This is a genomic window from Methylophaga sp. UBA3603 (assembly GCF_002375335.1).
Classification (GTDB): domain Bacteria; phylum Pseudomonadota; class Gammaproteobacteria; order Nitrosococcales; family Methylophagaceae; genus Methylophaga.
This window is the reverse complement of the sequence record NZ_DFMC01000010.1, coordinates 599,886-684,866: the sequence shown is the minus strand read 5'-3', so window position 1 is coordinate 684,866 and position 84,981 is coordinate 599,886. Positions and strand designations below refer to the sequence as shown.

The following is an 84,981-nucleotide window of genomic DNA, read 5'->3' as shown; positions in this document are numbered from 1 at the left end:
TAGGTCACTGCCAGGCTTTAATATAAAACAAGCCCGACGCGAAAGCGCCGGGCTTTTTTTATATTCAAAACTTGTGGTGATTTAACTTGAGCATGGCAACACCCCATGTGACATTTTTGTCTGGAACAAAAATGGACGCCGGTAGGCGCCCGCAGGGTGAGATGCAGGGATGCATCTCATCAAAGTAGGTCACTGCCAGGCTTTAATACAAAAAAAGAGCCCATCCAATCGGATGGGCTCTTTTTTTTGTCTTGAAGGTTTGCATTATCCTGCCTGAGCATGTGAACAACCAATGTGGCCGCTAATTACTCCTGCATTAGCGGCATACCGTCCATCCATGGACATAAAAAAAGCCTAGGACAAACCATAATCTTTAGGTATTGCCCTAGGCGGTGTTAGCTTAATGACGTTAATATTTATCTGATTAACAGCATGTCTCACTTACTTAGTAATGGAATGGTTAGCCAGTGAAATATTAGTTACTCACCAAAGGGTGATGTCACATCTTGAGGTACACTAATCGCAAAAATCTTGCGTACTGTTTGTTCCGTCTTCCAAGTACCTTTAAATCCCGCCTTTACCAGAAAACTATCACCGGCTTTATAGGTTACAGACTCGCCATCATCATCCTTCAATGTGGCCTTGCCTTCGAACATGTGAACCATTTCATCAGCATTATAGGTTACCCGATAGGTACCGGGCGTTGCTTCCCAAAAACCCGTCAATAACTTACCGTCTTCTGAGACATGTTCAAGCCAGGTCGTCATCGTTGGCGCTCCTTCAAATGGGACCCAACCCTCAAGGTCTGAAGTGATAGGTGCAACGCTGGGCGCTGAGAAGTTTCCAAAAGTGATCGTTTTCATGTCCGTACTCCAAGCATTTAAGCAAAAGATTTAAGTTTCGCAATAAAGTACTGTCAGTTTAAATCCATATTAAGTGGTAATCATAAATGGTAATAGACAATCGCCAGGATGATTATAAAGTTCCTTCAGGTTTCAATATAAGCTGGGTAAAAGCCGTTCTAAGTTTATACAGACTGATAGTTATCTGTTTCAAAACGAGGTGTGCATAAGGCGAGAAACACAAGATCTTCGTTGCAGATATTAGTAATTCTTTGACGGGTACAAGCCGGGATGATCACCACATCTCCCATTTGAACATTTTGTGGGGCCATATCACCGATCTCTACAACACCCTTACCTTCAAGAATTACATAGCGTTCAGTTGTTTCCTTTAACTGATGCCACTGGGTGGTAACCCCTGGTTCCACTCTGGCACGAGCAATGGAAAGTTCAGAATCTTCCAGGTGGTTGGAAAGTTCATTGATATAACATCCTTCAACAAAAAAGTATTCATTATTAGTCTGAAATCGTTTAATTTGTGGTTTCATAATTGAACTGGAATCCTTTTGGTTAAATAAGTTGTTTGTATAGTAGGAAACTACAAAATAAGAATTTGGCATCCTCTATGCAGAATTTTTCATGTCACCCTTAAAGGAGGTGTTCCATGAAAATGTTCATGCTGCTATTTGTCCTTTCATTTACCGTGCAAGCCAATGACATATCATCCTGGAATCGTCTGATTCTGTCTGGTGGTTCACATATCATGATCGGCTTTGTTCCTCCTGATTTAAAGCAGGCCGAAGTGCTGAATATTTTTATTGAAGGGGATGGTGAACCTGGTGTTGCATTAAGACTAGCGCAGGAGACCGGAGGTAATAGTGTCTATATAGGGCGTCCCTGCCAATATCTCAAAGCTACCCGATTTAATTCCTGTAATCGTGAACTATGGACATCACACCGCTATTCTCAAGCCGTAGTGGATTCGATGGATAAGGCTATTTCTGCATTGAAACAGCAGTATCAATCAAGTCAAATTCGACTTGTAGGCTATTCTGGTGGTGGGGCTATCGCCTCAATTATTGCATCAAAAAGGAGCGATGTTGCACTATTATTGACCGTGGCAGGTAATCTGGATCATAAATGGTGGACTGAGTTTAATGATTCAGCACCACTGTCTGGCTCTTTAAACCCAATTGATTACAGCGCAGCATTAGAGGCTGTACCTCAAGTACATCTGATAGGTGATCATGATTTTGTGGTACCCGGCTCGGTATTAATGTCTTATCTGTCAAAATTTAAAACGCGTGACAAAGTAAAAAGCTATCTGGTGGGAGGAGCGGATCACACTTGCTGTTGGTCAATGGCTGTAGCTGCAGTACTGCCTGAATAAATTCAAATGGCTGACTAGCCTAAGCTGCTCAGCCATTCATCATCTGAACCTTCATTCATTCCTTCGAACAAATAAGTGGATAAGTAGCGTTCTCCAGTATCAGGAAGCATAGCCAGAATAACCGAACCATCGGCTGCATTCTCAGCGACTTTCATTGCTGCTGCAACGGTGCCGCCACAAGATAATCCGCAGAAGATACCTTCTTCACTGGCTAATCGTAATGCCCAGTTTTTGGATTCCTCATCAGTAACTGGATATAGCTCATCGTAAACATCACGGTTTAAAACATCTGGAATAAAATCCGGAGTCCACCCCTGAATCTTATGTGGATGCCAGTCATCCCCAGCCAGCATGGAAGCTGCAGCAGGTTCTGTTGCAACAATTTTGGTATCTGGTCTGGCAAGTTTAATCATTTCCCCGGCGCCGGTTAATGTACCGCCAGTGCCCCAACCCGAGACCCAATAATCGAGTTGTTTACCTGCGAAGTCACGTAGGATTTCAGGGCCGGTAGTATTTCGATGAAAAGCGGGATTGGCAGGATTTTCAAATTGTCGAGCTAGGAACCAGCCATGTTTCTCAGCGAGTTCCTCTGCTTTTTTAACCATGCCAGTGCCTTTTTCAGCTGCCGGAGTAAGAATTACCTTGGCTCCCATAGCTCGCATGATTTTACGACGTTCAACCGAGAAGGTTTCGACCATGGTGGCAACAAAAGGATATCCTTTCGCTGCACAGACCATTGCTAAAGCAATACCTGTATTACCTGAAGTAGCTTCAATAACTGTTTGACCGGGTTTTAATACTCCACGTTTTTCAGCATCATCGATAACTGCAAATGCCAGTCGATCTTTTACAGAAGCCATCGGATTGAAGGCTTCGACCTTAACGTACATTTCGACGTGATTGGGGGCTATGTTGTTTAGACGAACAATAGGGGTATTACCGATTGTGTCGAGTATGCTGTTATAAATCATAAAAACTCAGTCGATTTGATTGGAATAAACCAAGCTTACACTAAATTGCTTATGCAAAAAAATCCTGCAGCAAAATCAGTCGTGAATAGTTTAAAACTGTCGGATAGCGGTTGTTTAAAAGGAAAGTTATCTATCGGTCAGGAAACACTGTTACTGACATGAATATTTTGTTTTGTAGATTGCTTTGCTGGTTGCTTGCTATCAGGATTGGACGTCAGCTCAAGTGCTTTAAGAATATTCTGTCTGGTAATTGATCCGACTAAACGATTTTCTTTAATCACGGGCAAACACTTGTAGGCAGTTTTTAAAAACTTTTCAGCGACCTCAATGATTGATGCTTCAAAATCTATGGTCTCAACCTGATTATGCATATACTCTTCAACTTTTCCCGCTGATTCGCCCTGATAAGCAGCATTAAGCGCCACTTGCATACAGTCTTTTTCAGACAGAAAACCAATCAAATTACCATGTTGATCGATAACGGGAGCACCGGAGATTTTAAATTCAATCAGCTGATGAATTGCACGTAATACATCCATCTCAGGTGTAAAAGTGATCTTGGTGCCATTCATATGATCTTTGACTTTGAGTGATGCAAGCATGGGCTACTCCCTGACGCTGTTTAGTTTTGTTGTTGTGCCCGCTTACGGGCTTCACACTCTTCTTTTTCCTGAATCGAGCAGGCCCCGCCACAACTTCCCGACAGCCCAACCTGATTCAATCCACCACAACTGCCTTTTATTGCTGAGCGACCAAATATTACCCCGATGGCCATGGCTGTAACAGCCAGTAGAATAATCACAAATGCGGCAAGAAAAGTATTCATCTTAGCCTCCAAAGTCATCAAGCATGATGTTTTCCGGTTCAACACCCAAATCTTCAAGCATTTTGATCACCGCTGCATTCATCATCGGTGGCCCACACATATAATATTCACAATCTTCCGGTGCAGGATGATCTTTCAGGTAATTTTCGTATATGACGTTGTGAATAAAGCCTGTGTAGCCCGTCCAGTTATCTTCTGGCAAAGCATCGGATAAAGCGACATGCCAGGTAAAGTTGTCATTTTCCGCGGCAAGTTCATCAAAATCTTCGGTATAAAACATTTCACGCAAACTGCGAGCACCATACCAGAAGGTCATTTTACGCTTGGATTTCAGGCGGCGTAACTGATCAAAAATATGCGAACGCATTGGTGCCATGCCGGCACCACCACCAATAAATACCATTTCTCTATCCGTATCTTTGGCAAAAAACTCACCAAATGGACCAGAAATAGTCACTTTGTCACCCGGTTTGAGATCAAAAATGTAGGAAGACATGATGCCCGGTGGAACATCATCGGCATTTGGCGGTGGTGAAGCTATCCGCACATTCAGCATTACAATGCCTTTTTCTTCCGGATAGTTAGCCATAGAGTAGGCTCTAACCACATTTTCTTTCACCACTGACTTATAACGCCATAAATCAAATCGATCCCAATCCGGGCGGTATTCATCGGCAATGATGAAGTTTTTATATTCAACGGTATGCGGCGGACATTCAATCTGGATAAAGCCACCGGCTCGGAAATTAACGCTTTCACCCTCAGGTAATTCAAGAATCAGTTCTTTAATAAATGTGGCGACATTATCATTGGAACGAACGGTACATTCCCATTTCTTAACACCGAAAACTTCTTCCGGTACCTGAATCCGCATATTCTGCTTAACGGCAACCTGACAAGATAAGCGATCACCCTCTGCGGCTTCACGTTTAGTGATATGCGATTCTTCAGTGGGGAGAATTGAGCCACCACCTTCAAAAATCTTTACTTTGCACTGTGCACAGGTGCCACCGCCACCACAGGCAGAAGAGACAAAAAGATTCGCATCAGCCAAAGCTCCTAAAAGCTTACCGCCGGCCTTGGTTTTTATGGTTTTTTCATCATTAACGATAATTTCGATATCACCCGTTGCCACTAGCTTGGAGCGGGCGCTGAGAATTACAAATACCAGCACCATGATGATAAGTGTGAACAGAACAATGCCTAAGATGATTTCCATTAGAGTTGAATCCCCGAAAATGCCATGAACCCTAACGCCATCAATCCAGCTGTAATAAATGTAATGCCAAGACCTTGTAAACCATCGGGGACATCGGAATATTTAAGTTTTTCTCTGATGCCTGCAATTGCTGTAATCGCCAGAGCCCAACCAAAGCCACTACCTACACCATACACCGCACTTTCAGCCAGATTGTAATCACGTTCAACCATAAACAGCGTACCACCTAAAATGGCGCAGTTGACCGTAATTAATGGCAAGAAAATACCCAGTGCGTTGTAAAGGGCCGGCACGTATTTATCCATTGCCATTTCAATGATTTGCACCATCGCGGCAATAACACCGATATAGCTTATTAGACCCAAAAAGCTTAAATCCACATCCGGTAGGCCAGCCCAGGACAAGGCACCTTCTTTAAGCAGATATTGATAAATCAGATTGTTGGTCGGCACCGTGATGGCCTGAACCAGGACAACGGCGATACCCAGCCCCAAAGCAGTTTCGATTTTTTTAGAAACCGCGAGAAAGGTACACATGCCCAAAAAGAAAGCGAGCGCCAGATTTTCAACAAAAATTGAGCGAATAAACAGACTGAGGTAATGCTCCATTTACAAGACCTCCGTACGGTGTACTTGGTGAATCTGATAATCTGGTGCCTCAACTTGCTGTGGTTTCCAGCTTCGGATAGCCCAAATCATCAGACCGATAATAAAAAAAGCACTTGGCGGTAACAGCATCAACCCATTGGGGACATACCAGCCACCTTCATTCGCTACCGGAATAATGGTGTGGCCAAACAGTTTGCCAGCCCCAAATAATTCACGGAAGAACGCTACGACTAATAAGACCATGCTATAACCCAAGCCATTTCCGAGTCCATCCAGAAAGCTCATACCGGGAGAGTTTTTCATAGCATAAGCTTCGGCACGACCCAAAACGATACAGTTGGTGATAATCAGTCCGACGAACACAGATAACTGCTTACTGGCTTCATACGCATAAGCTTTGAGAATCTGGTCAACAATAATTACCAATGAGGCAATGACCGTCATTTGAACAATGATACGGATACTTGAAGGGATGTGATGACGAATTGAACTGATGATGGCTCCGGAGAAAGCTGTAACCGACGTAAGCGCAATACACATGATCAGCGCTGCGGTCATATTGGTGGTTACTGCTAGAGCAGAGCAAATTCCTAAAACCTGTAACGTTATCGGATTATTATCAATAATTGGATCAATAACATTATTTTTTGCTTGGCTTGCCATCAGTTAATCCCCTGTTCGGAACGCATACTTTGCAAATAAGGGCCAAATCCATCTTCACCTAACCAGAATGAAATCATATTGGAAACGCCTTTACTGGTCAGTGTGGCACCAGATAATCCATCGACCTTGTATTCTGCCTGTGGTGAATTGTTATCCACATAACCACGGGCAACCCTGAATTCCACATTGCCGTTTTCGTCATATATTTTTTTGCCTTCCCATTTGGCTAACCAGCGCGGGTTTTCTATTTCACCACCTAAGCCGGGCGTTTCTGCATGTTCGTAAAAACGCAACCCTTGAATAGTATTGAAATCACTACCTAAAGAAAGAAATCCGTACATGGTTGACCATAATCCATAGCCATGAATAGGAATAACCAGTTGTTGGATTTTATCGCCATCCCGAAGAATATAAACTGGGGCATATTTAGCTCGTGAACCAATTCCGGCTACATCCTGCTGATTATCTAGACGTACTCCCAAATCTGGTGAACCAGATGCTTTACGCTGATCATAAGTGGCTGGATCAAGATCTGTTTCAGCGTATTGGCCAGTGGCCAAATCTACTAAACGAACCTCAAATTTTTCAAAAGCTGCTTCCATATCCATACCCGGCTCAAACTGATCGGTAACGGCCAGAATATTTTGTCTGATATCGTTTTTTTGATTCACAATCTGCCGGGACTTCAATGAAACTGCAGCTGTTGAAACCAGAACCGAACAAACCAGACAAAGCACAATGGCAATGAATATAGTCTTTTTAGGATCATCGTTTGGCAGCTGCATCAGCTGGCCTAAAAAACCTTTTTTCTGCGTAATTTCTGCCATGATTAGCTTCGCTGTAGTCTTCGTTTAATGTTGGACTGAACGACAAAATAGTCGATTAGTGGGGCAAATATATTGGCGAACAGAATGGCTAACATAATACCCTCTGGGAAGGCAGGATTGACGACCCGTATCAGTACCGTCATAAAACCAATCAAAATACCGTAAATCCAGCGTCCCTTATTGGTCATGGCAGCAGACACCGGATCGGTTGCCATGAAAACCATACCAAATGCAAAGCCACCCAGAGACAAATGCCAGTACCAGGGAAGTCCAAACATTGGATTGGTATCGCTGCCAATCATGTTGAAAAGCCAGCTAGTGGCCACCATGCCGAGGAATACCCCGAAAATGATACGGAAAGAGGCAATGCGTGTATAAAGCAGGAAAGCTGCACCGAGCAAAATAGCCAGGGTAGAGGTTTCACCTAATGAGCCGGGCATATGACCTATGAATGTCTGTGTCCAGGTGTAGCCTGCTTCGGTGACGGATTCCAAACCACCTAATGCTGCCAAAGCGAGGGGGGTCGCTCCTGTATAGCCATCAATAGCCGTCCATACGGCATCCCCTGACATTTGTGCTGGATAGGCAAAATATAGAAATGCACGACCCGTTAATGCCGGATTCAGGAAGTTTTTACCGGTACCACCAAAAACTTCTTTACCAATTACCACACCAAAAATAATACCCAGCGCAACCTGCCAGAGGGGGGTAGAGGGCGGAAGCGTAAGGCTGTAGAGCATTGACGTCACCAGGAAGCCTTCATTTACTTCATGGTTTCTCACTGCAGCAAAAATAACTTCAAATGTACCACCGGCGATTAGGGTGGTCAGATATATCGGTAAAAAGTAGAGCAGGCCATGGAACATGTTAGAGAACAGGCTATTAGGATCATAACCAATACCAAAGCTGGTCAGGATCCAGCCGCGCCAACCTTCAATTGTCGACATGCCCAGTTGCGCCATGGCACTGTTGGCCTGAAAACCGGTATTCCACAACATCAGCATTAAAACAGGAAAAGTCGCTAGTACGACATAACTCATAACCCGTTTAAGATCGATACCATCACGAACATGTGGCGAGCCCCGGGTAACATCGCCAGGGCTATAGATGAATGTATCGATCATTTCATAAACGGCAAAGTACTTCTCGTAAGCTCCGCCTTTTTGGAATGACGGCTCTATCCGGTCTAGGAATCTTCTTAAACGCGCCATGGTTATCCTTCTTTTTCTATTTGTGTAAGGTTGGCTCTCAGCGCAGGACCATAGTCATATTTACCAGAACAGACGTATGAACATAAGGCCAAGTCTTCTTCATCCAACTCAAGACACCCCAATGCCTGAGCAGAGTCAGTATCTCTGACCAATAAAGCTCTCAGCAGTTGCGTTGGTAAAATATCCATAGGAACAACGGTTTCAAAAACACCCACCGGAACCATGGCGCGTGGACTACCATTCTGTGAAGTGGTGAGCGGTAAATCTTTCTTGCCAAATATTTTGCTGAAAAAAACGTTCAGGGCAGAGTATTTATTGGTGCCACCTGGCCGGATCCATCCAAGTATCTCACGATGTGTCCCCTCTTCGAGAACAGATATCTGGGTATGAAAACGACCAAGAAATGCAGCCCAGTTATTGGCGGTATGACCATTGAATACTGATCCGGAAATCACACGGGAGCGAATATTCTGGACTTCTCCGCGAACCAGTTCTTCAGTGTTGGCTCCAAGGCGGGTACGGATGAGCCGTGGCTTATTTACCATTGGTCCTGCCAGTGAAATAATCCGTTCTACCCAAAGGTGACCCGTGGTGAAAAGTTTGCCAATGGCGATGACATCCTGATAACCGATATGCCAAACTGTTTTTTTACTGCTGACAGGTTCAATAAAATGTATGTGAGTACCCACCAGTCCTGCAGGGTGTGGACCTGAGAATGTTGGAGTTTCAAGATTTTTCAGATCTGGAGTGGGTAGAGCTGCCTTCGGTGATTGACAGAGATAAAGTTTACCGCTGGTCAGATGACTCAATACTGTTAGACCGTTACGAAAATCGTCAGCATATTCGTTAATAATCAGGTTGGGATCAGCAGCAAGCGGATTAGTATCAATCGCATTTATAAAGATTGCCTTGGGCTCACTGTCCAGTTCAGGTGTTTTGCTGTAGGGACGAGTGCGTAGAGCGGTCCATAATCCAGATTCAACCAGATTCTGTTGAACCTGCTCTCGGCTGAGCGTCGGTAATTCATCCAGTGAGTAGTATTTAAAAGTGAGTTCCTCGTCACCTTCAAGCTCAATCACCACTGATTGCAAAGCCCGTTTGGCCCCACGATTAATCGCTTTGATTATGCCAGCGCCGGGAGCCGTATAGGTTACGCCGGGGGTTTTTTTATCGGTGAATATGGCTTCACCCAGTTTAACCCGCTGACCCTCTTCAACCAGCATCGTTGGTTTCATGCCGACGTATTCGAGCCCCAACACAGCAACTGAAGCGACCGGATTAGCCTGGCTAATTTTTTGTTCCGGCGCACCAGCAAGGGGCAATGTCAGCCCTTTCTTAATTGAGAAATGCATATCCCACCTAGTCAGAAGCAGTGCATGAGCACTGTTGGCTTTGAAATTATCAATGCAGGAGTATAGCGGCTTTGCGGTACTTAAGGGAAGCTTACCATGTCAATAATGTGGTTGTTTTTCCGCAGAGGATTTGCTGCTTTTAAGCCAGATAAAGCCGATTAAAAAAGCACCTATCGCAGTTACAGCTGCCAGCATAAAAGTCATTTCCGGTCCCGGAGTCAGCCATAGATAGCCACTCAATAAACTTCCTACTGCGCCACCAGCACCAAAACTCATACTGCTGTACAACGCCTGTCCGCGGCCTTGATTACGACCAGTGAAGTGCTGATGTACCCATGCAATAGAAGCAGCATGAAAAGCACCATAACTGGCAGCGTGTAATGATTGTGCGGCGATAAGCATAACAACCTGGTCAGCATAAAGCGCAATCAGCAACCAGCGAAAAGCTGCCAGTAGCAGACTACCGAGTAATACCTTGCGAATGCCAAAGCGGGGTAGCCAGCGATGCATTACCAGAAACACCATTAATTCAGCGACTACCCCTAACGCCCATAATTGACCAATCAAAGTACGGCTATAGCCATGCTGTTCCAGATAAATACTGTAAAACGTGTAGTAAGGCCCATGGCTGACCAGCATTAAAAAGCAGATAGCTAAAAAGGCGCGAACAGCAGGTTGTTTGAGCACCTGTCTGATAGGGATGTGATTGAGACTCAGGTGACGACTGGCAGATTCAGGAACCGTGAGGCTGATCAGCCAGATACCGCTGATGGACACTAACAACGCATAGGGAACGATGCCGGCATCATAACGATCCATTAGCCAACCCAGTAAGACCACAACACAGATAAAACCAATAGAACCCCAAACGCGGATCTTACTGTAATGATGACTATGTTCACCAAGGTGCTGCAGTGTAGTGACTTCAAATTGAGGAAGAGAAGCATTCCAGAAAAAACTGAAGACCATTAATACAACGGCAATCCAGTAATAACTCTGTGAAATAAAAATGCCTGAGAACGCCACGATACTCAGTAAGCTGGCCAGCCGAACAATTCTCAGACGTTGTCCGCGGTGATCAGCAATCCAGCCCCAGACATTCGGAGCAATGATTCGGGTTGCCAATAGAATGGCGGTTAATTCACCGATTTGTCGGGCGCTGAATCCTTCCCATTGCAGATAAAGCCCCCAATAGGGCACCAGAATGCCCAGAGTGGCAAAATAAAATAGATAAAACCCTGACAGCCGCCAGTAGGGTAGTCCGGAAAAAGGCACCAGCGATCAGGTTAGGCTTGTGCCGGGATAATCGGGGTGTCAGTGGTTACATCCATATTCTGGGCCCGATGACGCAACATATGATCCATCAATACCAGTGCCAGCATGGCTTCTGCAATTGGAGTGGCACGAATACCGACACAAGGATCATGACGACCATGAGTGACGACTTCGATGGCTTCTCCACGTGTGTTGATACTTTTTCCGGGAATACGCAGACTGGAAGTAGGCTTGAGCGCCATGCTTACCAGCAAATCCTGTCCACTGGAAATACCACCTAATGTTCCGCCAGCATTATTGGTCAGGAAACCTTCCGGTGTCAGTTCATCCCGATGTTCAGTACCTTTCTGGGTAACCGATTCAAAACCGGCACCAATTTCCACGCCTTTTACCGCATTGATACTCATCATCGCATGGGCGATATCAGCATCCAGACGGTCAAAAATAGGCTCACCCAAACCCGGAGGTACATGGCGTGCAATGACATTAATGCGAGCACCAATGGAGTTGCCTTCCTTACGCAAAGCATCCATATAATCTTCCAGCTCGCTTTCAATATTGGGATCAGGATTGAAAAACAGACTATTTTCGATATGCGCCCAATCCAGCGTTTCAGCTTTAATCGGGCCAAGCTGGCTCAAATAACCCTGAATTTCGATACCATAACGTTGTTTAAGAAATTTTTTGGCAATACCTCCAGCGGCAACGCGCATTGCGGTCTCACGTGCTGATGATCGGCCACCGCCACGGTAGTCACGGAAACCGTATTTGTGGTGATAGGCATAATCAGCATGGGCCGGGCGGAATTGCTCGGCAATATTGCCGTAATCCTTTGATCGCTGATCCATGTTTTCAATCAACAAACCAATCGGGGTTCCAGTAGTCTTGCCTTCAAAAATACCGGAAAGAATTTTGACCTGATCAGGTTCACGGCGCTGTGTTTCATGGCGGCTTTTACCCGGTTTACGCCGATCCAGATCATTCTGAAGATCGGCTTCGGATAATTCCAGTCCTGGGGGGCAACCATCGACAATACACCCCAGGGCGGTGCCGTGGCTTTCACCAAAAGTGGTGACTGTGAAAAGTTTTCCGAAACTGTTGCCTGACATAATCAAAAATCCGAGTTAAACGATAAATAGAGTAGCAAAACCGAGGAAAGCCATAAATCCGACTACATCGGTGACAGTGGTTAACAGAACGCTGCCGGACAATGCGGGATCAATGCCAATACGTTTTAATCCCAGGGGAATCATTACCCCGGCAACGGCAGCAGCTGTCATATTAACAATAATGGCTGCACCAATCATGATTCCCAGTAAAAAATTACCGAACCAGAGGTAGGTTACAAAAGCGATAGCAATTGCCCAAATCACCCCATTGGCCATGCCCACCAGAAATTCTTTGCGTAATAACCAGCGTTGATTTTTATCATTCAACTGGTCCAGAGCCATAGAACGGATGACCAGTGTTAATGTCTGGCTGCCGGCAATACCGCCCATGCTGGCAACTATTGGCATTAATACAGCCAAAGCCACCAGTTTTTCAATGGTGGTATCAAATAGCCCTATAACCCATGCCGCTAAAAATGCAGTCAACAGGTTGATACCAAGCCATACCGAGCGGCGATGAATACTTTTTTTGACCGGGGCAAACGTATCTTCGTCTTCACTTAAACCGGCCATACTCAGTAAAGAGTGTTCTGCTTCATCCCGAATAACATCCACCACGTCATCGATGGTAATGCGGCCCAGCAGGTGATTATCTTTATCGACGACAGGTGCGGAGATCAGATCATGTTTTTCAAAACGGTGGGCGACATCATGGTCCGACATATTGGCGGGAATAGGATCGACCTGATGCGACATTGCTTCGCGTACAGTAAGTGAACGGCTGCGGCTGACAACCTGTGACAAGCGCAGCGTTCCAAGATATTTATCCTGATGATCAACGACATAAAGACTGTCAGTGTTTTCGGGTAACTCCCCATATTTACGTAAATAACGTAAGACCACTTCCAATGTGATATCCGAGCGGACGGTGACCACATCGGTGTTCATCAAACCACCGGCGGTATCTTCTTCATAAGCCAGAATGGCTTCAATCCGACGTCGACGTTGCGAGTTCATGGCTCGCAACACTTCCTGCATCACATGGCCAGGGAGATCCTGAAGAATATCGACAACATCATCGGTATCCAGATCTTCAGTAGCGCTCAACAGATCAGCAGTATCCATGCCGGTCATCAAGCCGGTACGAACATCTTCCCCAATATAGGAAAGTACCTCACCTCGTAATTCGGGATTGATGATTGGCCAGCATACCAGCCGTTCATTGGGAGGGAGGGATTCCAGTAAATGAGCGGTTTCAGCAGGGTGCAAGCTGGCTAATAAGCGACGCATTCTGACAAAGCGGCCGCTTTTCAGCGCCTCGGAAAAGGCATTCAGCGAGTGATTGAGACTGCGGTGTTGGTCCAGCTCAGACATATCCGGCTCCAGAGGGCGTCGGTACTTTTAGGGGGAGGTTACGCAGGCTATTTTAGCCTGCTTACTTGGTGCTGAATAGCTTTAAATGACTAGCCTTAGCGAAACAAATAGCAGCTAATGATGAATCGGTGCGTTGATTTGTTCCAATAACATATCGGCTTCAAGTGCATCTGACACTTGCATAATACTCAGCGTGTTATCCGGTAATAAACTCAAATCGGTTTCGTTAATGATTTGCTTTATTTCCAGCAACGCATTGGGATGCATACTGAAGTGTTCCAGTCCCATTGCCAGCAATAGCCGGGCATAGCGGGGATCACCAGCCATTTCACCACACATTGATACTGGAATATTAAATTTCCTACCCGCTTCCAGCGTCATATGAATCAGCCGTAAAACAGCAGGATGTAAAGGGTCGTAGAGATAGTTGACCGTGTCATCAATACGGTCGATAGCCAGAGTATATTGAATCAAATCGTTGGTGCCGATAGATAGAAAATCTACATGACGGGCAAACATTTCTGCGCAGACTGCACTGGCCGGGATTTCGATCATTGCGCCAATTTCTACCTGACGATCATATTCCAGACCTTCCCTATCCAGTTCGATCTTGCATTGTTCCAATAAATTACGTGCCTGTAACAATTCATGCATGGTGGATATCATTGGAAACATGATTTTGATTTTGCCATAGGCCGATGCTCTCAGGATGGCTCTTAACTGGGTGCGGAACATAGCGGGCTGAGTCAGGCAAAGTCGAATAGCACGCAACCCCAGTGCCGGATTAGTGACCACTGTCTGAGTCAGGTGCCGACCACCATCAACGGTCTTATCTGCCCCCAGATCGAAAGTCCGAATGGTGACTGGTTGATTATTCATACCTTCGACAACATCACGATAAGCGGCGAGCTGTTCTTCCTCTTCCGGTGGTGCCAACCGATTCATATAGAGAAATTCGGTCCGATACAGCCCGATGCCCTGTGCCCCGGCATTGGTGATAGTGGAAATATCTTCTGGCAATTCCGCATTGGCCAGCAGCGTAATGGTCTTGCCATCACGGGTACGCGTAGGCTGGGATTTATAGCGACTCAGAGATGAAATATGTTCATCAAACGCAATACGCCGTTGTTGATATTCCCTGAGTGTTCCTTCATCGGCACCGGCAATCATGATGCCAGCTTCACCATCGACGATCAGTGGTTCATTATCCTGCACATAGCGACGAACAGATTCCACACCGACAATTGCCGGAATACCCAGGCTGCGTGCCAGGATTGTGGTATGCGAAGTGGCGCCACCATGTTCGGTAACAAATGCGGCAATACCCTGATGTTGCATTAAAACGGTATCTGCGGGCGTCAAATCCTCAGCAATGATGATATGGCCTTTCAGGCGTCCATCAGCAATTTCGTGATCCGCTACTTCCTGATCGGCGAGAATCCGATGGATACGATTGACCACATGATCAACATCATCCCGTCGTGTCCGCAGATACGGATCATCCATTTCGTTGAATACGTTGATTAATGCATCACGTTGCAATTGCAACGCCCATTCAGCATTGCAGCGACGTTGACGGATCATATCGACCGGAACTTTGGTCAGTGATGAATCGTTGAGCATTAAGATATGCGTATCAATAAACGACGTCACATCAGCCGGCGCGTTGGCAGGGATATGGTTACGAATCGATTTAAGCTGTTGCTTGGCCTGTTCAATCGCATCAAGTAAACGTTCCACTTCCTGTTCAATGGAAAACGCCGGGATCAGATATTCACGAACATCCGGCTGGTTGTGAAACAGAATATGGGCACGACCGATCGCGATACCTCGAGAAACGCCAATGCCTTGTAGCTCAAGCGTCATTGGCCTTCTCCAAAGTAATTGGCAATCAACTCCCCGATAGCGTTTAACGCAGATTCGGCATCATCACCTTCTGCGGTGACCTGAATTTCAGTGCCTTTGGCAGCGGCTAACATCATCACTCCCATAATACTTTTGCCATTAACCTGACGATTATCCTTTGATACTTGAATATCCGCATGGAACTCAGAAGCAGTGGTGACGAATTTTGCCGCAGCACGGGCATGTAATCCCAGGCGGTTTATGATGGTAAATGTTTGTTCCTGTTTCATGGACGATACCCTGAGTGATGACAACGTACAATGCCTTCCTGGCCACCACTAACCGCTTTGTGTTCAAGTTCATCAAGGCTTAGGGTTGGATAGTTTAAAACACGGATTAGCATGGGGAGATTGAGCCCTGAAACAATTCGGATATCTTCACGATCGGAGACTGCGCAAGCAATATTGCTGGGAGTAGAGCCAAACATATCTGTCAAAATCAAAATTCCATTACCCTGATCCAGTCCAATCAATTCACCATCCAGCTGTTTGCGTATGGCGTCTGGATTATCTTTGACTTCGATAGAGATAACTTTAGTGGGCAACGGGCAGCAGGAAAGCATTTGTCTGGCCGTGTTTATCAACTCGGTGCCGATATGATTGTGCGATACGATTAAAATACCTACGGTCATCTTGGTTCTCTTGGTCACCAGCGAAAGTCAGACTGGAAGGGCAGTTTACCGCCAATGAATGTAATGTATATGAGCGTTTTAGGCAAATATTGCTGCTTAAAATGCCATTTTATCAAGCTGCCAAAGCTGCATTTTTTCATGGTTGCCTTTATGTGACGCCTGCATTGTCAGCCAGCTATCAATTCGGGTTTTAAATGAGGCTGGATTTTCAACAGATAATGTCAATACAACTAAAGCTTTACCAAGAATGACTTTGTGTTGTGTCGGAGTGTTAACACTGGCTTTAGGGTGATGGACTCGTTTCAGTTCAATGCACAAATCTGCAATGGTGCTGGCATGCCAGCTAGCTTCACCACAGACTTTGCGGATATCCATCAGGCCTAATTCACGGGTATGCAGTAAACCGGAAAGCAGTTTGGGGCAATGTGCTATAAGATGTTCATTCTTCAGGGAAAAATCCACCACATCATCAGCAATCAGTGTTGCGCCATGATGAATTAATTCGAGTGCCAGACTACTTTTTCCAGCACCAGCTTCACCAAAAATAAAGATGCCTTTATCCCGATAATGAATCATCACACCATGATGACTATCCATGGCTGCTGGCAAAGACATAACAGATTATTCTTCGTCGATGGAAAGCAATAATTCAAAAATGGCTTCAGCACTGGAAGCCTGTCGAATACGGCTACAGATTTCTTCATCTCTAAACAATGTCACCAGACGTGACAAATGTTGTAAATGATGTTCGGTATCATCCTCCGGCACCAATAAACCAAAGGCGATATCAATCGGTTTACCATCAGCCGCTTCAAATTCGACCGGCGTTTCCAGTGTCAGCATTGCGGCCACGGTGTGGGTAAGATCCGGGACACGGGCGTGGGGAATTGCCACGCCCTTGCCTAATCCGGTACTGCCCAAACGTTCACGTTCGAGTAGAACTTGAAAGATTTTTTCAGCAGTCGCTGCACTCGTATTGGCTGCCAGCATACGACTGAGATTTTCGATCACCCGTTTTTTGCTGGTAGCTTCATCGTGGAAACTGATGTTGTCCGCATTTACGAGCAGTGCAGCGATAAGCATGAAATTTCCCGCTCCTTAACTAGCGTTATGTTTTTGAATGACACCATCAGCTTGATGGTGGTTAGTAATTTTATCTTTGTGCTTGATGATTTGTCGATCCAGTTTTGCAACCAGATTTTCAATAGCGGAATACATATTTTCCTGCTCGTCAGAAGCAAATAAGTCGGCGCCACTGGCATGAACAGTTGCTTCAGCTTTTTGCCGAAGTTTCTCGACAGATAACACTACATGCACGTTAGTCATGTGATCAAAATGACGAGTCAGTTTCTCGAATTTTTTATTGACGTGGTCCCGAAGGCTGTCAGTGATATCTATATGTTGTCCGCTTAGATTTAATTGCATAATGCATCACTCCTGTTGGTGGACTAAAACTGGTATTACACCAGTCGCTTACGCTCATTTGAGGGCGCTATCGCTAATGTTTCGCGGTACTTTGCAATAGTACGACGAGCGACATTAATACCCTGTTCTCCCAGAATATCAGCAATTTTGCTGTCACTCAGGGGTTTTCTCGGATTTTCCGCGGCGACCAGTTTTTTGATGATCGCCCGAATGGCTGTTGCAGAACATTCTCCACCACTTTCAGTACCGACATGGCTGGAGAAAAAGAATTTAAGTTCAAAAATTCCCCGTGGCGTGTGCAGATATTTGCGAGTCGTTACGCGGGAGATGGTGGATTCATGCATTTCCACGGTTTCGGCGATATCTGCCAATACTAAAGGTTTCATGGCCTCTTCGCCGTGATCAAGAAAGTCACGTTGACGTTCCACAATTGCTTGGGTGACTTTAAGTAATGTCTCATTACGGCTTTGTAAACTTTTCAGAAACCAACGTGCTTCCTGCAAATTATTTTTCAGATAAGTGTTCTCTTCACTACTATCGGCCCGGTTAATTAACGAGGCGTAATGTTCGGCAATCTGCAGTTTAGGTGCGTTGTCAGGATTGAGCGACAATTGCCATTTGCCGTGAACTTTTATCGCATAAACATCCGGTACGATATATTCAGTTTTGTCAGTTTGGATACTACTGCCGGGGCGCGGGTTAAGCAACTGAATTGAGCGAACCAGATCGGTTAATTCATCATCGCTGACTTTCAAAGCACGTTTGATCAGGGCGTAATCACGTTTAGCCAATGTATCCAGATGTTTGTCTATCAGTTCTGTAAGCAACTCAACATGCTTTAAAGCGACAGTCGATTCGTATAATCGTAATTGGATCAGTAAACACTCACGCAAGTCCCGAGCACCAACACCGACGGGATCAAAATGATGAATCCGGTGCAATACCGTTTCAATTTCATCAAGTTCTACTTCAGCAAATTCTTCGCCAAGGCTTTGCTGAATTTCTTCCAATGTGGTTTTCAGGTAGCCATCGTCTTCAATGGAGTCAATGATAGTGGTGGCAATTGCCTGTTCAGTTTCACTAAATGGAGTGAGGCGCATTTGCCAGAGTAGATGCTGTTGCAGGCTGTCACTGCTTTCGTCCTGATTATCCCGCTCAAAATCACTGTCTCCGGATGGGCCGGAACTCGTCATGCTCTGGGAATTATCGTAGGTATCTTCCCATTTGCTATCGACTGGCAGATCTTCGGGAATATCAGTATTTTCCAGTTCGCTGATTTCGCGGCTACCGGTATCTTCATCACGACGGACAGAGCTTGGTTCGTCGTAGTCGTATTCTTCCTCAACCTCCAGAAGGGGATTGGTTTCCAGTGCTTCCTGAATTTCTGTCTGCAACTCCAAGGATGATAATTGCAACAAACGGATCGCTTGCTGCAACTGTGGAGTCATCGACAGGCTTTGACCAATGCGTAGCTGTAATGAGGGTTTCACTTAATGTTTTGATTTAATGTTGTGACCATGAGTTTATGTTACCGCAATCGTCGCGCCGTTGCCTATACGTCTTTCTAAAATAAAAATCACAACAGGGTAACTGCAGTGGCTTTAAAACTAATCCATAGTGAATCGCCCAGAGAAAGCCCTAGAGAAGATAAAGCCTGGTGACTGATAATCACTTCAAATTTGTCACCACAATCAACTGTCAGGCGCACCGCTTTGCCCGCTTCGCTGATGCTGGTAAGTCGTCCGGGTAACTGGTTACGGGCGCTGCTATCCGAATGAGCATGGGTACTAATCGTTATCACCAGCGGATCGATTGCAATATGTCGGGCAGAAAGAGAGCCTTCCGCGGCAAAGATTTTCAGTGTTTTGGTATGAAAGATTTCGCCATCATAATGACCATGGAACAGGTTCAGCAGGGGAGCCGAAACCGGTTTGCCCTTAAGCAGTTGTATTGTATGAGGTGTGATAGCGGAAGCCTGCAGACGGTCATGGGTTGAAAACAGTACTGTGCGCTTAGCATCGTTAGTCAACATGGTGATCACATCTTCCAGCTGGCGCTGGTGAAAGCTGTCCAGATTGGCAAATGGTTCGTCTAGCAACAGGATATCCGGTTCAAATGCCAGCACCCTGGCAATCGCAACACGCCGTTGTTCTCCACCCGACAGAGTGCTGGCGGTCTGATCAGCCAACTGGGTCAAGTTGACGGTTTCCAATGCCTGTTGCAGTTGAGATGTATGTCGGGCTTTATCCACTTTTTGTAACTTCAGCGCCAGGCGAATATTGTCTTTTACCGTGCCGGGTAGCATATAGGGATGTTGGGGGACCAGCCCGATTTTCTGACGTTGTTTGGCTTGTGAATCAGTGATTTTATCGCCCAATACGCTGATATCACCTGAATCGGGCTTTTGTAATAAAGCCAATAAGTGAAACAAGGTGGATTTCCCCGCGCCATTTTCACCTAGTACAGCCATGCATTCATTGGCGGGGATATTGAGTTGCTCAATATCCAGGGCCAGCTCACCGTTATAACGAACTTTAATGTTGTCTAGTTGAAAGGCGTAGTTCATGTCAGTCGCCGGTTAATCCAGGACAAAGCGAAATTCAGGATAAAAGCGATCATTAGCAACACTATGCCGAGCGCCAATGCCAGTTCAAATTCGCCTTTACTGGTTTCCAGTGCAATGGCGGTAGTCATCGTACGAGTATAGCCTTCAATATTCCCCCCCAGCATCATTGCAGCACCAACTTCACCAATGGCGCGTCCAAAGCCTGTAAGAATAGCTACCAGCACCGCCAGTCTAACGGCTTTTAATACCTGAAAGCATTGTTGCCATTTATCTGCACCGAGACTTTGTAAGGTCAAAATTAGCCTTGGATCAGCGGTGTTGACGGTCACCAGAGTCAGATTCATCATGATGGGAAATATCAAGATGCTCTGCGCAATAATCATGGCGGATTGGGTATAAAGCAATCCCAATTCCCCTAATGGTCCCATTCGACTGAAGAGCCCATATAGTAATAACCCAATCACTACGGTAGGCATGGCCATTAAGGTATTGAGAATATGTTGCAGTGTCGTTTTACCGGAAAACTCCGTTAATGCCGTAAACACACCCGCAGGGATCGCCAGTAAAGCGGCAATGAAAGCAGCAGCAACGGAAATACTGACCGATGTCTGAATAATCTCCCAGACAGTAGCATCAAAAGCTATCAGCAGTTTAAGCGCTGCGGTAAAAGATGTACCAAAAAAGTCCATGGCTAAGGAAGCCTAATAATCAGCGAACCAATCCCAGTCGTTCGCAAACGGTTAATACAGGCTGTGTTTTATTCATTGAATAAAAGTGTAAGCCGGGTACGTCCAGTTTAATCAGTTTTTCAGTAAATTCAGTCAGGTAATCGGTAGTAAATGCCTGCATCGAGACACTGTCATCATAAAACTCTTCCAGACGTTTTTTGAGCCAACGAGGAATTTCTGCACCACAGGCTGCAGAGAACCGCGCGAGTTGAGTGTAATTATTGATGGGCATAATGCCGGGAATTATCGGAATATCAATGCCTTTTTTCTGGCAGCGTTCTACAAAATACAGATAAGAATCAATGTTGAAAAAATACTGTGTAATGGCGCTGTCAGCTCCGGCATCAACTTTACGTTTGAAATTTTCCAGATCGACACCAGCATCCTGTGCCTGAGGATGTACTTCGGGGTAAGCTGCAACTTCAATAGTGAAATGATCGCCGGTTTCTTTGCGAATAAATTGCACCAGTTCATTGGCATAACGAAAATCACCCGGATCACGCATGCCAGAGGGTAAATCACCTCTTAATGCCACCACGCGGGAAATTCCATTATCGATATAGGTTTGCAGGATAGTACGGATGCGTTCTTTTGATGATCCCACACAGGATAAATGCGGAGCTGCATCAATTCCGGTCTCTGCTGCGCGTTGTTGTATAGCGATAACCGCTTCAAGCGTATTATCCTGAGTCGATCCCCCTGCACCAAAAGTCACGGAGTAAAATTCAGGTTTTAATACAGCTAATCGCTCTTGCACCAATAAAAGATTTTGTGCACCTTTTTCCGTTTTTGGCGGAAAAAATTCACAGCTGATAACAGGTTGTTTGGACATGATGCTTACTTTAGGTAAAAGAAAAAGGGCTAACACTTAGGTTAGCCCTGCTTAACTTAGTAACGGTAGTGTTCAGGTTTATAGGGGCCTTGTTGCTCAAGCCCTAAATATTTGGCCTGTTCAGCATTTAATTCGGTCAGATTAGCACCGATTCGGCCTAAATGCAGCCGGGCCACTTTCTCGTCTAGACGTTTTGGCAAGACATACACTTTATTCTCGTAGTTGGCACTGTTATGCCATAACTCGATTTGCGCCATGACCTGATTAGTGAAAGACGCTGACATTACAAAGCTTGGATGACCGGTTGCACAGCCCAGATTGACCAGACGACCTTCAGCCAACAGGATAATACGCTTACCATCAGGGAAAATAACGTGGTCAACCTGAGGCTTAATGTTTTCCCACTCGTAGTTACGTAGTGAAGCTACATCAATTTCGTTATCAAAGTGACCGATGTTACAAACGATAGCTTCGTTACGCATCGCTGCCATATGATCATGATTAATGACATTGATATTACCGGTAGCAGTCACAAAGATATCGGCCTTATCAGCGACTTCATCCATGGTGACAATACGGTAACCTTCCATTGCTGCCTGCAGGGCACAAATTGGATCGATTTCAGTAATCATCACGGTAGCGCCCATGCCACGGAAAGCTTGTGCACAACCTTTACCGACATCGCCGTAACCTAACACCACGCAGATTTTGCCAGCAACCATAACATCGGTTGCACGCTTGATACCGTCAAGCAGTGATTCACGGCAACCATACAGATTGTCGAATTTTGATTTGGTGACTGAGTCGTTAACGTTGATCGCCGGGACTTTTAAGGCACCTGCTTTCATCATTTCATACAAACGATGTACGCCGGTGGTGGTTTCTTCCGACAAACCTTTAACATCGTCGAGTAATTCCGGATAGTCTTCATGCATCATCGTGGTCAAATCACCACCATCATCCAGAATCATATTCGGGCGCCAGCCATCAGTGCCAATGATGGTTTGACGAATACACCAGATAGCTTCTTCTTCGGTTTCACCTTTCCAGGCAAAGACCGGGATGCCCTGATCGGCAATAGCCGCTGCAGCGTGATCCTGTGTTGAAAAGATATTGCAAGAAGACCAGCGCACTTCAGCCCCTAATTCAACCAGTGTTTCAATCAACACGGCAGTTTGTATCGTCATATGCAGACAACCTGCAATACGCGCACCTTTCAGCGGATGCTGGCCAGCATATTCTTCACGTAAGGCCATCAATCCAGGCATTTCGCTTTCAGCGATTTTGATTTCCTGATGGCCCCATTTCGCCAGACTGATGTCGGCAACTTTGTAATCTGGTTTTAAGTTTTCTACTGCTGATTGCATGATAATTTCCTGTGTTAGTTGATTTTTGCTGCTTCACGTAAGACGGGAGCGAGGTCAGTTCGTTCCCAACTGAAGTCAGCGTCTTCACGTCCAAAATGACCATATGCGGCAGTTTGCTGATAAATGGGACGTACTAAATCCAACATTTTGATAAGGCCAACCGGGCGCAAATCAAAATGTTCACGAACTAATTCGACAAGTTTATCTTCAGCAATTTTGCCTGTACCAAATGTATCCACGCTAATGGAGGTAGGTTCTGCAACGCCGATGGCATACGAAACCTGAATTTCGCAACGATCAGCAAGTCCGGCGGCAACAATGTTTTTCGCTACATAGCGACCCGCATATGCTGCACTACGATCGACTTTTGAAGGATCCTTGCCGGAGAATGCACCACCACCATGGCGGGCCATGCCACCGTATGTGTCGACGATAATTTTGCGACCGGTCAGGCCGCAATCACCCACAGGACCACCAATAATAAATTGGCCGGTGGGATTAATATGGTAACGAGTATTTTTTGTTAGCCATTCAGCTGGAAGCGTTTGTTTGATAATGAGTTCCATCACCGCTTCTTTCAGATCAGCTTGGCTGATTTCAGGGTTATGCTGGGTTGATAGGACCACTGCATCAATACCCACCGGTACGCCATTTTCATAGGCAAATGTCACCTGACTTTTGGCATCAGGGCGTAACCACGGTAATTCACCGCTTTTACGTACTTGGGCCTGACGTTTGACCAGACGATGTGCATAAGTGATAGGAGCTGGCATAAGCACTTCAGTTTCATTGCTGGCATAGCCAAACATCAAGCCTTGATCACCGGCACCTTGATCTTCTTCTGTTTCACGATCCACACCCATGGCGATGTCACCGGATTGTTTACCGATAACTGACATGACCCCGCAGGTCTGTCCATCAAAACCGACCTCGGAGCTGTTGTAACCAATATCCGTGATGGTTTTACGAACAATGTCTTCCAAGTCTACCCAGGCGCTGGTTGAGATTTCGCCAGCCACAATCGCTACACCGGTTTTAATCAGAGTTTCGCAGGCAACACGAGCGTGGGGATCTTTGGACAGGATTGCATCTAAAACAGCGTCGGAAATTTGGTCTGCTACTTTATCTGGATGACCTTCTGAAACAGATTCAGAGGTAAAAAGATAAGCATTACTCATAGACAACTTCCTCATTAAAATTCAAATAAGGTAATGATAGTTTAACTATGGGTAAAGTTCGGATGAAACGCCCATTACTACCAGTGACCCGTAATAATGAACGCCGTTTGGAATGTAAAATTGAATAAGCCTAGCAGAGGGTTCTCTGTCGCAGCGTTCCTTATCCAATGTGGCATATATTAATTCATAATGAAAAAATTACCAAGTTAAGCCTTTCTTAAAGGCTTTGTTGATATTTCATAGCCCCAAGCCGTAGTGGCTATGAAATATCAAGGACCCTAGATAACGAGCTGATGTCCATGCTGTTTCAACCAACGGCGATGTTCACGGAAATTGGGGTCAAATTGTTCAACCAAATCCCAAAAGGCCTTTGAATGGTTATGCTGACGTAGATGACATAATTCATGAATGATAACGTAATCATTTATCGACTGTGTGGCCTGAACTAATTGCCAGTTAAGCTGGATATCTCCTCTCATAGTACAACTGCCCCAGCGAGCTTTATAGCTTTTAATCTGAACCAGATTGGGTCGCAGGCTAGTTTGCTCAGCAAGCTGTTTTACTCGTTCAGGCAGTAACGATTCTGCTTGACGTCTGTACCATCTTGCTAACGCCTGTCTTATTTGCAAGGCTGTGACATTGGGCGGTGCCATAATCACCAGTTTCTGTTGATCAAGCAGGACATGCAGTCGCTGGCGTTGTGGCTCCTGAATAATATGTAATGGATATTGCTCGCCCATAAAAGGTTGTAACTCACCTTCAATAAATTGTCGTTTGGGTGGACGCTGCTGGAATTTTTTTAATTTATCCTCGATCCATTGCTGTTTGCGCATCACAAATTGTTTTGCCAACCATAACGGCATTAATTTGGGTAAGTGCACCGTTACGTTGCCATCCTGAATTTTGATCGCAATGGTCTTTCTGCGTGCGCTTCGGACAACGGCAACGGAGTGATCGTTAATCTTGATGGTGCTCATCGACTGACTTAAATAACGTATTAAATGGGCATTTTAACGGCTGATTTGCGAAAATGTCGGATTAAACAGGTTTTATTATGACTTTGACAGCCAATATTAAATTCGCCCATCGCTTATCACTGGCACCGATGCTGGATTGGACCGATCGGGATTTCCGTTATTTGTGCCGAATCATTTCCAAGCATACTTTGCTATATACCGAAATGATCACCACAGGCGCATTGCTCCACGGCGATCATCAACGCTTTCTGGCACATGATGAAAATGAATATCCCATGGCATTGCAGCTGGGTGGCAGTGACCCTGCAGAATTAGCAAAATGTGCCACCTTAGGTGCCCAGGCTGGTTATCAGGAAATTAACCTGAATGTCGGGTGCCCCAGTGATCGTGTACAGAATGGTCGATTCGGTGCCTGTTTAATGGCCGAACCCCGGTTAGTGGCTGAATGTGTGGTTGCGATGAAGCAGGCAACTGATATTCCCATCACAGTCAAAACCCGATTAGGTATTGATGAGCAGGACGGTTATGAATTTGTCAGAGAATTTGTCGACGCAATTTATCAGGTTGAAGTCGATGCAGTGATTCTTCATGCCCGTAAAGCCTGGTTAAAAGGTTTAAGCCCGAAGGAAAATCGGGATATCCCTCCACTTGAGTATTCAAAGGTGTATCAAATCAAGCAGGAGTTTCCTGATTTGCATCTGGATATCAATGGCGGTATACACACGCTGGACGAGGCTGAAAACCATCTGCAAAGAGTAGATGGAGTAATGATGGGGCGGGCACTTTATCACCAGCCATATCTATTGGCTGAAGCGGATAAACGAATTTTTAATGATGATCGGTCAATCCCTAGTCAGCATGAAATAGTCGAATTGATGCTGCCTTATATTGAAATGCGTATGAAAGAGGGGAGACCCTTGAAGTCCATTACCCGCCATATGTTGGGTTTGTTTCAAGGCTTGCCAGGGGCTCGTCGCTGGCGGCGGCACTTAAGTGAAAATGCGCATTTACCCGGCGCCGGGATTGAAGTGGTCCGCGATGCGATTAAATTAGTAGGCTGAGACTAAAAGTAACCACAGAGACACAGAGGCTTTTGGTTGTTATATCCGCAGATTACGCAGATTTTCGCAGATGTTTTATGAATGCTTTAACAAGTCGGTTTGAAAGAAGCTAGCCCTCAGAGTTCTTTTGTGATGCATTACTGCATCAACCTGAAAACCATTTATTTAATCTGCGTGCATCTGCGTAATCTGCGGATTATTTTTTAAATGCCTTAAAACACCACTTAAACGTCAGTCACCATAAGCCACAAGCTATTTATAAAACTCTGTGCCCTCTGTGTCTCTGTGGTTAATGCTCTTCAATTCCTTAAGCCAGTACCTTTATGCAGCAGATAAAGCGCATAGCTTGTCAGTGCAGCGATAAAGGCCAGGATGATGGCAAAAGCAGCGGCTACCGGAATATCCGAAACACCTAAAATGCCATAACGGAATGCATTGACCATGTATAAAACCGGATTCAGCATGGAAACGTTTTGCCAGAATTCGGGCAGCAGTGAAATCGAATAAAACACGCCCCCCAGGTAGGTCAGCGGGGTGAGGATAAAGGTTGGAATGATTGAGACTTCATCAAAGCTGCGGGCGTATAAGGCGTTAATAAATCCGCCTAATGCAAACATGACGGCACTGAGAAAGACCATGCTAATGGTAATCCCGATATGTTGAACGGTAAGTTTGGTAAATATCAGTGAAACCAATGTCACAATGAGTCCAACAAACAGGCCGCGGGCTGCTCCACCGACAACATATCCTGCGAGGATAATATAGTTAGGAACGGGAGAAACCATCAGCTCTTCAATATGATTTTGAAACTTGGCACTGAAAAAAGACGAAGCGACATTGGAATAGGCATTGTTGATAATCGCCATCATGATGATGCCGGGGGCGATATATTCCATATAACTGAAACCATCCATCTCACCAATTCGGCTACCAATCAGATTACCGAAAATAATGAAATATAACGTCATAGTTATCGCTGGGGGTAACAGCGTTTGAGCCCAAATCCGCAGGAATCGCCTGATTTCCCGGGTGACGATGGTTGAAAAGGCAATCCAGTGATGCTGGCGGCGGTTATTCATTCAACAGACTCCGGACGTTCAACCAGGGTTAAAAATAATTCTTCGAGACGATTCACCTTGTTTTTCATACTGCCTACTTTAATGCCGCGTTCGGTTAACACGGTGAATAAATCATTCAGGCCCTCCTGGCGCTGAAGCTCGACCTCTATAGTTGTTGGATCTACCTGATGATATTCAATCCCCTGTAGCAAACTGCTGTCAGTCAAAGGTTCCAGCAGATCCAGTACAAAAGTTTCTTTATCCAGGCGATTTAATAACGATTTCATATCAGTATTTTCAACGATACGGCCCTTGTCGATGATGGCAATATTGCGACACAGATTTTCCGCTTCTTCAAGATAGTGCGTCGTCAGGATGATAGTGGTGCCACGTTGATTGATTTCACGTAAAAACACCCACATTGAGCGCCGCAGCTCAATATCCACACCCGCTGTCGGCTCATCCAATATAAGCAGGCGTGGATTGTGTACCAGCGCCCGGGCAATCATCAATCGGCGCTTCATACCTCCAGATAATGATCTTGAAGGCGTATGACGTTTTTCCCAAAGTCCTAATTGCTTCAGCAAGACATCGGCTCGCGGTTCGGCCTCTTTTGCTGGAACGCCATAATAACCGGCCTGCGTCACCAGAATGTGTTTAACCTGCTCAAAACCATTAAAATTAAATTCCTGCGGCACCAACCCGATATAACTTTTAGCCAACTCGGTTTGACTGTCCAGATCGGCATCAAAGATGGTTACCGAGCCACTGGTTTTTGTGACTAACGACGTTAGAATGCTGATGGTAGTGGATTTGCCAGCGCCATTTGGCCCTAACAGTGCAAAAAAATCACCTTCTTCAACCGTCAGATTGATATCTTTGAGTGCTTCCAAGCCATTGCGATAGGTTTTATTCAGATGTTCTATAGTAAGCGCTTTCACCGGAATCGCCTTAAGCAGATTTAAACGTACTAGATTATCATGTCACTCATGTCTGATCATATTTACCCGGAACCGGTTCCAGTTTCTCCCCCTGCCTCTGAAGCTGAACTGATGCATCGTTGCCAACAAATAGCTGGCAAAACGGTGGGTCAGCTTGCACAGCAATCCGGCCTGACGGTTCCTGTAGATTTGCGCCGTCATAAAGGTTGGTTAGGGAATCTACTGGAGCGCATTCTGGGCGCCGATGCCGGTAATCAAGCGGAACCGGATTTTGTTGCTTTGGGTATTGAATTAAAAACCATTCCATTGAATACCCGCGGTGAGCCAAAAGAATCGACATATGTCTGCACGGTGACTCCCAAAGCTCTGTCTGAAACGCATTGGCAGACATCATGGTTACGTCGTAAACTGAGCAAGGTTTTGTGGTTGCCGGTTGAAGCCGATAACGCTATAGCATTAGCGGATCGATTTATTGGACAGGCGATTTTATGGCAGCCTTCAGAACAGCAGGAAACAGTGCTGCAGCAGGACTGGGAAGAGTTGATGGAAATAATGATAGCTGAAGGTGCCGTGACAGCGAAACTGGGACGTTTTTTACAGATAAGGCCCAAAGCAGCCAATAGTCGGGTAATTACCCGGCAGATAGGGCATGACGGCGAGGAAGAATGGTATCATCCTTGTGGTTTTTACCTTCGGACAAGTTTTACGCAACAAATTCTGTCAGGGAAAGCTTGCTGTTAATGTTCAGCAACAGGCAGAATGCACATTAGAATAAAGGATTGGCATAGTGCAAAAACTCAATGCATTAGTAGTAGACGCATCTACTGAATTTCGTAATAAGGCTCGTGCACTATTATCGGCTGCCGGGTTTGAAGTGGACCACGCAGAGACTGGGAATCAAGGTCTTGAACATGCTCAGCAGACACGATATCGATTAGTTTGTTGCAGTGATGATCTGTCGGATATCGCTGGCAGCGAGTTCTGCGGTCAATTACGAGCAATCAACGGCTATGATTATGCTGCTGTGCTGGTGATGACAGAAACGGATAACGCCCGAACCCTCAAGCAGGCATTGCTGGCCGGTGCCACCGACATTTTCAGCAAGCATGACGAATCCGAATTAGGTATTTATGTGCAACGCCTGGCTCAGCGCGAAACCCGCCAGTTATCCGGCCGAGTACTGTTTATCGAAGATTCCCGGGTTTTACAGACCATCATTATCGATTTATTAACCGATATGGGGCTGGATGTTGATGCTTATACCTTTGCAGAAGAAGCATGGGAGGCCTTCAGTGGCGGCGATTATGATCTGGTGATTACCGATATCATGCTGGAGGGCAGTATGAGCGGAATTACGCTGGTGAGAAAGATTCGTCGTTTGCGTGAAGACTATGGCAATGTACCCATCATCGCGACTTCCGGCTTTGATAATGTGTCACGCAAAATTGAGTTATTTCATCTCGGCGTAAATGATTTTGTTTCTAAACCGATTGTCCGTGAAGAACTGCGTCAACGGGTGTTTAATCACATTACCAGCTATCAGAATTTCCGAGAACTGCGGGCACAGCAAAACTCACTATGCAGTCTGGCAATGCTGGATGAGCTGACGCAATTATTTAACCGTCATGCACTACGTGAATTTGCCGGTAAATATTTAAGTGAGGCCTATCGATTCAAACGTGATTTGGCGATGGCGGTTATCGATTTAGATCATTTTCGATCCATCAACGAACAATATGGTTTTGTCCGTGGCGACAATCTGCTGGCGGAATTGGGTAACTGGCTCAAACGCCACGTTCGTGATGTTGATATGATTGCCCGCTGGTCCGGTGAAGAGTTTGTCTTGCTTTTACCAGGCTGTGACAATCAGACTGCGGCACTGTTGATGCAACGTATGCAGAAACGGCTGACGCGATTTAAGCCCGCTGGTATCGGTATTACAATCAGTGTTGGTGTGGCAACGCTTCGACAGGATAAACAGGACACGCTTAACAGCCTGTTTGAAATGGCTGATCGGGCAATGTATCAGGCTAAAATGGCGGGCCGTAATTGTGTAAGGATTTTTGAGTCAGAGTCTGAAAGTCCGGTCAGTGAAACTCAGGAATAAGCGGCTGCAAACTCAGCACATTGTGCTTGGGTCAGCATAAAGATCCCATGACCACCTTGCTCCAGATCCAGCCATAAAAAATGTGTTTCCGGCCATCTTTCATCCACTGCGAGATCGCTATTGCCTACTTCAACAAACAATAATCCCTGTGGCGAAAGAAACGTCGCTGCGCCAATAATGATCTGTTCTACCAGAGCAAGACCATTATCATCAGCCTGCAGCGCATGGACCGGTTCATGATGATATTCCGCTGGTAAGCTGGACATCTCAAGATCCCCCACGTACGGGGGATTACTGATAATCAAATCATATTGGCGAGATTGATTTAATTCCGTCCATAGATCTGATTTTATAAGCGACAGCTCATCTCCGAGCAAATGTTTGTTTTTATTAATCTGGGCGACGCTCAACGCTTCATCACTGATATCAACAGCATCAACTTCAGCACCTTCAAACGTCATGGCCAGTGCAATTGCGATGCAGGCACTGCCAGTACACATATCCAGAATACGTTCGACCGAATCTGCATCCTGTAACCAGGGAGCAAATTGGCTATCAATTAATTCGGCAAAAGGAGAACGTGGAATGAGTACACGTTCATCGACATAAAAAGGCAGGCCAGCAAACCAGGCTTCATGCGTCAGATAGGGAACAGGTACCCGTTCTTCAATTCGCCGTTTGACCAAATGCAATAAAGCCTGTTTTTCAGCACTACACAGCCTTGCATCGAGAAACAATTCCGGTAATTCAGTTACCGGAAGTTTCAGGCTATGCAGAATCAGTTGTGTGGCTTCATTAAACGCGTCGTTATTGCCATGACCAAAAAATAATCTGGCTTCTTCAAATCGTGAGGTGGTCCATCGCAGAAAATCGCGCAAGGTACTGAGTTCAGCCTCAGCGGCTTGATAATTGGTCGCCATTAATGCGTAGTAATATCAACAAAGTGGCCTGCAATCGCTGCGGCTGCCGCCATTGCCGGACTCACCAGGTGTGTACGACCACCTTGCCCCTGACGTCCCTCAAAGTTGCGATTGGATGTAGAGGCACAATGTTCACCTGCTTCCAGACGATCTGCATTCATTGCCAGACACATCGAGCAACCTGGATCACGCCATTCAAAGCCTGCTTCTACAAAGATTTTATCCAGACCTTCCTGTTCAGCCTGTTGTTTCACTAATCCCGATCCCGGAACAACCATCGCTTGCTTTACAGTAGCGGAGACTTTTCCGCCTTTAATTGCAGCAGCAGCTTCGCGTAAATCTTCAATACGTGAGTTGGTGCAGGAACCGATAAATACTCTGTCCAGACGAATCTCCTGAACTGGCTGATTCGCATTCAACCCCATGTATTTAAGTGCTTTCAGCATGCCATTGCGTTTCACAGCATCACTTTCTGCAGCGGGATCTGGAATATTGGCATCAACAGGAACCACCATTTCTGGGGAAGTGCCCCACGTAACCTGAGGTTTGATTTGGTTGGCATCCAGTACTACGACCTTATCAAAATGCGCATCAGCATCACTGTGTAAGTCACGCCAGGCTGCCATGGCTTTATCCCAGTTTTCCCCCTTAGGCGCAAAAGGGCGATCTTTCAGATAATTAATTGTTGTGTCATCCACAGCGATCATTCCAGCACGGGCACCTGCTTCAATCGTCATGTTGCAAACAGTCATCCGTCCTTCCATGGATAAATCCTGAATGGCTTCACCGGCGAATTCAATGGCGTAGCCGGTACCGCCAGCGGTACCAATTTTACCGATAATGGCCAGAACGATATCTTTCGCCGTAATACCTGGGTTTACATGTCCTTTGACTTTTACCAGCATGTTCTTGGATTTACGTTGAATCAGGCATTGCGTTGCCATTACGTGCTCAACTTCCGATGTACCAATACCAAAAGCTAATGCACCAAAAGCACCATGCGTAGAGGTATGCGAGTCACCACAAACTACCGTCATACCGGGTAGGGTAGCGCCCTGTTCCGGGCCGACAACATGCACAATGCCCTGACGTAAATCATTCAGGCCAAACTCAGTAATACCAAATTGTGCGCAATTTTGATCCAGCGTTTCAACCTGTAACCGTGAAATTGGATCGGCAATACCTTGTTCACGATGGCTGGTTGGTACATTGTGATCCGGCGTTGCCAAAATTGAATTCAAACGATATGGAATACGGCCAGCCAGGCGCAAGCCTTCAAAAGCCTGCGGAGAGGTGACTTCGTGAACCAGATGACGATCAATATAAATCAGTGCAGTACCATCCTGTTCGCTGCGGATAACATGTTGATCCCATAATTTGTCATAAAGTGTTTTGGCGGACATAACTCTCAGAACCGATTTAATTTAAATAGCCAGATATTATACCGTTTTGAGGGACGAGAACGACAGACATAAAAAAACGGGCAACCCGAAGATTGCCCGTTTTTATTTTTTGCTAAGGAAAGTGGTTATTCCATATTAGCGTGTCTATATTTCATTTCTTCTTCTGGAATACCTTTCTCATGAATTAAATGAGAAACGATGGCTTCCAGGAAAATCAAAGTAGACAATTCAAACATGGTTCCCATTGGCATGCCCTTTGTTGGGGCAAAGCTATTATCAGTACCAATCTGAATTGTTTTATCTGCGATATCACCAATCGTTGAACTGGATTTTGAACAAATCAAAACCACTTTAGCATTCTCAGATTTAGCTTTATTAGCAAATGAAACCAGCTGTGTTGTTTCACCAGAACCCGAAATAACGATTAACAAATCGCCTTCACGGATACTTGGTGTACTGATTTCACCTTGAACATAGACGGTATAACCACTATGCATCAATCTCATACCCAGAAAGTTGCCTACCAGTCTTGAACGACCTGCGCCTGTGATGAAGATGCGCTTGGCATCATCACACATAGCAACAAATTCGGCTTCAAGTGAACTGTCAGTTGCCTTCAGAATATCAGTGATTTTGTTTACAACTAGATCACGATGCATTGTCATTTTACTAATCCTTATGCTGCGTCAACCAATGCACGCAGTTCTTTAGCAGATTCTGCTGGAGAAGGTGCGCCATAGATTGCAGCACCAACAACAACGATATCAGCACCAGCACGAACTGTGCTTTGGATGGTGTCTTTGTTGATACCACCAGCAACAGAAACTTTAACATTCAGACCCAGACCAGCGATGGTTTTAAGATCTTCGAATGGAGTTTGACCAGCAGCTTGAGCGTCCAGACCTGTGTGAACACCGATGATGTGCGCGCCGTTAGCAGCAGCTTGTTTTGCAACAGCAGATTTGTCTTCAACACCGATCAAATCGATTTGAGCTTCTGCATTGTTAGCGTTTGCAGCTTTGATAACACCTTTCATGGTCGCTTCATCAGAAGCACCCAATACAGTAGTGATATCACCACCAGCTTCAAAGAAAGGAGTTGCTTCGTATTCACCAGCATCCATAGTTTTCAGGTCAACCAGAATTTTCTTGTCTGGGTGAGCAGCTTTCAGAGCTTTAACTAATTTCAGACCGTTGTACTTGATGCAAGGTGTACCGATTTCCAGAATATCGACGTAAGGTGCGACTTGTTCAGCCAGCGCCATAGTTGCGTCAAAATCCAATGAATCCAGAGCCATTTGAATTTCAGCCATGTGTATTTACTCCTAAAAATTTTAATAAAAATTATTGCCACGTTTCGCAGTGCGAGCGGGACTATAGTTCAGAATTTGGCGATAAGTCAATTGAGCCAAAATCTGTTGAATCAGGTTGCGGATAATCCGCAACCTGATTGCAGATTGCTAATCAATAATTAGCTTTCCAGATTTGCCAGACGTGTAGCCAGCAGTTCTTCCAGTGATTCCAGTGCTTTGGCAAAACCATCAATACCTTCTGACAGTTTTTCTGCCGCCATGCGGTTTTCAGCATGCATGGCATCGAAAGTGGCTTTGTCCAAATTCAGTTTTGCAACATCAGATTTAGCTGCGACTTCTGGAGACAGTTTACGCTCCAGAGTGCCTTCTGTGTTTTGTAATTCATCCAACAGAGCTGGAGAAATGGTCAGTAAGTCAACACCCGCCAATTCAGTGATTTCACCAACGTTACGGAAACTTGCACCCATAACTTCAGTGTTATAACCAAATTTTTTGTAGTAGCTGTAAATTTCTGTGACTGACAGTACACCTGGATCTTCGTTTGAAGGATATGAATCACGACCAGTATCTTTTTTATACCAGTCAAGGATACGTCCAACAAATGGAGAAATCAGCGTAATACCATTTTCAGCACAGGCCACGGCTTGGTGCAGACCAAACAGCAGAGTCAGGTTACAGTGAATACCTTCTTTTTCCAAAACGGCTGCAGCCTGAATGCCTTCCCATGTTGAAGCAATTTTGATCAGAATGCGATCACGTGAAACACCTGCTGCTTCGTATTGTGCAATCAGGTCACGACCCTTAGCGATAGTGGCTTCAGTGTCATAAGAAAGACGGGCATCTACTTCAGTAGAAACACGACCTGGAATGATTTCCAGAATTTTCAGACCAAAAGATACGGCCAGACGGTCAAAAGCCAAAGAGACAACTTCAGATGCAGGTGCATCTGCGCCAAGTGATTGACGTGCTGCTTTCAATGTATCGTCAACAATGCCTTGGTACTGAGGCATTTGCGCTGCAGCTGTAATCAGTGATGGGTTAGTTGTTGCATCACGTGGAGTGTATTTTTCAATTGCTTGAATATCACCCGTATCAGCAACAACGACGGTCATTTGCTTTAATTGATCAAGTAAATTCGCCATTTTCTTACCTTCTTGAGTTAGTTTGTAGAGCTGTTGAGCTTAAAATTTTTTTAATATCACGACGACCATAGCCGGTTTAATACCGATTATTTTCCCACCATCAGTAGGTGGCGGGTAAGTTATTCGTAATAAAGGCTAATTAAGCTTTGCTGCGAATATAACGCTCAACACCGGTTAATGGAGCGGCATTAGCTTTGCTGCGAATGTATCTTTCAACACCTGTCATCGGTTTATTTGCTGACAGTTTGTTGCGAATATATTTTTCAACACCAGTTAATTTCGAACCGCTTTGTGATTGGTTGCGGATGTAGCGTTCTACACCTGTTAAACCATCATTTGTATTTTTCGGTGCTGCTGCAGTTTTTGATTCCGGTTTACAACAACTGTCATTGTCAGACGAAAACAAGCCTTTAAAAAAGCTGCAGATTGAAGCAAAAAATCCTTTATCACTCATGAGTATACCCCTGTTACATTTTTAACCCCATCTGCCCAACATGATGAGGTTGGTGCAACGGGTAAATTACTATTTTAGATTCTGTGTGGCAAGCCAGCAGGATTGCAGACTACGGATTATAATCACGCTCTGCTGTTTTTGACCAATTTATCTGCATGGTCAATAAGTTATACCGGCAGAACTTGCAACATTAAATCCGGATGAGTCAGCTAAGCGTAAAAAAAACGAGTGGCACAGGGCCACTCGTTTTTATTTATGCTACTGTTTGTTCTGCTTACGCAGCATCAACCAATGCGCGCAGTTCTTTAGCAGAATCTGCTGGAGAAGGTGCGCCGTAGATAGCAGCACCAACGACAACGATAGTTGCGCCAGCTTGGATTGTTTTCTGGATGGTGTCTTTGTTCAGACCACCAGCGACAGAAATACGTACACCCAGATTCAATGAAGCGATTGCTTGCAGATCAGCAAATGGTGTTTGACCAGCTGCTTGCGCATCCAAACCAGTGTGAACACCGATGATTTGCGCACCGTTTTTAGCGGCTTCAGTTGCAACAGCTTTTTTGTCTTTAACGCTGATCAAGTCAATTTGGGCTTCTGCATTGTTAGCATTGGCTGCTTTGATTACGCCGCCCATAGTTGCTTTATCAGATACACCCAGAACAGTACAGATATCTGCGCCTGCTTCATAGAATGGAGTTGATTCATATTCACCAGCATCCATTGTTTTCAGGTCAACCAGAATCAGGTTGTTAGGGAATTTGGTTTTCAGGGCAGTGACGATTTCCAAGCCATTGTATTTAATGCAAGGTGTACCGACTTCAAGAATGTCGACATAAGGTGCAACTTGTTCTGCCAATGCGAGAGTTTGATCGAAGTCCAGAGAATCCAGAGCCATTTGGATAAGTGCTTTTGCCATGCTGACATGCTCCTAATAATTGATTTAATTTGTAGTTTTACGTTGAAAATACGCTCGCAGACTATAAAGCACAAGGTTCATTTATGTCAATTTTTCCGGGTTTTTAACGATTTTCGCGTTCGTTTATAACTGGACAGCCTATTTTGTTCTGTGCGACGCTTTTTCAAGTTTCATTTCAATTACATTATTTGATAAGCAGGTAATCATGCAAACAATCAACGACCTGGGTGCATTCATCATCGATATGGATGGTGTCTTATGGCAGGGTAGTAAACCGTTGCCAGGATTAACAGAGTTTTTTTCTACATTGCGCGCCAAAAAAATTCCATTTGTACTTGCGACAAATAATGCCAGTTTGACGCAACAGCAATATCTAAAAAAACTCGCGGACATGGGGGTTGAGGTATCAGCCAACGAGATTCTCACCTCCAGTATGGCGACTGCCCGCTATCTGGTGGATACATTGCCTGCAGCGAAACGGAGAGTATTTGTCATTGGTGAGTCCGGTCTTATCGAACCGTTGCAACAGCAGGGGTTTACCGTGACCTCCACCTATTATCCTGCTGATCCTGATGCAGAAACAGATGATATCTGGGCGGATATTGTGGTTTCTGGTCTGGATAGACAACTTAACTGGAACAAATTGGCCACAGCAACCTTAAATCTCCGGGCTGGTGCAGAATTCTATGCGACTAATGCAGATACCACCTTACCCACTGAATTGGGTGAAGTGATGGGAAATGGTGGTGTGCTGGCAGCATTAACCGCTGTGACGGGGATTGAGCCCATTGTCATTGGTAAGCCTGAACCTATTTTGTATCAACAGGCTTTTGAGATTCTGGGTACTGATAAACATAATACAATCGCCATCGGTGACAGGTTGAACACAGATATTTTAGGGGCCGTGAATGCCGGTATGCGCAGCATTATGGTGTTAACCGGCGTGTCATCTGAAGCTGATCTGGCGGAGATTGATTACAAACCGGATTGGGTTTTCCAGGATATTCAGGAAATAACAGCGTTATTAAAACAGCTTTAAAGAAAGGGGAGTGAGAGAATGAAAAAAATAATTAATCACGTTGATAATCTGCTTGATGAGAGTCTGAATGGCTTCGCAAAGGCACATCAGGATATAGTTTCTCTGCAACAGCAGCCTGCATTTGTGCGTCGTGCAACCATATCTACAGAACCAAAAGTTGCTGTTATCTCTGGCGGTGGTTCAGGCCATGAACCACTGCATACCGGACTGGTAGGCAAAGGTATGCTTGATGCTGCCTGTCCCGGACAAATCTTTACCTCTCCAACACCGGATCAAATGCTGGCCGCGGCAGAAACCGTTGAAAATGGTGCTGGCGTGTTGTTCATTGTTAAAAATTACGCTGGCGATGTGATGAACTTTGAAATTGCCGCGGAAATGCTGGAATGTCAGCACGAAACAGTATTAGTAAAAGATGATGTTTCGTTACCTGAGGCACATAGTACTGGCCGCCGCGGGGTAGCCGGAACATTGATTGTCGAGAAAATGGTCGGTGCTGCGGCAGAGCAAGGAAAAGATCTAAACCAATGTAAAAAACTTGGCGATCGTGTAGCCAATAACACCGCATCAATGGGCTTTGCGTTAACCAGCTGTACCGTTCCAGCCGCGGGCCGCCCAACATTTGAACTTAGTGAAAACGAAATTGAAATGGGTGTGGGTATCCACGGTGAAAGAGGGCGCGAACCGATGACCATGAGCTCCGCTGAAGAGCTGGTCCAGCATGTTACTGCTGCTATTGATAAAGAATTAAATCCTCAAGCCGGTCAACAGGTGCTTTTGCATGTAAATGGCTTTGGTGCGACACCATTGATGGAGCTATATCTGGTATTCGATCTGGCCGCTAAATTTTGGGAAGAAAAAGGTGTTGAAATCAAACGCTCATTAGTGGGTAACTACACAACATCTCTCGATATGGCTGGTTGCTCGGTGACCTTGACCTTACTGGATGAAGAAATGACTGCCTTATGGGATGCCCCCGTGCATACCGCAGCACTTCGTTGGGGCTGTTAGTTTTTAATTAATCGACATGGATGTCGCTGTGGTTTGAGCTTTTATTAGTGATCCGCAGATTACGCAGATGGACGCAGATTATGCAAAAGGATATGCAAACATACGAAATTATTGGTGCGGCAATGAGAGTACATAAGTCACTCGGCCGAGGTTTTCTCGAACCTGTATATCAAGAAGCATTGGAGATTGAGTTTCAGGGAAAAAGCATTCCCTACGAACGAGAAAAATGTCTACCAATAATCTATAACGAGAGACCACTTAAAACGACTTATAAAGCAGATTTTGTATGTTTTGGGTCAATCATCGTTGAATTGAAAGCATTGCAAAAATTATCAGGGCATGAAGAAGCTCAAGTCATCAACTATCTTAAAGCCTCGCAATTAAACAAGGCATTACTATTGAATTTTGGTGCAAGGAGTTTGCAGTACCAAAGGTTGGTTTTAAATCTGCGCTCATCTGCGTAATCTGCGGATAAATCTCTACTAAAACTTTGTGTCACTGTGGTTAATGATTTTCAATAATTACATCGGCAATAGCACACAACATCAGCTGGCTGGTGCGGGCGCCGGCATCTATATGTCCCCGGGCGCGTTCACCCAGAAAGGATGCACGGCCTTTGGTTGCAAGCATATCCTTAGTCGATTCCATTCCCTCAGTCGCGGCTTTTTTCATATCATCCAGAGCGGTGGACAATTCAACTTCATTGCTAACGCTTTGTTGCAGGCTGGTTGATGCCGGAATTAAGCTATCAAGCATGGTTTTTTCACCAATGTCGGCTTTCCCTCGGGCTTTGATAGATTCAACCCCGGCGGTAAATATTTCGGTCATGCCCGTTAAATCTAATGTTTTATCTTTCGCTGTTTTGCCCATAGTGACAAACATGGAGCCAAATAATGATCCTGATGCACCGCCCATGGTCGACATCAAAGTCATGCCGGTTTTGCTCAATGCAGCGGAAAACTCAAGTTGTTCCAATTCTTCACTGTTTTTCAGCAATGCCTCAATTCCACGCTGCAGGTTAATCAGATGATCACCATCGCCAATCGCCTGATCCAGCTGCGCAATTTCGTCAGCATGAGCATTTATTGATTCTTTAATAGCATCGATAAAAGGCAGCAGTGGCAGATTGTTAGACATATTTCCCTCAGAATTAACAGATAAAAACAGCTGATACTTTAGCGTAAATACTAAGCCTTTTTACAAACTGTAGAAATTGAAAGCAAAAAAAAGCCCCAACCCGAAGGTTGAGGCTTTTTATCAGTTTTAAACTAAACCTGAAGGTTTAGAAAATAACTTCTTACCAGCTGATGAAACCACCGATAGCCAAAACATCAACTTCATCTTCATCAGATTGAATGTAATATTCAGTTTCCATGCGTGAGTATTCAGCAACCAATTTCAGGTTAGCTGTAACGTCATGATAGATACCGATTGTAGCCATGCTGTTTGAATCTAAGTCAGCAAAGGCATTGTCTGGGTTTGATGTGCCAGCAAAAGTATTTGCACCGTCGCGGTCAAGTGTAGACTCACCGTAAGAGGCTGCTACAAATGTTTGACCACCGAAACGGTAACCTAACTGTGCATAATAACCATCACCATCACGTTCATTACCATTAGCTGTGATTGCACCCAGACCCAGACCACCAATACCTTGAGCTTTACCATCGTAGTAAGAGGCAACGGCTTCGAAGCCACCCAGTACTAACTGACCACCAACGGTATAAGCATTACCTTTAAGGCTATCGACATTATTAAAACTAACTTTTTGAGTCATGCCATCCAGCCACAATTTAACTGAACCGCCATCAAATGCAGAAGCATAGCTTAAAGAAGCTTCATAACGTGCATCTTTCTCATAACCACCAGTAGTGGCATTATTTACTTCTAAGAAATCATCACCATCAGCAACAGCTAAAGCAACTTTGAAACCAGCCATATCGACTGAAGTCCAGCGAATTTGTGAGCGCCAGTTGGCATAATCATAACCCCAACCAATACGACCCAGAGAGGTAGTACCAGTGTTTTGGTCACCGGCAGCAATAACGCTAGTTGCACCAACACCGTATAAGGTTTGATCCAACAAGATGTTGTTAGCTGCGTAAAGACCTAAGCCTTTACCTAACATGATTTGACCGAAAGCACCGTCAACGGTAGCAAACGCTTCACGTTGTTCCATTGCTTCACTGCTACTAACGTAGCTGCCATTGTTAGTTGATGGAGAGATTGAAACTCGCGCACCAACTGTCAAACCATTAATTTCAGGGGCTTTAACGTTAAAGCCGAAGAAAGTTGGTAACAAGCCGTTTGCTACGCCTTGGTTATTTTGATCATAGCCGCCATTCGCGCTGTCTTGATCTGAAGCAATAAAGAATTGGTTGATGTTACCGTCAACGCTGAATTCATATCCGTTCTCGCCGCCAACAACGATTGTTGCGTTGGCTGCGCCGGCTGCTGCAAATGCTGCTGCGCCGACTAATGTAGCTAGTGTAGTTTTTTTCATGTCTGTTCACCTTCTAGTTGTTAACAGATTACTTTAAGTTTCTCTCGTAACCGGAATGTTTCGCGGTTAAGAGTGTATTTTCCACATCTACAAAACCTTTGCAACACTTTTACAACAAAAAAATGTGAATTTGGTCATTTAGATACGAATGTGTGTTTTTTTTACCACAGCGAAGGTTTTCTATCTATCATATGTAGGGCCAAAACGAAATTAACCACCGAGGCACAGAGGGTATGGAGATTTGATAGATATTTATCCGCAGATTACGCAGATTTTCGCAGATATTATTAAAGGTGCTTTCATTGAGGACGCTTTGTAGCCAGCCTATGTTTGGATATTAAAGTTAACCATGGATACACAGAAACCAAGAAGCCGCGTTTAAATAGTTGTCATCGCAGCGTAAGTTGGGTTGAACCAGTGAAACCCAACATAACCCATTCCTCAGCGCCAGAATTAATCAAAATCAATCTAGCTCTGTTGATAAGCCGAAGAGCCAGTCAATTAAGTTTTTAATGCCTAATCTGCGTTTATCTGCGAAATCTGCGGATTACATTTCTTACCGCTGATATTCAGGGGACAGCGGCTTTAGCTATAAAATGTAATCTCTGTGCCCTCTGTGCCCTCTGTGTCTCTGTGGTGAATATTCATATCTAATGAAGAGGATTGTGGCCGCCAAGACAACTTTATATCTGCGAAAATCTGCGTAATCTGCGGATAAATATCTATCAAATCTCCATACCCTCTGTGTCTCTGTGGTTAATCGTCAAAGAAAATATAGATGTCAGAATAACGGGCAATAAAAAAGCCCGGGTTGCAATGCAAACCGGGCTTTGAATTCGATGGTGGCTCGACCTGGAATCGAACCAGGGACACAGGGATTTTCAATCCCTTGCTCTACCAACTGAGCTATCGAGCCAACAAGGTGCGGTATTAAACCTGCACGCGTGCTTGCTGTCAAGTCATGATCAGCATCCTGGGAAGTTCTCCTTGTGGCATTTAGACAGCCATGCTGTAATGACGGGCAGTTTTGCATCGGGGCAGCAAATAAAAATGAATTCCAGTCAGCGTATTTTATTGTGGGTCGTCAGTGTTTTAGCGATAGTTGCAGCACTTTATTTTTTATCGCCATTATTTGATTCACTTGCCCCGGCAGATAAACATCTTGTAGACGCTGATGATGACGATGACGGTGATGACGAGAAGCAGAATCATCAGTTTGCGCTGTCAGTTGAGTTAACCGAAGCTGCACAAAAAATGGCGTCCATTGAAAGTCAGACATTGATGGAAAGTTTCTATACCCCCGAAATACGAGCTATGGCAGCGGTTATACCGACTCGGGAGCTGCAATTAGCCCACTCGCGCTGTTCTGAGGCAAAAATGAACCTTCGTATGGCTAAGGTTAATGAACAGGGGATGAGCAAAGAGTTATCGCGTTTAAAAACACTTCAGCAAGCGACCGGTAGTGTGGCATCAAAAGAGGTGGACTTTGCGCAAACCAATTTATCGATTGCTCAGGCGCAAGCTGAGTTAAAACAGCAATTAGTAGAAAACTGTCACGCTGAAGTACGCCAACAATGGCCTCAACCCGTTGCCGACTGGGTTATTAACGGTGGGGAACAATTCGAACTGCTGATGTCGCGGGAACAGTCGATTCTTAAAGTCACTTTGCCTCCCAAACAAAGCCTGAATCCAAACGTTGATACTGTGCGGTGGCAACAACCCCATCAACAAAATGATGTTGGTGAGGCGCAACGGCTTGCCGCTGCCATCAGTGTCGATCCGGTGTTAAGTGGCGAGACCTGGTTTTTTCTGAACAAATCATCCTCTTTGCAGGAAGGTGCAAAGTTACATGTGTGGGTGCCTACTGAGCAGGGTGCATTTTCAGCGGTGCTGATTCCGTATCAGTCAGTGGTCTGGTACGCGGGCCAGCCATGGGCCTATTTGCGCATGGATGAGCAGCGTTTTCAGCGTATTTCGTTGCTTAATGGTCATGACTCGGTGGAAGGTATTTATCTGCAACAGGGATTCCATCCGGGCGATGCCGTTGTGACCTCAGGTGCTCAGACATTGTTATCAGAAGAGTTCAAATGGCAAATTCATGATGAAGACGATGATGATGACTAGCCAAATCATCAGCACCCCCTCATTCAATAATTAACAGGAACACGGATGCTTTCTCATTTGGTTGCTTTTTCGGTTCGTGCCCGCGGTGTGGTACTGGCATTAGCGTTATTAATGTTGGGCTATGGTTCCTATCAGCTCTACAAAGCCAGTCTGGATGTATTTCCAGAGTTTGCTCCAAAGCAGGTCATTATTCAGACCGAAGCGTCTGGATTTACTGCCGAGCAGGTGGAAACCCTGGTGACCCAACCAATTGAAAACGCACTGGGTGGTCTTCCGGATGTCATGTTTGTACGTTCAGCTTCGACGCCCGGATTGTCCGTTGTAATCATTACCTTTGAAGAGCGAAGCGATATTTATCTTAACCGACAGTTGGTATCTGAACGGTTGATGCCTGCACAGGGACAATTACCGCAGGGCGTTGGTCCCGCTTTAATGGTGCCCCTGGAATCTTCTTCCGGCACCATCATGACCATCGGGTTGACCTCTGATCAGCAGAGCCTGATGCGACTGCGGGAAATGGTGGACTGGACATTAACGCCCAGATTGCTTGCCGTTGATGGTGTAGCTGATATCAATGTGTTCGGTGGTGCAGAGAAACAAATGCAAATCCAGCTCGATCCTCAAAAACTGGCTTTATACCAGTTGTCCCCCATGGATATCGTTACAGCCGCTCGTGAAGCTACGGTATTGCAAGGCAGCGGATTTATTGAAAACAGCAATCAGCGCATGATGCTGCAAGTGGTCGGTTTTCCGGTGAGCGCTGACACAATGGCGAAAGTAGTGATTCGCCAGCAGGGTCAGTCTGTGCTGCATCTCGGTGATGTGGCAACCATAGAATATGGTCCTGCACCCGCTATCGGTGGCGCCGCAATCAGTGGTGAGCCTGGCATAGTATTGATGGTGATCGGTCAATATAAAGCCAATACTCTGGCAGTAACCCAAGGCATTGAAACTGCGTTGAATGAGTTTCGTGATGGGTTTGAAGTTGATGGTATTGAGTTACACGCCGATTTATTCCGCCCGGCCAATTATATTCAAACCTCGCTGGCGAACATCCAACATCATCTGCTGGTTGGTGGTGGTCTAGTGCTTTTAGTGCTGTTTTTATTCCTGTTCAATTTACGCACGGCGATTATTTCGATGACCGCCATACCACTATCATTATTTGCCGCGTTGATAGTGCTGCTGGAGTTCGGGGTTAACATCAATATTATGGTGCTGGGCGGTTTGGCTATCGCGCTAGGTGAGGTGGTTGATGATGCGATTATTGATACCGAGAATATTTTCCGTCGTTTACGTGAAAATGCCGCATTAAAAGAACCCCGTCCGGTTATTCAGATTGTTTATGAAGCATCGATGGAAGTTCGTGGTTCGGTTGTTTATGCCAGCTTAATTGTGATGCTGGTGTTTGTGCCTTTATTAACTCTGGGCGGAGTGGCTGGAAGAATGTTTGAGCCATTAGGTGAGGCTTATATTCTGGCGATTCTGGCTTCGTTGTTTGTGGCGTTGACGGTCACACCGGCGTTATGTCATACGTTACTCAGTCGGATTGGGGTTACCCGAACCTCTGAGCCACCACTGATCCACTGGCTGCAAATCCTCTATGGGCGCGTTTTAAAAGTAACCTGTCAATTCCCCAAACTGATGATAATCAGCGTATTGGTGTTGTGTATCGCTGGAGCCAGTCTGCTGCCATATTTCGGTGGACGTTTCCTGCCAGAGCTGCGTGAGGGGCATTACATTATTCACACGGCTAGTGTGCCCGGTACCTCGCTGGAGGAATCCTTGCGAATTGGAGGGTTGATTGAACAGCAGGTAGCGGCAATACCTGGGGTGCGAGCCACATCACAATGGGCCGGTCGTGCAGAGCGTGGCGCTGATACATTTGGCACCCATTACAGTGAATATGAGGTGGACCTGGAGCCACTTTCGGGCCCTGAGCAACAAGTTGTTCTGGATGAAATTCGTGAAATTCTGGAAGCGTTCCCGGGCATCAGTTCTGAGGTGAACACGTTCCTGACCGAGCGGATTGATGAAACCATTTCAGGTTATACCTCGCCGGTCGTAGTCAATATCTATGGTTATGATTTGGATGCACTTGATTATAAAGCGCGCGAAGTGGCTGAGGTGATGGCCGATATCGAGGGAGCCACAGATATACAGCTACGCGCTCCGCCGGGTGAACCCCAACTGCAATTACGCATTAAACTCGAAGAATTACCCCAATGGGGCCTGCAGCCGGCGACGGTGATGCAGAATATCAAAGCGGCATTTGATGGTATTCAGGTTGGACAGATATCCGAGGGGAACCGTTTGTTTGATATTCGTGTGGTGTTGCCACCCGACCTGCGTGAACAACCGCATCAAATTCTGAGTATGCCATTACGTACTCTAGATAACAGGATGTTGGCACTGGGAGATGTCGTTGAGTTACAGCAGGTTTCCGGCAGACATGCGATTCTGCATCACGGTGCTCAGCGATTGCAAACTATTACCTGTAATGTCACCGGACGCGATTTGCGTTCATTTTTTCAGGAACTGCAACAACGGATCCATGAGGATGTGCAGTTCGATGCTGATACTTACCCCGAGTTTACCGGCACTGCTGTGGCTGAAGCCGAGTCACGTAAGGATCTGATGATTCATTCCATTCTGGTTGGACTTATCGTGCTCATTTTATTGTATATGGCACTGCGCAGCGTGCGTAACACGTGGCTTGTGTTACTGAATTTACCCTTCTCGTTATTGGGTGGTGTGGTGGCAGCGTGGTTAACCGGAGGCGTGCTATCTATTGGTTCGCTGGTGGGGTTTGTCACGCTGTTTGGTATTACCCTGCGAAATGCCATTATGCTGGTCTCACATTATCAGCATCTGATTGAACATGAGGGTAAGGCCTGGGTGATGGAAACGGCTATTCAGGGAGCGCTGGAGCGTCTGCCATCGATTTTAATTACTGCATTGGTCACTGCGTTGGCGATGTTGCCAATAGCAATTAACGCTGACAGCCCGGGTCGTGAAATTATGGGGCCAATGGCGGCCATTATTATCGGCGGGCTGATTTCGTCGACATTGCTGACTTTACTGGTATTACCCAGTGTGATGTTGCGTTATGGCGAGTTTAACAAGCAACGACTCACTCAAACGGAAACCACCATGCAAAGGCAATGATGCCAAGAACAATCAGGATCAAAATAATTTCAACAATCATCAGCGACCGATAGCGAAAGTTTCTGTTGTATTGTTGCGTTGCTCAGCAAAGAATTGGTAAATCTGTTTTATTTCATCACTGGAAAAGCGGATTAAAATCAGTTCCTGTCCGGGACGGATCAGGTCGGGATCATAGCCCATGGTGTGAGTATTGAAGTTATAAACGTAACTGGTCGATACTTTATCATGCAGAATCTTGCCTAAAAATGAACTTAGTCCGGTGGGTAATGGTTCATCTGCATCCGCTGGAATCAGCACACTGACTTTTTGCTCTGAGCCATCACGCTGCAGGCGGATTCCCTGTCGAAAATTGCGAATCAAACCGGTCTGAATAATGCCCCAGAGACCTTGAATATCCTCTTCCGTTACCCGGTGCAGATAAAACAGGCTGTCCTGCATTTCTTCTGAATCACTATCAATTAACTCGGCGATATCCAGTTTTTGTACACCCCGACTGATGGTGACAGAAATTTCCTGATTCTCTGGAATACCTGACTCGGCCAGCTCGCCTGCTTTAAGCTGTTTGACCTGTTTCTGCTTGCGGATTTGAGTCACAGGCGCCTGTTGATCAATATCTTCACGTTTTAACAACTCCACCAATGGGGCGGTAATTGTCTCGCCTTGTTCAGTCACAATGGTAATCGGCGCGATATGATCCTCTTCCTGAGTTTCCAATTCCTGCAAGGTGGTCTTTTCTCGGGTTTCTTCGGTATAGCGAATGGTCACCGGAGTATCATCGCTAAGCGATGTGTCATCCATCAGACTTTTTAATGTAGTGACGCGTTGTTCAAGTTCTGGCAATGCAATAATGCTGTCCGGACGGACAAACATATCGTCATATTCATTAATAATAATCGTATCTGCATCAGAATTCGCCAGATTATCCACAAACGCTTCTGCTTCCTGTTCACGAATGGTTTCACTATCCGGCACTTCATCAGCGGAGCGAATAATTTCCAGCGGTAAATCAGGTTCGATTACTTCTATCGGCGGGTCGACTGTTAATTCACTGCGGTTTGGCGGCGCGTCACTCCATAACAAATAGCCAAACAGTAATAACACGATAACAGCGAGTATCGCCGCGATGATTGTGGAACCTGTACGGGCTCGATCCATTTGAAAACCGCCTCAGTGCATGTTTAATCAGTCCGAGAATAAGCTACCAAGTGTCGCCAGATCAAGTTCTCGACACCATGGCTTTTCAATACATTCCGACAGAGTGACCGATTTCAGCCATTCCTCTGCCTGCTGGGGCAGAATCGTATCTGAGGTTTGCAATAACTCAGAAAGATAAAGACCAAGACTCTCTGCATCAATATTATCTTTAGTGACAGCTGTGATGACTGCATACACCACTGACTTCAGATCCAGCTGTGCCAGTGCAATGGGAATTTTTTTGATGATTACAGCATTTTCCATCGGTTGTAACTCAAAGCCGAAAGAGTTTAGTAATGTCTGTTGTTTTTCAACACTGTTTAACTGGGCGTCACTGCACGGCTGGCTGAGCGGCACCAGAATCGGCCGGCTTTTCAAGGGCAACTGTTTTAGCAGCTTGCCGAATTGTTGCTGGCGCGAACTGGAGAGGGCTTTTGGAAGATCAATCAGATAATGCTGTTGCTGAAAATGTATCCAGACATATCGTTGGTGCAAAATCTGCATTAACTGAATAGCATTATTTGAGTCAGTCTGGTTAATGGATACCGGCCTATGGACAGCATACTCTGGAGGAGCTGTGGCAAGGTCATGTCTTTGATAGAGCGAAGCCTTTTCTGCAATTCGTGGCATATTTGTCGTAGAGGGACTTTGAACAGGGCCAGTAATTATTTGTTGCTGTAACTGATCTTTTACCGCTCGATGGATCAATCCATGAATCAGCCGGGTTTCCCGAAAGCGAACCTCATGTTTGGTTGGATGTACATTCACATCCACCCGATCCAGTGGAATGGTCATATAAAGAACATAGGCTGGATGACGGCCAGCCGGAATCAAATCGGCATAGGCCTGACGCACTATCTGACTGATCAGACGATCCCGTATTACCCGGCCATTAATAAAAAAGTATTGTTGATCAGCCTGAGGACGATGCGCCTCCACATGCCCCAACCAGCCTTTTATCGTAATGATATCAAACGCTTGATCAATCGCTATGGCCTGCTTTACAAATGCTTGACCACAGATTTTGCCAATTCTTGCCAATTGCTGAGACTCAGACTGGGCAATGGGCAGGTTGAGCTTTTGCTGGCCATTTAATTGACACTGAAAGCGCACATCGAAGCGGCTTAATGCCAGTCGCTGCATGGTGGTAAGGATTTGTTGCTGTTCGGTACGCGCACTGCGCAGAAACCGGCGGCGGGCTGGCAGATTAAAAAACAAATCTCGCACGGCCACAGTGGTGCCTTCTGGGTGGACAACGGGCTCTGGTTCATCTTCCTCATGATGAATCTGCCAGCCACATTCACTGTTCTGCTGCCGGGAAATCAAACTCAAATTGGAGACCGAGCTGATACTGGGTAAGGCTTCACCACGGAATCCCAGACTGGATATCTGGCTCAGCTGATCACTGGAGGAAATTTTGCTGGTGGCATGCCGGCTTAGCGCCAGACAGAGATCTTCAGGATGAATACCTGAACCATTATCCCGAACCTGAATCAGCTGACTGCCTGAACCTTCAATGGTCACATCAATTTCTGTTGCTGATGCATCCAGACTGTTTTCCACTAGTTCCTTGATGACAGATGCCGGGCGTTCGATAACTTCGCCAGCCGCAATTTGGTTGGCAAGTTGTAGGGGCAGTGCAAGGATACGTTTCGGCGTCAGCATCGACACAGTTTAACAGCTGCGAACAGCAAATCCGCAGTCAAAATCAATCAAGGAATTTTTAAAACGTCACCGACCATCAGTTTGCTGGTTTGCAGATTATTGGTGGATTTCAATTCAGACATATTGACCCGATAGCGTTGTGCAATGGTGCTTAAGGTATCCCCGCTGCTAACAATATGTTGTTGCGGTTTAACCTGCTGGGTTATCGGGTTTCTCTGGAAATAACTACGAATACCAGCCAGCATTGCCTGCGCCAGTTTGTTCTGATGATTGACATCATTAAGCTTGCGCTCTTCTTCCGGGTTGGAAATAAACGCTGTTTCTACCAGTACCGAGGGAATGTCTGGTGATTTGAGTACTACGAAAGCGGCTGATTCAACCTGTTTTTTATGTACCGGGCCAACGCGTTTCAATCCCCCCAGAACACTGTTACCCACTTCAAGACTGGCTTCAAGACTGGCGGTCTGTGATAAATCGAGTAATACCGAGGCCAGCAGGTCGTCTTTATCCTCCAGACTAATACCACCAGCCAGATCAGCAGCATTCTCACGATCTGCCAGAATCTGAGCCGCCTCACTACTCGCTCCGCGTTGCGATAGCACATAGACCGAAGAGCCTTTGGCGCTGCTACGTTGGAAGGCATCAGCATGGATGGAAATAAACATATCCGCACCATTTTGTTTGGCTCGCTGAATACGTTGTCTCAGGGTAATGAACTCATCGCGTTCACGTGTCATAAAGGCACGCATTCCCGGTTCGTTATCCACCAGCTTTGCCAGCCGACGGGAAATAGCGAGTACCACATCTTTTTCACGTGTACCTTTTCTGCCAATCGCCCCCGGATCACGGCCCCCATGTCCCGGATCGATTGCTATCACGATATCGCGACGGGGTAGCATCGGTCTATTGCGTACCGTGGTCGTAGTGGCTGTTTGCTGCGGTGGTGGGGTGTAATCAACTTTTGTAATTTGAGTGGAAGCTTTTTCTTCCTCTTTAACAGCCGCTTTTTCTGGTGATTTTGATGATTTGTTAGTGGCCAGAGCCGTGGCTGGTCCATGTTTTAAATCGACCAGAAGACGATGCGAGTATTCACCTTCAGGCGCCAGAGTCTGAATCTCATAGTCCGTTTGCTGTTTAAGATCGAAAACCAGGCGATATGTTTCTTGATCATGCTGGGCATGACGGATTTTTTCGACTACTGCACTGTTAAATGTCGGGGCAATTAATTTTTTGTTTACCTTTGCGGCTTTAAGATCAACAACTAACCGATGCGGATTTGTCAGTGTAAAGCTGGAATATTCCAGTGCTGTATCAAGATCCAGTACCACCCGGGTCAGGTTGGTATTTTGGGATATACGGATATTCTCAACCGAGGCGGCAAGCGCATCGACTGTAAACATCAATAATATCAATCCCAATAACAAACGAGACATAGCAAGTTCCAACAAATTACACAGTGCTAGTTTGTGATTGAAGTAATAAAAAATCAAGACTTTTTTCTATATTTTTAATGAGATAGCGAATAAAGCTGAATTAGTTGTGAAGTTTGTCGCAGATATCAGAAGCAACTTCGGAATAAGCCCTAAAAATAACTTCACGGCCGGAAGTCTGATATTTCAAAGAGATAAGCAGGTCGGGCTCAGGTAAAACGCCTGTGCCTTGTTCCGGCCATTCGATTAACGAGAGGGCGTTGGCAGAAAAATAATCTTCTATACCCAGATAGAGCAGTTCTTCCGGATCAGCGAGACGGTATAAGTCAAAATGGTAAATATCCCGCGCATTGAGCTGATAATGCTCGACCAGAGTGTAAGTCGGGCTTTTAACTTTACCTGAATGGCCAAGAGCTTTGAGCAATCCCCGAACAAAAGTCGTTTTCCCCGCTCCAAGGTCACCTTTGAGGTGGATGCAGAATGCTGAATCAGGCAGCAAGGCCGCCAGTTTAGCCGCTAATTCCAGAGTAGCTTGTTCGTCTTTGAGCCAGAACATTAATAGATAAGATTTGCTAGTCGACGCAGATGTGGCATCAAATCCATGGCCAGTGTGCCGCGTTCACCATCAAGTTCGGCTGCTTTATCCGCCGCCATGCCGTGAAGCGTGACGCCCACACAGGCGGCATCCATGATTGGAAAATGCTGCGCCAGCAGTCCCCCAATGACCCCGGCCAGTACATCACCCATACCACCACTGCCCATTCCGGGATTACCCCATGTGGAAAGACGGGTCGGTGCTTCACCGTTGGAAATCAGTGTTCCTGATCCTTTCAGAACTACCACGCCACCATAACGTCTTTGCAGTTCATAAACTGCAGCAAAACGATCTGCCTGGATTTCTTCTGAGCTACAACCCAATAAACGGGCTGCTTCACCAGGATGCGGGGTGAGCACCCAGTTATCATGATGTTGTGGGTTTTTACTCAGCAGATTTAGCGCATCTGCATCAACGACCATCGGCAGGTTGGTTTCAATGGCTTTCTGGAATAACGCAATGGCCCATTCACTCTGGCCAAGACCAGGGCCAACTGAAAGTGCATTTGCAGGACGCAGCAATTCCTCAAGCTCACTGGCACTTTCAACGCCATAACACATCAATTCAGGTCGGGCCAGATTCAGGATGGGACCGTGTGCACTTCGGGTTGCAATACTGGTTAAACCGGAACCTACGCGCGCTCCTGCCTCAGCTGCAACGCGTGCTGCGCCAGGCATACCATGATCGCCGCCAATGATAAACAAATGGCCATATAAACCTTTATGACCTGTACGCTCGCGAGGGGCTAGTCCTGCCGCATCGTTTTCCAGACTGACCCGACGCGCAATGGGGGTAAAAGCTTTATAGATGGCAGAAGGGACTTTTAATGAATCAAAGCAGACCTGGCCACAGTAATTGGGGCCTTCGCCGGTAAATAACCCTTTGTTCAAACCTAGAAAGCTTAATGTGATTGTGGCATGGACGGCGGTTCCTAATGCGCGGCCGGTGTTAGCATGAAGACCGGAAGGAATGTCCAGCGCTAAAACCGGTATTCGTTTTGTATGTTCATTGATAGCGTTAACCGCTAAGGCATGGTAACCACTTACTTCACGACTGAGCCCTATACCCAGAAGCGCATCAACAATAACGTCTGTGGTGGGTAATTTATCTTCAAACCGATGAATTTCAACACCGCTGGCAAGAATTGCTTCACGGGCTGCAAAGGTTTCCTCGCTCATTTCTTTTTCATCGCCCACCTGAAAAATGCTGACGCGATACTCTTCCGCGATTGCCTGTCTGGCCAGTTCGAAGCCATCCCCACCATTATTTCCAGTACCGCAAACCACTAATATACGTTCAGCTTGGGGCCAATGACATTTAATACAATCCAGCGCAGCCCCGCCTGCACGTGCCATTAATGTTGCTGACGAAATATTATGTTGCCCTGTGACAATACGTTCCAGTTCACGGGTCTGTTCTGCAGTGTAAAGTTCATGTGGCAAGGTCGACATAAAATAATATCCCGATGAAAAAATTCAGTTCTTTATAATAGCCCGCATGGCCGATTCAAATACAGTGCAGTTATCCCGAACGCTTTTAAAAGATATGCAGATCTGGGCGCGTTCACTGGGCTTTCAGCAGCTTGGGGTCAGTGATATTGACCTTTCTGCAGCTGAAGATCAATTGCAACAATGGTTAGCGCGCGGTTTTCATGGTGAGATGGAGTTTATGCAACGCCATGGCAGTTTGCGAACCCATCCCGAAGAGTTAATGCCCGGAACTATTCGCGTAATAACCGCCAGAATGGACTACTGGCCTGAAACCGCTTCCGATGCATGGCAAGTGATGGGCGAGAGTGAATTGGGTTTTATCTCCCGTTATGCACTGGGTCGGGATTATCACAAATTGATACGTAAGCGTTTACTTCGGCTTTCGCAACGAATTGAGGAGGCCGTTGGTGCAATGGGATATCGGGTTTTTACCGATAGCGCTCCCGTGATGGAAAAAGCCCTGGCACAAAAATCCGGACTGGGCTGGATTGGCAAACATACCAATGTGTTAAACCGGCAAAACGGTTCATATTTCTTTTTGGGCGAAATTTATACTGATCTGCCTTTACCACTGACAGAGCCTGTATCTGATCATTGTGGTTCCTGCACGGCCTGTATCGATATCTGCCCGACTCAGGCGATTATCGCACCTTACGAACTGGATGCCCGGCGTTGTATTTCGTATCTGACCATTGAGCTTCGCGGCAGTATCCCTGTCGAATTCCGACCTATGATGGGCAATAGGATATATGGCTGTGATGACTGCCAGTTGGTATGTCCCTGGAACAAATTTGCTCAGATGACAACAGAATCGGCTTATTTGCCACGCGAAGGTCTTGATGCCCCTCAGCTGGTGGATTTATTTACCTGGACCGAATCTGAATTTCTGCAACGCCTTGAAGGCAGCCCAATCCGCCGCATTGGTTATGAATGTTGGTTGCGGAATATTGCTATTGCTCTGGGGAATGCCAAAACTTCACAAACAGTTTTGGCGGCATTAAAGGATCGGATTGAATATCCCTCAGAGCTTGTACGTGAACATGTACAGTGGGCTTTGGAACAACACAATACCCCGTCATAAAGCTGTCATTAACACCCTATAGAGTCTCGTGCCTGTATGTCTATTTATACTGGAGCAGGTGTGAGATTAAGTGTGGTATCAAGATGGCTGGCAATATTTATGGCTGCTGGATTAATGATAGGAGTGCTGGCGGGTATTTGGGGTTGGCAACAATTAGATAAGCCCTATCAGATCGCCCAGCAGTTCCAGCAATTTAAATCCCGGTTTGATATTGAGGTTCGGGTGTTGTTGGCCCGTTATCTGGCTTCCGGTGATGCTGACCTGCTTCAACAGGCGGAAACACAGCTTGTTGAATTATCTACCGTAGAACAGACCTGGCTCACTGAACAGGATAATCAGACGATTCAATCTGCCATTGCCTTGCTTCAGGAAAAAGTACTTGAAGTGCGTGAGGCTGGAAAACTGGCTGGTAATCCACAAGCGCTGCTGATTCAGAATGAACGTGAACGAGATGGTGAAATTGGCCTTTTGATCGACTACGCTCAAAATAGAGAAGCGCAGGGGCATCCCTATCAGCAATCCTTTACAGCACTACTGGCAGAATTAAGTCGTCAACTGAATGATATTGGTCGCCTGCGGCAGCGTTATATCGAATTGCAAACCAGCGAGATTCAAACAGCATTAGTTTCTGCGAACAATGCGTTTATCGATAAGTTGGAACAATTAAATACTCTGCCAAAATTTGGTGTTTATTCAGAAGTGAATACCGAAGCATTAATTCCCCAGGAGCCGGAAGAACTTGGGCAACGTGGCATTGACTCATTATTCTCATTGAGCAGACGCTATGAAAAAGAATTAAGCAATACATTAGAGTTTGATCAGCAGCTACAACAAAAACGCGCGGCCTTAGGTGGCGAGATTTCTACATTTGCCGATAAGCTGGATCAGTTTCAGTTAAAAATAGAAGACATCAAACAGTCTGTCAGTCAGCAGGTACAGTGGATCATGATGGGGGTTGTTACCATTATTATCCTGACTATTTTGCTGTTCTATTTTTTACAGAAACGAATCATCCGTTTTCTAATTCAGTTAGAGCATTATTTCAGCCAGATGATTAAAGGTAACTTTCAACAGACGCTGGTTTCACAGCTACCGTTTGTCGAATCACGATCCGTTGAGCAATCGGCCCTGCAGCTACAAAGTTATTTTGCTCAGTTGATTGATAAGCTGAATCAGCAATCTCAAAATGTATTGGCTGCCAGTACTGATTTACAAACTTCCTCAATGCAGGCGGTATCGGTCAATCAACAACAGATTGCCGCCACCGAGGAAGTTTCGGCTGCGGTCACCGAGTTATCGTATTCCTTTAAAGAGGTTGCCCAAAGTGCCTCAAATGCGGCTGAATCAACAGAACAGGCTACTCAGGCAACTCAGCAGGCCAGTCAACAATTAACCAGTGCTGCCAATGCCAGTCATCAACTCGCTGAGGATTTGTTAGCATTTGAGAGCACGATGAATACATTGGAACAACGTGGCAAGGATATCAGTCAGGTGCTGGTGGTGATTCAAAGTGTGGCTGAGCAAACAAATCTGTTGGCCCTGAATGCGGCAATTGAGGCCGCAAGAGCCGGTGAACATGGCAGAGGTTTCAGTGTGGTAGCCGATGAAGTTCGACAATTGGCGACCCGCACTAAACAATCAACGGAAGAAATTCAGGCCATTATTGTCGATCTGCTGAACAGCAGCGGTGAAGCTGCTGCAACGGTTCGATCCCAGAGTCAGTTTGCTGAACAATGTGCTGAACAAGGTTTTAAAGCTAAAACAGCGATGACTCCGGTAATAAACGCGGTGCAGAATATTCATCAGGTCAATGCTTCCATCGCTACAGCAACCCAGCAACAGACAGCGGTAGTGGATGATATTGCCAGAAGTACCGAACAGATCAAACAGCGCTCAGAGACCGTGAATCAGCAAATAACTGAAATTGAACAGGCTGGGCACAGTCTCAATCAAGTCAGCCAGAGTTTGAATAAACTGGTGGGGCAACTAAAACAATAAACCGAGTGATAATTTGTAGTTGGAATTTTTATGAACAACCATTTTGATCCACTCCTGCAAAAGCAGTTGAGTCGACGCTCAGTGCTGCAATTCAGTTTAGGTGCGATGCTGGCATCTGCCATGCCATTATCCTCGGCCGCTACAATGCTTCGCAATCAATCTCAATTGCTTGGCTTTACACCGATTCCGACCGCTGATTTACTCGATGAAGTGGTGGTGCCGGAAGGCTACCGGGCTGAAGTGTTTTACCGCTGGGGGGATCCTATTTCGGATGGTCCGGCATTTAACATGGATGCCAGCAATAGTGCCGCTGATCAAATGCAACAGGCCGGTATGCACCATGATGCCTTGCAGTATTTTCCATTGCCTAAAGGTTCAGAGAATAATGATCATGGCCTGTTGGTAATGAATCATGAATATCTGGATCTGGATATCATTCATACCGATGGCAGCCATAAGCATTCACCGGAAACCTACACTGCCGACAAAGTCGCCAAAGAGCAAAATGCTCATGGTGTATCGCTGATTGAAGTCAGACAGGAAAATGGTGAGTGGCAAATTGTCCGTCCATCGACCTATGCCCGCCGTTTAACGGCTAACACACCAATGCAGATAAGCGGCCCGGCTGCAGGACATGAGTTGATGAAAACCCGAGCTGATCCAGAAGGCAAAAACGTGCTGGGTACTTTCAATAATTGCGCCAATGGTAAAACTCCCTGGGGAACGTATCTGACCTGCGAAGAGAATTTTCATTATTACTTTGTCGCTGATCCCAAACACTCAAGAGATGCGGAAACCGAACGCCGCTGGCAACGCTATAAGCTGGGGTTCAGTTATTACGGCTGGCAGCAGTTTGACGCGCGGTTTGATTTGGATAAAGAGCCTAATGAAGCCAATCGCTTTGGCTGGATGGTTGAATTTGATCCGTATAACCCACAAAGCATTCCGGTAAAACGGACCGCACTGGGACGTTTTGCCCATGAAAATGTGGCGCACAAAATAGGCAGGGACGGCCGTTTGGCATTTTATTCAGGTGATGATTCCAAATTTGAATACATCTATAAATTTATTACCCGCGATGCCTGGGATGGCAGTCTGGGCGCACATCATGGTCGGTTGCTGGATGATGGCATTCTCTATGTTGCACGCTTTGAAGAGGATGGCAGCGCCCGTTGGTTGCCGCTGCTGTTTGGTGAAAATGGGTTAACGACTGAAAACGGGTTTGTCGATCAGGCCGATGTACTGGTTCATGCCCGTGCAGCAGCAGATATCGTGGGCGCCACTAAAATGGACCGCCCGGAATGGATCACGGTGCATCCGCATAACGATGAGGTGTTTGTCTCTCTGACTAATAACAGTGATCGGGGCCAACAAGATAACGTCGGTAAAGATGCCGCTAATCCGCGTAACCAGAACCTTTTCGGTCATATTATTAAATTCAGTGAAGCCGACGCCACCGCCACTGAGTTTAGTTGGCAGGTTTTTGTTTTGGCTGGCGAGGGAGAGGGTGAGCAGTTCGCCAATCCTGATGGCTTAAACATCGATGACCGCGGTGTGTTATGGATTCAGACCGATGTCAGTGCCAGCGTATTGAATGATGGGGCGTTTAAACAATTTGGCAATAACCAGATGTTGGCAGCCGATCCGGCAACTGGTGAAATCCGCCGATTTCTGACTGGACCAGTGGGGTGTGAAATTACGGGCGTGATCATGACACCGGATATGAAAACCATGTGGGTGAATATTCAGCATCCGGGTGAAATGTTAGATGTTCTGCAAAGACGTGGCATCAATAAGTCCCCCCAAAACCCTAACGCGGCCAGTAACTGGCCCGATCATTATCCAAATGGCCGTCCTCGTTCCGCCACGGTGCTTATTAGCAAAGAGGATGGTGGGGTGATTGGGACGTGATGCTAAGTAATTAACCACAGAGACACAGAGATTTATATAGTCGTTAATCCGCAGATTTCGCAGATGGACGCAGATTATTTGAGAAGTAATATGGATATTACCGTGCCTTACAAGCCATAAATGTTGATGGATAAATTTTTTTCGTAGGTTGGCGCTTAGTCTGCGAAGCCCAACACTATATTTATGTCGGGTTACGCTTCGCTAACCTGAACTGCTTCATTTATCAACCTCTGTGCCTTCCGTGTCTCTGTGGTTAATTCAAAAAAAATCTGCGTCCATCTGCGTAATCTGCGGATCAAATAATATTAGTTTTGACTGGGTTTGCGAAACCCAAGATTTATTCTGAAAAATACAACGAATTAGCTGTTAGTCTTGGCTGAGACTAAGTTTTGATTACTATTGCATGTAGTTCATCGCCATTCGAGGCCCTAAATGTTTTCATCCTTGACGTTCAACCTGATCGCTTTTGGCATCGCTGCTCTGATCATCATTCTCGCTGGCAGTCGTTTGGCAAAATTTGCAGATGAACTGGCTGATCGGACTGGCATGGGGGAAGCACTGTTTGGAGTATTACTGCTGGCGGGAGTGACTTCGCTACCGGACTTTGCTGCGACCTTAAGTGCCGCAATAGATTCACGTCCCGATCTGGCCATGAGTAATGTTATGGGTAGCATGGCGGTGAATCTGGTGTTTCTTGGTATTGCGGACATCGTGTATCGCAAAGCCAATCTGGAGCATGCAGCCGCTTCCCCTGTGAACCTGATACTCGCAGGCTTGTTGATTGTATTGCTGACACTGCCATTACTGGCGATCGTCTCGCCCTCAGTTTCCTTTTGGGGCGTGCATCCAGTCACGCCGGTGGTCGTTGTCACCTATTTGTTTGGATTGCGCTTGGTTCACCGCGCGCAATCACGACCAATGTGGTTTCCACGGCCAACCCAACAGACAGTTCCGGATAAACCCCAAAAACATCATCATGGCAGCCTGATGGCGACATGGCTTGGTTTTATTACCCTGGCTTTCGTGACCTGCATCGCGGGTTGGATGGTAATGGAATCAGCCAAAGGTATTGCCGATCACACTGGCCTTTCGGACACTTTGGTGGGGGGCTTGTTTACCGCCCTGGCGATTTCCACACCCGAATTGGTGACCACTATCGCCGCGATACGTTATGGCGCGCTGACCCTGGCAGTTAGTAATATCTTCGGTACCAACTGTTTTAATATTCTCGTAGTAGCCGCAGCCGATGTGGGCTATCCGCATAATTCCATCTATCACGATATGTCACCCGTCCAGATGACATGGGGCTTGGTCAGTATCCTGATGACTGCCATTCTGTTGCTTGGCATGGTGCGGCGCGAGACTTACGGCATTGGCCGAATTGGTTTCGAAAGTGCATTAATTCTCTCTGTTTACGTCATCGCCTTGGGCATTATTGTGTTAAATGGCTGAGACCTTTCAGATTATTAACCACAGAGGCACGAAGCGCACAGAGGTTTATATGGATATTTATCCGCAGATTACGCAGATGTACGCAGATTAATTTAGAGGCAATGGTGTGATTTAACCATGCCTCCTAAACACCAATATTGATAATGTAAAAACTTCTTAGGTTAGCGCTGAGGCACGAAGCCCAAAAATCACGTTTGCTTTGTCGGGTTACACTGCGCTAAACCAACCTACATTATTTATTCATATTTATGCCCTCCGTGCCTTGATGGTTAATCCAAAAAATCTGCGTCCATCTATGTAATCTGCGGATCGAACTCATTAAATTGCTAGTCATTTAATAATGTGAAATATTATTTTTTCAACGTTTCAATGCACCATGCATTATGGAAAGACAGAACGGAGAAAACAGAAAGTAGTTTTGTTTTCTTAAATAAATAGAACAGGGCGCGAAGGTCCTGATAAAGCAAAATCTAGGGAGGGAAAAAATGTCTTCTTCATTAATGATCGGACCCTTACTCGGTGTCGAGTCGGACACTGATTACACAGTGTGTTTTTTGACCGATAAAACGGTGAGCTCCGCTACGGTGATCATGGATGACATTTCTGTTCAGGCAACGCAAATTCAGACAACACCAAAAGGCTACTTCTGGCGAGTTGAAGCAGAAATACCAGCAAACAGTTCAGGTAAGTTTGTCAGCTACACTATTAATCTGAATAACAACAAAGCCAATGACAAGCATGGTCGTGACCGCTGGACGTTTTATGTGCCAGGTTTAGATGAAAAGCCGATATTTGCTTATACCTCCTGTAATGGTTTTTCCAGTGCAGATATTCTCACCAAAACCGAAAACCCATACGCCTTATGGGAGGACATGCAGCGCAAGCATTATCAACAACCCTTTTCCATACTAATGATGGGCGGTGATCAACTCTATGCGGATGAAATATGGTCGGCTGTCCCGGAATTAGAGAAATGGTTACAACTCACTAAAGTAGAAAAAACGTCGCGTACCTTTAACGCCACAATGCGCGATCAGGTCAATCGTTTTTATGAAAAACTCTATTGCCAACGATGGGATAACCCGTCCATGTCATTGATGATGGCATCAATACCGACGGTGATGATGTGGGATGACCACGATATATTTGATGGGTGGGGCAGCTATCCAGAGGAAATGCAGCAATGCGATGTCTATCAGGGTGTTTATGATATTGCTAAACGCTATTTTGAATTATTCCAAATCCGTAGCAGCAAAAATATCAGTTTGCTGGATAATCAGGCAAAACATTATGCTTTTGCTTTTTTATTCCGGGACTATCATATCCTGGCACTCGACAACCGAGCCGAGCGCACGCTTGAACAGGTAATGAGTTTCAGCCAGTGGCAGATGGTTAATGATTATCTTGATAATAAGGTGAACAATGGCGACCTGTTAGTCATGTCAGCTGTACCGGTTGTGTATCGTGACTTTTCATTTACCGAAGCCAGTTTTGATGTCACCCCCTGGGAAGAAGAACTGACTGATGATTTGAAAGATCACTGGCGTTCCAAAGAGCATCAGGGAGAGCGTGCTCGTTTAATTATGCGTTTGCTGCAAAATGCTGAAAAACGCTACAACATTAAATCACAGCATCAGAAAACGGTGATTCTGTCTGGTGATGTGCATCTGGGATGCCTTGGGGTGATTAATGATTCACGCAAACACGATCGACCACTGAAAATTCATCAGGTTGTTTCCTCTGGCATATTGCATCCGTCTCCAAGTCGCATTGCCTGGTTGGGTATTATGGCCGTCACCAATGATCGAGATGAGTTTCTCAATGAAGACGAAACCATCAAAATCTCCATGTTGAAACCGTTTGGCTCCGATCAATATATCCGAGCCCGAAATTATTTGACCCTTGAAGAAGGCACCGATGACAAACTTTGGGTTAACTGGATATGTGATCAAAGTAAACAAAAACCGAGTTATCCACTCGAGTAAGCGATTTCTAAAAATCCACTGGAAAATAAGTTGATTAATATCTTTTTCCTCTCTAAATTTAAAAATCGCAGAAAGCGTACGGATTGACGAACGTACATTAAGGCGTACAATTTCCACAGTTTTAAAAATTAGTTGAGGTTTACCATGAGCGGAATAACTGCCACTGAAGCACGAAGTAATCTTTATCGGCTTATTGATGAAACGGCCGAATCTCATCAGCCGGTGGTGATTATGGGCAAGCGTAATAAGGCTGTGTTGATTTCGGAAGAAGACTGGACCGCTATTCAGGAGACATTATTTTTATTGTCTGTTCCTGGGATGCGCGAGTCGATTCGTGAGGGTATGGATACGCCTGTTGAAGAATGTAATAAGGAGCTTGAGTGGTGACATGGAAGTTGGTTTACACCAAGCAAGCACAAAAAGACGCAAAAAAATTAGCCTCAAGCGGGCTTAAACCAAAAGCCCAGGAACTGCTGACGTTAGTTTCAGAAGATCCTTATCGAAAACCACCGCCATTTGAAAAGCTGGTTGGTGATCTTTCCGGAGCCTATTCACGCAGGATTAATATTCAACATCGTCTTGTCTATCAGGTTCTGGAAAACGAAGCTGTGGTTAAAGTACTCAGGCTTTGGAGCCACTATGAGTGATCATTGTCTCTGTTGTAATCAGTAATGATCGAATACTCCAAGATTAAGATTGCTCTTGAATACATAGAGGCTGCAATTGAAGAGCGCGAACTTCATCATAGATATTTTGCAGCTATGAATTTAGCTGCTGTAGCAGAAGAGTTACTCGGAAAAATAATCAGAGTTGCTGGAAAAACCGATCAATTTACCCAAGCAGTAGACACTCTCACAGAGGTTCAAAAATTCACTTCTAAACATCTTGGATGGCCAGAGCAAAGTCGAAAAGACCTTAAAAAAATTCTTGGTAGCACGAAGAACAGCATAAAACATATGGATAGTATCTTTGATCAAAATGCCAAGCTTTATTTCAATGTTGAAGATGAATCAAAATGGCTTATTCAGGCAGCAATTAGAAACTTAGATATTTTGAAAATTTATCACTCAGTAACTGTTAAGACATTTGTCGAAAAGTATAATGTCTCTAGTCCAGAACAAGATGAATATCAATAATCTTCTAATCTTTCGGCAAATCCTTAAACGCCGCGATGGCATCTTTTCTGGCCTGTTTATAATCCACAACCGGTTGTGGGTAACCGTATTGTTCGCGTAAATCTGCTGGTGGATTATGCAGTTGCTTGATTGGTACGTCTTTTAACTCCGGCACAAAGCGTTTGATAAATAATCCTTGTGGATCGTAACGTTCAGATTGCAGGGTGGGGTTAAAGACCCGAAAGTATGGCGCTGAATCGACGCCAGTTGATGCACTCCATTGCCAGCCGCCGTTATTGGCGGCGAATTCACCATCAATTAATGTCTGCAGAAAATACTGTTCCCCACGTCGCCAGTCGAGTAACAGCAGTTTGCTGAGAAAGCTGGCGGTAATCATTCTGAGACGATTATGCATCCAGCCTGTTTGGTTGAGTTGACGCATGGAGGCATCGACAATCGGAAAGCCGGTTTTGCCTTCGCACCAGGCTTTGAAACCGGCTTCATCATCGCGCCAGATAACTTTTTCAGTTTCTGGTTTGAATGCTTTACCCATGCTGATGCGTGGAAAATACAGCAATAATTGTTTGTAAAAATCCCGCCAGGCGAGTTCACGAAGCCAGTCATCATGACGCCAGTCACGATTGGCTTCACTGCAATAAAACTGAATGGTCGCCAGTAATCTTCTGGGACCTAACTGGCCGTTGGCCAGATATGGTGACAGCGTGCTGGTGGCCGGTTTGCTGGGAAAATCACGTTGACTTTTATAATCATCCAGTTTGATTTCACAAAATGCCGAAAGCCGTTCCAACGCTTTTTGTTCATTGCCGGGCCATAAATCATCACGAAATTCTCCGGCCCAATCACATTTCAATAGCTCTGGTTTTAAGGCTTTACCCTGTGGTTTTGGCTTTGCATAAGGTGCTTGCTGAATATCTTCGAGGATTTGCAGCCAGCGACGGTAATAAGGCGTGAACACTTTAAAAGGGTCATCCTGCTGGGTTTTTACCGGTAAGGCGACCAATAGGTCTTCGGCGAGCAGATGCACCTTTAAATTGGCTTTGCTTAATACATCTTTAACAGCTTGATCGCGACGTTGCTCATCCAACGGTGTTTCGGCCTGAAACCAGATATCACTGATGTTTTGTTGCTTACAGAGTTTGAGTATTTCAGCAGGTACATCGGCAAAATAATCGACTTCGAGTAAATGAAACGGTATGCCAAGCTGGGCAAGTCGATCAGCGATATCCTGTAATACCGCTGCGCGAAGCCCTAATCTTGCCGGGGATTCATCATGTTGCTGCCATTGTTCGGGTGTCGCGCAGAATACTACCTGGATTGGCCCTTGTTCGGCTGCTAATGCCAATGCGGGATGATCATCGAGGCGTAAATCATTGCGTAACCAGACCAGTTGCGTTGCTTGCATGGAGTTTCCTTACGGTAAATTTCTGAACAGGTATTCAGCATGCTGGCTGATGGCCTGTTGTTCATCTTGAGATTTGTTGTGCCAGTTTTTGACCTGCATACCGAGACGAGGGTTTTTACTCAACAGTTCCTGATGCCGGTCTACAAAATGCCAGTACAGCGTGGTAAATGGACATGCGGTTTCGCCACTGGCCTGTTTTGGATTAAATGGGCAGGACTGGCAATAATTGGACATGCGGTTAATATAGGCGCCGCTGGCAATATACGGTTTGGAGCCGACAATGCCGCCATCGGCGTATTGACTCATACCCAATGTATTCGGGATCTCCACCCAGGCAACGGCATCGACATACATCGCCAGATACCACTCATGAATAGCCTTGGGTTTAACACCCCATAACAAGGCAAACAAACCGGTGACCATCAGTCGTTGAATATGATGGCCGTATCCATGATCCAGCACCTGTTTGACACTGTGATGCAGGCAAGTCATTTCGGTTTCAGCATTCCAGTATAACGCTGGCAGCTTGCGTCGGGCATTCAGAGCATTCATCTGCAACCAGTCATCACGATAGCTCCAGTAAAGCCCCCGCACATATTCACGCCAGCCGAGAATTTGCCGGATAAAACCTTCTACCGCATTTAAAGATGCTTTATTGTCGGTGTAAGCTTTTTCAGCCGCTGCAATCACCTCTGCGGGGGAGAGTAGTTTGAGATTCAGACAGGTCGATAAGCGTGAGTGATAAAGCCAGGGTTCGTCAGTCCACATCGCATCCTGATAATCGCCGAAATGTGGCAGTCGATGCTGGATAAAATCATTTAATGCTGCCAAAGATTGTTCACGGCTGACCGGCCAGTTAAAGGTTTCAATATTGCCGTAGAGATCCGGCAGAAATTTTTCAACATCGGTTATGACTTGTTTAGTGATGTCATTCGCTTCAAACAATAAAGGCTCAGGCAATTTGGATGGACCTTTTTTGCCAAAGCTTTTGCGGTTGTCCTTATCAAAATTCCATTGACCGCCAAGCGGCTGGTCATCTTCCATCAGGATTTGTCGGCTTTTACGCAGTTGGCGATACCAGAATTCCATTCGCGGTTGTTTGCGATCGGCAAGCCAGGCTTTGAATTCACCTTTTTCACTGATGAAATGCTGATCGGCCAGCCATTCAATCTCAATATCAACATCATTGGCGCACTGCTGTATTTCATTCATAACCCGGACATCACCAGGCAATACGCAACGGATTTTTTTAAATGAATCGTGTTTTAACGTGGCAGATAAAGCGTCTGGGAAACTGGATTTTTTGTCACTCAAAGTCCAGTAAATCAGCGGATAGTTATCGGTTTTGAGTTTTTCAGAAAAGTGCCGCATCGCCGATAAAAATAAAACAGTGCGCTGTTTACTTGATAAATACTCTGTGGACTCAGCTGACATTTCAGCCATCCACAGTCGATCATGCTGAGGATCAAAGTTATCGAATAATTGACTCTCTGCATCAAGTTGATCACCAAGGATCAGATTGAGATAACGCAGCCTAGACATTTAATGTCGACATTGCTGCCAGCCACAAAAAAAACGCAGCGCCATAAGATAGATGAGCACGCAGACGCATCAACTCGGCAGAGTAGATTTCATGGAGTTGCTGCCGTTCGTATAAGTGCAAGCCAATAAATGATAATGCAGCCAGCCATAACCAGTAATGTGTTGGAGATAACAACCAGCACCAGGCCCATAACATGGTGGAGATGCTGACTATCAGCACATGACGGGGAAGCTTTTCAACGCTGCTGACATACCAGATTAGACCACCCAGAAAACTGAAAATAAGTGCCGCATAACTCAACAACCAGTCGATAGCATATAAATAGCCCAGCCAGCTCATAACTGCCAATCCTAAGAAAGGCAGCAGTCCGGCATAGCCTAAAATTCTATGACTTTTAGTGATCATGAAGCCTCCTGTGCAGGTAAACGTAATGTCTCAATCAATAATTGTTTAGGGCGAAGTTTTAATAGAAAGCGTAGCTGGATTTTGTAGGCATCCAGATCAAAATATTGGGGTTCAGCATATCGCTGTTGCAGCTTTTCATAAGCATCATGATGATTTTTAATGGTGCCAAGATAAAGCCATTGATCGACCAGATGAAAATGCGCCGCCTCGTAATCGCCATCTGCCGGCAGTTCAGTAATTACAATGGGCCCTGACCATGGCCAGGCTTGATTTTTAATACCGGATAATGCAGTTTGCAATCGCAGGTTGTACCGTATTGCCGGTTCTTCGCCACAGCAGCCACCCAGACATTTTTTTAACTGATAACCAAAACAGCCGTTTTTAGTTTTTTCCATGCCGCAAAGTTTTTGACACAGCTGATGTTCATTAATCAGATCGAGTAGTTTTTTTTCCGCTTGTTTTTGGCTACGGAATAATCCATAACGTTGACTGATATCCGGCGGCTGATGCAAGTCAGCCATTTCAATTGTGGTGCGGTGGTATCCCTTCTCATCAACGGTTAAAGCGATTTGATAAAGTCGCTTGGCTTTGGTTTGACGCCGGTTGTAGCGCGGTGTTTTGCTTTTGATTAATTGGTTTTCCAGCAGCTGGGCACCAAAATCGGAAGGCGTTTCGATAAAATCGATATGCTGTAGTTGTTGCTGCATTTCCGAGTTGCGTAGTTTGCCATTCTGTACAAAATGACTGAGCACACGTTGTTTGATATTGACCGATTTGCCGATATAAAGCAGCGAGCCTTGCTCATCAAAAAACTGATAAATCCCAGGGCGTTCTGGCAGTTTATTAATTTCAGCACTATCCAGATGACTGGGCAATCGGGTTTGTTGTGATAATTGTTTACAGGCTTGCTGGAGAGTGAATTCATCAAAATCGCGTTGAGTCTGCTGGAATAACTCAAGAATGACCTGGGCATCATCCATCGCCCGATGCCGTTGATTAATGGTCAGGCCCAGCCGGGCAACAATCGCATCAATTCCATGACGGCGGTGCTCAGGGTATAACAAACGACTGATTTTGACCGAACATAGCGTTTTGGCAGAAAAGTTTATACCAATGCGACGAAACGATTCGCGGATAAAACCATAATCAAAGCGCACATGATGGGCAACAAATACTTTGTCGGCTAGACGTTGCTGCAATTCTTCAGCAATGTCGACAAAGGAAGGTTGGTTTGCCACCATTGAATCGGTAATGCCGGTTAATTTGCTGATCCATGGGGGAATGCTGATACCCGGATTAATCAATGTCTGCCACCGGTCTGTTTCAACGCCATCGGTGATTTCGATTAAAGCAATCTCGGTGAGACGATCACGAATGGCATTACCACCCGTGGTCTCACAATCGAGTAATACCATTTTTTCCGGGAACCCCACTAAGGGCTTCATATGCGATTGACCTGCTTACGCTGACGACGGCACCGCTCTGAACAGTAAAGCACCTGCTCCCAGCACTCACGCCATTTTTTTCGCCAACTGAATGGTCGGTTGCAGATCAGGCACTGCTTTGACGGTAAGTTTGGTTTAAGGTGCGCCATTACAATCACAATTTAATTGAGTGTAATGATCATCCTGCGGTTGTCGTGAAATTACCGTGAATTGTAGTTACTACAAATGGTGACTTTACTCAGGCACTTTAATCATATGCTCGCGATAGTGCTGCAGTTCGCGGATGGAATCTTTAATATCGTCCATCGCCAGATGTGATGATTTTTTCTTGAAAGATTTTTCGACTTTGGGTGCCCAGCGCCGCGCAATTTCCTTGAAGCTGCTGACATCAAGATTACGATAATGAAAATAGGCTTCCAGTTCCGGCATCAACCGCGCCATAAAGCGACGATCCTGACAAATACTGTTGCCACACATAGGAGAAATGCCTGCAGGGACGTGCTTTTTCAAAAAATCCAGGGTTTCCTGTTCGGCTTGTTCGACGGTGACAATGCTGTTACGAACGCGTTCAGCCAGACCAGAGCCGCCATGCTGTTTGGTATTCCATTCATCCATACCCGCCAGAATAGCGTCCGATTGATGAATCGCAATGATTGGGCCTTCTGCCAAAATATTCAGGTCGCTGTCAGTGACAATTGTGGCAATTTCGATAATATAGTCGTTATTGGTATCGAGACCGGTCATTTCCAGGTCAATCCAGATCAGGTTATGTTTGCTTTTGGCCATGGGCTCCGTCTTTTTATTACTACAGATTTAGGTGAACTATGTTGCCATTGATTGTATCAAAGGCTAATGTACACGACACCTTATACGATTCTAACTGGTTTAAAAAATTATGAATGAATTTAGCTGGATATTTTTAATTGCCCTCGCCCTGATGACGGGGATTGAGATCTGGTTGTCATTGCGTCAACGTCGCCATGTGCTGGCGAATCGCGATGAAGTGCCTGCCGCATTTCGTGAGCAGATTGGTCTGGCCGCACATCAGAAAGCAGCTGATTACACTGCCGCTAAAGGGGCTCAAATGCGCCGCGAGAGTCTGTTTGGGGCGGTCGTGTTAATTCTCTGGACCCTGGGCGGTGGTTTGGCAATGTTGTCCGGTGCCTGGGAAGGTTTTGGCTGGTCAGCCATGACAACAGGGGTGGTTTTGATTCTGAGTTTTCTGGTGATTGGGTCACTGCTGGAATTACCGTTGTCCTGGTATCGCACTTTTGTAATGGAAGAGAAATTCGGCTTTAACCGAAATACACCTGCCTTATTTCTAGGTGACTTTGGCAAGCAAATTTTGCTGATGTTGGTGCTCGGTGCACCGATTGCCTGGGTGACCTTGTGGTTGATGAACAGCACTGGTGAATTTTGGTGGTTATATTTATGGGCAGCCTGGATGGTTTTTGCTGTGGTGATGATGTGGGCTTATCCGGCATTTATCGCACCGCTATTTAATAAATTTACCCCTCTGGATGATGCCAACCTGAAACAGAAGGTCGAAAGTTTATTACAGCGCTGTGGTTTCAAGAGTCAGGGAATTTATGTGATGGATGGTTCACGCCGCAGTGGACACGGCAATGCCTATTTCACTGGCTTGGGTAATAACAAACGCATCGTATTTTTTGATACGTTGCTTAATACCTTGAATGAAGATCAGATTGAAGCGGTTCTGGCACATGAATTAGGTCATTTCCGTCGCAAGCATGTCGTCAAGAATATGCTGATGATGGCCGTGATGAGTCTGGTTGGACTGGCACTATTAGGTTGGGCATCAACACAGACCTGGTTTTACACCGGTCTGGGTGTAGAGACCCAAAATAATGCGATTGCACTGATTCTGTTTATGCTGGTGATTCCGGTATTCAGCTTCTTTCTGCATCCATTGATGACATCGATGTCACGCAAATACGAGTTTGAAGCAGATGCCTATGCGGCTTCGGTTTCCAATGCCGACGATTTGATAACAGCGCTGGTGGCTTTGTATAAAGAAAATGCCAGTACACTGACACCGGATCCTTTAGTGTCGGCGATCTATGACTCGCATCCTCCAGCTTCATTACGTATTGCAGCCTTGCAAACACGGGCAGCTGTCTGAGCGATGCGTTATTTAGTGGCTATGATTTTCCTCAGTGTCAGCGCGACAACGCTGGCACAGGGAAAACAATTGCACGATGCCAATTGCATGCAATGTCATGCTTCACTGACCGATGGAAAAGCTAACTCCCTATACACACGGGATAAACGAGGAGTTAAAAGCCTGGAAGGTCTGAATAAGCGCGTCGCTAATTGTGCAATTGCCGCCGACGTTAACTGGACACCTGAGCAGCAAAAACAGGTGGTCGAGTATCTCAATAGCGAGTTTTACAAGTTCTGATTAACGTAACGTAATGCAATTTCGACCAGCTGCTTTTGATTCATATAAAGCTACATCGGCCCGTTCAATAATATTCAATGAAGTATCGCCTGGCTGATACTGACTCAGTCCAACTGAAACCGTTACCGTTCCGATGGTTTCCTCACTGTCTTTTTTCTTCAGATTACTCCCTGCCAGCTGCTGACGGATAGTATCTGCAATTTGCACGGCAACGTTTGATGGAGTGTTAATAAAAATCAACGCCATTTCTTCCCCACCAAAACGGGCTGCTATATTGGGTTGATGCTCACATTGTTTTTTCAGCAGACTGGCAAAAAATTGTAAGACGCGATCCCCCAGTAAATGACCAAATCTGTCATTTACCTGTTTAAAGTGATCGAGATCAAACAGGGCTAATGTGAACACGTTTTTACCATGATGGCACAATTCGGCAAGTTCTTTATTGAGGCTGCTGCGATTTAACAAGCCTGTTAAACCATCGGTTTTGGCTTCCTGTTTTACGGCTTCCAATTCTGATCTGAGTTTCAGGATTTCCTGTGTGGTTTCGGCCAGTTCCTGCTTGAGTTCGCTACCGGACTGTCCAAGTCGACGAGTATTTTCCAGTATTTCTGACAACACCCCCTTGATTGCTGAAATATCCTCGGATTGTTCCAGTTTGGTTTGCTGAACAGCTAAATCTTCTGAAAAGTCATCAGCCGCCAGTTCAACCTTATTGATTTGGTTCATCGTGTTGTCGACGACCAGTCTAAGGCCATTATTTGTGGCTTCAAGCCTTTCCGGCATGCCCATTAATACGTATTTTTCATAAAGCTGCTGGGTGATTTCCGCCGTGATTTTTTGCTTCTGCTGTAATCGACGGTCAATCGCTTGTTTTAATGCCTGATTGGTGCCTGAGACATATTCGTACCAGACGGCATAATTTACCGGATTAATAGGGGTCTGATGTTGATTTATAAAGGGCAATGCCCGGCGCAGATTTTCAGAGGCCTGATGAAAAGGTTCAGTGTAAACGGGCGGGAATGATGATTGCGTTGACACAAAATATCCTTCTTAGTGAGTTTTTATCAGACAAATTTGCGTTTTAATTTAATGAGAATTGGGATAATCAATAGTACAGCTAAATAAGGTAAATATTGTAAAAATAATGCACTGGGTGTATCTGCTTTGGCCACCAGATATGTCAGGATTAAAAAACTTATCATCGCCAGATTCTGCACCCAATTATTCGCAGCCAGCACACTGCCTAATTGAGTAATGTCAGCATGCATTTGAATTAATGCATTGAGTGGAATAATAAACAAACCACCAAAAAAACCAAAGCCAATTATTGCTAAAGCGAATGGAATGACAGCACTAAGGTAGGGGATTACAAACAGCATGCCGATTAATCCAATGGCCCCCACCAAAATGACAGGGAAATGAATTTGTTGACGACAAAGCTTTCCGGCCAGAAGAGAACCGCTGATGATGCCCAGACCCGAGCAGGCTAATAAACCCTGAATGATGATCGTATTGTCTTCATTCAGCACGATTTTGGCAAAAGCTGGAAAGACTGCCAGCATGGTTTGAGATAATGCCCAGAATAATGATAATCCCAATATCGAAAACCAGATTATCGGTTTGGTAGTCACCAGTTTTACATTGGTTTTTAGTTGTTTACCTTGGGTATATGCTGCCCAGTTAAAACGATGCTCTTTCTGGCTGGGAAGCAATACTGGCAGACGCCATGCAAGCCATAATTCTAATAATGACAATCCCACTAAACACCAGCCTAATGGGGCAATCAGTCGAATAATATCGGCTTCGTTTTGATAAACCTGATCGCTTAACAGGCTTTCAAACAAGATGGTAAAGACAAATATCCCACTTAAAATTGCCACGATGGTAGTGGCTTGCAGAAAACCATTGGCAGGGGCAATTTCAGTTTTACCGGCCAGCTCGCGGATATAGCCATATTTAGCGGGAGAGTAGATCGCACTTTGTGCAGCTAAAACAAAGGTTAAAGCAAAGGCAAAAATGAACCAGCCTTGATAATAGGAGAGTGTAATCAACAAGGTAACGATGACGGCAGAGAAAGCCGACCAGCGCATAATACCGGGTTTGGCAAATCTATCTGAAAGATAACCTGCCGGGGTAAACAATAAAATAAAGGGTAATAAAATTAACGCATTAACAACGGCTGTCAGGCCGACTTGCGCTGCATCATCATAAATTTTGAATATGGTATTTTGCACGATAATTTTGTGGCCAAGATCCACCATGGCATTGATAAACGCCACAGCAAGAAAAGGTCCTAAAGCCGATAGGCGTAAAGTCATCTTTGGTTTAACTTTCGCCCTTTAACCTGACGGCTAAAACGTCACACCCAGCATGATGCAGTACAGCATTGGCGGTGGAACCCAGTAGCATTTTAATGCCTTTACGACCGTGAGAGCCCACGACGATCAAATCAACATTGTTTTCTTCGGCAATACGCACAATGTCGCGACCTGGACTGCCAAATTCTATCCATTGATTGTTTGGTTCAATATCAAATTTTTGCCCTAAAGCGGTTAGTTGTTTTTTGCCTGCATCGAGTAAAGCCTCACGCATATCAGCATCAACACTAATCATTGGCTCATAAGCAAAATCTGTAAGTGGAAAATCCTCTACGATATGACATAAACTCAAACGTGTATTGTTAGCCGATGCTAATGCTTTAGCTCGGTGAATCACCATATCCGTATGGTTGGAAAAATCCGCTGCAATCAGAATATGTTGATAAAGCGCCATTGGTATTTCTCCTAAGGATAGATAAGGCAGGGAGGCCCTGCCTTATGAGTTTTTATTTTTCACTTTCCAGAAAACGTTCAGCATCCAGCGCTGCCATACAACCAGCTCCTGCTGAGGTAATCGCCTGACGGTAAATCGGATCAGACACATCACCCGCAGCAAATACACCAGGAATACTGGTTTGGGTACCTTTCTTGAGGATAATGTAGTCATGCTGCATTTCCAGCTGACCTTTAAACATCGACGTATTAGGTTGATGGCCGATGGCGATAAAGACACCTTGAACGGCAATTTCCTGAGTATTATCCGTTTCTGTACTCTTTACACGAATACCTGTAACGCCAGCATCATCACCCAGAACTTCATCAAGAGTATGATTCCAGAGAATTTCCACATTTCCGGTTTCGGCTTTTTTCAGTAACTGATTACTGAGAATTTTCTCACTACGGAAGCTATCACGGCGATGAATTACGGTAACTTTGGAAGCGATATTAGATAAATATAATGCTTCTTCTACGGCTGTGTTACCGCCACCGATGACGGCAACAGGTTGATTCTTATAGAAGAAACCATCGCAGGTGGCACAGGCTGAAACCCCACGCCCCTTAAAAGCTTCTTCAGAATCCATGCCCAGATATTTTGCTGATGCACCGGTAGCAATGATTAAGGCATCAGCTGTGTACTCTCCGGCATCGCCGGTTAATTTGAACGGCCGCTGGGTTAAATCCGCAGTATGGATATGATCAAAGATAATGTCGGTACCAAAACGTTCTGCATGTTTTTGCATACGCTGCATTAATTCCGGACCTTGCACACCATCGGCATCACCAGGCCAGTTATCGACATCGGTGGTGGTGGTTAACTGACCACCTTGTTCAATACCAGTAATTAAAACAGGTTCCAAAGCAGCACGAGCAGCATAAACCGCGGCCGTATAGCCCGCCGGACCAGAGCCTAAAATCAGTAGTCGGCAGTGTTTGCTGTCCGCCATAAGAGTGTCTCCCAGTATCGAATAAAAAACGAATCGATTAGAGTACCCATTGCTTTGCTTTTGGACAAGCATCAGCTGTTAAAACCTGTGTTAGAATTTGCGCTTAATCAATTGGCTTCATTGGAATTATCACATTGGCACAAGCGACAAAGGCAAACGACAAAAATAAACCGGATGCCACCGCTGGCGCAGTCGGATTCAGACTTCGGGAAGCTGCACTGATTCTGGCGCTGGCACTGGCGGCTTATTTACTTCTGTCTTTATTAACCTACGAACCGACGGATCCGGGGTGGTCAACTACCGGTACTGATGATCTGATCGCGAACCGGGGCGGTATTGTCGGAGCCTGGTTGGCAGATGCTTTGTTGTACGGCTTTGGTTTCCCAGCTTATCTTGCGCCATTTATGGTGGGCTTCAGTGGCTGGCTTTTATTCAGTTGGGGCAAACGTGCCGATGGCGACGATGCGTTACATTTCTGGGTATTGAAATCAGTTGGATTAGTGATGGCCTTGGCCGCAGCCAGTGGCTTGTCTTCCTTGAGTTTAATGGACTACGCTGATTTGTTGCCTTTAGGTGCTGGCGGGGTGCTGGGTGAAGTGGTTGGCCATGGTTTTGAATCGGTTTTTGGTGCTTCCGGAACCAGTTTATTGCTATTGGCGCTGCTATTGACCGGGGTAACGTTGTTTACCGGTTTATCCTGGCTGATGGTTATTGATCGTCTCGGTGCGATAGCCATGGTGGTGTTAATTCATGTAGCTCGCTGGAGTCGTGAGCTAAAGGAAAATTTGCAGGTTAGACGCACCCGTCAGCAACGCGAAGAAACGTTTATTGCTCAGAAAGAGAAAATGCAGCACAAGGCCAAAGTCCGAGTTGAGCCAAAGTTGCAGGTAAAAGAACCCAGCAAACGCGAAGAAAAGGAACGTCAGCAACCTTTATTTGAGACACCTGACGCACCGGGTATGCCGACTCTGTCGTTACTGGATCTGCCAAAAGCTGTCACAGCGGGTTACAGCGAAGATGTATTACAAGCGCTATCACGGCTGGTGGAGTTGAAGTTAAAAGACTTCGGCGTGGAAGTGCAGGTGGTCGAGGTTCAGCCCGGTCCGGTAGTCACGCGCTTTGAATTACAGCCTGCAGCTGGTATCAAGGTCAGCCGCATCAGTGGTTTGGCGAAAGATTTGGCCAGAGCCTTATCTATCACCAGTGTGCGTATTGTTGAGATTATTCCGGGTAAACCCTATGTTGGTTTGGAAATTCCCAACGAAATACGTGAAGTGGTTCGGTTACGTGAAATTCTCGCCTGTAGTGATTATGAAAACAGTAAATCACCGCTGGTTATGGCCTTGGGTAAAGATATTGCCGGCCGACCTGTGGTGGCAAACCTTGAAAAAATGCCGCATTTACTGGTGGCGGGCACAACGGGTTCAGGTAAGTCTGTTGCAGTAAATGCCATGATTTTAAGTCTGCTGTATAAAGCCACTCCGAAAGAGGTCCGGCTGATTATGGTAGACCCCAAAATGCTGGAATTATCAATTTATGAAGATATTCCACATTTATTGACGCCGGTCGTCACCGACATGAAAGAAGCCGCCAATGCATTGCGCTGGTGTGTTGCTGAAATGGAACGACGTTACCCACTGATGGCGGCATTAGGCGTGCGAAATATCGCTGGGTTTAATAAAAAAGTACAGGATGCGATTGATAGTGGTGAACCCATTCCGGATCCAATGGCTGAAGTGTTACCCGGCGAACCGATTCCAACACTGGAAACTTTGCCATTTATCGTGGTAATTATCGACGAACTGGCCGATATGATGATGGTGGTCGGCAAGCAGGTCGAAGAACTGATCGCCCGGCTTGCCCAGAAAGCTCGTGCTGCCGGTATTCATTTGATTCTGGCAACCCAAAGACCATCGGTCGATGTCATTACCGGTTTGATAAAAGCCAATATACCCACACGAATGGCATTTCAGGTGTCGTCGCGAATTGATTCACGCACTATCCTTGATCAGATGGGCGCAGAGCAGCTGTTAGGGCAGGGTGATATGTTGTATCTGCCTCCAGGCAGTGGATTGCCAGAACGGGTGCATGGCGCCTTTGTCGATGATCATGAAGTGCATGCTGTGGTGAATTTCCTGAAAACCCAGGGCGGCCCAAATTATCTGGAAGAAATTACTCAGGATAATGCGGATGATGATAGCGAGGGTGGCAGCGCCATTGGTGATGCCAGTGATGGAGAATCTGATCCCCTCTATGATCAAGCGGTGCAGATTGTGACTGAAAGCCGCCGCGCTTCTGTTTCCGGAGTGCAGCGTCGCCTGAAAATCGGCTATAACCGCGCGGCTCGCATTGTAGAAGCGATGGAAGCTGCAGGTGTGGTTTCAGCAATGCAAACCAATGGTAGCCGTGAAGTATTAGCACCCCCTCCGCGTAATTAATGCAATTAGTTAGTAACAGTTGATGTCTTAGTTGTTCCTGAAATGTTTTGGAGTAAAGAAATGATAAAACGCTGTGCAATACAGTGGTTGATGCTTGGATGGTTAATTCTGCCATCATTGGCATTTGCAGAATCGGCTGTTGATAGACTCAATACATTTGTTCAGGAGGTCTCCCAGTTGGAAGCAGACTTCCAGCAAACTGTAATTGGTACGGATGGTCAGGTGGTTGAAGAAGCAACCGGTCAGTTTCTGTTATCCAGGCCCGGTAAATTCCGTTGGGATTATGAAACGCCTTTCCCGCAACAAATCGTGGCGGATGGCGAGCGTATCTGGTTTTACGATGTCGATTTGGAACAAATCACAGTCAAGTTACAGGATGAAGCCTTAGCCGAAACGCCAGCAGGTTTATTATCCGGCAATACCTTGCCAGAAGCGGAATACGATATTCAGGAACTGGAATCGGAAGACGATCTGCAATGGGTTCGACTGGTGCCAAAAGCGGATGACAACAATTACCAGACAGTCGCTTTGGCTTTTGATGAAAAGGGTATTCGTGAAATGCTGATGGTAGACAGTTTTGATCAGCGCACCCGCCTGGTGTTTAAAAATCTAAAGATTAATCCTGATTTACCAGCATCAAGATTCGAATTCAAAGCGCCATCGGGTGTTGATGTGGTGGGTGACGTTCCCTAATGAGTCTGTTTGATAATCTGCATCCACATGTCGGCCGTCCATTGGCTGATCGGATGCGGCCGCAGTCGCTTGATGAATATATAGGTCAGCAACATTTACTGGCCGAGGGGAAGCCCTTAAGACAGGCCATCGCCACAGGCCAGCCGCATTCAATGATCTTCTGGGGCCCTCCAGGAACTGGTAAGACAACGCTGGCACGATTGATCGCCGGTTATTGTGATGCAGAATTTATCAGTATTTCGGCTGTATTGGCCGGGGTCAAAGAAGTTCGTGAAGCCGTTGCCAGAGCCAAGCAGCTGCAACAGGAACGTGGTCGACGCACCATGTTGTTTGTTGATGAGGTACATCGGTTTAACAAGTCGCAGCAGGATGCTTTTCTTCCCTATGTTGAGGACGGCACCTTTACCTTTATCGGTGCCACCACTGAAAACCCGTCATTCGAATTAAATAACGCATTGTTATCGCGGGCACGCGTCTACGTACTCAAATCGCTGGAAATTAATGATTTAAAACTGATCATTGAGCGGGCTATGCAGGATGGTATCCGTGGACTTGCTGGCCGTGATATCGCGATGAGCGATAAGTTACGTGAACAGTTGGCGCAAGCAGCCGATGGGGATGGCCGAAGGGTGCTGAACCTGTTGGAAATCGCCATTGATTTAGCAGACAGTAAACAGCAAACCGAAGTCGATGAGACTGATCTGGCCGAAGTATTATCAGGTACCTTACGACGATTCGATAAGGGTGGAGAAGCTTTTTACGATCAGATCTCGGCATTACATAAATCAGTTCGTGGCTCCTCACCAGACGGAGCGTTGTATTGGTTATGTCGGATGCTGGATGGTGGTTGTGATCCAGTTTATTTGATGCGGCGTATTGTGCGGATGGCGGTTGAAGATATCGGTAATGCTGATCCGCGGGGCTTGCGTATTGCGTTGGATGCCTGGGAAAGCTTTGATAAACTGGGTCGTCCTGAAGGCGAACTGGCGATTGCTCAAGCGGTGGTCTATCTGGCCAGTGCACCAAAAAGTAATGCTGTATATACCGCTTTTAAAGCGGCGATGCAGGATGCCAGGAACTTTGGTTCAGCCGAAGTGCCTTTGCATTTGCGTAATGCCCCGACCAAGTTAATGAAAGAGCTGGATTACGGTAAGGAATACCGTTACGCCCATGATGAGCCGGATGCATATGCGGCGGGAGAAAACTATTTTCCGGAAACTATGCCGCAGCGACACTATTATCAGCCGGTCAACCGTGGTCTGGAAATCAAAATTGCCGAAAAACTGGCGCATCTGAGAGAACTGGATAAACAACGACGCTAACGGCAATTAACCAGTATAAATATCGTAACGGGTATTTTTACTTTCAATGCTGACGTGTGGTTTTTGATCTGCGAAAAATTCAGCACCTTTTGGTCGTTTAACGGTTACCCGTTTTAACGCAACTTTACGTGCAATATTGAGTAACTCGGCACTATTACTATCGGGGCCGACCAGATGATGTAAAAGCTGCATTTCCTTTTTGACCAGAGCCGATTTTTCTCGTGCTGGATACATCGGATCCAGATAAACCACATCCGGTCTTTCTGCTTCGCTAAGGCTGGCTAAATACTTCGTAGCATCGCTCTGGTGTAACTGCATGCGCGAGATAATTTGTGCCGTCTCTGCATCTGTCTCTGCACGTTGCATCGCATCGGACAATAGGGCTGCTACAAGTGGTTGCTGTTCAAGCATTGTCACCTGACAACCGAGGCTGGCAAATACAAAAGCATCCCTGCCAAAACCGGCAGTTGCATCGATGATAATTGGATTCGCGCCGTTTTTAAGGCCTACAGCTTTTGCCAGTGGCTGACCCCTACCACCACCAAATTGACGTCGGTGCTGATTTTTACCGCTAACAAAATCGATAAAAACGGGCCCCCCCAGCTGGGGATAACGAATTTCCAGTCGGTTAGGCGTTAAAATCAGCTGGGCTTTTTCTGCATCAGGCAACATTAATTCAAGATTAAGTTGCTCAGCCAGTAAGGCCGCTCTATTGCTTAACGTGGCGTCAGTTACAGCCAGGGAAGTTATCTGAATTGTCACAACAGATTATTGACTGATAATAAAATCACCAAAAGCACGGCTGCCTTTTCCAGTTTTAACATCAGTAATACGTTTGCCCGTAGTCGTGTCAATGATGGATACACTGTCACTACCCCAGTTGGAAACGTAGAGATGTTTACCATTGGCCGTTATATCAATACCTTCCGGACTGTCTTCTACATCAATGGTATTAATATTCTTCTGTGTAGCAATGTCTATCACGGATACGCTGTTTTCATCCTGATTGGTCACATAGAGAAACTTGCCATCAGGGCTAGCCACCGCACAATAGGGCCATTCACCAACCTCGATTGTGGACGTTGCTGTCAAGTTATGAGTATCAATCATCGTCACACTGTTATCTTGAACATTTACGCTGAAAAGCCGTTGTCCGTCCGTCGTTAATGCAAGACCAAACGGGGATTTGCCAACATTTACGATTTCCAGAACCTGTTCAGTAATAGTGTCGATGATGCTGACAGTATTGTCATCACGGTTAGCAACATATAATCGGTTACGTGATTCATCGAGGATAATACCTGCAGGTGATTTCCCTACGTTGATACGATGACGGATTTGTTGTTCATCGACGTCGACGATACTGATTTTATGTTCGTACCAGTCAGCAACATAAGCAATGCTGCCATCATGGTTAGTGGCGATACCGACCGGTCCCTGACCGACTGGAATCTGGCTGATTTCAGTTAATTTACGTGCATCAATAACGGAAATATTCTGGCTGTCAGGATTGGTAATCAGTACTCGATTTCCGTTCTGACTTAATGCCACTCCCGCCGGCGCCTTGCCGGCCTTAATCGTGCTGACTACTTGCCGCTCATTTATATCAATCACCGTTATGTCATCACTGAGCTGGTTGGTGATAAAGGCATAGTCAGTTTTTTCTGCACAGGCGCTTAACGAAATCGTTGCAAACATAAAAAAAGCGACCCGATTAAGGGCCGCTTTCAGAAAAGCATTTTTGTCGTTCGAAAAAAGCATTATTTTTCCATAATGTTTTTCAGGTTTTCCAAACCGCTTTTATACACAGCAGTTACAGCTTCAACCGCTTCAGCATCAGACTGACCTTCTGGTACTGGTGGGTTATCCATGAAAGAACGATAGAATTTACCGCGCCATCTTACTTCAGTTCCACCATCTACTTCATTAACATACATCCATGATTTGTAGGTAGAAACGGGCAAGGTGTAATAAGGTGTATCTTGACTGTTAAACGTAATGGTTTTAACGACGCTCATATCAGTGATCTTGTAAATCAAGGTCATTTTTTCGTCGTTAATTTTATCCAGCTCTTCGGTAATAGTTGGGTTGCCTTCGCTTTTCAATGTTAAAACACGAACCTTATCGTCCTTCATTTCAACACTTTCAACTGCTGGATGCCATTTATCAATGGCGCTAAAATCTTTGAGCATGCTCCAGACTTTTTCAGGTGAAGCATTAATCACTATTTTCTCATCAACTTCCTGACGAGTAGGGCCGTGCGCTGTGGCTACCAAAGGTAAGGCGATAACTGCGGCTGCAACGATTTGCAAAAATTTCTTCATTCTTAAATTTCTCCGTTTGATCGGTGGTTTACCAAAATATCTGCAGGAACTTTGAGTCAATACCCATGGAACTAGTTCCTCAAACTTAACATGGCGACAACACTTTAGCCGATACAGAATGGTTTTTCCACACAGCGATTTGACTTACCAACAGCGATTCAAGAAAATTACCGATCTTTATATCTAATATCGGCAGTAAAAAATGGCGCCACTGATAAAAATCAGGGATTTGTATTTTAACCGTGGAGACAAAGTTATCTTCAGCGGTGTAGATATTGATATCTACCAAGGTAAGGTAACCGCTATCATGGGGCCGAGTGGTACAGGTAAAACCACGCTGCTTAAACTGATTGGCGGTCAGCTTAAACCGGATCGCGGTACTGTTGAAGTTGATGGCCAAAATGTCCACAAGCTTTCTCATTCCAAGCTCTATGAATTGCGCAAGCGCATGGGAATGTTGTTTCAAAGTGGTGCCTTGCTGACCGATCTCAATGTTTTTGAAAATGTTGCTTTTCCATTACGTGAACATTCCAGGTTGCCCGAATCAATGATTCGTGATTTGGTATTGATGAAACTCCAGGCCGTGGGCTTAAGAAATGCCCGGGAAATGATGCCTGCTGAGTTATCTGGCGGTATGGCGCGCCGAGTTGCTCTGGCACGGGCCGTCACACTAGACCCAATGATGATTATGTACGATGAGCCATTTACCGGACAGGATCCCATTTCAATGGGTACACTGGTGAATCTAATACGCCGCATCAACGATGCAATGGGACTGACCAGTATTATCGTGTCACATGATGTCGCTGAAACCACCAAGATCGCTGATGAAATTTATCTGTTGTCCGGCGGAAAGGTCATTGAGAAAGGTAATCCCGAAACGCTGAAAACTTCTGGCTCGGAATGGGTGAAGCAATTTTTACAGGGTTTACCAGATGGACCTGTTCCGTTTCATTACCCGGGTAATGACTTTAAAAATGATCTGTTGAATTCAAAGGAAACACAATGATCGAGCTGCTGCGCAGCCTTGGTCGCTGGGGACTAGATACCTTTCAGCGACTTGGACGGGGCCATTTGTTCTTAGTGCAGATGCTGGCAGGGATTCCAAGCTCGGTATTCCGCTTTTCACTGGTTGTTCAGCAATTATTTTATGTCGGTGTTTTATCAATACTCATCATACTGATATCCGGCTTATTTGTGGGCATGGTTCTTGGTCTTCAGGGCTATAATACGCTGGTAGATTTTGGTGCTGAAGAATCTTTAGGTGTGCTTGTTTCATTATCATTAGTCAGAGAGCTTGGCCCGGTTGTCAGTGCGTTACTGTTTGCCGGTCGAGCTGGCTCGGCCCTGACGGCTGAAATTGGTTTGATGAAAAGTACAGAACAGTTATCAGGTATGGAAATGATGGCTGTTGACCCGATGCGCCGTATCGTTGCTCCAAGATTTTTAGCGGGTCTTATATCCATGCCATTACTGGCAGCTATATTCAGTGCTGTAGGAATATTTGGCGCTTTTTTAGTTGGACATGGCCTGCTCGGTGTCGATGATGGTGCTTTCTGGTCACAGATGCAGGCTAAAACTGACTGGTATGAAGATATCCTGAACGGGGTAATAAAAAGTATTGTCTTTGGTTTTGTCGTGACATGGATTGCTCTGTTTGAAGGTTATGATGCCTCACCAACTTCGGAAGGTGTGGGGCGCGCCACAACGCGGACAGTTGTCCATTCCGCTTTCGCTATTCTCGGCCTGGACTTTGTTCTGACTGCGTTGATGTTTGGAGATGTGTAAATGAATTCGAAAAGAAGTACCGAAATTATGGTCGGCTTGTTTGTCGCAGCTGGCATGGCAGCCTTATTTGTGTTGGCGATGAAGGTCAGTAATCTTGGTGATATTACGGATGAAAAAGGCTATGAAGTCGTCGCCAATTTTCAGAATATTGGTGGATTGAAACCACGATCTCCAGTGACGATGGCAGGCGTAAGAGTTGGTCGTGTAACATCAATATCTCTGGATCCTGACACCTATGATGCAAAAGTCACCATTAATATCTATCCACAATATGACAACATTCCGATAGATACCTCTGCCAGCATCTTTACTGCAGGTTTGCTGGGAGAGCAATACATCAGTTTGTCACCAGGTGCGGATGATTTCTTCCTGGAAGACGGTGATGTGATTGATTTGACTCAACCAGCGGTGGTATTGGAGCAGGTAATTGGACAATTCTTGTACAGTACAGCGGAAGGTGAATAAGATGATTAAATTTAAACAGGTGTCTCTCCAGTTAATGTCAGCATTTTTGCTGGGCATGCTGGCGTTCAGCGCATCCGCTCAGGCGATGCCGGAGCCACAGGCTTTAGTGAAAGAAGCCTCAGACAACATGCTGAAAGCTCTGAAGGATAATGAAGCTGAACTGGAAACCAATCCGCAGAAAATCTATACGCTGGTACAGGATATCCTGTTTCCACATTTCGATTTCGAGCGTATGGCCAAATTGGCATTAGGTCGAAGCTGGCGTGATGCTTCAGCTGAACAACAGGCCCAATTTGTCGAAGAATTCCGTTTGTTACTGGTCAGAACCTACGCTACGGCAATGCTGGAATACACTAACGAAGAAATTCGCTTTCTGCCTTTTCGCGATGACTTGAAAAAGGGGCGGGTAGATGTACCAATGGAAGTGGTACAACCAAACGGTCCATCTGTTCCGATGGCATTATCACTTTATAAAAACAAGAACGATGAATGGAAAGTTTATGATGTCAAAATTGAAGGCATCAGTCTGGTGACGAATTACCGTTCATCATTTAACCGTGATATTAGAACCAGCGGAATGGATGCCTTGATTGAAAATCTTGCTAAACGCAATGATAAAGCCAGATGATGAAGCTCATTTTTGACGATGCTACCAAACGTATCCTGGTTTCCGGTGAGTTGACTTTTGATACCGCTGCCAGCGGTATCGATATGACGGATCAATTGTTTGCCGAAGTGGATCCGCTTGATGTTGATTTAAGTGAAGTCAGTCGTAGTGACAGTGCCGGCCTGGCTTTACTGATCGAATGGATGCGTCAGGCTGAAAAATTAGACAAGCCGATTCGTTATTTTAATATGCCGGCACAGATGCTGGCGATGGCAGAAGCAAGCGGATTGGAAGAACTTCTTCCTCTGCAATAACTATAATTTAAGTGGTGAAACATGAAAGCAGCAGATATCAAAGCAATGATTGAAGCAGGCTTACCTGATGCTGATGTTGAAGTGTTTGGTGAAGATGGCCAGCATTTTGATGCCCGGGTTTTTAGTCCGTCATTTTCTGGAAAAAGCCTGATAGAACAACACCGTATGGTCAAAGCAACTTTGGGTGACAGCTTCAGTAGTGGTGCTGTACACGCATTGTCACTGAAAACGGGCGTCTCTCGCTAATCCATTCCCTTATTCTTCCAGAGCAAATTCATGGACAAATTAATCATTAAAGGTGGTGTCGCGCTGGATGGCGAGATCCGTATTTCCGGTGCCAAAAATGCTGCGTTGCCGATTCTGATGGGCGCGTTGTTAGCTGATTCGCCAGTACGTATTGGCAATGTGCCACATTTACATGACATTACAACCACACTTGAGTTGTTAGGCCGTATGGGGGTAACACTCACCGTTGATGAACGTTCGGGAGTGTTAATTGACCCTTCGACGCTGACGATTACCGAAGCTGCTTATGACTTGGTCAAAACCATGCGGGCATCGATTCTGGTGCTGGGACCTTTACTGGCCCGTTTCGGTAAAGCGGATGTCTCTTTGCCGGGTGGTTGTGCGATTGGTTCGCGTCCTGTGGATTTGCATTTGCGTGGTCTGGAGCAAATGGGCGCAGAAATTAAAGTAGAAAACGGTTATATCCGAGCCACCAGTGGTCAAGGTCTCAAGGGTGCCCATATCTTTATGGATCAGGTCACGGTAACCGGTACTGAAAACCTGATGATGGCGGCAACGCTGGCAAAAGGTACAACCATAATTGAAAATGCGGCGCGAGAACCTGAAGTAGTTGACTTGGCCAAATACTTGAACCAAATGGGCGCGAAAATTACCGGTGCCGGTTCGACAACGATTCAGATTGAAGGGGTCGAAAAACTCAACGGTACTCATTATGCGATTCTTCCGGATCGTATTGAAACAGGTACTTATCTGGTGGCGGCAGCAATTACACGTGGTCGTGTCAAACTGAAGGATACCGATGCCAATCAGTTGGAAGCGGTTTTGCTCAAGCTGGAAGAAGCTGGAGCAAAAATTGAAATTGGTGAGGATTGGATCACGTTGGATATGGAAGGCAGACGTCCTAAAGCAGTCAATATCCGAACCGCACCTTATCCAGCCTTCCCAACGGATATGCAGGCTCAGTTCACTGCGTTGAACAGTATTGCTGATGGGCAGGCCACTATTGTCGAAACCGTTTTTGAAAATCGCTTTATGCATGTGCAGGAAATGCAGCGTATGGGCGCAAATCTGCAAATTGAAGGCAACACAGTGGTATGCAAGGGACAGGAAAAGCTCACTGCAGCCCCGGTGATGGCAACTGATTTGCGGGCATCAGCCTGTCTGGTGTTGGCAGCTCTGGTGGCTGAAGGAGAAACCCAGGTCGAGCGAATTTATCACATTGATCGTGGTTATGAATGTATAGAAGAAAAACTGCAGCAATTAGGTGCTCGCATCCGCCGTATCCCAACCCAGGCAAGGGTGGCCTCTAATGGCTGAAATGATAACGCTGGCTCTGTCCAAGGGACGTATCTTTGAGGAAACCCTACCGCTTTTAAAGGCGGCTGGTATTGAGCCACTGGATGACCCTGAAAAAAGCCGCAAGCTGATTCTGGAAACC

General features: G+C 45.7%; 86 protein-coding genes, 1 tRNA gene and 1 riboswitch (1 of these 88 cut by a window edge). Of the genes, 30 read left to right on the top strand and 57 right to left on the bottom strand.

Annotated features, from left to right (window positions below):
* Positions 1-479: 479 nt before the first annotated feature.
* The gene (locus tag B4F66_RS14170; RefSeq protein WP_292356709.1) at positions 480-767 is read right to left on the bottom strand and encodes a cupin domain-containing protein; all 288 of its coding nucleotides are present in this window, start codon (positions 765-767) and stop codon (positions 480-482) included.
* Positions 768-1,027: 260 nt separating this feature from the next.
* The gene (locus tag B4F66_RS14165; RefSeq protein ID WP_292356707.1) at positions 1,028-1,390 is read right to left on the bottom strand and encodes a cupin domain-containing protein; all 363 of its coding nucleotides are present in this window, start codon (positions 1,388-1,390) and stop codon (positions 1,028-1,030) included.
* A 116-nt stretch (positions 1,391-1,506) separates the two neighbouring features.
* Here B4F66_RS14165 and B4F66_RS14160 point away from each other — a divergent pair, with 116 nt between their 5' ends.
* Positions 1,507-2,232 carry a lipase family protein gene (locus B4F66_RS14160; protein WP_292356705.1) on the top strand — a complete coding sequence of 242 codons (726 nt, stop codon included), beginning with the start codon at positions 1,507-1,509 and terminating at the stop codon, positions 2,230-2,232.
* A 14-nt stretch (positions 2,233-2,246) separates the two neighbouring features.
* Here B4F66_RS14160 and cysK read toward each other — a convergent pair whose 3' ends face one another.
* The 25 genes from cysK to B4F66_RS14035 form a co-directional block, all read right to left on the bottom strand.
* A complete protein-coding gene (gene cysK, locus B4F66_RS14155) occupies positions 2,247-3,203 on the bottom strand; it encodes a cysteine synthase A (protein ID WP_292356704.1) in 957 nt (318 codons plus the stop codon).
* Positions 3,204-3,340: 137 nt separating this feature from the next.
* Complete coding sequence (locus B4F66_RS14150; RefSeq protein ID WP_292356702.1) at positions 3,341-3,805, bottom strand: CBS domain-containing protein; 465 nt, start codon at positions 3,803-3,805, stop codon at positions 3,341-3,343.
* Positions 3,806-3,825: 20 nt separating this feature from the next.
* The gene (gene nqrM, locus B4F66_RS14145) at positions 3,826-4,029 is read right to left on the bottom strand and encodes a (Na+)-NQR maturation NqrM (protein ID WP_292356700.1); all 204 of its coding nucleotides are present in this window, start codon (positions 4,027-4,029) and stop codon (positions 3,826-3,828) included.
* A gap of 1 nt (position 4,030) precedes the next feature.
* Positions 4,031-5,248, bottom strand: a complete 1,218-nt coding sequence (gene nqrF / locus B4F66_RS14140) for an NADH:ubiquinone reductase (Na(+)-transporting) subunit F (protein ID WP_292356698.1) — start codon at positions 5,246-5,248, stop codon at positions 4,031-4,033.
* The gene (gene nqrE / locus B4F66_RS14135; RefSeq protein WP_292356696.1) at positions 5,248-5,856 is read right to left on the bottom strand and encodes an NADH:ubiquinone reductase (Na(+)-transporting) subunit E; all 609 of its coding nucleotides are present in this window, start codon (positions 5,854-5,856) and stop codon (positions 5,248-5,250) included. The genes nqrF and nqrE overlap by 1 nt, the downstream gene beginning before the upstream one ends.
* On the bottom strand, positions 5,857-6,519 hold the full coding sequence (locus tag B4F66_RS14130; RefSeq protein ID WP_292356694.1) for an NADH:ubiquinone reductase (Na(+)-transporting) subunit D: 663 nt from the start codon (positions 6,517-6,519) through the stop codon (positions 5,857-5,859).
* Positions 6,519-7,346 (bottom strand): Na(+)-translocating NADH-quinone reductase subunit C, encoded by an 828-nt coding sequence (locus B4F66_RS14125; RefSeq protein WP_292356691.1) that lies wholly within the window; start codon positions 7,344-7,346, stop codon positions 6,519-6,521. Before B4F66_RS14125 ends, B4F66_RS14130 begins: the two co-directional genes overlap by 1 nt.
* A gap of 2 nt (positions 7,347-7,348) precedes the next feature.
* Positions 7,349-8,557, bottom strand: coding sequence for an NADH:ubiquinone reductase (Na(+)-transporting) subunit B (locus B4F66_RS14120; protein ID WP_292356690.1), 1,209 nt, complete (start codon positions 8,555-8,557; stop codon positions 7,349-7,351).
* A 2-nt stretch (positions 8,558-8,559) separates the two neighbouring features.
* The gene (locus tag B4F66_RS14115) at positions 8,560-9,909 is read right to left on the bottom strand and encodes a Na(+)-translocating NADH-quinone reductase subunit A (protein WP_292356688.1); all 1,350 of its coding nucleotides are present in this window, start codon (positions 9,907-9,909) and stop codon (positions 8,560-8,562) included.
* Positions 9,910-10,008: 99 nt separating this feature from the next.
* Entirely contained in the window at positions 10,009-11,184 is a 1,176-nt protein-coding gene (locus tag B4F66_RS14110) for an MFS transporter (protein ID WP_292356686.1), read from the bottom strand.
* 11 nt (positions 11,185-11,195) lie between these two features.
* Entirely contained in the window at positions 11,196-12,293 is a 1,098-nt protein-coding gene (aroC, locus tag B4F66_RS14105) for a chorismate synthase (RefSeq protein WP_292356684.1), read from the bottom strand.
* A gap of 15 nt (positions 12,294-12,308) precedes the next feature.
* On the bottom strand, positions 12,309-13,667 hold the full coding sequence (gene mgtE, locus B4F66_RS14100; protein WP_292356682.1) for a magnesium transporter: 1,359 nt from the start codon (positions 13,665-13,667) through the stop codon (positions 12,309-12,311).
* 114 nt (positions 13,668-13,781) lie between these two features.
* The gene (gene ptsP / locus B4F66_RS14095) at positions 13,782-15,533 is read right to left on the bottom strand and encodes a phosphoenolpyruvate--protein phosphotransferase (RefSeq protein ID WP_292356680.1); all 1,752 of its coding nucleotides are present in this window, start codon (positions 15,531-15,533) and stop codon (positions 13,782-13,784) included.
* The gene (locus tag B4F66_RS14090; protein WP_292356679.1) at positions 15,530-15,802 is read right to left on the bottom strand and encodes an HPr family phosphocarrier protein; all 273 of its coding nucleotides are present in this window, start codon (positions 15,800-15,802) and stop codon (positions 15,530-15,532) included. Before B4F66_RS14090 ends, ptsP begins: the two co-directional genes overlap by 4 nt.
* The gene (locus tag B4F66_RS14085) at positions 15,799-16,203 is read right to left on the bottom strand and encodes a PTS sugar transporter subunit IIA (RefSeq protein WP_292356677.1); all 405 of its coding nucleotides are present in this window, start codon (positions 16,201-16,203) and stop codon (positions 15,799-15,801) included. The genes B4F66_RS14090 and B4F66_RS14085 overlap by 4 nt, the downstream gene beginning before the upstream one ends.
* A 96-nt stretch (positions 16,204-16,299) precedes the next feature.
* Positions 16,300-16,818 (bottom strand): HPr kinase/phosphorylase, encoded by a 519-nt coding sequence (locus tag B4F66_RS14080; protein ID WP_292356675.1) that lies wholly within the window; start codon positions 16,816-16,818, stop codon positions 16,300-16,302.
* A gap of 6 nt (positions 16,819-16,824) precedes the next feature.
* Positions 16,825-17,286, bottom strand: coding sequence for a PTS sugar transporter subunit IIA (locus B4F66_RS14075; RefSeq protein ID WP_292356673.1), 462 nt, complete (start codon positions 17,284-17,286; stop codon positions 16,825-16,827).
* Positions 17,287-17,301: 15 nt separating this feature from the next.
* On the bottom strand, positions 17,302-17,628 hold the full coding sequence (gene hpf / locus B4F66_RS14070; protein ID WP_292356671.1) for a ribosome hibernation-promoting factor, HPF/YfiA family: 327 nt from the start codon (positions 17,626-17,628) through the stop codon (positions 17,302-17,304).
* Positions 17,629-17,663: 35 nt separating this feature from the next.
* Positions 17,664-19,118, bottom strand: a complete 1,455-nt coding sequence (locus B4F66_RS14065) for an RNA polymerase factor sigma-54 (RefSeq protein WP_292356670.1) — start codon at positions 19,116-19,118, stop codon at positions 17,664-17,666.
* Between the two features lie 86 nt (positions 19,119-19,204).
* On the bottom strand, positions 19,205-20,194 hold the full coding sequence (locus B4F66_RS14060) for an ABC transporter ATP-binding protein (RefSeq protein WP_292356669.1): 990 nt from the start codon (positions 20,192-20,194) through the stop codon (positions 19,205-19,207).
* A complete protein-coding gene (locus tag B4F66_RS14055) occupies positions 20,191-20,883 on the bottom strand; it encodes an ABC transporter permease (protein WP_292356667.1) in 693 nt (230 codons plus the stop codon). The genes B4F66_RS14060 and B4F66_RS14055 overlap by 4 nt, the downstream gene beginning before the upstream one ends.
* Before the next feature lie 19 nt (positions 20,884-20,902).
* Entirely contained in the window at positions 20,903-21,754 is an 852-nt protein-coding gene (gene metF, locus B4F66_RS14050; protein ID WP_292356665.1) for a methylenetetrahydrofolate reductase [NAD(P)H], read from the bottom strand.
* Between the two features lie 56 nt (positions 21,755-21,810).
* The gene (gene ahcY, locus B4F66_RS14045; RefSeq protein ID WP_292356663.1) at positions 21,811-23,121 is read right to left on the bottom strand and encodes an adenosylhomocysteinase; all 1,311 of its coding nucleotides are present in this window, start codon (positions 23,119-23,121) and stop codon (positions 21,811-21,813) included.
* Between the two features lie 14 nt (positions 23,122-23,135).
* Positions 23,136-24,299, bottom strand: a complete 1,164-nt coding sequence (metK, locus tag B4F66_RS14040) for a methionine adenosyltransferase (RefSeq protein WP_292356660.1) — start codon at positions 24,297-24,299, stop codon at positions 23,136-23,138.
* A gap of 91 nt (positions 24,300-24,390) precedes the next feature.
* A riboswitch (S-adenosyl-L-homocysteine riboswitch) is annotated at positions 24,391-24,467 on the bottom strand.
* 110 nt (positions 24,468-24,577) lie between these two features.
* Complete coding sequence (locus B4F66_RS14035; protein WP_292356658.1) at positions 24,578-25,276, bottom strand: M48 family metallopeptidase; 699 nt, start codon at positions 25,274-25,276, stop codon at positions 24,578-24,580.
* Between the two features lie 77 nt (positions 25,277-25,353).
* On the opposite strand from B4F66_RS14035, the gene dusA reads away from it, so the two are divergent.
* The gene (gene dusA / locus B4F66_RS14030) at positions 25,354-26,337 is read left to right on the top strand and encodes a tRNA dihydrouridine(20/20a) synthase DusA (RefSeq protein ID WP_292356656.1); all 984 of its coding nucleotides are present in this window, start codon (positions 25,354-25,356) and stop codon (positions 26,335-26,337) included.
* 299 nt (positions 26,338-26,636) lie between these two features.
* On the opposite strand, the gene B4F66_RS14025 is transcribed toward dusA, so the two are convergent.
* Entirely contained in the window at positions 26,637-27,416 is a 780-nt protein-coding gene (locus B4F66_RS14025; RefSeq protein ID WP_292356653.1) for an ABC transporter permease, read from the bottom strand.
* Positions 27,413-28,336, bottom strand: a complete 924-nt coding sequence (locus B4F66_RS14020; protein ID WP_292356651.1) for an ABC transporter ATP-binding protein — start codon at positions 28,334-28,336, stop codon at positions 27,413-27,415. The genes B4F66_RS14025 and B4F66_RS14020 overlap by 4 nt, the downstream gene beginning before the upstream one ends.
* Positions 28,337-28,384: 48 nt before the next feature.
* On the opposite strand from B4F66_RS14020, the gene mutH reads away from it, so the two are divergent.
* A complete protein-coding gene (gene mutH / locus B4F66_RS14015; RefSeq protein WP_292401380.1) occupies positions 28,385-29,077 on the top strand; it encodes a DNA mismatch repair endonuclease MutH in 693 nt (230 codons plus the stop codon).
* 46 nt (positions 29,078-29,123) lie between these two features.
* A complete protein-coding gene (locus tag B4F66_RS14010) occupies positions 29,124-30,443 on the top strand; it encodes a diguanylate cyclase (RefSeq protein ID WP_292356647.1) in 1,320 nt (439 codons plus the stop codon).
* Here the strand turns inward: B4F66_RS14010 and prmB are convergent.
* The 7 genes from prmB to hxlA (B4F66_RS13975) form a co-directional block, all read right to left on the bottom strand.
* Positions 30,434-31,363, bottom strand: coding sequence for a 50S ribosomal protein L3 N(5)-glutamine methyltransferase (prmB, locus tag B4F66_RS14005; protein ID WP_292356646.1), 930 nt, complete (start codon positions 31,361-31,363; stop codon positions 30,434-30,436). The two genes, B4F66_RS14010 and prmB, sit on opposite strands and share 10 nt — an antisense overlap.
* A complete protein-coding gene (gene leuC / locus B4F66_RS14000; protein WP_292356644.1) occupies positions 31,363-32,766 on the bottom strand; it encodes a 3-isopropylmalate dehydratase large subunit in 1,404 nt (467 codons plus the stop codon). Before leuC ends, prmB begins: the two co-directional genes overlap by 1 nt.
* A gap of 125 nt (positions 32,767-32,891) precedes the next feature.
* Positions 32,892-33,431, bottom strand: a complete 540-nt coding sequence (hxlB, locus tag B4F66_RS13995; protein ID WP_014707665.1) for a 6-phospho-3-hexuloisomerase — start codon at positions 33,429-33,431, stop codon at positions 32,892-32,894.
* An 11-nt stretch (positions 33,432-33,442) separates the two neighbouring features.
* Entirely contained in the window at positions 33,443-34,078 is a 636-nt protein-coding gene (hxlA, locus tag B4F66_RS13990) for a 3-hexulose-6-phosphate synthase (protein ID WP_014707664.1), read from the bottom strand.
* A gap of 158 nt (positions 34,079-34,236) precedes the next feature.
* The gene (locus B4F66_RS13985; protein WP_292356641.1) at positions 34,237-35,220 is read right to left on the bottom strand and encodes a transaldolase; all 984 of its coding nucleotides are present in this window, start codon (positions 35,218-35,220) and stop codon (positions 34,237-34,239) included.
* A gap of 139 nt (positions 35,221-35,359) precedes the next feature.
* A complete protein-coding gene (locus B4F66_RS13980) occupies positions 35,360-35,674 on the bottom strand; it encodes a hypothetical protein (RefSeq protein WP_292356639.1) in 315 nt (104 codons plus the stop codon).
* Between the two features lie 274 nt (positions 35,675-35,948).
* Complete coding sequence (hxlA, locus tag B4F66_RS13975; RefSeq protein WP_292356637.1) at positions 35,949-36,590, bottom strand: 3-hexulose-6-phosphate synthase; 642 nt, start codon at positions 36,588-36,590, stop codon at positions 35,949-35,951.
* A 205-nt stretch (positions 36,591-36,795) separates the two neighbouring features.
* Here hxlA (B4F66_RS13975) and B4F66_RS13970 point away from each other — a divergent pair, with 205 nt between their 5' ends.
* The 3 genes from B4F66_RS13970 (at position 36,796) to B4F66_RS13960 (ending at position 39,101) form a co-directional block, all read left to right on the top strand.
* Positions 36,796-37,629, top strand: a complete 834-nt coding sequence (locus B4F66_RS13970) for an HAD-IIA family hydrolase (protein WP_292356634.1) — start codon at positions 36,796-36,798, stop codon at positions 37,627-37,629.
* An 18-nt stretch (positions 37,630-37,647) separates the two neighbouring features.
* Entirely contained in the window at positions 37,648-38,637 is a 990-nt protein-coding gene (gene dhaK, locus B4F66_RS13965) for a dihydroxyacetone kinase subunit DhaK (protein WP_292356632.1), read from the top strand.
* A gap of 80 nt (positions 38,638-38,717) precedes the next feature.
* A complete protein-coding gene (locus B4F66_RS13960; RefSeq protein ID WP_292356630.1) occupies positions 38,718-39,101 on the top strand; it encodes a GxxExxY protein in 384 nt (127 codons plus the stop codon).
* A gap of 40 nt (positions 39,102-39,141) precedes the next feature.
* Here the strand turns inward: B4F66_RS13960 and dhaL are convergent, their stop codons facing one another.
* The 3 genes from dhaL to B4F66_RS13945 form a co-directional block, all read right to left on the bottom strand.
* Positions 39,142-39,774 (bottom strand): dihydroxyacetone kinase subunit DhaL, encoded by a 633-nt coding sequence (dhaL, locus tag B4F66_RS13955; protein WP_292356628.1) that lies wholly within the window; start codon positions 39,772-39,774, stop codon positions 39,142-39,144.
* Between the two features lie 160 nt (positions 39,775-39,934).
* Entirely contained in the window at positions 39,935-41,137 is a 1,203-nt protein-coding gene (locus B4F66_RS13950; RefSeq protein ID WP_292356626.1) for a porin, read from the bottom strand.
* Between the two features lie 840 nt (positions 41,138-41,977).
* A tRNA-Phe gene (locus B4F66_RS13945) sits at positions 41,978-42,053 on the bottom strand.
* A gap of 134 nt (positions 42,054-42,187) precedes the next feature.
* Between B4F66_RS13945 and B4F66_RS13940 the strand changes: the two genes are divergently transcribed.
* Both B4F66_RS13940 and B4F66_RS13935 read left to right on the top strand, forming a co-directional pair.
* On the top strand, positions 42,188-43,261 hold the full coding sequence (locus B4F66_RS13940) for an efflux RND transporter periplasmic adaptor subunit (RefSeq protein ID WP_292356624.1): 1,074 nt from the start codon (positions 42,188-42,190) through the stop codon (positions 43,259-43,261).
* Positions 43,262-43,306: 45 nt separating this feature from the next.
* Complete coding sequence (locus B4F66_RS13935; protein WP_292356622.1) at positions 43,307-46,429, top strand: efflux RND transporter permease subunit; 3,123 nt, start codon at positions 43,307-43,309, stop codon at positions 46,427-46,429.
* 39 nt (positions 46,430-46,468) lie between these two features.
* Here the strand turns inward: B4F66_RS13935 and B4F66_RS13930 are convergent, their stop codons facing one another.
* The 5 genes from B4F66_RS13930 to B4F66_RS13910 form a co-directional block, all read right to left on the bottom strand.
* Entirely contained in the window at positions 46,469-47,584 is a 1,116-nt protein-coding gene (locus B4F66_RS13930) for a hypothetical protein (protein WP_292356619.1), read from the bottom strand.
* A gap of 27 nt (positions 47,585-47,611) precedes the next feature.
* Positions 47,612-49,288: a DNA mismatch repair endonuclease MutL gene (gene mutL / locus B4F66_RS13925; protein WP_292356617.1), complete on the bottom strand. Its 1,677-nt coding sequence runs from the start codon at positions 49,286-49,288 to the stop codon at positions 47,612-47,614.
* A gap of 47 nt (positions 49,289-49,335) precedes the next feature.
* Positions 49,336-50,721, bottom strand: a complete 1,386-nt coding sequence (locus tag B4F66_RS13920; protein ID WP_292356615.1) for an N-acetylmuramoyl-L-alanine amidase — start codon at positions 50,719-50,721, stop codon at positions 49,336-49,338.
* 100 nt (positions 50,722-50,821) lie between these two features.
* Entirely contained in the window at positions 50,822-51,274 is a 453-nt protein-coding gene (gene tsaE, locus B4F66_RS13915) for a tRNA (adenosine(37)-N6)-threonylcarbamoyltransferase complex ATPase subunit type 1 TsaE (RefSeq protein WP_292356613.1), read from the bottom strand.
* Positions 51,274-52,764 carry an NAD(P)H-hydrate dehydratase gene (locus B4F66_RS13910; protein WP_292356612.1) on the bottom strand — a complete coding sequence of 497 codons (1,491 nt, stop codon included), beginning with the start codon at positions 52,762-52,764 and terminating at the stop codon, positions 51,274-51,276. Before B4F66_RS13910 ends, tsaE begins: the two co-directional genes overlap by 1 nt.
* A gap of 46 nt (positions 52,765-52,810) precedes the next feature.
* Between B4F66_RS13910 and queG the strand changes: the two genes are divergently transcribed.
* The 8 genes from queG (at position 52,811) to B4F66_RS13870 (ending at position 62,366) form a co-directional block, all read left to right on the top strand.
* Positions 52,811-53,884, top strand: coding sequence for a tRNA epoxyqueuosine(34) reductase QueG (gene queG / locus B4F66_RS13905; RefSeq protein WP_292356610.1), 1,074 nt, complete (start codon positions 52,811-52,813; stop codon positions 53,882-53,884).
* Between the two features lie 36 nt (positions 53,885-53,920).
* On the top strand, positions 53,921-55,882 hold the full coding sequence (locus tag B4F66_RS13900) for a methyl-accepting chemotaxis protein (protein WP_292356608.1): 1,962 nt from the start codon (positions 53,921-53,923) through the stop codon (positions 55,880-55,882).
* Between the two features lie 30 nt (positions 55,883-55,912).
* The gene (locus B4F66_RS13895; RefSeq protein ID WP_292356606.1) at positions 55,913-57,793 is read left to right on the top strand and encodes a PhoX family protein; all 1,881 of its coding nucleotides are present in this window, start codon (positions 55,913-55,915) and stop codon (positions 57,791-57,793) included.
* 432 nt (positions 57,794-58,225) lie between these two features.
* Positions 58,226-59,245, top strand: coding sequence for a sodium:calcium antiporter (locus tag B4F66_RS13890; protein ID WP_292356603.1), 1,020 nt, complete (start codon positions 58,226-58,228; stop codon positions 59,243-59,245).
* A 485-nt stretch (positions 59,246-59,730) separates the two neighbouring features.
* Positions 59,731-61,230: an alkaline phosphatase D family protein gene (locus tag B4F66_RS13885; protein WP_292356601.1), complete on the top strand. Its 1,500-nt coding sequence runs from the start codon at positions 59,731-59,733 to the stop codon at positions 61,228-61,230.
* 144 nt (positions 61,231-61,374) lie between these two features.
* Entirely contained in the window at positions 61,375-61,617 is a 243-nt protein-coding gene (locus B4F66_RS13880; RefSeq protein WP_292356599.1) for a type II toxin-antitoxin system Phd/YefM family antitoxin, read from the top strand.
* Positions 61,614-61,877 carry a Txe/YoeB family addiction module toxin gene (locus tag B4F66_RS13875; protein WP_292356597.1) on the top strand — a complete coding sequence of 88 codons (264 nt, stop codon included), beginning with the start codon at positions 61,614-61,616 and terminating at the stop codon, positions 61,875-61,877. Before B4F66_RS13880 ends, B4F66_RS13875 begins: the two co-directional genes overlap by 4 nt.
* Before the next feature lie 24 nt (positions 61,878-61,901).
* A complete protein-coding gene (locus tag B4F66_RS13870; protein ID WP_292356595.1) occupies positions 61,902-62,366 on the top strand; it encodes a hypothetical protein in 465 nt (154 codons plus the stop codon).
* A 4-nt stretch (positions 62,367-62,370) separates the two neighbouring features.
* Here B4F66_RS13870 and B4F66_RS13865 read toward each other — a convergent pair whose 3' ends face one another.
* From B4F66_RS13865 to orn, 6 genes are all read right to left on the bottom strand, one after another.
* Positions 62,371-63,768: a cryptochrome/photolyase family protein gene (locus B4F66_RS13865; RefSeq protein ID WP_292356593.1), complete on the bottom strand. Its 1,398-nt coding sequence runs from the start codon at positions 63,766-63,768 to the stop codon at positions 62,371-62,373.
* Between the two features lie 9 nt (positions 63,769-63,777).
* Positions 63,778-65,310, bottom strand: coding sequence for a cryptochrome/photolyase family protein (locus B4F66_RS13860; protein WP_292356591.1), 1,533 nt, complete (start codon positions 65,308-65,310; stop codon positions 63,778-63,780).
* Positions 65,303-65,716, bottom strand: coding sequence for a DUF3429 domain-containing protein (locus B4F66_RS13855; RefSeq protein WP_292356589.1), 414 nt, complete (start codon positions 65,714-65,716; stop codon positions 65,303-65,305). Before B4F66_RS13855 ends, B4F66_RS13860 begins: the two co-directional genes overlap by 8 nt.
* Positions 65,713-67,161, bottom strand: a complete 1,449-nt coding sequence (locus B4F66_RS13850; RefSeq protein ID WP_292356587.1) for an exonuclease domain-containing protein — start codon at positions 67,159-67,161, stop codon at positions 65,713-65,715. The genes B4F66_RS13855 and B4F66_RS13850 overlap by 4 nt, the downstream gene beginning before the upstream one ends.
* Entirely contained in the window at positions 67,158-67,310 is a 153-nt protein-coding gene (locus B4F66_RS13845) for a DUF2256 domain-containing protein (protein WP_292356585.1), read from the bottom strand. The genes B4F66_RS13850 and B4F66_RS13845 overlap by 4 nt, the downstream gene beginning before the upstream one ends.
* Positions 67,311-67,395: 85 nt before the next feature.
* Entirely contained in the window at positions 67,396-67,947 is a 552-nt protein-coding gene (orn, locus tag B4F66_RS13840; RefSeq protein ID WP_292356583.1) for an oligoribonuclease, read from the bottom strand.
* Positions 67,948-68,056: 109 nt separating this feature from the next.
* On the opposite strand from orn, the gene B4F66_RS13835 reads away from it, so the two are divergent.
* Together B4F66_RS13835 and B4F66_RS13830 are read left to right on the top strand one after the other, a co-directional pair.
* Positions 68,057-69,304, top strand: a complete 1,248-nt coding sequence (locus B4F66_RS13835; protein ID WP_292356581.1) for a M48 family metallopeptidase — start codon at positions 68,057-68,059, stop codon at positions 69,302-69,304.
* A gap of 3 nt (positions 69,305-69,307) precedes the next feature.
* Positions 69,308-69,583 carry a c-type cytochrome gene (locus tag B4F66_RS13830; protein WP_292356580.1) on the top strand — a complete coding sequence of 92 codons (276 nt, stop codon included), beginning with the start codon at positions 69,308-69,310 and terminating at the stop codon, positions 69,581-69,583.
* Here B4F66_RS13830 and B4F66_RS13825 read toward each other — a convergent pair whose 3' ends face one another.
* From B4F66_RS13825 to trxB, 4 genes are read right to left on the bottom strand one after another with little or no spacing between them, the layout of a single operon-like run.
* Entirely contained in the window at positions 69,584-70,621 is a 1,038-nt protein-coding gene (locus tag B4F66_RS13825; RefSeq protein WP_292356578.1) for a GGDEF domain-containing protein, read from the bottom strand.
* Positions 70,622-70,647: 26 nt separating this feature from the next.
* A complete protein-coding gene (locus B4F66_RS13820; protein WP_292356576.1) occupies positions 70,648-71,901 on the bottom strand; it encodes an MFS transporter in 1,254 nt (417 codons plus the stop codon).
* A 7-nt stretch (positions 71,902-71,908) separates the two neighbouring features.
* Positions 71,909-72,355, bottom strand: a complete 447-nt coding sequence (locus B4F66_RS13815; RefSeq protein WP_292356574.1) for a universal stress protein — start codon at positions 72,353-72,355, stop codon at positions 71,909-71,911.
* Positions 72,356-72,407: 52 nt separating this feature from the next.
* On the bottom strand, positions 72,408-73,346 hold the full coding sequence (trxB, locus tag B4F66_RS13810; protein ID WP_292356572.1) for a thioredoxin-disulfide reductase: 939 nt from the start codon (positions 73,344-73,346) through the stop codon (positions 72,408-72,410).
* Between the two features lie 134 nt (positions 73,347-73,480).
* On the opposite strand from trxB, the gene B4F66_RS13805 reads away from it, so the two are divergent.
* Genes B4F66_RS13805 through B4F66_RS13795 form a run of 3 tightly spaced genes read left to right on the top strand, consistent with a single transcriptional unit; the run spans position 73,481 to position 77,799 of the window.
* Entirely contained in the window at positions 73,481-75,784 is a 2,304-nt protein-coding gene (locus B4F66_RS13805) for a DNA translocase FtsK (RefSeq protein WP_292356570.1), read from the top strand.
* Positions 75,785-75,844: 60 nt separating this feature from the next.
* Positions 75,845-76,477, top strand: a complete 633-nt coding sequence (gene lolA / locus B4F66_RS13800) for an outer membrane lipoprotein periplasmic chaperone LolA (protein ID WP_292356567.1) — start codon at positions 75,845-75,847, stop codon at positions 76,475-76,477.
* Positions 76,477-77,799, top strand: a complete 1,323-nt coding sequence (locus B4F66_RS13795) for a replication-associated recombination protein A (RefSeq protein WP_292356565.1) — start codon at positions 76,477-76,479, stop codon at positions 77,797-77,799. Before lolA ends, B4F66_RS13795 begins: the two co-directional genes overlap by 1 nt.
* Before the next feature lie 6 nt (positions 77,800-77,805).
* On the opposite strand, the gene B4F66_RS13790 is transcribed toward B4F66_RS13795, so the two are convergent.
* The 3 genes from B4F66_RS13790 to B4F66_RS13780 are packed head-to-tail and all read right to left on the bottom strand — an operon-like array spanning position 77,806 to position 80,123.
* Entirely contained in the window at positions 77,806-78,561 is a 756-nt protein-coding gene (locus B4F66_RS13790; protein ID WP_292356563.1) for a class I SAM-dependent methyltransferase, read from the bottom strand.
* A gap of 6 nt (positions 78,562-78,567) precedes the next feature.
* Positions 78,568-79,560, bottom strand: coding sequence for a YVTN family beta-propeller repeat protein (locus B4F66_RS13785; protein WP_292356561.1), 993 nt, complete (start codon positions 79,558-79,560; stop codon positions 78,568-78,570).
* The gene (locus tag B4F66_RS13780) at positions 79,560-80,123 is read right to left on the bottom strand and encodes an SRPBCC family protein (RefSeq protein WP_292356559.1); all 564 of its coding nucleotides are present in this window, start codon (positions 80,121-80,123) and stop codon (positions 79,560-79,562) included. The genes B4F66_RS13785 and B4F66_RS13780 overlap by 1 nt, the downstream gene beginning before the upstream one ends.
* Positions 80,124-80,325: 202 nt before the next feature.
* Between B4F66_RS13780 and B4F66_RS13775 the strand changes: the two genes are divergently transcribed.
* The 8 genes in view from B4F66_RS13775 to hisG are tightly spaced (at most 30 nt apart) and all read left to right on the top strand, a layout consistent with a single transcriptional unit that may run on beyond the window.
* Complete coding sequence (locus tag B4F66_RS13775; protein WP_014705893.1) at positions 80,326-81,132, top strand: ABC transporter ATP-binding protein; 807 nt, start codon at positions 80,326-80,328, stop codon at positions 81,130-81,132.
* Complete coding sequence (gene mlaE, locus B4F66_RS13770; RefSeq protein ID WP_292356556.1) at positions 81,129-81,911, top strand: lipid asymmetry maintenance ABC transporter permease subunit MlaE; 783 nt, start codon at positions 81,129-81,131, stop codon at positions 81,909-81,911. The genes B4F66_RS13775 and mlaE overlap by 4 nt, the downstream gene beginning before the upstream one ends.
* Positions 81,912-82,376, top strand: a complete 465-nt coding sequence (gene mlaD, locus B4F66_RS13765; protein ID WP_292356554.1) for an outer membrane lipid asymmetry maintenance protein MlaD — start codon at positions 81,912-81,914, stop codon at positions 82,374-82,376.
* A 1-nt stretch (position 82,377) separates the two neighbouring features.
* Positions 82,378-83,004 carry an MlaC/ttg2D family ABC transporter substrate-binding protein gene (locus B4F66_RS13760; RefSeq protein ID WP_292356552.1) on the top strand — a complete coding sequence of 209 codons (627 nt, stop codon included), beginning with the start codon at positions 82,378-82,380 and terminating at the stop codon, positions 83,002-83,004.
* Entirely contained in the window at positions 83,001-83,297 is a 297-nt protein-coding gene (locus B4F66_RS13755) for an STAS domain-containing protein (RefSeq protein WP_292401258.1), read from the top strand. The genes B4F66_RS13760 and B4F66_RS13755 overlap by 4 nt, the downstream gene beginning before the upstream one ends.
* A 21-nt stretch (positions 83,298-83,318) precedes the next feature.
* On the top strand, positions 83,319-83,543 hold the full coding sequence (locus tag B4F66_RS13750; protein ID WP_226071530.1) for a BolA family protein: 225 nt from the start codon (positions 83,319-83,321) through the stop codon (positions 83,541-83,543).
* Positions 83,544-83,573: 30 nt separating this feature from the next.
* Complete coding sequence (gene murA / locus B4F66_RS13745) at positions 83,574-84,860, top strand: UDP-N-acetylglucosamine 1-carboxyvinyltransferase (RefSeq protein ID WP_292356545.1); 1,287 nt, start codon at positions 83,574-83,576, stop codon at positions 84,858-84,860.
* Positions 84,853-84,981 carry the beginning of an ATP phosphoribosyltransferase gene (hisG, locus tag B4F66_RS13740; RefSeq protein WP_292356543.1) on the top strand. 516 nt of this gene lie beyond the right edge of the window, so 129 of the gene's 645 nt are visible here — the first part of the coding sequence; the start codon lies at positions 84,853-84,855; its stop codon lies off the right edge, out of view. The genes murA and hisG overlap by 8 nt, the downstream gene beginning before the upstream one ends.

What these genes read in the sequence shown, in the direction of transcription:
- B4F66_RS13855 (WP_292356589.1), bottom strand. Translation starts at nt 65,716, where the DNA reads ATGATCACTAAAAGTCATAGAATTTTAGGCTATGCCGGACTGCTGCCT.
- B4F66_RS14165 (WP_292356707.1), bottom strand. Translation starts at nt 1,390, where the DNA reads ATGAAACCACAAATTAAACGATTTCAGACTAATAATGAATACTTTTTT.
- mutH (WP_292401380.1), top strand. Translation starts at nt 28,385, where the DNA reads ATGTCTGATCATATTTACCCGGAACCGGTTCCAGTTTCTCCCCCTGCC.
- B4F66_RS14115 (WP_292356688.1), bottom strand. Translation starts at nt 9,909, where the DNA reads ATGCATTTCTCAATTAAGAAAGGGCTGACATTGCCCCTTGCTGGTGCG.
- nqrF (WP_292356698.1), bottom strand. Translation starts at nt 5,248, where the DNA reads ATGGAAATCATCTTAGGCATTGTTCTGTTCACACTTATCATCATGGTG.
- B4F66_RS13815 (WP_292356574.1), bottom strand. Translation starts at nt 72,355, where the DNA reads ATGGCGCTTTATCAACATATTCTGATTGCAGCGGATTTTTCCAACCAT.
- B4F66_RS14055 (WP_292356667.1), bottom strand. Translation starts at nt 20,883, where the DNA reads ATGGACTTTTTTGGTACATCTTTTACCGCAGCGCTTAAACTGCTGATA.
- B4F66_RS13940 (WP_292356624.1), top strand. Translation starts at nt 42,188, where the DNA reads ATGAATTCCAGTCAGCGTATTTTATTGTGGGTCGTCAGTGTTTTAGCG.
- dhaK (WP_292356632.1), top strand. Translation starts at nt 37,648, where the DNA reads ATGAAAAAAATAATTAATCACGTTGATAATCTGCTTGATGAGAGTCTG.
- lolA (WP_292356567.1), top strand. Translation starts at nt 75,845, where the DNA reads ATGATAAAACGCTGTGCAATACAGTGGTTGATGCTTGGATGGTTAATT.
- cysK (WP_292356704.1), bottom strand. Translation starts at nt 3,203, where the DNA reads ATGATTTATAACAGCATACTCGACACAATCGGTAATACCCCTATTGTT.
- orn (WP_292356583.1), bottom strand. Translation starts at nt 67,947, where the DNA reads ATGGCCAAAAGCAAACATAACCTGATCTGGATTGACCTGGAAATGACC.
- B4F66_RS14075 (WP_292356673.1), bottom strand. Translation starts at nt 17,286, where the DNA reads ATGCTTATCGCTGCACTGCTCGTAAATGCGGACAACATCAGTTTCCAC.
- ptsP (WP_292356680.1), bottom strand. Translation starts at nt 15,533, where the DNA reads ATGACGCTTGAGCTACAAGGCATTGGCGTTTCTCGAGGTATCGCGATC.
- mgtE (WP_292356682.1), bottom strand. Translation starts at nt 13,667, where the DNA reads ATGTCTGAGCTGGACCAACACCGCAGTCTCAATCACTCGCTGAATGCC.
- dusA (WP_292356656.1), top strand. Translation starts at nt 25,354, where the DNA reads ATGACTTTGACAGCCAATATTAAATTCGCCCATCGCTTATCACTGGCA.
- B4F66_RS13895 (WP_292356606.1), top strand. Translation starts at nt 55,913, where the DNA reads ATGAACAACCATTTTGATCCACTCCTGCAAAAGCAGTTGAGTCGACGC.
- hxlB (WP_014707665.1), bottom strand. Translation starts at nt 33,431, where the DNA reads ATGACAATGCATCGTGATCTAGTTGTAAACAAAATCACTGATATTCTG.
- prmB (WP_292356646.1), bottom strand. Translation starts at nt 31,363, where the DNA reads ATGGCGACCAATTATCAAGCCGCTGAGGCTGAACTCAGTACCTTGCGC.
- trxB (WP_292356572.1), bottom strand. Translation starts at nt 73,346, where the DNA reads ATGGCGGACAGCAAACACTGCCGACTACTGATTTTAGGCTCTGGTCCG.
- B4F66_RS13760 (WP_292356552.1), top strand. Translation starts at nt 82,378, where the DNA reads ATGATTAAATTTAAACAGGTGTCTCTCCAGTTAATGTCAGCATTTTTG.
- B4F66_RS13935 (WP_292356622.1), top strand. Translation starts at nt 43,307, where the DNA reads ATGCTTTCTCATTTGGTTGCTTTTTCGGTTCGTGCCCGCGGTGTGGTA.
- B4F66_RS13985 (WP_292356641.1), bottom strand. Translation starts at nt 35,220, where the DNA reads ATGGCGAATTTACTTGATCAATTAAAGCAAATGACCGTCGTTGTTGCT.
- B4F66_RS14085 (WP_292356677.1), bottom strand. Translation starts at nt 16,203, where the DNA reads ATGACCGTAGGTATTTTAATCGTATCGCACAATCATATCGGCACCGAG.
- mlaE (WP_292356556.1), top strand. Translation starts at nt 81,129, where the DNA reads ATGATCGAGCTGCTGCGCAGCCTTGGTCGCTGGGGACTAGATACCTTT.
- B4F66_RS14170 (WP_292356709.1), bottom strand. Translation starts at nt 767, where the DNA reads ATGACGACCTGGCTTGAACATGTCTCAGAAGACGGTAAGTTATTGACG.
- metK (WP_292356660.1), bottom strand. Translation starts at nt 24,299, where the DNA reads ATGAGTAATGCTTATCTTTTTACCTCTGAATCTGTTTCAGAAGGTCAT.
- B4F66_RS13980 (WP_292356639.1), bottom strand. Translation starts at nt 35,674, where the DNA reads ATGAGTGATAAAGGATTTTTTGCTTCAATCTGCAGCTTTTTTAAAGGC.
- B4F66_RS13755 (WP_292401258.1), top strand. Translation starts at nt 83,001, where the DNA reads ATGATGAAGCTCATTTTTGACGATGCTACCAAACGTATCCTGGTTTCC.
- aroC (WP_292356684.1), bottom strand. Translation starts at nt 12,293, where the DNA reads ATGTCAGGCAACAGTTTCGGAAAACTTTTCACAGTCACCACTTTTGGT.
- B4F66_RS13775 (WP_014705893.1), top strand. Translation starts at nt 80,326, where the DNA reads ATGGCGCCACTGATAAAAATCAGGGATTTGTATTTTAACCGTGGAGAC.
- tsaE (WP_292356613.1), bottom strand. Translation starts at nt 51,274, where the DNA reads ATGTTCTGGCTCAAAGACGAACAAGCTACTCTGGAATTAGCGGCTAAA.
- mutL (WP_292356617.1), bottom strand. Translation starts at nt 49,288, where the DNA reads ATGCTGACGCCGAAACGTATCCTTGCACTGCCCCTACAACTTGCCAAC.
- B4F66_RS13950 (WP_292356626.1), bottom strand. Translation starts at nt 41,137, where the DNA reads ATGAAAAAAACTACACTAGCTACATTAGTCGGCGCAGCAGCATTTGCA.
- B4F66_RS13970 (WP_292356634.1), top strand. Translation starts at nt 36,796, where the DNA reads ATGCAAACAATCAACGACCTGGGTGCATTCATCATCGATATGGATGGT.
- B4F66_RS14160 (WP_292356705.1), top strand. Translation starts at nt 1,507, where the DNA reads ATGAAAATGTTCATGCTGCTATTTGTCCTTTCATTTACCGTGCAAGCC.
- B4F66_RS14090 (WP_292356679.1), bottom strand. Translation starts at nt 15,802, where the DNA reads ATGAAACAGGAACAAACATTTACCATCATAAACCGCCTGGGATTACAT.
- B4F66_RS13930 (WP_292356619.1), bottom strand. Translation starts at nt 47,584, where the DNA reads ATGGATCGAGCCCGTACAGGTTCCACAATCATCGCGGCGATACTCGCT.
- B4F66_RS13960 (WP_292356630.1), top strand. Translation starts at nt 38,718, where the DNA reads ATGCAAAAGGATATGCAAACATACGAAATTATTGGTGCGGCAATGAGA.
- B4F66_RS13830 (WP_292356580.1), top strand. Translation starts at nt 69,308, where the DNA reads ATGCGTTATTTAGTGGCTATGATTTTCCTCAGTGTCAGCGCGACAACG.
- B4F66_RS13870 (WP_292356595.1), top strand. Translation starts at nt 61,902, where the DNA reads ATGATCGAATACTCCAAGATTAAGATTGCTCTTGAATACATAGAGGCT.
- B4F66_RS13750 (WP_226071530.1), top strand. Translation starts at nt 83,319, where the DNA reads ATGAAAGCAGCAGATATCAAAGCAATGATTGAAGCAGGCTTACCTGAT.
- hpf (WP_292356671.1), bottom strand. Translation starts at nt 17,628, where the DNA reads ATGCAATTAAATCTAAGCGGACAACATATAGATATCACTGACAGCCTT.
- B4F66_RS14025 (WP_292356653.1), bottom strand. Translation starts at nt 27,416, where the DNA reads ATGAATAACCGCCGCCAGCATCACTGGATTGCCTTTTCAACCATCGTC.
- B4F66_RS13920 (WP_292356615.1), bottom strand. Translation starts at nt 50,721, where the DNA reads ATGTCTCGTTTGTTATTGGGATTGATATTATTGATGTTTACAGTCGAT.
- B4F66_RS14035 (WP_292356658.1), bottom strand. Translation starts at nt 25,276, where the DNA reads ATGAGCACCATCAAGATTAACGATCACTCCGTTGCCGTTGTCCGAAGC.
- B4F66_RS14080 (WP_292356675.1), bottom strand. Translation starts at nt 16,818, where the DNA reads ATGTCTTTGCCAGCAGCCATGGATAGTCATCATGGTGTGATGATTCAT.
- B4F66_RS14125 (WP_292356691.1), bottom strand. Translation starts at nt 7,346, where the DNA reads ATGGCAGAAATTACGCAGAAAAAAGGTTTTTTAGGCCAGCTGATGCAG.
- B4F66_RS13910 (WP_292356612.1), bottom strand. Translation starts at nt 52,764, where the DNA reads ATGTCGACCTTGCCACATGAACTTTACACTGCAGAACAGACCCGTGAA.
- B4F66_RS13850 (WP_292356587.1), bottom strand. Translation starts at nt 67,161, where the DNA reads ATGAAGCCCTTAGTGGGGTTCCCGGAAAAAATGGTATTACTCGATTGT.
- metF (WP_292356665.1), bottom strand. Translation starts at nt 21,754, where the DNA reads ATGTCCAAACAACCTGTTATCAGCTGTGAATTTTTTCCGCCAAAAACG.
- B4F66_RS13795 (WP_292356565.1), top strand. Translation starts at nt 76,477, where the DNA reads ATGAGTCTGTTTGATAATCTGCATCCACATGTCGGCCGTCCATTGGCT.
- B4F66_RS13860 (WP_292356591.1), bottom strand. Translation starts at nt 65,310, where the DNA reads ATGTCTAGGCTGCGTTATCTCAATCTGATCCTTGGTGATCAACTTGAT.
- nqrM (WP_292356700.1), bottom strand. Translation starts at nt 4,029, where the DNA reads ATGAATACTTTTCTTGCCGCATTTGTGATTATTCTACTGGCTGTTACA.
- B4F66_RS14120 (WP_292356690.1), bottom strand. Translation starts at nt 8,557, where the DNA reads ATGGCGCGTTTAAGAAGATTCCTAGACCGGATAGAGCCGTCATTCCAA.
- B4F66_RS13890 (WP_292356603.1), top strand. Translation starts at nt 58,226, where the DNA reads ATGTTTTCATCCTTGACGTTCAACCTGATCGCTTTTGGCATCGCTGCT.
- hxlA (WP_292356637.1), bottom strand. Translation starts at nt 36,590, where the DNA reads ATGGCAAAAGCACTTATCCAAATGGCTCTGGATTCTCTGGACTTCGAT.
- B4F66_RS13880 (WP_292356599.1), top strand. Translation starts at nt 61,375, where the DNA reads ATGAGCGGAATAACTGCCACTGAAGCACGAAGTAATCTTTATCGGCTT.
- B4F66_RS13785 (WP_292356561.1), bottom strand. Translation starts at nt 79,560, where the DNA reads ATGCTTTTTTCGAACGACAAAAATGCTTTTCTGAAAGCGGCCCTTAAT.
- queG (WP_292356610.1), top strand. Translation starts at nt 52,811, where the DNA reads ATGGCCGATTCAAATACAGTGCAGTTATCCCGAACGCTTTTAAAAGAT.
- B4F66_RS13865 (WP_292356593.1), bottom strand. Translation starts at nt 63,768, where the DNA reads ATGCAAGCAACGCAACTGGTCTGGTTACGCAATGATTTACGCCTCGAT.
- B4F66_RS13835 (WP_292356581.1), top strand. Translation starts at nt 68,057, where the DNA reads ATGAATGAATTTAGCTGGATATTTTTAATTGCCCTCGCCCTGATGACG.
- B4F66_RS13820 (WP_292356576.1), bottom strand. Translation starts at nt 71,901, where the DNA reads ATGACTTTACGCCTATCGGCTTTAGGACCTTTTCTTGCTGTGGCGTTT.
- leuC (WP_292356644.1), bottom strand. Translation starts at nt 32,766, where the DNA reads ATGTCCGCCAAAACACTTTATGACAAATTATGGGATCAACATGTTATC.
- B4F66_RS13885 (WP_292356601.1), top strand. Translation starts at nt 59,731, where the DNA reads ATGTCTTCTTCATTAATGATCGGACCCTTACTCGGTGTCGAGTCGGAC.
- hxlA (WP_014707664.1), bottom strand. Translation starts at nt 34,078, where the DNA reads ATGGCTGAAATTCAAATGGCTCTGGATTCATTGGATTTTGACGCAACT.
- murA (WP_292356545.1), top strand. Translation starts at nt 83,574, where the DNA reads ATGGACAAATTAATCATTAAAGGTGGTGTCGCGCTGGATGGCGAGATC.
- B4F66_RS13780 (WP_292356559.1), bottom strand. Translation starts at nt 80,123, where the DNA reads ATGAAGAAATTTTTGCAAATCGTTGCAGCCGCAGTTATCGCCTTACCT.
- ahcY (WP_292356663.1), bottom strand. Translation starts at nt 23,121, where the DNA reads ATGCAATCAGCAGTAGAAAACTTAAAACCAGATTACAAAGTTGCCGAC.
- nqrE (WP_292356696.1), bottom strand. Translation starts at nt 5,856, where the DNA reads ATGGAGCATTACCTCAGTCTGTTTATTCGCTCAATTTTTGTTGAAAAT.
- B4F66_RS14060 (WP_292356669.1), bottom strand. Translation starts at nt 20,194, where the DNA reads ATGAACTACGCCTTTCAACTAGACAACATTAAAGTTCGTTATAACGGT.
- B4F66_RS14150 (WP_292356702.1), bottom strand. Translation starts at nt 3,805, where the DNA reads ATGCTTGCATCACTCAAAGTCAAAGATCATATGAATGGCACCAAGATC.
- B4F66_RS13845 (WP_292356585.1), bottom strand. Translation starts at nt 67,310, where the DNA reads ATGGCGCACCTTAAACCAAACTTACCGTCAAAGCAGTGCCTGATCTGC.
- dhaL (WP_292356628.1), bottom strand. Translation starts at nt 39,774, where the DNA reads ATGTCTAACAATCTGCCACTGCTGCCTTTTATCGATGCTATTAAAGAA.
- B4F66_RS14130 (WP_292356694.1), bottom strand. Translation starts at nt 6,519, where the DNA reads ATGGCAAGCCAAGCAAAAAATAATGTTATTGATCCAATTATTGATAAT.
- B4F66_RS13900 (WP_292356608.1), top strand. Translation starts at nt 53,921, where the DNA reads ATGTCTATTTATACTGGAGCAGGTGTGAGATTAAGTGTGGTATCAAGA.
- mlaD (WP_292356554.1), top strand. Translation starts at nt 81,912, where the DNA reads ATGAATTCGAAAAGAAGTACCGAAATTATGGTCGGCTTGTTTGTCGCA.